Genomic DNA, 115,343 nt, shown 5'->3' with positions numbered 1-115,343 from the left:
ATTAAATTCTCCTTCGAAAATGAAAATATCCATTAATGTGGTACCGATTGCACCTGCTCCGGCGAAAATAGCGTAGACTGTACCAGTAGGTAAGCTCTCACAAGCCTTCGATAAGAAATGAAAATCTATAGCAATGATTGTCACAATAATTATCCAATGCCACCATGAGCTTGCTACGTTAAAGCCAAATACCCAAAGCAATTCAAATAAACTTGTTAAAACGACGTACATCCATTCTTTTTTCATCAATAAAATCCTTTCTATTAGGTAATATAATGACTGACATTCAGTCATTTTCAGGATAAAAGAGAACGTCACTTTTATGGGTGACGTAGGCCAAGTGCGTGAGATAGGAAGTCTATAAGCTCAAGCTTGAGCAATTTCATTGTTTCGTCCTTGCTATCATCAAATAAATAAATTTGTTCAGCAGCAGATTCAATTAGACCAATCATCAGTTTAGCAGAACGTGTTGGGTCAATTGAATCACGTATCATTCCCTGTTGCTGGCCAGATAATAAGAAATGACTCATCCAGTCATAATAGGGTGCATATATATTTTCCCATTCTTTTAAATGCTCAGTTTGCGCAATACCTGCATAAATAAGTGCAACGATATCTCCATAATCTTTCGTGATTAAGAAAACCATTTCCACAACCTCTTCAAGTTGCTGTTCAAAGGGCTTATGACTTGAAATACCTTCATCTAAGGTAGCAATAATTCTTTCTACCATATTTTTTGCAATAGCAGGCATCACAGAAAGGCGTGATGGGAAATAAAGATAAAATGTTCCTTGAGCGATCCCAGCAGCTTTAACGATATCTGAAACTTTTGTTTTTTCTATACCTTTTTCTCGAAAAACCTCAATGGCAGCTTGAATAATTTTTTCTTCTTTTGACATGCAATCCCTCACTTCTGCCTTACTTAATTATTATGTTATAGAATAAGAAAAATAATGTCAATAAAAATGACTGATTATCAGTCATTTTTTATTATCCAATGTTCGTTTGTAATTCCACAATTATGCGAAGGAGTATATTTTCTATATTTCGGGGAATTGTATAATTGAAAGGATTGATGACCATGAAAGAAATTAAGTTTGCACAATTAGACCCGCAGCAACTAGAAAAAATTAATGAGCTTGAAGAAAAGATTGGTGTAACATTAGTTGCCTATGATGCTTCCTCCACACCATCACACGGTTCCGGCGCTTTTGAGTCAAATAATAGCACTACTACAAATCATCCATCATAATGAAGTGAGAAATGCCTTGCAGTAATGTAAGGTATTTTCGTTTTATAGAATGTATTTAAAGGAGTGTTTGAATTGAATGAATTCTATGCTGATTTACATATTCATATTGGACGTACTTCTAATGGAAGGGCAGTGAAAATTACTGGCAGTAAAACGTTAACATTAGCACGAATTTTAGAGACGGCTAGTGCAAGAAAGGGATTAGACATCATTGGGGTCATTGACTGTCACTCACCTGAAGTAATCGAAGAAATGTTGAGGATGATTGAACACGGAGAACTGCAAGAACTTAAAGAAGGTGGTCTGCGATTTCAGGAAACGACTTTGATTCCCGGATCAGAGATCGAAATTTATGATCAACATTGTCAGGGTCCAATTCATGTGCTTGCTTACTTTCCTACACTAGAGCTCATGAAACTGTTCTCAGAATGGATGTCACAACATATGAAGAATATCCATTTAAGTTCACAGCGTATTTATTGTGATGGTCAGACCTTGCAGCAAAAGGTGCATGAATTGGGAGGTATTTTTATTCCTGCACATGTATTTACACCATTTAAAAGCTTGTTTGGCAAAGGGGTTCGTCGAAGTTTAACTGAAGTCTTTGATCCGCAGCTTATTGATGGTATTGAATTAGGTTTAAGCTCTGATACAAATATGGTAAGTCATATTAAAGAATTACAAGCATATACATTCGTTAGCAATTCTGATGCACATTCGCTTGGGAAATTAGCACGAGAGTATCAAAAGTTACGATTAGCAGAAGCGAATTTTACAGAATTAAAAATGGCCCTGCATGAGCAAGAGGGACGAGCGGTAATAGCCAATTATGGCCTAAACCCTTTGCTTGGCAAATATCATCAAACAGTTTGTGCAAAATGTAGTCAACAGCTAAGTAAAGAGGCTACCATTTGTACAGAATGTGGGAGTACTCAAATTATAAAGGGAGTAGCTACCCGTATACAGGAGCTATCTGAAGACTTTCCCAATAAACGAAATAGACCACCTTATATTCATCAGATACCACTTGATTTCATTCCAGGTATTGGTCCTAAAATGATGGAACGTTTAATCGAAGCATTTGGTACAGAAATGAATATTTTGCATCGTGTAACAATCGACCAGCTTGAACAAATTGTGCCACATAAACTAGCCCATTTAATCGATTTAGCGAGAACGGGTCAATTAGCCATTGAAGTTGGTGGTGGTGGGATTTATGGAAAGATACAGGTTGATTAGATAAAAAATGAAATGTTTCAAAAAGATTGTTGTAATTTAACCTATTTTTATCGTTCCTCTAGTAAAATAGTGAAAATAACGACTATTTTATAAGTAGAGGAGAGAGTAAATGCGATTATCAAAGAAATTTCGTTTTTTAGCTTCAAGTGTATTGGCTTTGCAATTAGCTATACCTGTAGCAGCTAGTGCAGAAGAAGGACAGGGTGACCATATAGCACCAAGTTGGGTTGTACAAACCGATTATGTGGCACTTGGTGATTCATTAGCACATGGGATGAATGAAGTAGGTGTAATTGGATTAGGCTATACCGATTTTATTGCACAGGCATTACAGCAAGACGGCTTCCTTACTTCCTTTAATAAGGGCTTTGCTATGTCAGGCTACACAACTAAAAATGTTTTAGCTGATCTACAAAATGATGTTGCAAAAACAGTGACTGGTTTTGGCTATACAGACGAACAGGCAAAGTTACGGGCTTCTATTAAAGAAGCTGAAATCATCACATTAACAGCTGGGGCAAATGATCTATTGCCAATATTAAAAGAATCTCAAGCAACGGGAATTGACACTGTGGCTATCATAAAAGCTACTAAAGAAGCTGTATCGAACATTGCTACTATTCTATCTGAAATCAAAAAGATTAATCCACAAGCTGAAGTATATGTAATGGGCTATTATAATTCCTTCCCATACTATAGTGAGAACTTACAAAAACAATTTAATTTGTTATTAGCTACATTGAATGCAACAATTAAAACAACTACTGAAAAAGCGGGCGCTATTTTTGTTCCTACATATGATGTTGTTGCAAAGGATGTTGCCAACTATCTACCAAACCCTGAAAATATTCATTTAAGTGAAGCTGGTTATTTAGCAGTAGCAAATGAAGCATTTTTACCAATCATTAAAACAAGCTCTTTATGGGATGTCACGCAGGCTATTGGAGTAGAGGTAAAAGATCGTACAACTGTTAAGGTTAGCTGGCAAGAAGCGACAGATAATGTAGGCGTAGCAAATTACCTTGTCTATGTGAATGGAAAATTAACTTCAACATTAAATGCTGACACTACTACAATTACGCTCAAAGATTTAACAGAAAATACAACCTACAATGTATCTATCAAAGCAATTGATGCTGCTGGTAATGAAAGTGTTCAAAATCCTACAGTAACTTTCACTACGAAAGGAACAGTTAGCTTTACAGATACACAGAATCATTGGGCAAAAGATTATATTCAAACAGCTGCAAATATAGGTATAATGAACGGCTATACTGATGGGACATTTAGACCTGAGAGTAGTGTAACACGTGCCCAAGCTGCAGCTATTCTTGTAAGAAGCCTTGGCTTAACTACAGAAGAAAAAGCACCATTTACTGATATCGAAAATTATGATGCAGCAACACAGGCAGAAATTGCGGCAGCATATGTACATGGTCTTATTAAAGGAACAGATGGAAAATTTAAGCCTGGACACCCTGTGACACGCGCTCAATTAGCTTTAATGATTCATCGCGCCTATGAACAGCAATCTAATCAGCCGTATATTGCAAAAGGCGATGTGCCATTTGTAGATGTCGCTTCATATAATGCAGAAACCAAACGTGCAATCACAATGCTGTATGAATTAGGAATCGTGACAGGGGATGGAGGGAAATTTTCACCTGAGGCTGTCACAACAAGAGGTCAAGCAGCTAAAATATTTACCAATCTTAGTCAGCTACTCATTCAATAATCATTAAAAGGTAGGGGGATTTTCTCCTCTACCTTTTGATGTTTTCGTAAAAAACGAAGTATAGTCTATCTAAATAAAGGAGAATGGGATGCTGTCATTTATATTATCTGCTAAAAGATTAGGAAAAGGACTGTGGAGGTCCTTTAAACGTCCACAGTTCCTATCATTATTTACTACACTATTTTTAATCATTCTATCAGGAACTCTATTCTACAAGGGGACAGAAGGATGGTACTGGTTGGATGCCATGTATTTTGCTGTAGTGAGCTTAATTCCAACTGGAGTCGAAACAGGACTATATCCAACAACGGCTTATTCTAAAGTATTTACAATGATTTATTTAATTGTTGGTACAGGAGTAATGTTTATCATGTTATTAATGCTGGGACGCTCTATCGTAGATTTTTCTCTGAATGAAGAAGAAAAAGAAGAGGTTAAAAAACGTTTGAAAAAGTAGAATAGCAGTACAATGAATTTTTTGGACGATTCATTGTACTGCTATTTTTTTATGATAGTTTGGCAATAATGCCTTCTTCGTCATCTAAAACTAGTTCAATCCCTGTCGAGAATGGATCACCGTGTAGAACATCCTTGATCCAAACACGTAAGGCACCAATCATGGCTGCTGTATTAAGCACCTCGATTTGACCGTTGACTTCGACCTCTGCACCAAAACCTGCATTATCCTCGTAAGTTAATTCAACAAGAACATCCTCAGGGCGAATGTTTTGATAGTAGGCTTGAGATAAACAAATAGCATTAATAATATCTTGTTCGTTGATTATTTGTGCCATTGTGCTTCCTCTTTGCGCTTTTTATCTTTAAACATATTTATTATCTTCACAACAAGCATCACAATAACAACAATTGCTGCCACATTAATAAGTAAACCTAAAATATTCCCCAGTATACCCATACCGCTAAATAGACTACCGAATAATAATCCAGCAAGTCCGCCAAGCATTAATCCTTTCATCAGACCACCTGAGAAAAAACCACCTTTTTTAGTAGTATCTGCTTTATTAGTAGATGTTGAGTTGTTTTTATTTGTTGTTGCATTGTTTTGATCTTTAGTAGTATCCGATTTTTGGATATTCGAGCTATTATTATTGTTAGAGAAGCCTTTTTTACCCGATTTATAGGATTTAGCTTCTGCCGTTGGCGTATCAGAAATAAATAATGTTGCACCAACAGTCGAAAATATCAGTGTCGCTGCAAAAAGAGCGGCAAGAATTTTTTTCATTACATACATTCCTCCAATATAATTTTTAATCTAATCATAAACTAGTTCTTATATAGTAATATTACATGAACTATATTAAAAAATAAAACAAACGCTTTCAAAAATTAAGCTATATCAAAAAATATGGACAAATAGTGGCAGATGTAATGATTGTAGAAATTATGCAATAGGAAGGAGTGAAAAAATGCTACTAACTTTATCAATCTTCCTTACCATTTTTATCATTTTGTACCTAACAGAAAAAAGGCGCTTTCTCAACGTTGTAGCCCTTGGCGTGATAGGGATATATATTGTCAGAGCGTTTATTATTCATTATCCTTTATTGCTACCAAATGATCAGGGGATTATTTCTGAAATGGGGATATTCATTATATTAGGAAGCTTTCCAAGTATTATGTTTATTTTATCAATAGCCATGTTTTTCAATAGTAAAGTATTATTGGAAAAGGAAGGACGCAAATTCCGTAACTTAATGTTAGCCATATTAGGGCTAAGTTTTGTTATTATGATGTTATGGTATGTATTCGTCATTTTTATTGAAATTGAAAATGTATTTTGGCATATTCTTTTCTTCTATGCGTTTTTGATTTTTGGTTATACAATGTTCTTATACACTAGTGTCCTTGCTTATTCAATATTGTATCTTCTTACACCAATACGTTATAAACCAAATTACATTATTGCATTAGGTTCAGGATTAATTGGCGATAGAGTACCTCCACTTTTAGCAAGCCGTTTAGATGAAGCAGTAAAGCGATATATAAAATATGAGATGAAGCCTTATATCATTGTCTCTGGTGGTCAAGGGAATGATGAAAAGGTATCAGAAGCATATGCAATGAAACAATACCTAATAGAAGTACATCATATTCCGACTGACAAGATAATAATGGAGGATTGTTCAGCCAATACAGAACAAAATATGATCTTTTCAAAGCAAATAATGGACCACCATTCTCATGGAGAGAACTATCGTTCCATTTTTGTTACGAATAATTTCCATGTGTTTCGCGCAAGTATTTATGCTAGGAAAGCAGCATTAGATGCCGAGGGGATTGGCTCAAAAACTGCTTTTTACTATGTTCCTAATGCATTCACACGAGAATTTATAGGTTTATTAGCCATGTATAAATGGACCCATGTCACAGTATTTTTAATTATTACGCTATTCGTAGGCTTACTATTGAGAGCATATGTGTAACCAAACTTCAACTGTCTTCCATATAATAGTGGTAAGGCAGTTTTTTTACATAGTGTGCAAGGGAGGAAAATAATGTACGAGCAAATTTTAGCCAAGCGAAATAAAGAACGAATAATTTCCCTACAAAATCTTACACAAACTCAAGATCAGTGGTTTGCTCAAAATATAAAATTACTTACATTCGCTGAAGTTAACCTAACAGCCTTGCAGAAAATACTGTATCAAGTAGTACGAGGGTTATTAAAAGAACAGCAACAACGTCATTTACAGATTGTCCATACAGTGCAATCTCAATCGATACAGGAGAATGTATTAACGCTGTTGGCAGAATATGATGATGTCTTGCGCGATGCCATTCCACAGCCTATCTATATACTCATTTGGCAAATTTCTTCGCTAGAAAAGTTAAAAAACAGTATAGAAGTAGTAGATGATGTGCTTGATATTGTAGAGTGGTATTTTCGCCATCAAGATGAACAAGTTGCTGCTCTAGATGAAGAGGACTTAGATCATGAGCTCATTATTGATTTGTATAAAGAAGCGGTTGAAGAGCAGGATGGGGATGCCCAATATCAACTGGGTGAATACTATAATTCTAGAGAGGGTAAACATTTTCAACCTGAAAAATCATTGAAATGGTTTGAGCTAGCCGCTGCCCAGGGAAATGCAGATGCTCAATATATGCTTGGGAATTTTTGCTTTGGGGGCATAGGTATGGAGGAAAATTATTCCCTTGCCTTTTCATACTATGAAAAAGCAGCTTTGCAGGGACATGCGGATGCTGCCAATAATTTAGCAGATATGTACTTTAATGGCGAGGGCGTAGCAACGAATTATACATTAGCAAAAAAATGGTTTGATTATGCTGCACAAAAGAATGTGGCAGAGGCAATGTTTACGTTAGGAATAATTTATGAGCAGGGGTTAGGCGTTGAGGTAGATGAGAAAGAAGCTTTTAACGCCTATAAAAAATCAGCTGAGGCAGGGTATGTGGAAGCACAATATCGACTTGGTGGAATTTATTTAGAGGGGCGCTTAGGCCAAGCGAAAGATGTCAATCGTGGTCTGTTTTGGTATGAAAGAGCTGCGGAGCAATATCATGTAGACGCCTTTTATGATTTAGGTTATATATGGAGTAATGGTCTGGCAGGAATACGCAATCTCGAAAAAGGTATTCATTGGTTTAAGCAGGCTGCACTTCAAGGAGATGTGGAAGCCAAGCTACAGTTGGGGCATATTTTTAATAAAGATACAGGGTTAGATAGAAATCTGAAAGAAGCTATTAAATGGTATGGACTCGCGGCAGATGCAGGATCCGAAGAAGCGGCTAAAATATTACAGGAACTTAAAGGATTGTAAATTTAGTGTTAAAAAAACATAGGCTTTTAGAATCGTTTATGTTGCTACGGTATGAGGGTATTTTGGTCTAAAATAGACTGCTGTTTACGAGTATTTAGATAGATCATGATTGAGGATAAAAAATATTAGTATAGTGAAATTTGAAGATGATCGATAAAAAAGTAGAATAAATATAAAGCAAGTAAGCATAATAAACAAAAAAATAGTTAAAAAAGCTACCCAATAATATTGTGGTAGCTTTTTTATAGTTTATTACGCTTTATTTAACAACAAGGACTTTTTATACATTTTGTGTAAAATAATGGTATTAATAAGATTGACAGTCATTTATAAAATGATTAATGTAAATGAGTGATTTTGAAAAGAAGCATACGTAAATAATTTACTGTTAGTCATGTAGGGACTATATCTGTTTGCTGAGAGCAAATGACCTTAGGATAAATTGAGCAAATGGGTACCCGACATACTTTTGGAGGAAGTTTGTCATACGGAATTGCGCTATCGAATGTAACCATTAAATCTGACTAATCAGATTTTATCGGTATTTTTTCGTGTATCCATCAATATGTTAAAAGGGATTTGATGTTTCTCAGCCTGATGAAAGTAAACGGAATGAAAGAGGGAAGATGTGTGATTTTTCAAAAACAAAGAAAGACGAAGGTATTGGATTTACAGCAATACACAGTGAAAATGGATTTGTCCTCTCGTCAATCGATGGCGAAGCAAATTGAAATGCTGAACTTAACGAAGAACGACTTACAATATTTAAAAGCTTTCCAGCCAATAGTTATGGATAATGTAGATCACATCGTAAACCGTTTTTACAACATGATTGGAACAGAGCATCATTTGGTAGATATTATCAGTCATCATAGTTCTGTAGAAAAGCTTAAAGTAACATTACGGCAACATATTATTGAAATGTTTAACGGAACCATTGATGAGATGTATTACCAAAGGCGTGTAAAAATTGCAAAGGTGCATGTCCACATTGGGCTTAGAACACAGTGGTATATCTGCGCTTTCCAAGATTTATCGATATCATTTATTGATTTAGTCGAAAAAAATATAGAATTTCCACAAGATCAATTTAATACGATCAGAGCTATATCGAAAATTTGTAATTTTGAGCAACAACTCGTTTTAGAAGCTTTTGAAAACACTGTGGAACAACTGAAAGAAAAAATGGTTCATGAAAAAGAAGCGATTGAACGACAGATTGTAGATTCTTCGGAAGCACTTGCAGCTATCTCGCAGGAAACCAATAATTCATTTTGCTGCTTAAGTAAGCAATCTGACGAAATTAAACATTTGGCAAAAAAATCACTCGATGTGTCTACGCTGGCTGAAAACCAAGCACTTGAGGGTCGCAAGCGTTTAAAAAATCAATCACAAAATATGCTCAATATTAGTCATTCTCTTCATGATATAGAAGAGAATATTGAACAATTATCAGGTATGTCTAAGGAAATGGAAACAATTATGAGTGTTGTGACCAATATTGCGAATCAAACGAATCTTTTGGCTTTAAATGCTGCAATTGAAGCAGCACGTGCTGGGGAAGCGGGAAAGGGCTTTAGCGTAGTGGCCGATGAAGTACGTAAATTATCAATTCAGACAAAAGAATCTGTTACAGCGGTGGCTTTGTTATTGAAAAAGACAGGTGAACGAACAGAGAAATTAGAGTATTCTTTGACCAACATTCAAGATGAAGTTGCAGCAGGTGAAGAAAATATGTTACAAACTGAAGGCCAATTTACGAGTATATTGGGAGCCATGACAGAAGCAAAAGATCAAAATGAGTGTATGGCAACAAAAATACAAGCAATTGTAGGCATATTAAGTGAATTAGGCACTTCATTTACTGAGGTAACAAATTCAGCTGAAAAATTAGCGAGCTTTGCGCAAAATTTAAAAGGATAGACTACTAACATTTACATTCTATTTTTCATATTTTTAGACGTAATAAACACTATAGTACCTATTTAAATGTTTGTTGTGAAGTTATCGCTATAGAGAATCAATTTTATAGAGATTCAGAAAGTAAGAGCTATTTCACTGATGAAATAGCTCTATTTTTGCTAAATTTGTAAAGGGTTTAACGTAATTTTCAATGAAAAAAGGATTATACTGTAGAAAGAATGAATAATAGGGGCGGTTATGATGAAAACAGTTGTTGTTTTAGGCGGCGGTATTACAGGACTATGTACAATGCATTATTTGCAACGTCAAGTGAAGGAACATAATTTAGATGTTCGTCTAGTGCTTATAGAAAAAAATACATATTTAGGAGGCAAATTATATTCAGCACATGAACAAGGTTTCATCATGGAAACGGGTGCTGATTCTATTGTAGCCCGTCATCAAGGCGTTATGGAACTCGTGCAGGAGCTTGATTTTGAGGCGGAATTAGTTTACAACGAAACAGGTATTTCTTATATTTATACGAATAATGAGTTACATGCTATTCCGGCAGATTCAACTTTCGGAATACCGATGAGTGTAGCATCCTTAGAGGAAAGTACACTTATTTCCGAGCAGGGAAAAAAGAAGCGTTGAAGGATTTAACATTGCCAAACAATGGCTTCACAAAGGAAAGTTCTATCGGTGAATTTTTAACTTACTATTTAGGAGAGGAACTGGTGAAAAATCAAATTGCACCAGTCCTTGCAGGTGTTTATTCGGGAGATTTACATCAGCTTTCTATTGGCTCTACTTTACCGTATTTAATTGATTATAAGAATGATTTTGGAAGTATTATTAAAGGCTTTGATGCGAATCGTGAGCAATTTGTTAAAGCAGCGAACAAAAAATTTATATCCTTTAAAAATGGTTTATCTTCTTTAATTGATCGACTTGAACAAACCTTATCCGATGTAGAAATTATCAAGGGTGTTACTACACTAAATGTTCAAAAACAAGATAAGAACTACACAATTTCCTTAGCTAATGGTGAAATTATTGAGTCAGATTATGTCGTTTTAGCATTACCGAACGAAACTGTACAAAATCTGCTACAGGATGAATCTTTAAACCGCTATTTTGACCAATTTACGACAGCGTCAGCGATTACTATCTATTTGGGTTTTGATGTGCCAGACGCTAAATTGCCAGCAGATGGAACGGGCTATATTGTTTCCCATAATTCAGACGTAACTTGTAATGCAGCAACTTGGACTAGTCGTAAATGGAAGCATACATCGAAAGAAAATAAATTACTTGTGCGACTCTTTTATAAGAGCATCAATCCAGCCTATGAGCAACTACGCGCCATGACGGATGAAGAATTAGCAGCAGTTGCTTTAGAAGATGTGAGAAAGAGCCTAGGAATAGAGGAGCAGCCAACCGTTGTGAATGTAACAAAATGGATTGATCAAATGCCTAAATATGATCTAGCGCATCGTGAAGCATTACAAGGATTACTACAAGAATTACATGAGAAATATCCTAATTTATCGATTGCAGGGTGCTCGTATTTTGGCGTAGGTATTGGTGCTTGCATTCAAAACGGGAAAAAAATTGGTGAAGAGCTTGCAAAGGAACTTGCCAATTTCTAAGGTTTTAAGTGGAAAAAAACTTTGTTATGTGAAATAGTCTTGACTCATTCGTCAGTAAACGATATGATTCTTTTAATTATTTAAAAAATTCATACTTAATTCTTATCAAGAGAAGCAGAGGGACTGGCCCATTGAAGCTTCAGCAACCAACTTTATTGTCAGGTGCTAAATCCAGAAGACCGTTGAGTCGAAGATGAGAAGGAACAACAATGATGAATCGTTAAAGCCTTCTTTTTTTATGAAAGAAGGCTTTTTATTATATAGAGACATAGGAAGAGAGGCTAATTTTATGGGATTGCTTGAAAGGTTAAAAACGCATGTATTGACGGCAGACGGTGCAATAGGCACAGTGCTATATGGCTATGGATTGGAGTATTGCCATGAGGAAATGAATGTTCAGAGACCCGAGTTAATTGAAAAGATTCATAGAGAATATATTGCGGCTGGTGCTGACATCATTCAAACGAATACGTACGGTGCAAATGCCATTAAATTAGCTCGCTATGGATTGGAATCACGTGTCCAACAATTTAATGAAGCTGCTATCACCATCGCAAAACGAGCAGCGGCTGATGGCGGTCAATTTGTTTTAGGAACAATTGGTGGTATTCGGGGAATTCGTAAAAGTGATGCAACCTTGGATGAAATATTAGCGACTATTGAAGAACAAGCAAGCGTCTTACTTGCAGGGAATCCAGATGGCCTTTTACTTGAAACTTATTATGATTTTGAAGAATTAACAGCAACCTTAAAGATGCTACGAGAAAAAACAAAATTGCCGATTATTGCACAAGTTTCTATGCATGAGCCCGGTGTTCTACAAAATGGGATGTCTTTAAATAATGCTCTCCATGAGCTTGAAGCTCTAGGTGCTGATATTGTTGGTGTCAATTGTCGACTAGGTCCACACCATACAATTCAGGCATTTGAAGGTGTAGAACTTCCTAATAAGGCATTTATGTCGGCCTATCCAAATGCATCACTTCTGGACTTAGAGGATGGGCGTGTCGTTTATGAATCAGAAGCTGATTATTTTGGTCGAGCGGCTGTTGAATTGCGTGATCAAGGTGTACGTTTAATAGGGGGCTGCTGTGGTACAACACCCAAACATATTACAGCAGCAAAGAAGTATTTAGAAGAGTTATCACCGGTTCAGGAGAAGCATGCGAAGCCTAAAAAGATTGAGATTGTTCGGGAAGCGGAGCCAACAAAGTATGAGCCTCTTCATGAAAAGGTTAAACGTGAACGCTCTGTCATAGTAGAGTTGGATACGCCTAGACATTTAGAGATTGATGGGTTCCTTGAAGGAGCAAAGCAATTATATGATGCAGGTGCAGATGTAGTTATGATGGCAGACAATTCATTGGCCTCTCCACGTATTAGCAATATTGCAATGGGCGCATTGTTGAAGAGCTCACATGGTGTACGCCCACTAACTCATATTACATGTCGAGACCGTAATTTAATTGGTCTACAATCTCATTTAATGGGGTTAAATGCTTTAGGTATTCATGATGTGTTGGCCGTTACGGGTGATCCAACAAAAGTAGGAGATTTCCCAGGTGCGACAAGTGTTTATGATGTATCTTCCATGGAGCTAATCCAATTAATTAAGCAATTAAATGAAGGGGTCTCTTTCTCAGGTAAGCCACTTCGTAAAAAAGCAAATTTTTCAGTTGCTGCTGCATTTAATCCAAACGTCCGTGTGTTAGATCGTGCTGTGACACGCTTGGAGAAGAAAATTGAGCATGGGGCAGACTACTTCATTTCTCAACCAGTATATACGATAGAGAAAATTGTAGAGATTTATGAGGCAACAAAGCATTTACAAGCTCCAATTTACATCGGTATTATGCCTGTTACGAGTTATAAAAGCGCTGAATTTTTACATCATGAAGTGCCAGGTATCAAATTATCTGAAGATGCCTTAACAAGAATGAAAGCATGTGGAGAAGATAAAGAAAAGGCAACATTGGAAGGGATTGCTATTGCCAAAGAATTAGTAGAAGTGGCTACGCAATATTTCAATGGGATTTACCTTATTACACCATTTTTACGTTACGATGTGACACTAGAGTTGATGAAATATATAAAGCAATTGGATGAACAGAAAAAAGGAGTAAGTATACATGGCTAAGCACTCGATTGAAGAGCAACTAGAGAAACGTATTTTAATTCTTGATGGCGCAATGGGAACAATGCTACAAAATGAAAATTTATCAGCAGAGGATTTTGGTGGCGAGGAACTTGATGGCTGTAATGAAAATCTTGTGCTTACTAGACCAGATGTTATTGAAAAAATTCACCATAAATACTTAGAGGCAGGCGCAGATATTATTTGTACAAATACATTTGGTGGGACGCCTCTTGTGTTAAATGAATATGATCTTGGCACAAAAGCAGAAGTAATTAATAAGCGTGCAGTGGAAATTGCTCGACAAGCAGTGGATCGTTATTCCACATCGGATTGGCCACGTTTTGTTGCAGGGGCTATGGGGCCAACAACAAAAACGTTATCAGTAACAGGTGGTATTACATTTGAAGAGCTAGAGGAAAATTTTTATGTACAGGCAAAAGCTTTAATTGAGGCAGGAGCCGACGTTTTGTTATTAGAAACAAGTCAGGATATGCTCAATGTCAAAGCAGGCACACTTGGCGTAAAGCGCGCTTTTGCATCAACGGGAAAAGAGCTACCTGTCATGATTTCAGGAACAATAGAACCGATGGGTACAACGCTTGCAGGGCAAACAATTGATGCCTTTTATATTTCGATCGAGCATATTAAACCATTATCAGTTGGCCTAAACTGTGCGACGGGACCTGAGTTTATGACGGATCACATTCGTTCATTAGCAGAGCTTTCAACAGGCTATATTAGCTGTTACCCAAATGCTGGCTTACCAGATGAAGAAGGGTGTTATCATGAATCACCAGAATCGCTATCGCAAAAATTAAAAGGTTTTGCAGAAAAGGGTTGGCTTAATATTGTAGGTGGATGTTGTGGGACGACACCCGCTCATATTGCAGCCATTCGTGAGATCTTAAAAGATGAAAAACCTCGTCAATTACCAGAAAAAACACATGGTCATGCGGTATCAGGAATTGAACCGTTATTGTATGACGATTCTATGCGTCCGTTATTTATTGGGGAGAGAACAAATGTTATCGGCTCTCGTAAATTTAAGAATTTAATCATTGATGGAAAGTTTGAGGAGGCCGCAGAGATTGCACGTGCTCAAGTTAAAAATGGTGCACATGTTATCGATATTTGTTTAGCCAACCCTGATCGTGATGAATTAGCCGATATACGTGGATTTATGCAGGAGGTTGTAAAAAAGGTTAAGGTGCCTCTTGTGATTGACTCAACTGATGAAAAAGTAATTGAGGAAGCATTAAAGTTTTCTCAAGGGAAAGCCATCATTAACTCTATTAATCTAGAGGATGGTGAAGAACGGTTTGATGCAGTGTTACCACTGGTGAAAAAATATGGTGCATCATTAGTTGTTGGAACGATAGATGAAAAGGGAATGGCGGTTGACCGTCATCGAAAGCTTGAAATTGCCGAACGCTCCTATCAACTTTTAACGGAGAAATGGGGAATTGCACCAGAGGATATCATTTTCGACCCATTAATGTTCCCTGTAGGAACGGGCGATGAGCAGTATATTGGTTCAGCTTTGGAAACGATTGAAGGCATTCGACTCATCAAAGAAAAATTGCCGCAGACATTGACGGTACTTGGCGTAAGTAATATTTCATTTGGCTTACCACCAGTTGGCCGTGAAGTACTGAATGCTGTCTACCTCTATCATTGTACACAGGCAGGCTTAGATTATGCCATTGTTAATACAGAGAAATTGGAGCGTTACGCATCCATACCGGAAGAGGAAATTAAACTCGCAAATGACCTGCTCTTTAATACAAATGATGAAACATTAGCAGTGTTTACAGATTTTTATCGTGATAAAAAGAAGGAAAAAACGGAAGCCGATATTCCGAAAACGGTTGAAGGTCGTTTAGCTTACTATATATTAGAAGGAACTAAAGAAGGGCTAATTGAGGATTTAGACGCTGCACGGGAAATCTTCGAGGCGCCGCTTGATATAATTAATGGTCCTTTAATGGAGGGCATGGCTGAGGTAGGTAGATTATTTAATGATAATCAACTCATTGTAGCAGAGGTTTTACAATCAGCAGGGGTGATGAAGGCCGCTGTTGCTCATTTAGAGCAATTCATGGAGAAGGATGAAGAGAGTGCTGGGAAAGGGAAAATGGTCCTTGCTACGGTAAAAGGTGATGTTCACGATATTGGGAAAAACCTTGTTGATATTATATTAAGTAATAATGGCTATAAGGTTGTCGATTTGGGCATTAAAGTAACCCCTGCCCAATTGATTGAAGCAATTCGTAAGGAAAAACCAGATTTTATTGGGCTGTCAGGTTTACTCGTGAAATCAGCGCAACAGATGGTAATTACTGCTCAGGATTTTAAAGAGGCGGGAATTGATGTACCTATTTTAGTTGGTGGAGCTGCACTTTCTCGTCGTTTTACTGAAACAAAAATTGCAGATGAATATGGCGGTCCTGTTATTTATGCAAAGGATGCTATGCAAGGCTTAGAGCAAGCGAATCTATTAATGGGTGAAGGGACACGTGAAAAATTCTTAGCAGAAATTGAAGAATCCCGTCAAAAACGTTTAGAGGCCGATGAAAAACGAGCTGCTCGTCCTGCAAAAGAGGTAACAATAAAGCCCGCACGAACAGTAAAGGGAGCGCCTGTATTTTTACCAGCTGATTTACGACGTCATGTGAAAAAAGACTATTCTGTATCGCATTTATATCCTTATGTTAATATGCGTACTTTATTGGGACACCATTTAGGCTTGAAAGGGCAGGTTCAGCAATTGCTTGATGCGGGTGATTCAAGAGCAACAGAGCTAAAGGATTTAGTAGATGATTATTTGAAAAGTGATCTATTAAAGCCATCAGGTTTGTATCAATTTTTCCCTGCTCAAGCAGATGGTGATGATGTCGTTGTGTATGATCCAGCTGATAGTAAGACGGAAATTGAACGTTTTACCTTCCCTCGTCAGCAGGTGGAACCATTTTTATGTCTTGCAGATTTCTTAAAAACGGTAGAGAGCGGTGAAATGGACTATATTGCGCTTATGGTTGTAACAGCAGGTCAAGGAGTAATGGCTACAGCTCACCAGTTAAAAGAGGATGGGAAATTCCTTGAAAGTCATGCCTTGCAATCTACTGCTTTAGAATTAGCAGAGGGCTTTGCTGAACGTATGCATCAGGAAATTCGTGACCAATGGGGCTTCCCTGATGCAACAGATTTCACTATGAGAGATCGTTTTGCTGCAAAATATCAGGGGCAACGCTTTTCATTCGGATATCCTGCATGTCCTAACTTGGAGGATCAAGAAAAACTATTCGGCTTGTTAAAACCTGAGGATATTGGCGTCCATCTTACAGAAGGCTTTATGATGGAGCCAGAAGCATCTGTATCTGCAATCGTTTTTGCTCATCCTGATGCTCGCTACTTCAATGTTTAAGGCATAAAATAAGAGATAGATAGTCCATTCATTGACTATCTATCTCTGTTTCATTGTAGATGATAATGATTTGGTTAAGGGAAGTGAGCAGAATGATACGATTCATGGAAGAAAAAGATATACCTGGGGTTTTGGACATCTATAATGATATAATTTTAACAAGCAAGGCTGTCTATCGATACGATATACAAACTTTAGATGAAAAAGTACAGTGGTTTAAGGAGCAACAAGCATTAGGTAATCCTTTGCTTGTATTTGAGGATAATGGGCTTGTCGCTGGCTTTGCTAGCTATAGTCAATTTCGTCCTTATCCAGGTTATAAATTTACAATGGAGCACTCTGTCTATGTGCATAAAGAGCATTATCAAAAAGGGATTGCGACAAAGCTCATACACAAGTTGATCGCGATTGCTGAAGAAAATGGTGTGAAAACGCTTGTCGCAGGTATTGATGGAGAAAACATTGGTAGTATTAAAGCACATGAAAAATTAGGATTTGAATATGCAGGCACAATCAAAAATGCAGGCTATAAATTTGAACAATGGCTAGACCTTGTGTTCTACCAACTTCATTTGACTGGACCGAAATCATAAAAGGATATGACAAATGTCATATCCTTTTTGTGATGTTTGCGTCTGTTACTGACTTGTACTCTTGTTTTATGATGAGCTCATAAGGAAAAGGAAACGAGGGAGTAGAAGATGGCAACAATTAAAGAAAAAACGAAAAAGTTACGTCAAGATGTAGCGCCATTTGCTAAATCGGATACGCGTAAAAGTGTTTTTCAGATTATAAATACAATTGTACCGTTAATTGCATTATGGGTGGCTGGTTACTTGTTAGTGGATGTATCACCTTGGCTAACAGTTGGCTTAAGTGCCATTTCAGCAGGTTTTGTCGTACGAACTTTTATTATTTTTCATGATTGTACACACGGTTCATTTTTCAAAAGTAAAAAGGCAAACGACTGGGTTGGATTTTTTACTGGGGTGCTAACATCATTCCCTTATGAAAAATGGAAACGTGAGCATACAATTCACCATGCAACAAGCTCAAACTTAGACAAGCGTGGTATCGGTGATATTGATATGATGACAGTTGAAGAATATATGCAAGCCTCAAAAGGGCAACGTCTATGGTACCGCTTCTATCGTAATCCATTTGTGATGTTTGGATTAGGCCCACTTTATATGGTTCTTGTCTTAAATCGTTTTAATCGTAAGGATGCGAAGAAAAAGGAACGTCTCAATACAATTTTAACGAATATTGTCATTGTGGGAATTTGTGCCGGTTTAATTTTCTTCATGGGCTGGCAAGCGTTTTTATTAGTGCAAGGCGTTACTTTATTTATTGCAGGTTCTTTAGGAATTTGGTTATTTTACATCCAGCACACGTATGAAGATTCTTATTTTGAGCATGATTCTGAGTGGGATTATGTGAAAGCTGCAGTTGAAGGAAGCTCCTATTATAAATTGCCAAAACTTTTACAATGGGTAACAGGGAATATTGGTTTCCATCATGTTCATCACTTAGCTCCTCGTGTACCTAATTATAATCTTGAAAAGGCACACAATGAGACACCGCCATTACACATGGCAACAACGATTACTCTACGTACGAGTTTAGAATCACTACGTTATAAGTTATATGATGAGGATCAAGGTAAATTTGTGACGTTTAAAGAGGTAAATGAAATTATAAAGCGTAAAGAAAGAGGCAGTATTGCCGCTTAGTTGATAACAGCCATCTCTGCAAGAGAGATGGCTGTTTTATGTAAAGAGAGGAATATGGGTCAAAGCATGTACAGGCATAAATTTAATTTTCTTGTTATAATAAGGGAAAAGTAGGAAAGAGCGTGAGATTATGTTGAGGAAATGGCATAGTATTATTCCGAATAGTCCGATGCTCAGTGTATATTTGTGGATAATTTTTTGTTTCCTACCGTTTTTCTTCATTTTTAGGAAATCGTCTTACATCGAAATATCGATAGGCATTACATTTTTAATGCTCTATTTTATCTTCTATCGATTTGCCATGAATTCGAAAAGCGGTTTAGTTTATATGTGGATTAGCTTTGAAATGGTCATAAACATCATTATGACTATATTATATGGCTATGTCTATTTGTCCATTTTTACAGCATTTTTTATTGGGAATATCCGAAGACCCGTCGGCTTTTATATTATGTATGGTCTACATATTGGATTTACAGTTATTTCAACTGGTGCTGGATTCTTTGTAGAGCTCAACCTATTTTTATCACAGTTGCCATTCGTTGTATTAACTATTTTAGCTGTCGTCCTTTTACCGCTAACGCTTTATTCCAAAAATAAACGTGAAAATTTAGAGGGACAGTTAGAAACAGCCAATGAACGTATTGCTGAGTTAATTGTTTTTGAGGAACGACAAAGAATAGCTCGAGATTTGCATGATACATTAGGACAAAAATTGTCCATGATTGGTTTGAAGAGTGATCTAGCTTCTAGGCTGATTGAACGAGATCCCCAGCAAGCCTTGATTGAGATTAAGGATATACGCCAGACAGCTAGTATTGCCTTAAAAGAGGTTCGGGAATTAGTTTCAGATATGCGCACGGCAAAATTCGAAGATGAGATCATGCGTATTTCACAAATACTAAAGGCGGCTGAAATGGAGTTTGTCTTTGAGGGTGATAAAAATGCACTGCAAGTTCCACCGCTTGTAGAGAATGTTTTATCTATGTGCTTAAAAGAGGCGGTTAATAATGTTGTCAAACATAGTGGAGCAACAAAATGTGAAATTGCTTTCCATCAAAATTTTAAAGAAGTTTACTTAGTAGTGCGAGATAACGGACAGGGCATTACGAAAAAACAAGCCTGGAGAACTGGTAATGGATTGAAGGGAATGCGGGAACGTTTAGAGTTTATTAATGGGTCCTTCAAAATTGAAAGTGTTGAGGGCACCACATTAACGGTAACTATCCCAGTAGCTATTACACATCAGAATGTCAAAGACAATCTGAAGAACATATAGAAAAGAGGATTGTGACATGATACGAATTGTGATTGCTGAAGATCAGGGGATGCTATTAGGCGCACTTCGCTCTTTACTTAGTATGGAGGAGGATATGGAGGTTGTTGGCTTAGCAAAAAATGGTGAGGAAGCATTGATGCTTGTGGAAGAGCATCAACCTGATATTTGTATTATGGATATTGAAATGCCAGTGAAAACTGGACTAGACGCAGCAGAGGAAATGCATAGTACTGGTTCAGATTGTAAAGTCATTATTTTAACTACATTTGCTAGACCGGGTTATTTCGAACGTGCTAGAAAAGCGAGTGTCAGAGGCTACTTATTAAAGGATAGCCCTATAGAGGAGTTAGTGAGCGCAATCCGTACAATAATGGATGGTAAACGTATTTATGCACCAGAGCTCGTTGATTTTGTCTATGAAGATGATAGTGAAAATCCTTTAACGGAGCGAGAGAGCCAAGTACTGACACTTGTGGCAGAGGGTAAGACGACAAAGGAAATTGCTGCTGAGCTGTTTTTGTCTGCTGGTACTGTTCGTAACTATATTTCAACGATCTTAGAAAAACTGAACGTTGGCAATCGAATTGAGGCCATTGCACGCTTTAAAGAAAAAGGATGGAATAAATAAAAGGAGAACCTTATCGCATCATAAGCGAAAAGGTTCTCTTTTTTACTTGTTGCGTTTAGTTAAACGACCAAGAACGAATGCACCTGCTGCTACTGCAAGAACAGTATTCGTTTTTTTCGTAAATACTTGTTTTGTGACAAGATTAAGGTTTTGAGGACGCTCAGCTAAACGGCGCATGAAATAGCCGTACCAATCTTCACCGAATGGAACGTACACACAGAAGTTATAGCCTTCTTTTGCAAGCTCTTTTTGCATATCTGTACGGAAACCATATAGCATTTGGAATTCAAATTTATCAAGTGGGATATTATGATCGGCTACAAAGCGTTTTACGTGTGCAATGATATTGTGATCATGTGTTGCGATTGATGTAAATTTACCGTTTAGTAGGTGATATTCAATCAACTCAATAAAGTTTAAATCAATATCTAATTTGTCTTGATAGGCTACTTCAACTGGCTCTTTATAAGCACCTTTTACGATACGTAAACGGTAGTCCTTGAATTTTTCAATATCATCTTTTGCACGGTAAAAGTATGATTGGATGACAGTACCAACATTATCAAATGTTTTAGATAGTTCTTCCACCATATCAAAGGAAGTTTGTAGGCGTCCATAGTCTTCCATATCAAAGTTTACAAAGATATCATATGAAGCGGCTTTTTCTACAATCTCATACAGATTGTCATAACAAAAATCAACATCAATATCTAAACCTAATTGAGATGGTTTTAATGAAATATGTGCAGCTACACCATTTTCGTGAATAGCTTCGATCACAGTAAGGATTTTTTCTTTAGCAGCAGTCGCTTCTTCTTTACTTGAAACAAATTCACCTAGGTTATCTACAGTACAAGAAATATTATGTGCATTTAGCTCTTTGATGCTTGCAATTGTTTCTTCGATATTTGTACCAGCTACTACACTTTGTGCTCCTAATTTTAGGCCATATTTCTTTGCAGCACTATTTAATAGTTGGTTCTCAGATAAATGGATGAAAAAATCGCGTAATAACATGGTCATTCTCCTAACTGCATTTTCTTTTTAGTATAACATAAATTTTTTAAACTATATTACATTCAGCCTAACAATTATTTCATTTCAAGTATTTGCATACGTTCATTAAATAACGCAGGATAACTTAAAAAACCAATCATAACACTGGATAATGTTGCAGTTGTTAAGAGAGCAAAGATAATTAAAAGTTGAAATTGGACTGCCTGAATAGGGTCAGCTCCTCCGATAATTTGACCACTCATCATACCTGGTAGCTGTACTAGTCCGATTGTTTTTTGACTCTCGATAGTAGGAATCATACTAGCTTTTATGGCATTAATTAATTGACGATGAATAGCCTGTTTTGGTGTGCCACCTAGGGATAGTATTAGTTCCATCTGGTCCTTATGGTTAATAATTTCAGCCGTAAAACGATTTAAGAATAAAATGGATAGCACCATTGAATTACCGATTAACATCCCGCTAATGGGAATGATATATTGAGCAGTTGCTGGAACAATATGAAAGCCTAGCAAGACACCTTGTGTAATTATTTCTATCATGACAAGAGTTAGTGCTATTTTCCAGGTTATTCCTCTTATGCCTGTTCCTTCTTTTCGGGCATTTAACGTGGCAACGATAATCATTAGTGCTACCATGAGGAAAATATAGCTATAACTATTTGCGTCAAAGACAAATTTTAATATATAGCCGACAGCAAGCAATTGAATGATGGAGCGTAATGTTGCAATGAGCGTATCTTTTTCAAGGTCTAACTTTAATATTTTGGATAAGAGTAAAGGAATACAAACAAAAATTAATGTCAGTGATAAGGCTGTATAGGTCATTTGTTTACCCCCTGTACAAACTCGGCAACACGTGGATTTGTTGGTGCATTGAGTAAAGAACTTTTACCGGTTTCCACGAGCTCCCCATTCATCATAACCCATGTATAGTGACCAATCGTTAATGCTTGTTGTAAATTATGAGTAATCCAAATCATAGTGACATTGTATTTTTTGTTAATGGTGACAATCAATTTTTCAATATCCTGTACGGATTGACGATCCAAGGCTGACGTTATTTCGTCTAATAATAAAATAGAGGATTGATTGATAAGTGTTCGAGCGATGGATACCTTTTGACGTTGTCCGCCTGATAGATCATTTGTAGATTGATGCAAGAAGCTTTCGTTTAACCCAACGTCCTCTAAATATTGAATAGCCTCCCGGTCCGAAAGTTTTTGTCCTTGCAGTGTACGAGGGAGTGCAAGATTCTTTAACACTGTACCTCCTATCATAGGAGCTGCCTGTAAAGCAATACCAACATGCCTTCTTAAAGCTGTTGGATCATATGTAGAAATAGGTTGATTATCAACGAGTATATGCCCATTTGATGGTGAAAGAAGGCCATTACATAATTTAAGTAACGTTGTTTTACCAGCGCCAGAGGGGCCAACGAGAGTCGTGATTTGTCCTTTTGGAAATGATCCAGTAATTGACTTTAATATCATTTTGTCATTTACTGAAAAATGAACTTGTTGAAAGTGAATCGCAGGCTCATATAACATATTCATCTATTGAAACTCCTTTGCTTTAGTCAGTAAAATAACTGTAGCATGAAATGATGGAAGATGGTGTTGAAAAAAGAAAGAAGGGGATTTGGAAATGGAAATATTGTATTTCGATACTTTGACATATGCACAAGGTGATATGTATGTTGTGGCTTCAGACGAAGGACTTGTTTATATAGGTACACCAAATGCAGCATTCGATGAAGTGAAGGAGTGGGCTAAAAAACCGTTCAAAGGATATTGTTTTGAAGAGAATTCGGAAAAATTGCTACCATATAAAGAGCAATTAACAGCCTATTTTAAGAAGGAACTTATTGAATTTGACCTTCCAATCCATGTAAAAGGGACAGCATTTCAATTAGCAGTTTGGGATGCACTAAAAGAATTACCCTATGGTACAACAACAACTTATGGAAATATTGCTCAACGCATTGGTAACCCCAAAGCAGTTAGAGCGGTAGGGACTGCTATAGGAGCGAACCCAATTCTAGCGATCATTCCATGTCATCGCGTCATTGGCAAAAATGGCCAATTAACAGGCTTCAGAAGTGGCTTAGCTATGAAACAATTTTTACTTGAGTTAGAGAAGGAATAGAACGAGTGAAGCGGTAAATGTTAGTCTCTTGCGAAATAATGGAAAGAGCGCTTTTTCTATGGATTAGATCACTTCAAACAAAGTAATCTTCTTTCTCTGTAAACGAACAGTTTCACATGTAGGAGTGCACCAAAAGAAATCTGCCCCATTATCCAAAGATAAAGGAGCAGATGAAATAGCTATACATGTTGTTCTTCTTGAACATTGTTCTGCGTTTTACCGAAATGTGTTAAACGATGAGCGAAGGTTTCGCCTCGCACAGCGGAGCTTTTGAAAATATCTTGGTATTCGTAGGCAGGCGTTCCGTGTTCCATTACATCTAATCCAGCAATTTCTTCTTCAGCTGTTACGCGTAATGGGACAAATGCTTTGATGATCAATAAACCTGCAGCTACAGATACACTAACCCAAGCAATAGTTGCAATAACGCCGATTGCTTGAATACCTAATAGACCAAAACCCCCACCATAAAATAAGCCTTGCCCACCAATGTCAAAGAGGCCAACTGCCAGTGTTCCCCAAATACCACAAATACCATGAACAGCAATTGCTCCAACAGGATCATCAACTTTTAGCTTCCACTCTAGGAAGCGTACACCTTCCACAAGTAAAGGGGCAGCAATTAAACCAATGATAAGTGAGCCAAAAATGCTGACATTCGCTGCACCAGCAGTAATCCCTACAAGCCCAGCTAATGCACCATTTAATGTAAGAGAGCCATCGATATGTCCGTATCGAAATTTTGTATAGAAAGCAGTGGCAACGACACCAGCTGCAGCTGCAAAAAACGTATTAGCAATAACACTAGGAACTAGCTCTGGATCAGCTGCTAATGTAGAAGCGCCATTGAAGCCGAACCAACCAAACCAAAGTAAAAATACGCCTAATGCACCTAATGGAATGCTGTGTCCTGTAATAACATTTACTCGCCCATTTTCATATTTGCCTAGTCGAGGTCCGACCATAACTGCTGCGACAAATGCTGCAACAGCCCCTGTTAAGTGGACAACTGTCGAGCCAGCAAAATCAACAAAACCTAAATCTGTTAACCAACCTTGACCACTCCAAACCCAGTGGCCTACTACAGGATAAACAACTAAAGACATAAGTATAATAACTCCAACATAAGCGAAAATATTAGTACGTTCTGCAACAGCCCCCGATAAAATAGTTGCTCCAGTTGCAGCAAACATCGTTTGGAAGATAAAGAAAGAAAGATCATCTACTCCTTTTAAAGCAAAGCCACTTGTGCCGAAAATGCCACCTACTGAGTCTCCGAACATAATGGCATAGCCACATAAAAAATAGACGATTCCACCAAGAGAAATGGTAAGAAAATTCTTCATGATGATATTGACTGCATTTTTTGAGCGGGTAAATCCAGCCTCAACCATAGCAAAACCTGCATGCATAAAGAATACTAAAATAGTGCCAAGCATCACCCAAATTAAATTAACAGATAATAGTACTTCATCCATCTATATCGCCCCCTTTATTCTACTGCAATCGATCCGACTTCTTTTGTTCGGATACGAATTGCTTGTTCTACTGGATAAATGAAAATCTTCCCGTCCCCAACTTTACCGGTTGCTGCTTCACGCAATAAAATCTCTACAATGGCATCAACTTTGCCATCGTCTACAATCATTTCTAATTTTAATTTAGGTAAAAATTCAATTTCATACGTATTGCCGCGGAAGAGTCCTGTTCGACCTAGCTGACGACCACAACCAGCGATTTCAGAAACGCTTAACCCTGCAATTCCTTCCTGTGCAAGACCATCCCGAACAGCTCCAAAAACTTCAGGACGAATGATTGCTTCAATTTTTTTCATGAGTACCAGCTCCTTGCGTAAATTTAATTTACATGTTAAAACGGTATTAAAAACAGTGCAATTGTTTTTTTGAATTCTATGTAAGGTTAGTTTACATAGAATATTTCTAGTCTCGAAGTATTTTAGAAAAAAGGTTTTTATAAAGGGAATGAAAGCGGTACTAAAATTTGTGTCTAAAATGTGTACAGTTCTAAATTTTCTGACTATTTATGTTAGAAAACCTAACATCTGCAAGAGGGAATGTAATACGCAAGAATTTGGGTATATAGTGTATACTAGGACTAATTATCAAAGCGGAAGAAGGGGTTTCTTTTGAGATCGAACTATGCAGATGATAGCTTAGCGCTACACACAGACTTATATCAAATCAATATGGCAGAATCCTACTGGGCGGATGGCATACATAATAAAAAAGCGGTTTTTGAATTGTATTTTAGAAAATTACCTTTTGGTAATGGCTATGCCATATTTGCTGGGTTAGAGCGAATGCTTGATTATCTACGTGATTTTCATTTTAGTGAATCGGATATTGCGTATTTACGTGATGAAGTAGGTTATAAAGATGACTTTATCCAGTATTTAAAGAACATCCGATTTACTGGAGAAATGTATTCCATGGTAGAAGGGGAACTGGTTTTCGCTAATGAACCAATCGTCCGAATTGAAGCTCCATTAGTAGAGGCGCAGCTAATTGAAACAGCCTTACTTAATATTGTTAACTATCAAACATTAATTGCTACAAAGGCTAGCCGTATCAAGCAAATTATTAAAAATGAAGTGGCGATGGAATTTGGTACAAGGCGTGCACAAGAGATGGATGCTGCTATTTGGGGAACACGTGCCGCGTTTATCGGTGGTTTTGCTTCCACAAGTAATGTTCGAGCAGGTAAACTTTTTAAAATTCCTGTCTCTGGTACACATGCCCATGCATTAGTACAAGCTTATAAAAATGATTACGATGCATTCCATGCTTATGCAAAACGTCATCGCGATTGTGTGTTTTTGGTAGATACTTATAATACATTGAAATCAGGGGTGCCAACTGCAATTAAAGTAGCTAAAGAGCTAGGAGACAAAATTAACTTTATTGGCATACGCTTAGATAGCGGCGATATTGCTTTCTTATCAAAAGAAGCTCGTCGTATGTTGGATGCTGCAGGCTTCCATGATGCCAAAATCATTGTCTCAAACGATTTAGATGAATACACCATCTTAAATTTAAAAGCTCAAGGAGCAAAAGTGGATGTTTGGGGAATTGGTACAAAGCTTATTACAGCTTACGACCAGCCTGCGTTAGGTGCAGTATATAAAATGGTGGCTATCGAGAATAGCGAAGGGCAACTTGAAGATACAATAAAAATCTCAGCTAATGCGGAAAAGGTATCAACGCCAGGCTTGAAAAATGTCTATCGTATTATCGATAAAAAGAATGGAAAGGCAGAAGGAGACTACATCACAATGCACGATGAAAATCCTCAAGATGAGGAACGTATCAAAATGTTCCATCCGATTCATACGTTTGTCTCAAAGTTTGTCACAAATTTTGAAGCAAAAAATTTACATCAGCATGTTATTAAAAATGGAGCGATCAATTATCAAAACCCTACATTAGAGGAAATGCGTGATTACGCGGCGGAGAATTTAGAGCTGTTGTGGGATGAATATAAGCGTGCGATGAATCCTGAAGAATATCCGGTCGATCTCAGTCAAAAATGCTGGGATAATAAGATGCGTAATATTGAAGAAGTGCATGCGATGGTTAAACGAATGTAAAAAGGAGTGACGGGTGCAATGACTTTACAGCAACAAATTATTGAGGAATTACGTGTACTGCCTAACATTGATGTACAGAGGGAAATACGTAAATCAATTGATTTTTTAAAGGAATATGCAAAACGCTATAGTTTTGTAAAAGGTTTTGTTCTTGGTATTTCTGGTGGTCAAGATTCAACATTAACAGGAAAACTAGCGCAGTTGGCTATTGATGAATTAAATGCAGAAGAGGGAGAAATGAAGTATTCGTTTTTCGCTGTACGATTACCATATGGCGTACAAGCTGATGAACAGGATTGCCAAGATGCCATTGATTATATAAAGCCAACGAAGGTTTATACAGTAAATATAAAAGACGCAGTGGATGCTAGTGTGAGAGCTCTAACAAATGCGGGGGTTGAGCTGAATGACTTTGTGAAAGGGAATGAAAAGGCTCGTGAGCGTATGAAGGTCCAATATTCAATTGCTGCAATGAATGGAGCGGTTGTATTAGGAACAGATCATGCTGCGGAAGCTATTACAGGCTTCTATACAAAGTTTGGTGATGGTGGAGCAGACTTAATGCCAATCTTCCGTTTAAATAAACGACAAGGAAAGCAATTGTTAGCAGAACTTCAATGCCCTGAGCATCTTTATAAAAAGGTGCCTACAGCAGACTTAGAAGAAGATCGTCCCTCATTGCCAGACGAAGTGGCGCTAGGTGTGTCGTATGATCAAATAGATGATTATTTAGAGGGGAAAGAAATTCCAGAAGAACCTCGCCAAAGATTAGAAGGGTATTATTTGCGTTCCCAACATAAACGTCATATGCCAATTACAATATTTGATGATTTTTGGAAGTAAGATGAGCGAAAAGGGTTATAAAGAAAGTGGTTTCACTTTTAAAAATAGCTCTTTTCGCTCTTTTTTTATGTATTATGGTTCTATGTTGTTAATTGTCAGCATATAATGTCGATATAATTACCTATAAGGATAATAAAATGTAGGGGAGGGTAACTTTTTATGAGGACTTCTAGAGTGAGTGCAACGACAAGTAGTGTTTTTCGGCAGGAACAACAGTATTTACATGCTGGTGATCTCAGCCATAACTTTGGGCAAAATCCACAAAAGCAATTTCGGAATAGATTACAAAAAAATAAAGAGAAGACGTACAATTCAACAACTATTTCTGTTAATTCACAACAGCAGCAACCGATTACACCTATCCATATAGATAGCGCTAGTGATTTGGAAATTCGCCGTGAATTAAATGAGACGGCATTAAAGCTCAGTCGTTTAAACAAACAAAAGAAGCGTCTCAATAGTTACCGTTCTTCCATATAAGCCAAACTCTCCACATCAGTGTGGAGAGTTTTTATTTTTGAGGGGAAGTAAATGAAAGTACTAAATTCAAAATATTTGAAGTGAAGATGTTCATGGAATGTTCAAGGTAATTTTTCCATTTCTTCACAGCGATTTTTAACTAATTTCACAACTAATCTGTAGTGTAGGAGATGGCAACAAAAAACTAAACTTGGAGGATAAAGTTGTGAAAAAATTATGGTTACCTGCACTAATATTATTATTTGTACTTGCAGCTTGTGGTAGCGAAAAGAAACAGGTAGAAGAAACGGAAATTGAGCAAGAAGTTACGAAAAATGAATCAGAAACCGTGCAAGTTGCTTCATTAGTAGATACACGGTTACAAGAGCCAGAAGAAGAGACAACTTGTGGAATGTGTAATATGAAAGTTTATATGAAAGACCATGATATGGGTGTATTTTCAGCACAGGCAATAAAAGAAGATGGAACAATCGCTTTTTATGACGATATTGGCTGTTTATTAAATGCAGAGGTTGCTAATGAAGAAAAAAACGAAAAATTTGTACGTGATTTTGTGTCGAAAGATTGGGCAAAGATTGAAGATGTAACAATTATAAAAACAGAGCTGAAATCTCCGATGAACTGGGGCTATATTTATTTCGTGGACAAGGCTGAAGCAGATAAATATATGCAAGAAAATTCGAAAGCTTATGTGGAGGAACTACAAAAAATTAAAGATGATGCATTGGAGAGACGTAAGAAAATGATGCAAAAAAAAGGCTGAGGATGAAAAAGATGCATCCGGTTCTATGCATTCGAATGAGATGAATCAAGAAGGGCACGGTCATTAAATCATAGACTAGGGGAAATCCTCTAGTCTTTTCTTGCTGAATGAGGAGGTGGAAAGTGATGAAGCAAATCATGTTGTTCTTTTTATTTTTTCTCATGACAAGTCAAACGGCGTATGCAGAATTTGATATTCAATATGCTATCGATCAAGCAAAAGCTGGAGATAGTATTCATATTCCTGCTGGTCGTTACCAAGGGAATTTCACGGTGAAGAAACCGATCAAACTGTACGGACAAAAAGGGACTGAGCTTTATGCTCAAAATGATGAACCTGTATTAAAAATTGAACATGTATCGAATGTTTCTATAGAAAATATAAGAATAACAGCAAAAAATAAAGGAATTGTTGCTAATGAGGCGGATAATTTAGAGCTAAGAGCTATTGAACTAAAAGATATCCGAGTTGGTATACATCTTCAACAATCAAGGCATATTCGAATTTTAGAAAATAGGATCATTGGAAATGAATCTCACTTTGCTGAAAAAGGAAATGGAATTGCGATTTTTAAAAGTGAAGATGTCGTGATCGATCAAAATACGATCGAACAAGTCCAGGATGGTATATATGTTGAAGAAGGGACGCGAATAGATGTACAGCGAAACAAGGTAACAAATAGCCGTTATGGAACACATTTTATGTATTCAAGTAATGTGAAGGTGTTGTTCAATACATATTTACAGAATGTTACAGGTCTTATGGTGATGATGACTACTAATTTAGAAATAAGTAGTAATACAATTAGTGCTCATAATGGCTTCAATAGTTATGGACTTATGATGTATGACACACAGGAGGCAATGGTAAGAGAAAATAGCTTTCTACATAATCGTGTAGGGGTAGCGTTGCAGAAGAGTTCAGTGATTCAAATACAAGAAAATCGCTTTCAGATGAATCAAACTGCATTAGAAGGTACAAAAGTCGATGAGCGTTCGATCATTATGGATAATCAGTTTACAGGCAATATATTAACAGCAAGGTCAGACAATCGGGGGTTACGTTTAATTCATAATTTTTATGATGATTATACAGGGCTAGATGTTACAGGTGATGGTTTTGGAGATGTTCCATATGTGGCTGTGTCAAGTTTTGGACAATGGATGGTGAGACAGCCGGTTTATCAATTTTTTGTGGCATCACCAAGCGTTGTTATCCTGACGTCACTAGATCAACAGATTAATAAAACAGAACGAAATCTACTGGTAGATAATGAACCAAAATTACTGAGCAATATGAAAGAGATAGAGTTTTCATTCAATATCTTACAATTAGTGATTGGTTTTATCGTGTTTATGGGAAGTTTATGGCTTTGGAAAAGGGGGATACGAGTGTGACTAGATGGATAATGATAGTAATTATATGTGGCGTTATTTTAGTAGGCTGTGGTGAAAAAACATACCTTCCACGTGAAATTAATAGTGAAACAGATGTTTGTGAAGTTTGTAATATGAGTATTGTTCATAATGAATACGCAGGGCAAATTGTTTTGAAAAATGGAGACTATGAGATTTTTGATGATATTGGATGCTTAATGGATTACATTGAGCTAAATGGCGATGGTGAAGTGGGAGCAGCCTATATTAAAAATAAAGCAACGAATGAATGGATTGACGTTTATAAAGCGATTTATGTGTACAACAAAAATTATTGGACGCCGATGAACTATGGTGTTATTGCATTTGCTACAAAAGACGAAGCCAAAGAATGGATGAATGATGAAGAAGAAGGTCAACTATTTGCCTATCGTGATTTGCTGACATTGAATTGGGGGATTCATGAGTGATGTTTGTAAAAATAGAGCTGAAGCAGATTTTAAGAAGTCGATGGATGCAACTAGTAGCCTTTCTGTTTGCGTTTGTTTTCGTTGCCATAGTCGTCATTCAACAAATGGCTTTACCAGATATTGAAGGCTTTACACGTCAAACTGCATCATTTTTAAGTGTGTTATTATTTCTGCTGCCGCTATTTATCCTCACCATTGGTAGTATGAGTATAGCTGGTGATATAGAATCAGGTTGGTTATCGTTATTAAAAACATACCCTATGAAGCGGAAGCAATATATTACAGGCAAATATGTAGCTACGGTACTTGCGTTTTTATTAGTAATAGTAGTGGCATTTGGTTTTGTATTAACCGTAGGTGGGTTACTAGGTGGGGTACGGTTACCAATTGTTTTAGTTATTCTTACGCTATTATGTATTATTATCTTTGTGTCTTTAGGAATCTTGCTAGGGGTATTTGCAAAAACAAGATTATTTGCACTTGCATTATCACTTGTAGTATGGTCCTTTCTTTTATTGCTCATTTCTTATGCTTTAATGGCGATAGGTGCAGTTGTTTCAGGGCATCTTTTACAAAAGCTCATCATCATAACGATACATATTAATCCAGTAGAATGGCTGCGCTTCGGCTATTTTATATTTAGTAATCAAGCTAGTGTGCTTGGTCCAGCCTTTTATGATGTAACGAGGTTTTACTTATCACCGCTTGGTCAGGTGGGGTATGGAATAATAACAATACTCTGGATTGTACTACCGTTAATGCTTGCTACGAAGCTGTTAAAGGAGGGGGAGCGGCGATGATTCTGTTAGAGGGAAAAAATGTAGCTAAGGTTTATGAAAATGATAGAGGATTAAAAGAAGCCTCCTTTCAGCTGCAAGCTGGTCGAATTCTTGCATTGGTTGGAGGAAACGGGGCTGGAAAGAGTACTTTGATTCGTTTGTTAACGGGTCAAGAGAAACAGCAATCTGGTGAAATAATATGGCATCAACCACAAACAATCCGTTTTATGCCTGATGATGTAAACTTTCCAACTATGCTAACTGCAGCTGAAATATTAGAGCTGTTGGCATCTTTAAAACAAGTAGATAAATATGAGCAAGAGAATGTACTGAAGCGTGTTTCCTTGTGGGATGTTCGGAAGCAAAGAGCTAAACACTTTTCCAAAGGGATGCTCCAACGGCTAAACCTAGCCCAGAGCTTACTTGGTAACGGGTCATTGTTAATTTTAGATGAGCCAACGAATGGTCTAGATCCCTTTTGGATAGCACAGTTGAAAAACATGATGTTGGAGGAGAAGAAAAAAGGCAATACCGTTATCTTCTCTACTCATTTGCTATCTTTTGCTGAAGAAATAGCAGATGATGTATTAGTTTTACATGAAGGTGAAATTATCATTTCAGGGGCGATATCTGAAATTTTCTTGCAAGAAAATTCTACATCTTTAGAAGAAATATGGTTAAAAAGATTGAATTTGTAACATTCTAATGGTTAATGACGTTATATAATAAGGATTAGGCTTGTTTGGATGTTATCAAACAAGCCTTTTTTATGAATGTTCGTAGGAAGTAGAAGTTTCAGATAATTGTTTTACAAGACAGATTTCGCTATGCTTAGATTAAGTTTGCTTGCAATTCACACAATTGCTTGATGGAATGGGAGGCTTTTCGATTAATGAATGCTCAAATACAGAATGTTTTAGAAAATATAGAAAAGGTAATGATTGGTAAAAGAGAAGTTGCTGAGCTCAGTATTGTCGCATTATTAGCAAGGGGACATGTTTTATTGGAGGATGTACCTGGAGTAGGAAAGACAATGATGGTGCGAGCACTTGCAAAATCGTTTGATGCACAATTTAAGCGTATTCAATTTACGCCAGATCTATTGCCATCAGATGTAGTCGGTATTTCTATTTATAATCCCAAAACAATGGAGTTTGAATTTCGTCCAGGGCCAATTATGGGGGATGTTGTATTAGCCGATGAAATTAACCGAACGTCACCGAAAACTCAATCAGCGTTGTTAGAGGGGATGGAAGAGGCTTCTGTTACAATTGATGGGAAAACGCTGATGATCAATCAGCCATTTTTTGTGATGGCTACACAAAACCCGATTGAACATGAAGGTACCTATCCTTTACCTGAAGCACAACTAGATCGATTTCTCTTAAAGATAAAAATGGGCTATCCATCTAGGGGGCAAGAGGTTGAAATTTTACGAAGAGCTGAGAATGGTAAAGCCATTGAAAAAATCGAAGCAGTATTATCGGTAGCGCAATTAATCGAATTACAGGAACTTGTTCAAGGTGTGTATGTAGAAGATTCTGTTAAAAATTATATGGTGGAGCTTGCTACCCTAACAAGAGAAAATAATTATGTCTATTTAGGTGTGAGTCCACGTGCCACAATAGCGCTAATGAAAGCTTCTCAAGCTTACGCATTTTTAAAAGGACGAAGCTATGTTACCCCTGATGATGTTCAATATTTAGTGCCATTTGTTTTTAATCATCGTTTAGTTTTAAAACCAGATGCACGCTATGATAACGTGACAGCAGACGAAATTATCCAGCGGATCATTGCTAAAACACCAGTTCCGACAAAGAGGTTTGCAGAACAATGAGGCAATGGAAAGCTTTTGTAGAAAAAAGTAAACATTTCCTATTAATCGCTTTCTTGATGATCATAACATTTTGTTATGCAATGTTCCAAGGTGGGTTTGTGAGCTGGTTTGTATTTTTTACGGTTAGCCCATTTTTAGTATATGCATTCATTTTCTTTGTCGTTAGAGAAGATATTTTACTAATCGAACGCAAGATTGACCCGATTCATATAGAACGAGGTCAATCAGCGAAGGTGCTTATTACGATAGAACGTAAAACACGTTTTCCATTTGCCTATATCGTAATGGAGGAACTTGTGGATAGTGAGGGATTAGTGCAAGCTAAAATACAAAATGCGAATGCCATTAAGTTCGTTGGATTTAAAAAAACCTTTAGCTGGCAATATGAATTGGAAAATATGCCACGTGGTGAACATCGTTACCTAGGTGTTACAATTGTTTTCTATGATTTTTTTGGCTGGGCTAAAAAGGTTGTCGTAGCAGAAAAGGACCAAACTATTTTAGTTTACCCAAGAGTACAAGAGATGAAATATGCTGCGCTTCAAACAAAATATGATGTTGGCTTGATGATGTCTCCATACTCTATTGTGAAGGACACATCGATGGCTGTTGGATTACGAGAGTACGTTCCAGGAGATCGTTTTTCGTGGATTCATTGGAAATCATTTGCACGTACACAAAAGTTACAGTCTAAGGAATTTGAGGATCGACAATCATCTGAACTAATGTTAGTGCTAGACGCTACAAAATCCTCGATGTTTGAAGAAAAAGTAGAGTTAGTAGCTTCAATGCTACAAATGATCGTTCAGGAACGAGGAGATTTATCATTTATTTCTGCTGGAGCAATGACGAAAGTATTCCCAGCTATACAGGGTGACAAGCATTTAGATCAAGTCATGTATCATTTAGCTGCGATAAAACCTACAGAGAATGTCAAGTTTCGATTTCATGACCAACAAGCCTTTAAACAAGTTGCAACACTGCTTTATGTGACAAGTGATGTTTCAGATGAATTCCTACATACTCTTGCGAATATAGTGAAAAGCTGTATTTGTTTTGTAGTGGCAAAGCAGCAACCAGTGCAATCTGAGCTTGCGATGCGGTATAAACATATACAAGTTATTTATGTAAATCCAGCAGATTTCTATCATTTATTCACGGAGGTGATAAGACCGTGAAGCAATCATTAGGAGAATTTTTAGAATTAGCCATAGCTTATGTTATTGTATTTTTCATTTTGCGTGAATGGCTTATTCCCATTATGCAATTAACGAATACAGGTGGGATGCATCTTTTCTTAGTGTTTATCGGTATGTCTTTAGCGCTAAGTCTTTTCCGCGTACATCCTTTATTATCAGGATTAGTGAAGTTTGGTTATATTACCTGGTTTGTCGTTTTTATCTATAGCCCTAGTCCTGTATTATCTGGTGATACATTGCCTTTTTTATTGGCTGAATGGAGAGGGAACATGGCCACGATTCTAACAGGTGACTTTGGACAGGTTTCAGATGTTTTCAGAACAGTGTTATTTCTTGTATTGATTTGGATGCTGGTCTATTTAATTCACCATTGGGTTTCGGTGCGAAAAAATATATTCTACTTCTTTGCCATGACCGTATTCTTTATTGCTACTTTGGATACATTTAGTGACTATGACGGTAAAGCGGCAATTGTAAAAGTTGTTGTTTTAGGATTAATCATGACAGGTGTTCTTTTTGTCAAGCGCCTATGGCTTCAAGTAGAAACTACAAGTACGGTAATGGAGAAATGGAAAATTGTTATTCCCATGCTAGTATCTGTATTACTCGTTAGTTCTGTAGCATACTTTTTACCAAAGACTGGGCCAACATGGGCAGATCCGGTGCCGTTTATCCAAGGGGTTACTGGACAAGACGGAAATGGAAATGGTCAAAAATCAGTTGGTTATAGCCAGGATGATAGTCAGTTAGGTGGTCCGTTCCAAGGAGATAATACTTTAATATTCACTGCCTCTTCCCGTGATCGTCATTATTGGCGTATTGAAACAAAAGATACGTATACGTCAAAAGGTTGGATTGTTTCAGAGGGGAACTTTGGGAAAAATGTTTATGAGTCAAATACACCCATTCTGACTTCTTTACAAGTAGGGCCGCCCGAAAGTGAACGTCAGATTCAATTAGATATTGCTGTTCCAATGCCATTTTTAATTCAAACATATGGTATGCTTTCTGTTTCGGCTCAAGATTCCACTTTATTTATTCAAGATGAGCAGACTGAAAAAATGAATATAGAACAACAGGTAGGGGAATCGAAATCATTATCAAACTATTCATTGTCTTATAGTGAGCCTGTTTATAGTATGGAGCAGCTCCAATTGTCATATCCAGCAACACTTGAAACAATGGATTCTTCCTTTGATCGATTTTTGCAGTTACCTAACCAACTTCCTCAGCGTGTAAGGGACTTAGCGTCTGAAATAACGCAAAAGAAAGATACGGTTTATGAACAAATTAAGGCTGTAGAAAGTTATTTTAGAACAAATGGTTTTAAGTACGATAAAACGCAAGCTGCCATTCCTGGTGAAAATCAGGATTATGTCGATCAATTTTTGTTCGATACAAAAGTTGGATATTGTGATAATTTCTCCACTTCAATGGTGGTACTTTTACGCTCAGTAGGAATCCCAGCTCGATGGGTGAAAGGCTTTGCACCTGGAACTGCAGGACCTGTGTCAGATGGATTACGCGAATATCGCATCACGAATGACAATGCGCACTCATGGGTAGAAGCTTTTATACCTGGAACGGGATGGATGGAGTTTGAGCCTACAATCGGCTTTTCTGGGAATGTTAACATCGATTATGATATTCCGTTAGATACGTCTGATGAGGAGGAAGTGGCGCAGCCAGAACGAAAACCCGAGCAGCCACAACCACAAGAACAGGTAACCGAGAAGGAACAGACAAAATCAACATTTAGCTTTGATGCAATGTGGTTATGGATGAAAAAGTTTGCCTATGTTTGGGTGATAATTGTTGTATTATTAATAATCACAGGTATTTCTTTATTCTTACAGCGTAAAACGTGGATTCCTAAGATGCATGTTCGAGCATACCGTAAAAAAGTAGCGGATTGGTCAAATTTCGATTCTTCCTACCATGTTTTACTGAAGCAATTATCCCGTATTGGTTTGCGGAGAAAAGATGGAGAAACGTTAAGTGCATTCGCAGAGCGTGTAGATTCAGCATTAGAAACAGATGAAATGCAAAAGCTGACGGTAGTTTACGAGCAACATATTTATGGGAAAGACAAAGAAGATGTTGATTTTGTGAAGCTGAAAGAAAGTTGGGAATATTTAATCAATCGCACTATCAGTTGATTTTAACGTAGACAAAGAGTAAAATGAAAAAAATTAAATGCAAGGATTGCTTTCATATAAGTTCGATAATAGGGTTCGGATGTTTCTACGAAATCACCTTAAATGATTTCTCTATGAAGGCGGATGTTTTCGTTAGGTGAAAAGTATAGTAAATCACTTTACTTTGCTACGCATTCGCCTTTATCAATATTCTAGAGCTTATGAACGCGTAGAAAGTTTTTTTACTTTCTTCGCGTTTTTCTTTGAACACATGAAAAATCCTTTAAAAATAATAGAAGAGGTGGAAATTTTGACAGCTAGCCCTTTATTAAAAGAGCAAGAAAAAATCGTTGTACTAGACTTCGGTAGCCAATTTAACCAATTAATTACACGTCGTATTCGTGAATTTGGTGTTTTCAGTGAATTACATCCACATACGGTAACTGCAGAAGAAATTAAAGATATGAACGCAACAGGTATTATTTTCTCAGGTGGTCCAAACTCTGTTTATGATGAAAATGCCTTTCATGTGGATCCAGCTATCTTCGAATTAGGTTTACCGATTTTAGGTATTTGCTATGGTATGCAATTAATGGCCCATACAAACGGCGGTAAAGTTGAAGGTGCTGAAACACGCGAGTATGGTAAAGCCGAAATTCAAGTAACAACACCAAACAAATTATTTGGTGAATTACCTACAGAACAAATCGTTTGGATGAGCCATGGTGACCATGTAACAGAAGTTCCAGCTGGATTTGAAGTCATCGCAACTAGTGCATCTTGTCCGATTGCTGCAATGGCAAACGTTGAACGTAAACTATATGCTGTACAATTCCATCCAGAAGTACGTCACTCTGTATATGGTAATGATCTATTACGTCAATTCGTATTCGACATCTGTGAAGCGAAAGGCGATTGGTCAATGGCAAACTTCATTGAGCTTGAAATTGCAAAAATTCGTGAAATCGTTGGCGATAAAAAAGTATTATGTGCACTTTCTGGTGGTGTAGACTCATCAGTGGTAGCGGTGTTAATCCATAAAGCAATAGGCGATCAATTAACTTGTATGTTCGTAGACCACAACTTAAACCGTAAAGGCGAAGTTGAACAAGTAATGAAAACATTCACAGAAGACTTTGACATGAATCTTATTAAAATTGATGCACGTAAACGATTCATGGACAAACTTGCTGGGGTTTCTGATCCAGAGAAAAAACGTAAAATTATCGGTAATGAATTCATTTATGTATTTGATGAAGAGGCATCTAAGCTTGAAGGTATGGATTTCTTAGCACAAGGAACTCTTTACACAGATATTATTGAATCTGGTACTTCAACTGCACAAACAATCAAATCACACCATAATGTTGGTGGTCTTCCTGAAGATATGCAATTCCAACTAATTGAGCCACTGAAAACTTTATTTAAAGATGAAGTACGTGCGCTAGGCTTAGAGCTTGGACTAGACGAAAAAATTGTTTGGCGTCAACCGTTCCCAGGTCCTGGATTAGGTATCCGTGTGCTTGGTGAAGTAACAGAAGAAAAATTAGAAATCGTTCGCGAATCTGATTTCATTCTACGTGAAGAAATCGCAAAAGCTGGCCTTGATCGTGATATTTGGCAATATTTTACAGTGTTACCTGATATCCGTTCAGTAGGTGTAATGGGCGATGCTCGTACGTATGACTATGCAATCGGTATCCGTGCCGTTACATCTATCGACGGTATGACTTCTGACTGGGCACGTATTCCTTGGGATGTACTAGAGAAAATCTCCGTCCGCCTTGTAAACGAAGTAAAACACGTGAACCGCGTGCTGTATGATATTACATCTAAGCCACCAGCAACGATTGAGTGGGAATAATAGCAAAAGCCCTAAAAGCCCTGAGAGGTTTTTAGGGCTTTTTTTGATTTATTTCCTTCTGAATTTATGGCTTAATGAAGTATCTCAACTGCAACAATTGCTGGTAAAGTGTTGTATGTAGTAAACTAAATGAATGCACAAGAAATTATACTATTCAGATTAGGGGGGGATTTAAATGGAGAAAAATAAACCAATGATTCATACATTAACGGTTGGGATGCCAAAAGAATTGGTTGATAGTAAAGGACGTTCAATGATTACAGGGATTGAAAAGCAACGAGTGCAAGAAGTTTATTTGTCCTCTCAAGGCTTTGAAGGGGATGATGTGGCAGATAAAAAACATCACGGTGGCCCTGATCGAGCAGTTTGTTTATATCCTGCGGAGCATTACATACAATGGGAACAGGAACTTGGAAAAACGTTACCCGTTGCTGCATTTGGCGAAAATTTAACCGTAACAAATATGTTAGAAGCAGATGTGTGTATTGGTGATATTTATAAAATTGGAGATGCTGTCATTCAAATTACACAGGGACGTATTCCATGTAGTACGATTGATAGATATACCGAGGCAAACACATTACTCAAACGTTTAATCGAAACAGGCTATACAGGTTTCCTTGCGCGTGTACTTGAAGAAGGGACAATCTGTGCAGATTCAACAATTGAGCTTGTAGAAAAGCATCCTGCACGTATCTCTGTTTTGTATTGCAATGAAGTGTACTTCAAAAACAATGATGCAATCGCTATGAAACAAATACAAGCAGTAGATGCATTAGCAGAAGATTGGAAAGAAAAATTAGAAAAAAGAATTCAAGTCTTGCAAAGTAAAGTGATGAGTTAAAACATACGTTCAAAAGAAGGATCCTCTAGAATTTCTAGGGGATTTTTTCTTTAAACTAATTGCTGAAATGTTCAGTACAAAGCCTCTTTAGTAATACATTTAATAGAACCTGAACATTAAATAAGAATTTTACACGAACTTTCGTATTTCTTTTTAGAAAAATGTTCGGAAATGGGGTTGAAATCTAAAAAACGAAATGATATATTACGAATGTAAATTAAATACGTCGTCGTATAATGTCGGGGATAAGGCCCGTGAGTTTCTACCAAGTTACCGTAAATAACTTGACTACGATTTAGGTTTATACATAAATGTATAAACACTAATTTGTTTCACACACTAATTGTGATGAAATATATCGTAGACATGCGACTAGTAGAGTAGTCAGCGTGTCTTTTTTGTTTTCGATATTGAAGACGACCACACGGAGGATTTTTTGATAATGAAAAAATATTTCATGTTCGATGAATTAGGAACTAATTATCGCCGCGAAATAATAGGCGGTATTACAACCTTCCTTGCAATGGCATATATTCTAGCTGTTAACCCAGGTATTCTAGAAAATGCAGGGATGGATAAAGGTGCTGTTTTCGTAGCAACAGCATTAGCAGCAGCAGTCGGTTCTTTGATTATGGGGGTTTTCGCGAAGTTCCCGATTTCACTTGCTCCTGGGATGGGGTTAAATGCATTCTTTGCATTTACTGTAGTCGGAGCATACGGTATTCCGTGGCAAACTGGTTTAACAGGCGTGTTCTTCTCAGGGATTATCTTTATTATTTTATCTTTAACTGGTATCCGCGAAACTGTTATTAATGCTATACCAGTACAACTAAAATATGCGGTTTCTGCAGGTATTGGTTTATTTATAACTTTTGTTGGTTTACAAGGAGCAGGGATCATTGTCGATAGCCCAGCTACTTTAGTCACTTTAGGAAGTTTCACAGGCGCTACATTATTAGCGGTATTCGGAATTATTCTTTCAGTTATTCTTATTATTAAATTGCGCAGTATCGGTATTTTCTTAGGAATGGTGATTACGGCAGTTATTGGGATGATCACAGGTATCATTGATCCTCCGACAGCCGTTGTATCAGCTATTCCAAGTGTAGATTCTACATTCATGGTAGCACTAGAACCACTTGGTGACTTCGGTACATTATTTAACGTGAAGTTTTTAGTAGTAGTGTTAACATTCTTGTTTGTTGATTTCTTTGATACAGCTGGTACTTTAATGGCTGTAGCGACACAAGCAGGTTTAGTAAAAGATAATAAATTACCGCGTGCAGGACGTGCCTTAATGGCAGATGCACTAGCAACAACTATCGGTTCTTTATTTGGTACGTCAACAACAACAGCGTACGTAGAGTCAACTTCTGGAGTTGCTGCAGGCGCTCGTTCAGGATTTTCAGCAGTCGTAACAGCAGTACTGTTCTTAGTTGCATTATTCTTCTCACCATTACTAGCAGTGGTAACACCAGCAGTTACTGCTCCAGCTTTAGTAATCGTAGGGGTACTAATGGTATCGTCCTTACGTTTAATTGATTGGGACAAATTCGAAATAGCAGTACCTGCATTCTTTACAGTATTAATGATGCCACTTGGTTATTCAATTGCTACTGGAATTGCAATCGGCTTTGTATTCTACCCAATTACAATGTTATTAGCAGGTCGTAAAAAGGAAATTCACCCAATGATGTATGGTCTATTCTTTGTTTTCCTTGCATACTTCATTTGGGTACGTTAGTTAAACAGACACCTTTAATTGTTAGTAAGTTGCTAACAATTAGAGGTGTTTTTTATTGATTGATCCTAAATAAAATAAGTTATTATTTTTACATTTATATAGAAGAAACTCGGTTTAAAATAATGCGAATAGTTTTACTTTAATGAAACACTTGCAAACTTAAATTTATGATGATATATTTAAACACGTTGTTACGAAATAAACGAACAACTTAAAAAATATTAACATAAACAGTTGACAACAAGTTAACATTATGTTAAATTATAAAAAGTTACTTAGTGTAACTAGTAAATGAACCTTGAAAACTGAACAAGCAAAACGTAATCAATAAAGTTTTAAGTAGCTAGTTTTGCTAGTGAACGAAACACAATTTTGGACATCAAACATGATGCCAGCAAAATTTGAGCTAATCAAATTTCTTTTATGGAGAGTTTGATCCTGGCTCAGGACGAACGCTGGCGGCGTGCCTAATACATGCAAGTCGAGCGAACAGAAAAGGAGCTTGCTCCTTTGACGTTAGCGGCGGACGGGTGAGTAACACGTGGGCAACCTACCCTATAGTTTGGGATAACTCCGGGAAACCGGGGCTAATACCGAATAATCTCTTTTGCTTCATGGTAAAAGACTGAAAGACGGTTTCGGCTGTCGCTATAGGATGGGCCCGCGGCGCATTAGCTAGTTGGTGAGGTAACGGCTCACCAAGGCGACGATGCGTAGCCGACCTGAGAGGGTGATCGGCCACACTGGGACTGAGACACGGCCCAGACTCCTACGGGAGGCAGCAGTAGGGAATCTTCCACAATGGGCGAAAGCCTGATGGAGCAACGCCGCGTGAGTGAAGAAGGTTTTCGGATCGTAAAACTCTGTTGTAAGGGAAGAACAAGTACAGTAGTAACTGGCTGTACCTTGACGGTACCTTATTAGAAAGCCACGGCTAACTACGTGCCAGCAGCCGCGGTAATACGTAGGTGGCAAGCGTTGTCCGGAATTATTGGGCGTAAAGCGCGCGCAGGCGGTCCTTTAAGTCTGATGTGAAAGCCCACGGCTCAACCGTGGAGGGTCATTGGAAACTGGGGGACTTGAGTGCAGAAGAGGAAAGTGGAATTCCAAGTGTAGCGGTGAAATGCGTAGAGATTTGGAGGAACACCAGTGGCGAAGGCGACTTTCTGGTCTGTAACTGACGCTGAGGCGCGAAAGCGTGGGGAGCAAACAGGATTAGATACCCTGGTAGTCCACGCCGTAAACGATGAGTGCTAAGTGTTAGGGGGTTTCCGCCCCTTAGTGCTGCAGCTAACGCATTAAGCACTCCGCCTGGGGAGTACGGTCGCAAGACTGAAACTCAAAGGAATTGACGGGGGCCCGCACAAGCGGTGGAGCATGTGGTTTAATTCGAAGCAACGCGAAGAACCTTACCAGGTCTTGACATCCCGTTGACCACTGTAGAGATATAGTTTCCCCTTCGGGGGCAACGGTGACAGGTGGTGCATGGTTGTCGTCAGCTCGTGTCGTGAGATGTTGGGTTAAGTCCCGCAACGAGCGCAACCCTTGATCTTAGTTGCCATCATTTAGTTGGGCACTCTAAGGTGACTGCCGGTGACAAACCGGAGGAAGGTGGGGATGACGTCAAATCATCATGCCCCTTATGACCTGGGCTACACACGTGCTACAATGGACGATACAAACGGTTGCCAACTCGCGAGAGGGAGCTAATCCGATAAAGTCGTTCTCAGTTCGGATTGTAGGCTGCAACTCGCCTACATGAAGCCGGAATCGCTAGTAATCGCGGATCAGCATGCCGCGGTGAATACGTTCCCGGGCCTTGTACACACCGCCCGTCACACCACGAGAGTTTGTAACACCCGAAGTCGGTGAGGTAACCTTTTGGAGCCAGCCGCCGAAGGTGGGATAGATGATTGGGGTGAAGTCGTAACAAGGTAGCCGTATCGGAAGGTGCGGCTGGATCACCTCCTTTCTAAGGATTATTTCGGAATACAAACCTTGGGTTTGTAAGATTACGTTTTGCGTTCAGTTTTGAAGGTTCATTCTATTTGAATGAAACACTTCAAAACTTGTTCTTTGAAAACTGGATAAAACGACATTGAAATTGTAACAATCACATTTATTTTTTAAGTTTTTTTATAGGCTTAATAACTTGGTTAAGTTATTAAGGGCGCACGGCGAATGCCTTGGCACTAGGAGCCGAAGAAGGACGGCACTAACACCGATATGCTTCGGGGAGCTGTAAGTGAGCTTTGATCCGGAGATTTCCGAATGGGGGAACCCACTACGTTTAATCGCGTAGTATCTTGACGTGAATACATAGCGTCTTGAAGGCAGACCCAGGGAACTGAAACATCTAAGTACCTGGAGGAAGAGAAAGAAAAATCGATTCCCTGAGTAGCGGCGAGCGAAACGGGAAGAGCCCAAACCAAGAGGCTTGCCTCTTGGGGTTGTAGGACACTCTATACGGAGTTACAAAAGAGCGAGTTAGATGAAGCGACTTGGAAAGGTCCGCCAGAGCAGGTAAAAGCCCTGTAGTCGAAAGTTCGTTCTCTCCTGAGTGGATCCTGAGTACGGCGGAACACGTGAAATTCCGTCGGAATCCGGGAGGACCATCTCCCAAGGCTAAATACTACCTAGTGACCGATAGTGAACCAGTACCGTGAGGGAAAGGTGAAAAGCACCCCGGAAGGGGAGTGAAAGAGATCCTGAAACCGTGTGCCTACAAGTAGTTAGAGCCCGTTAATGGGTGATAGCGTGCCTTTTGTAGAATGAACCGGCGAGTTACGATTACGTGCAAGGTTAAGCTTTAGAAGGCGGAGCCGCAGCGAAAGCGAGTCTGAATAGGGCGAAATAGTACGTGGTCGTAGACCCGAAACCAGGTGATCTACCCATGTCCAGGGTGAAGGTGAGGTAACACTTACTGGAGGCCCGAACCCACGCACGTTGAAAAGTGCGGGGATGAGGTGTGGGTAGCGGAGAAATTCCAATCGAACTTGGAGATAGCTGGTTCTCTCCGAAATAGCTTTAGGGCTAGCCTCGTGATGAGAATACTGGAGGTAGAGCACTGTTTGGACTAGGGGGCCATCCCGGTTTACCGAATTCAGACAAACTCCGAATGCCAGATATTTATACACGGGAGTCAGACTGCGAGTGATAAGATCCGTAGTCAAAAGGGAAACAGCCCAGACCACCAGCTAAGGTCCCAAAGTAATCGTTAAGTGGAAAAGGATGTGGCGTTGCACAGACAACCAGGATGTTGGCTTAGAAGCAGCCATCATTTAAAGAGTGCGTAATAGCTCACTGGTCGAGTGACGCTGCGCCGAAAATGTATCGGGGCTAAACGATTCACCGAAGCTGTGGATTGACATCTACGATGTCAGTGGTAGGAGAGCGTTCTAAGTGCGTTGAAGTCAGATCGGAAGGACTGGTGGAGCGCTTAGAAGTGAGAATGCCGGTATGAGTAGCGAAAGACGGGTGAGAATCCCGTCCACCGTATGACTAAGGTTTCCTGAGGAAGGCTCGTCCGCTCAGGGTTAGTCGGGACCTAAGCCGAGGCCGATAGGCGTAGGCGATGGACAACAGGTTGATATTCCTGTACCACCTCCTCACCGTTTGAGAAATGGGGGGACGCAGTAGGATAGGGTAAGCGCGCCGTTGGTTGTGCGCGTCCAAGCAGTAAGGCGTGTGTGTAGGCAAATCCGCACACTGTAACGTTGAGCTGTGATGGCGAGTCCGTATGGACGAAGTTCCTGATTTCACACTGCCAAGAAAAGCCTCTATCGAGGTGAGAGGTGCCCGTACCGCAAACCGACACAGGTAGTCGAGGAGAGAATCCTAAGGTGTGCGAGAGAACTCTCGTTAAGGAACTCGGCAAAATGACCCCGTAACTTCGGGAGAAGGGGTGCTCTTGAGCGTGCAAGCGCATGAGAGCCGCAGTGAATAGGCCCAGGCGACTGTTTAGCAAAAACACAGGTCTCTGCAAAACCGTAAGGTGACGTATAGGGGCTGACGCCTGCCCGGTGCTGGAAGGTTAAGAGGAGTGGTTAGCGCAAGCGAAGCTGCGAATTGAAGCCCCAGTAAACGGCGGCCGTAACTATAACGGTCCTAAGGTAGCGAAATTCCTTGTCGGGTAAGTTCCGACCCGCACGAAAGGCGTAACGATCTGGGCACTGTCTCAACGAGAGACTCGGTGAAATTATAGTACCTGTGAAGATGCAGGTTACCCGCGACAGGACGGAAAGACCCCGTGGAGCTTTACTGTAGCCTGATATTGAATTTTGGTACAACTTGTACAGGATAGGTAGGAGCCAGAGATCTCGGAGCGCCAGCTTCGAAGGAGGCGTCGGTGGGATACTACCCTGGTTGTATTGAAATTCTAACCCATGCCCCTTAGCGGGGCAGGAGACAGTGTCAGGCGGACAGTTTGACTGGGGCGGTCGCCTCCTAAAAGGTAACGGAGGCGCCCAAAGGTTCCCTCAGAATGGTTGGAAATCATTCGTAGAGTGTAAAGGCACAAGGGAGCTTGACTGCGAGACCTACAAGTCGAGCAGGGTCGAAAGACGGGCTTAGTGATCCGGTGGTTCCGCATGGAAGGGCCATCGCTCAACGGATAAAAGCTACCCCGGGGATAACAGGCTTATCTCCCCCAAGAGTCCACATCGACGGGGAGGTTTGGCACCTCGATGTCGGCTCATCGCATCCTGGGGCTGTAGTCGGTCCCAAGGGTTGGGCTGTTCGCCCATTAAAGCGGTACGCGAGCTGGGTTCAGAACGTCGTGAGACAGTTCGGTCCCTATCCGTCGTGGGCGTAGGAAATTTGAGAGGAGCTGTCCTTAGTACGAGAGGACCGGGATGGACACACCGCTGGTGTACCAGTTGTCTTGCCAAAGGCATCGCTGGGTAGCTATGTGTGGACGGGATAAGTGCTGAAAGCATCTAAGCATGAAGCCCCCCTCAAGATGAGATTTCCCATTACGCAAGTAAGTAAGATCCCTCAAAGACGATGAGGTAGATAGGTTCGAGGTGGAAGTGTGGTGACACATGGAGCTGACGAATACTAATCGATCGAGGACTTAACCAAAAAAGTTTGAAACATTCAATGCAACGTTTATCCAGTTTTGAAAGAGCAAATCTTTCAATTAAATACAAAGTCTAGTGATGATGGCAAAGAGGTCACACCCGTTCCCATACCGAACACGGAAGTTAAGCTCTTTAGCGCCGATGGTAGTTGGGGGCTTCCCCCTGTGAGAGTAGGACGTCGCTAGGCAATTAAAAAGTCATGGATGTATTCCATGGCTTTTTTTATTTTGTGAACTATTCATAAAATGCTATAATATATTTAATATTTTCAAGTGGATTTAAAGGAAATTTCTTTCGCCTAGATACATTCTGGATTTAATAATGGAGGAATCAAAATGAGGCAGAACATTTTTTCTGCGATTTCGATCTCAAGTCTACTACTTATTTTCTTTATGTTTGGCTATGATTCAACCAAATGGTATGGAAACTTTTTTACATTTCTCTATCGTGTAAATATGTTTATGCCGTTTATTTTAGGTGGTTTAGGCATCACCAGTGCCCTATTTGGCATCAAAGGATATCGTATGGTTCTTGTTGTCCTTCATTTGTTCCTACTGCTATTATTTTTTTGTATCTATTTAAAGGCATTTTTTGTTCCATGAGCATTCATCAAAACTGCGGAGAGGAATTCTGCAGTTTTTTCTATTTATTTAAGTTCTTACATACTTCTGTAAGCAACAAAAGGTATAATGAATTACAAATTGGTTGTGAATGAATATGTACAATGGAAAGGAAGAAAAAGTTGGGAAAAAAGCAAATTTGGTATGAGGTACAGGAAAACGAGTCAATCGAGGATTGCTTGGCAAGAATGCGGAAAGATGGCTTTATGGTCATAGGACGAAAAGAAGAGCCACTTTTTCATATCGTAGATGGTGAGCCAGCTTATTTGCGCCAAAAAATTCAGTTTAAAGGTATACCTGCTCAAGATATCGAATGATTTTGACTAAAAACCGAACGTTTTTTTTCACCTAATAAAAAATGTTCGCATTTTTGGATTGACGATAAGACAATCCCTTGTTAAAATGTGAGAAGGAAAAACAAATAGATCCCACATATATGCTAGAGGATTGGCTCTAGTGTCTCTACCCGGCACCGTAAATGCTGGACTATGCGGGAAAGCACTTTTGGCGTAAGGTGAGAAGGTCTTTGTACAGCTATGTGCATGGAGACGATCTTGTCCGAATAATCCTCAAGTAAACTGCTTTCACGTGTACTGGTAGAGAGTAGTTTATTTGGGGATTTTCTTTGTAAATAAGAATTGCAGTAGCTATTCAAAATAGAGGCTAGCACAATAAATAATTGATCATTTTTCTATCGTTTAAAAGGAGCGACAATTTATGAATCCGAAAATCGGTGTCATTATGGGTAGTTCAAGTGACTGGGAAACAATGAAACATGCATGTGATATTTTAGATGAATTACAAGTACCGTACGAAAAGAAAGTTGTATCAGCACATCGTACACCTGATTTAATGTTTGAATATGCAGAGGCAGCTCGCGAGCGAGGAATACAAGTAATTATTGCTGGAGCAGGCGGTGCTGCACATTTACCAGGAATGGTGGCAGCTAAAACAACATTACCTGTCATCGGTGTACCAGTTCAATCCCGTGCACTTAATGGACTTGATTCACTATTATCCATCGTTCAAATGCCTGGTGGCGTACCTGTAGCTACTGTAGCGATTGGCAAAGCAGGAGCGACTAATGCAGGGTTACTTGCAGCTCAAATTTTGTCAACAACAGATGCGGAGCTTGCTAATAAATTAGATGCTAGACGTGAAGCAACAAAGCAGCAAGTATTAGAAAGTACAGGTGACTTAGTGTGACGAAAATTATTTATCCTGGACAAACGATAGGCATTATAGGCGGAGGGCAACTTGGTCGAATGATGGCACTTGCTGCAAAGGAGTCGGGTTTTAAAGTGGCTGTTCTTGAACCAGCAATGGACTCACCTTGTGGGCAGGTAGCAGATATTCGCATTGTAGCTCCATATGATGATGAAGCTGCTTTAGAAGAACTTGCAGAAGTAAGTGATATTATCACATATGAATTTGAAAATATTGATTATGAAGGCTTAAAGCGTTTATCACAAATGGCTTATGTTCCTCAAGGAGCAGAGTTGGTACGTATTACACAAAACCGTATAACAGAGAAAGAAGCTATTGTGAAAGCTGGTTGCCCAGTAGCACCATATATTGTTGCAAAAACTTATGAAGAATTAGTAGCCAATATTGATTCGATTGGTTATCCTTGTATAGTCAAAACAGCAAGAGGTGGTTATGATGGCAAGGGACAGCAGCTTTTAAAATCAACTGAAGATTTGCCTTTAGCGAAAGAATTATTCACGCATTCGCAATGTATTGCAGAAGGATTTGTTCCTTTCGTAAAGGAAGTATCGGTCATTGTTCAAAGAAATGGTCATGGTGAATCGTATTGTCAGCCAGTTGGAGAGAACATTCATGTTCATCATATTCTTCACGAGACAATAGTACCTGCTCGCATAACTGAAAGCACAGCTCAAGCTGCAGAACGAGAAGCTTTGAAAATTGCAGATTATTTACATTTAGTAGGAACGCTAGCGGTAGAAATGTTTGTATTAGAAGATGGTAGTATTGTTATCAATGAATTAGCACCAAGACCTCATAATTCTGGTCACTATTCAATTGAAGCATGTAATGTTTCACAATTCCATCAGCATATTCGTGCTGTTTGTGGATGGCCGTTACGTAAGCCACAACTATGGGCACCATCCATTATGGTCAATGTATTAGGGCAGCATGTCGTGCCACTTAGTAACTCAATTGCTAAATATCCTGAATGGTCCATACATCTTTATGGGAAAGCTGAAGCTAAGGTCAACCGTAAAATGGGCCATGTGACGATTATGACAAAAGACTTAGAAGCTACACTACAACAAATCGAGAGTTCTGGCATTTGGTCAGAATAGAAGGAGATACGCGATGATTGAACGTTACACAAGACCCGAAATGGGCGCAATTTGGACAGAACAAAATAAATACCAAGCTTGGCTAGAGGTTGAAATTTTAGCTTGTGAAGCATGGGCAGAGTTAGGAGATATCCCTAAAGAGGATGTTGCTAAAATTCGCGAAAATGCTTCATTTGATGTGAATCGTATATTAGAAATTGAACAAGAAACTCGTCATGACGTTGTAGCCTTTACTCGTGCTGTTTCTGAAACACTTGGAGAAGAGCGCAAATGGGTACATTATGGTTTAACTTCTACGGACGTAGTAGATACAGCACTTTCTTATTTAATCAAACAAGCAAATGATATTTTACGAAAAGATATAGTAAATTTCATTGATATTATTGCTACTAAGGCAAAAGAACATAAACATACAGTAATGATGGGACGCACACATGGTGTTCATGCTGAACCCACAACTTTCGGTTTGAAACTTGGTTTATGGTATGAGGAAATGAAGCGTAACCTTGAACGTTTTGAAGCAGCTGCCAAAGTAATTGAAACAGGAAAAATGTCTGGAGCTGTTGGAACATATGCCAATATCGATCCTCGTGTTGAGCAATATGTTTGCGATAAATTAGGCCTTGCAGCATCACCGATCTCCACACAAACTTTACAGCGTGATCGCCATGCTCAGTATTTAGGTGCATTAGCTTTAATCGCTACTTCAATTGAAAAATTCGCAACAGAAATTCGAGGACTACAGAAATCTGAAACACGTGAAGTGGAGGAAGCTTTTGCAAAAGGACAAAAAGGATCATCTGCAATGCCACATAAACGTAATCCAATCGGTTCTGAAAACATGGTTGGTATGTCTCGTTTAATGCGAGGTTATATGGTGACTGCTTATGAAAATGTAGCTTTATGGCATGAGCGTGATATTTCACATTCATCTGCAGAGCGTGTTATTTTACCGGATGCAACAATTACTCTTAACTATATGCTAAATCGCTTCGGTAATATTGTGAAAAACTTAACAGTATTCCCTGAGAACATGAAACGTAATATGGATCGTACATTTGGTCTTATTTATTCTCAACGCATCTTACTAGCATTGATTGATAAAGGACTAGTACGTGAAGAAGCTTATGATACAGTACAACCTTTAGCAATGCAGGCTTGGGACGAGCAAGTTCAGTTCCGTACATTAGTCGATGCAAGTGAAAAAATCACATCTTATTTAACAAAAGAAGAGTTGGATGATTGTTTTGATTACAACTACCACTTACAGCATGTTGATATGATTTTTGAACGACTAGGACTTAACTAATATTTATTTAGCCATCTAATAATAAATGTTAGAGCCACCAGTAAAAGTTTCAGAGTTGAATCGTAGAGATACGGTTCAATTCTGAACATTATTACAAGCGTATCTCATAATATCAGGGGGAAAACGAAATGACTAAAGGTCAACTTTTGTATGAAGGTAAAGCAAAAAAATTGTTCACAACAGAGGAGCCAAATGTGCTACTTGTTGAGTACAAGGATAGTGCAACAGCATTCAATGGTGAAAAGAAAGAGGAAATTGAAGGTAAGGGCATTTTAAATAATCGCATTACTTCATTAATTTTCGAAAAATTACAAGCTAACGGAATTGCGTCACATTTCGTAAAACGATTATCCGATACACAACAACTTGTAAAAAAAGTAGAAATTATTCCGATTGAGGTAGTTGTTCGTAATATTGCTGCTGGAAGTTTAGCAAAGCGTCTAGGTCTTGAAGAAGGGACACCTTTAAAACGACCAATCGTTGAATTTTATTATAAAGACGATGATTTAGGCGACCCACTTATTACGACAGAACATATTGATGTTCTTGAACTTGCCACACCAACTGAAGTAACAGCTATTTATGATGGAGCATTAGCCGTTAACAAAGTGCTACAACCGATCTTTGCAGATGTCAATGTGACATTGATTGATTTTAAATTAGAATTCGGCCGTGATATGGATGGTCATGTATTATTGGCAGATGAAATTTCACCAGATACATGCCGACTTTGGGATGCAACAACGAAGCAAAAGTTAGACAAAGATGTTTTTCGTCGTGACCTTGGTAATTTAACTGAAGTTTATACTATTATACTTTCTAGACTCGGAGGCAAATAACAATGAAAAAAGTAAAAATCTATGTAACATTACGTGAGAGTATTCTTGATCCTCAAGGCTCTGCAGTACAAGGTTCTTTAGCTAAGATGGGCTACGGTGAAGTAGAAGATTTACGTATCGGTAAATATCTTGAACTATCAATTAAAGATTCAGAACGTGACATTGATACTCTAGTAAAAGAAATGTGTGAAAAGGTTTTAACGAACGTTGTAATTGAAGACTACCGTTACGAAGTCGAGGAGGCTATTTAATCATGAAATTCGCAGTACTCGTATTCCCTGGGTCAAACTGTGACATCGATATGTATCATGCGATTAAAGACGAGCTAGGTGAAGAAGTAGAATATGTATGGCATACAGCAACAGATCTAAGTGGTTTTGATGGTGTATTAGTACCTGGAGGATTCTCCTATGGGGATTATCTTCGTTGTGGTGCAATGGCTAATCAATCTAACATTATGACAGAAGTTAAGAAGGCAGCAGATGCTGGTAAACCTGTATTAGGTGTATGTAATGGCTTCCAAATCCTAACGGAAGCAGGTTTATTGCCAGGAGCTTTATTGCGCAATAAAAACTTAAAATTTATGTGCCGTACAGTGCAGCTTAAAGTTGAAAACAACAATACATTATTCACAAATCAATATGAGCAAGGTCAAATCATCAATATTCCAATCGCACATGGTGAAGGTAACTACTACTGTGACGAGGAAACTTTACAATCACTAAAAGATAATAATCAAATCGTATTCACATACTCAGGTGACAATCCAAACGGTTCTTTAGAAGATATCGCAGGGATTATAAACGAGCGCGGCAATGTATTAGGGATGATGCCACACCCAGAGCGAGCTGTTGATGCACTGGTGGGCGGCGCAGACGGTCTAGCAGTATTTAAATCAATCGTGAAGCAGTGGAGGGAAAATCATGTCAACAACTAAGTTTGAGCCAACAGCACAGCAGATTAAAGATGAGAAGCTATACGCTGGAATGGGGATGTCAGACGAAGAATTTGCAATGGTAGAAGGTATTTTAGGACGTCTACCTAACTGGACAGAGACAGGTCTTTTCTCAGTAATGTGGTCTGAACACTGCTCGTACAAAAATTCAAAGCCAGTACTACGTAAATTCCCTACTAAAGGTCCACAGGTATTACAAGGACCAGGTGAAGGTGCAGGTATTGTTGATATTGGTGACGAACAAGCAGTAGTGTTTAAAATGGAATCGCATAACCATCCGTCTGCAATTGAACCTTATCAAGGGGCTGCAACGGGTGTCGGTGGTATTATCCGTGACGTTTTCTCAATGGGTGCACGTCCAATCGCTATGTTAAACTCATTACGCTTTGGTGAATTAAAGTCAGCACGTGGTAAATATCTATTTGAAGAAGTAGTAGCGGGAATCGCAGGATATGGTAACTGTATCGGAATCCCAACAGTAGGTGGCGAAATTCAATTTGATCCTTGCTATGAAGGTAATCCTCTAGTGAATGCTATGTGTGTCGGTTTAATTGATCATAAAGATATTCAACGAGGCATTGCTGCTGGTGTAGGTAATACAGTGATGTATGTTGGAGCGAAAACAGGCCGTGATGGTATTCATGGTGCAACATTCGCCTCTGAGGAATTAACTGAGGAATCAGAAAACCAACGTCCAGCAGTACAAGTTGGAGATCCATTTATGGAGAAGCTTTTACTTGAAGCTTGTTTAGAGGTTGTAAAATCGGATGCTCTAGTTGGTATTCAAGATATGGGTGCAGCTGGTCTTACTTCTTCTTCAGCAGAAATGGCTTCAAAGGCTGGTTCTGGTGTAGAAATGAACTTAGACTTAGTGCCTCAGCGTGAAACAGGAATGTCAGCGTATGAAATGATGTTGTCTGAGTCTCAAGAACGTATGCTTTTAGTTGTGAAAAAAGGTCGCGAAGATGAAATTAAAGCGATTTTCGATAAATACGATTTAGATGCAGTAGCGATTGGTCGCGTTACAGATGATAAAATGCTTCGCCTGCTACACAAAGGACAAGTAGTTGCAGAGGTACCTGCAGACGCATTAGCAGAAGATGCACCTGTTTATCATAAACCATCTGCAGAACCTGCATACTATGCTCAGTTCCAAGCAATCGAAAACACTGAACCTGCTGTGACTGATTACAAAGAAACACTCATTGCTTTATTAAAAGCACCGACAATTGCTTCTAAAGAATGGGTATACGATCAATATGATTATCAGGTACGTACATCAACAGTTGTTAAACCAGGATCTGACGCTGCTGTTATTCGAGTACGTGGCACAAATAAAGGGTTGGCAATGACAACAGACTGTAACTCACGTTATATCTATTTAGATCCAGAAGTGGGTGGTGCTATCGCAGTAGCCGAAGCAGCTCGTAATATCGTGGCAACTGGTGGCACGCCACTTGCGATTACAGACTGCTTAAACTTCGGTAATCCAGAGAAACCAGAAATCTTCTGGCAAATTGAAAAATCTGCAGATGGTATTTCGGCAGCTTGTACGGCATTAAATGCTCCAGTAATCGGAGGTAACGTTTCTCTTTATAATGAGCGTTCAGGCGAAGCGGTGTATCCAACGCCAACAATTGGTATGGTTGGTCTTATTGAAGACTTAGCACATGTAACGACACAGGATGTAAAGGCAGCAGGAGATCTTGTCTTTGTTATTGGTGAGACAAAAACAGAGTTTGGCGGTTCAGAGCTTCAAAAACTTTTAAATAATGGTGTTATTTCAGGGAAAGCGCCAGCTATTGATTTAGAGGTTGAAGCGACACGTCAGCAAGCTTTATTAAAGGCGATTAAAGCAGGCCTTGTTCAATCTGCGCATGATGTAGCAGAGGGAGGTCTAGCTGTGGCGATTGCTGAAACAACATTTGGCGCTAACGGTCTTGGTGTGGATGTAACATTAACAGGCTCTGCAACAACTGCGCTATTCAGTGAGAGTCAATCTCGTTTTGTTGTTACAGTTAAAGAAGAAAATGCTGCAGCATTTGTAGAAATCATGAAAGATGCTCAAAAAATTGGTGTCGTAACAAACGATGCACTTGTGAAAATCAACGGGGACAAAGGTGTGCTTGTAGAAGGTACAGTGGAGGAATTCCGTTCTAATTGGAAAGGAGCAATCCCATGCTTGCTGAACTCAGAGGCTTAAACGAAGAATGTGGGGTGTTTGGTATTTGGGGTAACCCAAGTCCAGCGCACCTTAGCTATTACGGGCTTCATGCTCTTCAACACCGTGGACAAGAAGGCGCTGGAATTGTCGTTTCAGACGGACAGCATCTTCGCGCGGTGAAAGGCGAAGGACTAGTTAATGATGTTTTCAACGAAGATAAATTAAAAGCAGTGAACGGCAAAGCAGCTATTGCGCATGTTCGTTATACGACTGCTGGTGGTGGCGGTATTGAAAATGTACAGCCATTATTATTCCACTCCTCAACTGGTAGCCTTTCAATTGCCCATAACGGTAACTTAGTCAATGCGACACATTTAAAGCAATATCTAGAGCGACAAGGTAGCATTTTCCACTCTAGCTCTGATACAGAAGTGTTGGCGCATCTTATTAAGAAAAGTTCGCATTCACCATTCCGTGCGAAGGTGAAAAATGCCCTATCTCTTTTAAAGGGTGCCTATTCTTTCTTAATTATGACAAAGGATGAAATGCTTGTTGCACGTGATCCACATGGTTTACGTCCATTATCTCTTGGAAAGCTAGGAGATGGCTGGGTGGTAGCTTCTGAAACTTGTGCATTCGATTTAATTGGTGCAGAATTCGTTCGTTCGGTAGAACCAGGTGAATTAATCATTATTAATGATGAGGGCGTAAAATCAGATCGTTTTGCTGATATGGATAAACGTTCGATGTGTGCGATGGAATATGTTTATTTAGCACGTCCTGATTCGGATATTGATGGTATTAACGTTCATATGGCACGAAAACGTATGGGTAAACAGCTTGCTCGTGAGTGTGCGCATATTGAAGCAGATGTTGTAACAGGTGTTCCTGATTCAAGTATTTCCGCAGCGATTGGTTTTGCAGAAGAAAGTGGAATCCCTTATGAATTAGGTCTTATTAAAAACCGTTATGTTGGTCGTACGTTTATTCAGCCGACACAGGAGCTACGTGAACGTGGTGTGAAAATGAAACTTTCACCTGTTGTTCAAGTCGTAAAAGGAAAAAAAGTAGTAATGGTTGATGATTCTATCGTTCGTGGTACAACATCTCGTCGCATTGTCAAAATGCTAAAAGATGCTGGCGCAGCGGAAGTTCATGTTGTGATTTCATCACCGCCGATGACAAACCCTTGTTATTATGGCATTGATACATCAACGCATGAAGAACTAATTGCTTCTAGTCATAATGTAGATGAAATTCGTGAAGCAATTGGTGCAGACTCTCTGACATTCCTTTCTGTTGAGGGGATGGTAGAAACAATTGCACGACCATACGAAGATGAAAACCGAGGACTTTGTCTTGCATGCTTTACAGGCAAATATCCAACAGAGATTTTCCCGGATACGATTTTGCCACATGAAAAAGAATTATTACGTTAAGAACAACATCGCAACAAATTAGTGTCTTACAGTCATTTCTATCTAGGAAACTTAGGCGACTTGGATGATAAGGAGGAACTCTGCGTGTCAAAGGCATATGAACAAGCAGGTGTAAATATTGAAGCGGGCTATGAAGCCGTAAAACGAATGAAGTCTCATGTTGAACGTACGAACCGTCTAGGTGTAATGGGGACATTTGGTGGTTTTGGTGGCATGTTTGACTTGTCAGAACTGAATCTTAAAGAACCTGTTCTTATTTCGGGGACAGATGGTGTTGGAACAAAGCTAAAGCTAGCCTTCATGGTAGACAAGCACGATACAATCGGTGTGGACTGTGTAGCAATGTGTGTAAATGATATTGTTGCTCAAGGAGCAGAACCGCTGTACTTTTTAGATTACGTAGCTCTTGGAAAAGCAGAGCCTGCAAAAATCGAACAAATTGTCAAAGGTGTTGCAGATGGCTGTGTGCAATCAGGTGCGGCTCTAATAGGTGGAGAAACTGCGGAAATGCCTGGTCTTTATGAAGAAGATGAATATGATCTAGCTGGCTTTGCAGTAGGTGCGTGTGAAAAGTCTGCTATCGTGACAGGTGAAGAAATCGTAGAAGGCGATGTACTTATTGGAATTGCATCAAGTGGTGTACATTCAAACGGTTATTCTTTAGTGCGTAAAATTGTCTTTGCAGATCATCAATATGCTGTGGATGCTATTGTAGAAGGCTATGAAGATCTAGGCCCAATCGGTGAGGCGCTTCTAGTGCCAACAAAGCTATATGCTAAACCTGTGCTAGCAGCTTTAAAGGCAGCAGATGTACATGGCTGTGCACATGTTACAGGTGGCGGTTTCTATGAAAATCTACCACGCATGATGCCAGAGGGACTAGCAACGGAAATCGACTTAGGTTCTTGGCCTGTATTACGTATCTTTGAATTCCTAAAAGAGAAAGGTCAGCTAGAAGATAAAGATTTATATAATGTGTTTAACATGGGTATTGGCTTTGTAATAGCTGTGCCAGAAACTGAAGCTGATAAAGTAATCGCTGCAGTTGAAGCAAATGGTGAAAAGGCTTATACAATCGGACGTGTTATTAAAGGTGACGGAGTAGTATTTAATGGCTCACATGATGGGAGTTTAGTGTAATGACTGCACCAACAAAAATAGCCGTGTTCGCGTCAGGTAGCGGTAGCAATTTTCAAGCCATTCAAGAGGCCATTGAACGTGGTGAACTCCATGCAAAGGTCGCACTAGTGGTCACAGATAAGCCTGGAGCATTTGTAGTAACACGTGCTGAAAACTTTGGGATTCCAGTGTTAGCATTGAATCCAAAAGAGTTTGTCTCGAAGTCAGCATATGAGACAGCTATTATCGAAGCTTTACATGAGTGCGATGTGAAATGGATTGTGCTTGCTGGGTATATGCGTTTAATCAGTGACGTATTATTAGCAGCCTTTCCACAGCGAATTGTTAATATTCACCCGTCCCTATTGCCTGCCTTTCCTGGAAAGGACGCTATTGGACAAGCCATTAATCATGGTGTGAAAATAACAGGTGTAACAGTGCATTTTGTTGATGAAGGAATGGATACTGGACCAATTATCGCTCAGGCAGCGGTACCTGTCATTGAAGGAAATCGCGAGGCAACAGAAGTTGAAATTCACAAACAAGAGCATTTATTATATACAAAGGCATTACAGCAATTATTACAGTAACTGAAGAGGGAGTTAGGTCGAGAATCCTACTCAACAAGTAAGACCTAACTCTATTAATCTATTGAAGCAAGTCAGTTCGTGGACAGCACGATAAAAATTAGGAGGATATTGTTGTGACAAAACGTGCATTAATCAGTGTTTCCAATAAAGATGGTATTTTAGAATTTGCAAAGGAATTAGTAGCATTAGGTTATGAAATTTTATCAACTGGCGGTACAAAAAAAATGTTACAGGATAATGCGGTAGCTGTAACAGCAGTAGATGAAGTAACGAAGTTTCCTGAAATTTTAGATGGTCGTGTGAAAACTTTAAATCCAATGATTCACGGTGGTCTATTAGGAAAGTTTGATGATGTCTCTCATCAAGCACAGATGAATGAGCATGGAATTGAACCAATTGAAATTGTTTGTGTGAATCTCTATCCGTTTGTTGAAACAATTTCAAAGCCTAATGTAACTTGGGATGATGCAATTGAAAACATTGATATCGGTGGTCCAACTATGTTACGTTCTGCTGCAAAAAACCATCAATATGTAACAGTAATCGTGGACAGCAATGACTATGCAACAGTATTAGAGGAACTTAAAGCAGACGGTGCCACAACAATTGAAACACGTCGTAAACTAGCTGCGAAAGTTTTCCGTCACACAGCCGCTTATGATTCTTATATTTCGAACTACCTGACTGAAGAAGAGTTCCCAGAGAGCTTAACGATGACATATGAATTAAAGCAAAATTTACGCTATGGCGAAAACCCTCACCAAAAAGCGGCCTTCTACCAAAAGCGTCTTGGCTCTGACTTTTCATTAGCTTATGCTACACAATTACATGGTAAAGAGTTATCCTACAATAATATTCAAGATGGTAATGCAGCATTGCAAATTGTAAAAGAATTTGAAATGCCAGCTGCTGTAGCGGTGAAACATATGAATCCATGTGGTGTTGGCACTGGTGTCACGTTAGAGGCAGCATTCGATAAAGCATATGAAGCAGATCCAACATCTATTTTTGGCGGTATTATCGCATTAAATATGGAAGTGGATGCAGCAACTGCTGAGAAGCTAAGTCATATTTTCCTCGAAATTATTATTGCACCTGCTTTTTCACAAGAAGCATTGGATATTTTAACGAAAAAGAAAAATATCCGCTTACTAACAATTCCTTTCGAGCAAGCGAAACAAGATTCATTCAATGTAGTATCAGTTGAGGGTGGCCTTCTTGTACAGGAGCCAGATCGTTATGGCTTTGGCAATGCGGATATTAAAGTGGTGACAGATCGTGAACCAACAGAGCAAGAATGGGAAGCATTGCAACTTGGTTGGTCTGTTGTCAAACATGTGAAATCCAATGCGATTGTTGTAACAGATTCTCAAATGACACTTGGGGTTGGTGCAGGGCAAATGAATCGTGTAGGTGCAGCTAAAATTGCCTTTGAACAAGCTGGAGAAAAAGCGAAAGGTGCTGCATTAGCATCAGATGCATTTTTCCCAATGAGCGATACTGTGGAGGCGGCGGCAGCTGCAGGAATTACAGCAATTATTCAACCAGGTGGTTCCATTAAAGATCAAGATTCCATTGATAAAGCAAATGAATACGGCATTGCGATGGTATTCACAGGCGTACGTCATTTTAAACATTAATTGTGAAATTATATAGAAATCTAAACAGACCGAGATGTTGGTTCATCTCGGTTTTACTTACAAAGAGGAGGATTCTCTAAAATGAATGTATTAGTAATCGGAAGCGGTGGCCGTGAGCATGCAATCGCTAAACAATTTAGCATCTCTCCATCAGTGAACAACGTATTCGTAGCGCCAGGAAATGATGGGATGCGAGGCGAAGTAGAAGTTGTTGCTATTGATACAATGGATTTCGCAGGTCTCGCTCAATTTGCCAAGGAAAATGATATTGCATTAACATTTGTTGGCCCAGAACAGCCGCTTGCTGAAGGCATTGTCGATTTCTTTACAGCTAGAGGTTTACGTATTTTTGGTCCTACAAAAGTTGCTGCTCAAATAGAAAGCAGTAAATCCTATGCGAAAGAAATTATGAATAAATACAATATTCCTACAGCAGCACATGAAACATTTACTGAAGCAGAAAAAGCAATAGCGTATATTAAAGAACAAGGGGCGCCTATTGTCATTAAGGCTGATGGTTTAGCGGCTGGTAAGGGCGTCGTTGTGGCAATGACAGAGGAAGAAGCGATTGAAGCTGTAGAGGATATGATTGGAAACCAACGTTTTGGTGAATCCTCTTCACGTGTTGTCGTTGAGGAATTTTTAGACGGTGAAGAATTCTCTTTTATGTCTTTTGTGCACAAAGGACAAATTTATCCGATGGTTATTGCACAAGATCATAAACGAGCTTATGACGGTGATAAAGGACCAAACACAGGAGGTATGGGTGCTTATTCACCAGTACCACAAATCCCACAAGAGGTAATAGATATTGCATTTCAAACTATTGTAGAACCAACTGTTAAAGGGATGGAGGCAGATGGTGCTTCCTTTACAGGTATTTTATACGCAGGGTTAATTTTAACAAAGAAAGGTCCTCAGGTCATAGAGTTTAATGCTCGTTTTGGTGATCCTGAAACGCAAGTTGTATTGCCACGTATGGTTTCAGATTTTGGTGCATTTATGATGGCGTTAATGGATGAACAGCCTTTTGATTTACAATGGTCAGAAGAAGCAATGCTTGGTGTAGTCATTGCAGCAGAGGGTTACCCAGGAGACGTTGAAAAAGGTAAGGTATTACCGAATTTAGAGGCAATTTCGACATCACATGCAGTTTTCCATGCAGGTACAAAATTAGTAGACGGTCAATTCGTTGGTAATGGAGGACGTGTACTGTTAGTTGGTGCAAAAGCAGCTACTTTACAAGAAGCACAGGAAAAGGTTTATGAAGGTATTGCAACGGAAACATGGGATCACTTTTTCTTCCGTAAAGATATTGGCTGGCGTACGTTTAAGTAATTATTATTTTCACTAAATATTTTTTATCGTCTTTTGAAACCTCTTGTTGTTTCAAAACGTAAGAGGTAAGAGCCGTCTCAATAATAGATTGGGACGGCTCCTTTGACTAAGAAGGATTCTGAGCTTTATTCGTTGAAGAATCGCTACTATTTGAGGAATTTTGAGTTGAAGTGCTGGTGTTAGATTGTTTTGAAGCAGTAGCTTGTGAACCTGAAGAATTACCAGCTATAGCAGAGGAAAAATCCTTCATGAGCTTATCGATTTGTTCAGTAGACATAGAATTTTGCCCGCTGAACATACTTTGCATAGAGGTGTTCATGGCATTCTGCATATTGGAGCTTAAAACTGCTTTCGTTGGACAATATTTAAAAAGTCCCTCAGCCATTTTCATGGCACCTAATGCAATCATTAATCGACCTTTTGTACAATTAGGATTTCTAGAAACTTTAGCGATACCAAATGCGGTTAAACTTGTCCCCATGGCAAAACGACAAAATGCATTCTTTTCGCTTAAATTTGCTTGCTGCATCATCATTACTTCCTCCTTTAGTCATTGTGGAAAAAATAAGCGAGGTGCACTTTGCTTTATGAAAGTGCTGTGTTACGATTGAAACAAGATGATTGCATAAAGCATAATTTTTATGAAAATATGCGATTATGCAGTAGTAGTATGTGATTTCAAGTTGGATTTACACAATGAAAAATTACGTAATTTAGGAAGGAGCGAATAGCATGGATCCAGTATGGAAAATAACAAAAATACGTCAACAATTAGCAGTAATCGATGGGAAAAAGGCACCAGATATCGTGCTGAAGAATGCACGTTATTTGCATAGTATGTTAAAGCAATTCATAGTAGGGAACATTTGGATTTTGGGAGATCGCATTGTCTATGCTGGTGACAGAATGCCTCCTTTATTAGAAGGAACAGAAGTGGTGGATTGTACAGGAAAAACAATCGTACCTGGCTATATTGAGCCACATGTACACCCATTCCAGCTTTATCATCCACAGTCATTTGCAGATTTTTGTGGTCAGCTTGGGACAACAACTTTTATTTCGGATAATTTAAGCTTTGTTTTAAATTTAGAAAATAAGAAAGCGTTTTCAATTTTAGAGAGTTTGAAAAAGCTACCTTTTTCTTTTTATTGGTGGACTCGCTTTGACTCACAAACTGAATTGGAGCAAGAAGAAGAGGTTTTCTCTAATACTTCTATATTAGAGTGGTTAGAGCGAAGTGATGTCTTACTTGGTGGAGAGTTGACAGGCTGGCCTAAGCTGTTGCATGGCGACGATCAAATGCTTTATCGTATGCAAATGGCTAAGGGACTGGGAAAAAAAATTGAAGGTCATTTCCCTGGAGCTTCAGAAAGAACATTGGCACGAATGAAACTGCTTGGTGCTGATGGTGATCATGAGGCAATGACAGTAGAAGAGGTAGAGCGTCGTATTATGCAGGGCTATGCTGTAACTTTACGTCATTCTTCCATACGACCAGATTTACCACATCTACTAAAAGGAATAGTAGAAAAAGAGCTTCCAATCTTTGATCATTTAATGATGACAACAGACGGTTCAACTCCTTCATTCCATGAGGATGGTGTGATGGATAAATGCATTCAAGTAGCTTTAGATGCAGGGGTATCTCCTATTGATGCTTATCAAATGGCTTCCTATAATGTAGCACGTTATTATAACATGTCTAATTTACATGGTTTTATCGCAACAGGGCGTTTTGCTTCACTCAATATTTTACAAGATGAATATCATCCTGTTCCAGAAAGTGTTTTATCAAAGGGTGTCTGGTTGAAGCGTAATGGGGATCGTGTGCATAGAATGGCGACAATTGATTATTCTGCCATCCCAGCTTTAGATTTAGATTTCTCATTAGATTCACAGGATTTCCAGTTTTCTATGCCGTTTGGGATTCAATTAGTTAATGATGTGATTACAAAGCCTTATAATTCTTTAATTACGAAAGAAGGGCCATTGGCAAATCATGATGAGTGTTATTTAATGCTCATTAACCGAAAAGGCAACTGGCATGTAAATACAATGATTAAAGGATTTGCAACAGATGTCCAAGGCTTTGCATCCTCTTATTCCAACACGGGTGACATATTGTTAATTGGAAAAAATAAAGACGATATGATTAAAGCCTTCGAAGAAATGAAGGCAATGAATGGTGGTATTGTTCTCGTCGAAAAAGGAGAAGTTATAGCGGATATACCATTAACAATTGGTGGACTTTTATATGATGGAGATGTATTCACTTTAACAGAGAAAGAAAAGGCTTTAAAACAAGCTTTAGCAGATAGAGGCTATCAATTAGGAGATGCCATTTATACATTATTATTTTTACAATCTACTCATTTACCATATATTCGTATAACACCACAAGGAATTTTCGATGTGATGAAGAATAAGTTATTATTACCTGCTGTTATGCGCTAATTCATGAAAGTGTTTCAGTTGTTTAAACAATTACAAATATTGTAATTGTTCAAAGGAGAGATATGCTTGTGTTCAAATCGAAAAAATTATGGATTGCTTTTGCATTTAGTGCTTTGGTAATCGGGGGATGTTCAAAGGATACACCAAAAGTCAAAGAGGATGATGAACCAATTGTAGAGGAAGAAGCAGTAGTGGAGGAGCCTGTGCAACAACCAGCATTTGTTGCACCACTTACTGGGGAGGCTGTACAAGAAGAAATTACACAGCGACCAATTATCGTAACCATTAATAATCATCCAGCGGCACGTCCACAATCAGGCTTAGTTGCGGCGGATATCATTTATGAAATGCTTGCAGAAGGTAATGTGACACGCTTTTTAGCAGTATACCAAAGTGAACTGCCTGAAAATATTGGGCCAGTTCGTAGTGCACGCTCTTATTTTATCGATATGGCCAAGGGATTTGATGCCTTTTATGTAGCACATGGCTATAGTCCAGAGGCGAAAACAATGCTTGATCATCGTATCGTCGACAATATCAACGGTATGGCTTATGATGGTATTCTGTTTAAACGTTCTAACGACCGCGTTGCGCCACACAATTCCTATATTACATCAGAAAACATTCTAAAAGGTGCTGAAATGGTAGGCGCTTCAATGAATTACAGTGAAAAAGTACTTCAGGCTTTTTATGAACCAGATGAACGTGGTAAAATAGGTATTGAAACAAGTCAAGTTGACATTTATTACGGAAATAATGAAGATTTCCATAACGCGTATGTGTATAATCATCAAACTAATCACTATGAACGACAATCGGCTAGCGTGGACACAAAAGATATGTTAACAGGCGAAACAGTGTCATTAGCAAATGTTCTATTTTTCGAAATGGATCACCAAACAATTGATGATATTGGTCGCCAAGCAATTGATTTAACGTCTGGTGGAAATGCGTATGTATTTCAAAATGGCTATTTGAGGGAAGTCAAATGGGCTAATGTTAATGGAATACCAATGGCTGTAGAGCAAACAGGGGATCCTGTAAAGCTTGTACCAGGAAAGTCGTGGGTTCATTTCGTACCATCTTCGCCAGGGTTACAAGCAATGGTGAAAACGCAGCCTTAAAGGGAGGAAAATTGTATGCAAATCGAAAAAATTCGGGGGCATCAAACAGATCAATTATTTAAAGCAGTGTTAGAGTTGAAGGACATCGAGGAATGCTATAAGTTTTTTGATGATTTATGTACGATTAGTGAAATTCAATCGTTGGCACAACGCTTTGAGGTTGCACATTTATTACGATTAAAGAAAACCTACGAATCCATTAAAAAGGAAACAGGGGCAAGTACTGCAACTATTTCGCGCGTGCGTCGCTGCTTCGATTATGGGAATGATACATATGATGAAATGTTAGGTCGTTTGTATCCAGATGAAAAACCATTCCAAGCACCAAAAGAATAGTCAGAAAAAAGGCTGAGTAGAAGTTCTACTCGGTCTTTTTCATTTTTTTGTCGTGAATCATAAGCTATACTTGTAAACGAATAGATAGAAAATGATAGGTGGTAAACATAGATGGATTATTTAGAATGGAGACATGTGTTCAAGCTAGATCCAGCGAAGGACATTTCCGATGAAGCATTAGAAAAAATTTGCGAGTCTGGGACAGATGTTATTTTAGTTGGGGGAACAGATAATGTAACGTTGGATGGGGTATTAGATTTACTTGTTCGAGTGCGTCGTTTTGAGGTGCCGATAGCACTTGAAATTTCTACGATCGATGCGGTAACACCAGGTTACGACTATTATTTCATCCCAACGGTATTAAATAGTGATGATCCAAAATGGATTAAAAATTTACATCACGAGGCTATTAAAGAATACGGCGATATTATGGTATGGGATGAATTAGTAGCGGAAGGATATTGTATTTTAAATCCTGATTGTAAAGTAGCCCATGTAACGGGTGCGAAAACAGATTTAACAATTGATGACGTGGTAGCTTATGCACGCATGGCAGAGAATTTCTTTAAACTGCCTGTTTTTTATTTAGAGTACAGTGGAATGTATGGCAATCTAGAGGTAGTTAGTGCTGTGAAAAACGAACTGAAGCATACCAAACTCTTTTACGGTGGTGGCATAACATCTGTAAAGCAAGCAGAGGAAATGGCACGCGTTGCAGATACGGTAGTAGTTGGAAATATTATTTACGAAGATTTAAAAGCTGCACTTGCGACTGTTAAGGCTGTTAAAAATACGTTATAATTTTAGAACAAATGTTTGTAAGGCGGTGCGAAATGGAACAGTTAACAAAAAATTTACTAGCAGGCATGAATCCTGAACAAGAAAGAGCAGTTAAAACAACTGAAGGACCATTACTCATTATGGCAGGTGCTGGGTCAGGAAAAACACGAGTTTTAACACATCGTATTGCTTACCTAGTTATCGAAAAGGAAGTATATCCTTCTAAAATTTTAGCGATTACATTTACAAATAAAGCAGCACGAGAAATGCGTGAACGTATTGATGGCATTCTTGGTAATGGTACGGGCGATAGTATGTGGGTTTCTACTTTCCACTCTATGTGTGTAAGAATTTTACGTCGTAATATCGATCAACTAGGCATTTCTCGTAATTTCTCTATTTTAGATTCTACGGATCAGCTTTCAGTCATCAAAAATGTGATGAAGGAAGAAAATATTGATCCAAAACGTTTTGAGCCACGAGCAATTTTAAATGCTATTAGTGCAGCAAAAAACGAGTGTATAGCAGCGGATGATTACGCAGGCCAAATGAATGATAAGAATCCTTATGAACAAACAGTTGCACGTGTCTATAAAGGCTATGAGAAAAGATTACGCCGCAACCAATCCCTTGATTTTGATGATTTGATTATGACGACGATTACGTTGTTTAAACGTGTACCTGAAGTGCTTGAATATTATCAAAATAAATTTCAATATATTCATGTCGATGAATATCAAGATACCAATAAATCTCAGTATTTACTTGTACAGTTACTAGCAAAGAAATTTAAAAATATTTGTGTTGTAGGTGATTCCGATCAGTCTATCTATCGTTGGCGTGGTGCAGATATTGGGAATATCCTATCCTTTGAAAAGGATTATCCAACTGCAACGGTGATTATGCTAGAGCAAAATTATCGTTCAACTAAACGCATCCTACAGGCAGCCAATGACGTCATTCAAAATAATACAACACGTTACCCAAAAGAATTACGCACAGAAAATTCAGAAGGTGAAAAGATTGCACTATATAAAGCTTATAACGAGCAGGAGGAAGCGCAATTTGTTGTACAAACGATTCAACAGTTAATTGAAAAAGAAAATCGTTCATTTGATGACTTTGCTATTTTATATCGTACAAACGCTCAATCTCGTGTAATGGAGGAAGTACTTGTTAAGTCCAATATGGCCTATCAAATAGTAGGCGGAACAAAGTTCTATGATCGAAAAGAGATAAAGGACTTACTAGCATATTTACGACTTATTGCTAATAATGATGATGATTTATCACTAGCACGTATTATTAATGAGCCAAAGCGCAGTATTGGTGCAACTTCCTTTGAAAAAATGGCACGTTATGCGATAGATCAGGATCGTTCGATTTTTGACGCGATGAATGATCTTGTTTTCATGGGATTATCAGGGAAAGCAGCAAATTCGGCTGAGCAATTTTATGCCATGATTAAAGGCTTTACACAAATGCAGGAATATCTATCTGTCACTGAAATTGTGGAGCAAGTTATTGATAAATCGGGTTATCGAGCAATGTTACAAAACGAAAAAACAATTGAAGCAGAAAGCCGTTTAGAAAATATTGAAGAGTTTTTATCTGTCACAAAGGCTTTTGAAGAGCGCAGTGATGATAAAAGCTTAATTGCCTTTTTAACAGATTTAGCCCTTATAGCTGATATTGATGCACTCGACAAAGAGGATGCATCCAAAGGCAATATTATTTTAATGACGATGCATGCAGCTAAAGGCTTAGAGTTCCCAGTTGTCTTTATTATCGGTATGGAGGAAAACATCTTCCCACATTCACGCTCACTAGACGATCAAGAAGAAATGGAAGAGGAACGCCGCCTTATGTACGTAGGTGTGACCCGTGCTGAGGAACGTCTATATTTAACATGTGCCCAAAGCCGAACGATTTTTGGTCGTTCAAGCTTTAATAATGCATCCCGATTTTTAGGTGAAATTTCTCAAGATATTACAGAGTCAATTTCTAAGGCAGGGACAACATCAACAGTACCATTTGCTACTAACAATCGTTCAACCGGTGGCCATCAAAAGCGTACGCTGGGTGCTATTCAGCAAACACAACCTGCCACAGCACGTTTACAAGCAACGGGGGGAGATCAATTTGGATGGAAAGCTGGAGATAAGGCGATTCATAAAAAATGGGGAACAGGTATGGTTGTTAGTGTAAAAGGTGAAGGTGATAGTACAGAGCTTGATATCGCATTCCCACAACCAATTGGTATAAAGCGATTACTTGCTCAATTTGCACCGATTGAAAAAGCGTAAGCGGAGGAACGTAAATGAACGAAATAGAACAGCGTATAGCGGAGTTAAATAAATTACTGCATGAATATGGTTATGCCTATTATGTGTTAGATAAACCTGTCGTAGCAGATAGTGTCTATGACCAGCTATTACAGGAACTGATTGCATTAGAAGAAGCGAACCCATCCCTTATTTACCCCGATTCTCCTACGCAGCGTGTTGGTGGAGCAGTGGTAGAGGGTTTTAAAAAAGTGACGCATGATTACCCAATGCTTAGTCTTTCAAATGCTTTTCATGAAGCGGATTTACGAGAATTCGATCGTAAAGTGCGTCAGGCTATCGGAGATCAATTTTCATATGTATGTGAGCTGAAAATAGATGGTTTAGCTATTTCATTAAAATATGAAAATGGCATGTTTGTACAAGGGGCTACAAGAGGAGATGGTGTGGTAGGAGAAGATATTACCGCCAATTTAAAGACAATCCGTGCGATTCCCCTTCGTTTAAAGGAACCCATTACGATTGAAGTACGTGGTGAGGCGTATATGCCAAAAAAATCCTTTGAAAACTTAAATGCCCAACGTGCTGACAACGGTGAGGAGTTATTTGCTAATCCACGGAATGCTGCTGCTGGCTCATTACGTCAGTTAGACCCTAAAATTGCGGCCAGTCGCCAATTATCAACGTTTATCTATGCCATTGGCGGAGACGGTGAAGTATATGGTATCGACGGTCATGCAGAAATGCTTGATTATTTAGAAGGCTTAGGCTTCCCTTCCAATAAAGAACGCCAACGATGCTCTACTATTGAAGAGGTAATGGCCTTTATAGAACATTGGACAGAAAACCGTCCAAAATTAGCTTACGAGATTGACGGAATTGTTATTAAAGTTGACCGTTATGCTCAGCAAGATGAACTAGGTTATACAGCAAAGAGTCCACGCTGGGCGATTGCCTACAAATTTCCCGCAGAGGAAGTTGTTACAACGTTACTTGATATTGATTTAACAGTAGGTCGTACAGGTGTTGTTACTCCTACGGCGATTTTAACCCCCGTACAAGTAGCAGGAACGACCGTTCAACGTGCTTCTTTACACAATGAAGATTTAATTCGAGATAAGGATATTCGTCTTGGAGATACAGTTATTATTCGAAAAGCTGGTGACATTATTCCTCAAGTTGTGGGTGTGCTAATAGAACAACGTCCTGAGGATTCAGTCCCTTTTGTCATGCCAAAAAATTGCCCTGTTTGTGATAGTGAATTGATTCGGATTGAAGGCGAAGTTGCCCTGCGCTGTGTAAATCCTGCGTGCTTTGCGCAAATTGCAGAAAGCATAAAATATTTTGTTTCTCGAAACGCGATGAATATTGACGGTCTGGGGGATAAAGTAGTGGAGCAATTATTACGTGCAGATTTAATACATGATGTTTCTGACCTGTATCATTTAACGGTAGAGCAGCTTGTGGAATTGGAGCGTATGGGCGAAAAATCAGCAACTAATTTAGTAAATGCCATTCAAGCATCGAAGGAAAATTCGATGGAGCGTTTATTAATTGGACTAGGAATTCGTCATGTTGGTGAAAAAGCAGCCAAAATCGTATCAGAGGAATTTGGTTCAATGGAAGCAGTGATGGCTGCAACAGAGGAGCAGCTTGTGGCAATTTATGAAATTGGAGATAAAATGGCTTCATCGTTAGTGGAGTATTTCTCAAATGAAGATGCACGAGCAGTCATTAAGCGTCTTGCTGAAGCAGGCGTGAATATGACATACAAAGGTAAAAAAGTAGAAGTAGCGATAGGTGATAGTCCTTTTGCAGGTAAAACAATTGTCTTAACTGGTAAACTTGAGCAATTGACACGCAACGAAGCAAAAGCGAAAATAGAAGAGTTAGGTGGTACAGTCACGGGTAGTGTCAGCAAAAAAACAGATCTAGTGATCGCAGGTGCGGATGCAGGCTCTAAACTAACAAAGGCTGAGCAATTGGGTATCGAAGTTTGGACTGAAGATAACTTAATTGAACAACTTAACCTCATTTAATAAGTGCATGATATCCTCCCTTTTATGAATAGGAGGCAATGTTGAGTGCACAACCGTTACAACAAGGCGTCGAGTAGATTCGTCGACCTAAAATTGACTATTAGTAAAGGAGCACTAAATAATGAAGTCTTTTCGACTCATTCCAGCAATCGTAGCTGCTGCAATGCTAGTCGGCTGTGTGCCTTCTGACAAGAAGGAGACAGAGCTTACACAGGAAACGCAACAGAAAGAAAAAGCTGAAACAACAATTATCCCAAGCATACAAATTGATGAATCTTATTATAAGACGCTTATCCCTTATAAAGAGAGTGCAAGTAGAGGTCTAGTGGTATCTAACATTTATACGAAATATGATATGAAGGAAGTTGAATCAGGTTTAATGCGTTTATCTCAAAACGAGTTCGACACAGAAAACTACTACTTCCAAGAAGGTCAATATTTAGCTGAAAGTACAGTAAGCTCTTGGCTTGCTCGTAGTTCACAAACAGAGGATGGATTAAATCCACCGACAACAGACACAATGACACCTGAGGAGCGAGCAACAAAGGCTCCAGTTTATTTATCCCATATTGTAGAGCAAAACTACTTAACAAAAACGAAGGATAATAAAGTGAAACTAGGCGGGATTTCAATCGGTCTTGCCTTAAATTCTATCTATTACTATCAAAAAGAACAGTATGGCGAATATTACGAGGAACCAATTTCAGAGTCTACTCTTATTGAGCAGGGCAAAAAAATGGCTACTGAAATCGTTTCTCGTTTACGTTCACGTGAAGAGTTAAAGGATGTACCGATTGTAGTCGGTCTGTTTAAGCAGCAAGCCCGTAATCAAATTATTCCAGGGACATACTTTAGCTATGGTGTAGCAAAAGCTGGGCAGAACAGCATCGCTGATTGGGAAGGTATAGATGAAAATTACGTCTTGTTCCCAACAGATGATTCACAAGATGTATACCGAGATGTCAACAATAACTTCAAGAACTTCAAGCAAGATGTTGATAAATATTTTTCTAACTATACAAGTGTGATCGGAACTGGTTTCTATCGTAATAAACAAATACAAAACCTTTCGATTGAAATCCCAATCCAATTTTTCGGCAAAGCAGAGATAAAAGGATTTACGCAATATTTAACAGGGATTTTAATCAATCAATTTGATAATATTCATGTGGAAGTGAGTGTTACTTCAGTGAATGGTCCTGAGGCATTAATCATCAAAAAGGCCAATGACAAGGACCCTTACGTGCATGTCTATGATTAATATAGTCAGCCTTTGTGCTGACTATATTTTTTATGGTAATGGATTGAAATAGAGGAACACAACAGGATGATAGAGACAACACTTTGTTATAGTAGTGAAAGTTTCTATATTTTTAGTGAAAGTTGTGATTTTTAAAATGAAAAATGTTATGATTATTGGCATGGTTAACTTTATTCAACCCTATTGTTATCAATAAAAACAATGAATTGAACAAGTATTCGGAGGTGTGAAAAATGGCTAAATTAACAAAAGAAGAAGTAAAGCACGTGGCAAATTTAGCACGTCTTGCAATTACAGAAGAAGAAGCAGAGAAATTTGCTGAACAGCTTGGTAAAATTACAGACTTTGCGGAGCAGTTAAATGAACTGGATACAACAAATGTTGAACCAACAACGCACGTTTTACCATTAGTGAATGTAATGCGTGAAGACGTAGCAGTAAAAGGTTTAGACCGCGAAGTAATGATGTTAAACGTAAAAGAACAAGAAGATGGTCAAGTAAAAGTACCAGCTATCATGTAATACTAAAACATAGGAGGATTCCTCATGACGCTATTTGAACGTTCAGCTAAGGAGTTACAAGCAGAAATTAAAGCGGGTAACTTATCAATCGCTGACTTAACGAAAGAAGCATACGAGCGTATTGCAAAGCTTGATGGCGATGTACAAGCATTCCTTGCTTCAAACGAAGAAAAAGCAACTGCTCAAGCTGCTGAAATGGATAAAGTACCATTTGAAAAGCGTGGACCATTATTCGGTCTACCGATCGGTGTGAAAGACAACATCGTAACAGAAGGCTTAGAAACAACATGTGCCTCTAAAATTCTAGAAGGCTTTATGCCAATCTATGATGCAACTGTTGTCAACAAGCTACGTGAAGCTGGCATGATTACAGTTGGTAAATTAAACATGGACGAATTTGCAATGGGTTCTTCAAACGAAAACTCATACTATAAAACAACAAAAAATCCATGGAACTTAAACCACGTACCAGGAGGTTCTTCAGGTGCATCTGCAGCAGCTGTAGCAGCTGGTGAAGTACCATTCTCTCTTGGATCAGATACAGGTGGTTCAATCCGTCAACCTGCAGCTTACTGTGGTGTTGTAGGGATGAAACCTACATATGGTCGTGTATCTCGTTTTGGTCTAGTTGCATTCGCATCTTCTCTAGATCAAATTGGACCAATTACACGCAATGTTGAAGATAATGCGCTATTACTAGAAGCTATCGCTGGATTAGATCCAAATGATTCGACTTCTGCGAATGTTGAGGTGCCAAATTACGCTGCAGCTCTTACTGGTGATGTTAAGGGCTTACGTATCGCTGTGCCAAAAGAATTCCTTGGTGAAGGAGTTGGTGAAGCAGCTCGTCAATCAGTGCTTGCGGCATTAGAGGTATTAAAAGGCTTAGGTGCTACTGTAGAAGAGGTATCACTTCCTCACTCGAAATATGCACTAGCTGCGTACTATATCCTTTCTTCATCTGAAGCGTCTTCTAACTTATCTCGTTTCGATGGTATCCGCTATGGTTTCCGTGCAGAAAACGTTACAAATTTAATGGACCTTTATAAAGAAACACGTGCACAAGGCTTTGGTGATGAAGTAAAACGACGTATCATGCTAGGTACTTATTCACTAAGTGCAGGTACGTATGATGCGTACTACAAAAAAGCACAACAAGCACGTACATTGATCAAAGCAGACTACGATAAAGTATTTGAAGACTTTGATGTTATCATTGGACCAACAGCTCCAACACCAGCATTCAAGATTGGTGAAAATGTTGATGATCCAATGACAATGTATGCAAACGATATTTTAACAATCCCGATGAACTTAGCAGGTGTACCAGCGATTTCAATTCCTTGTGGCTTTGAAAACGGCCTACCATTAGGTTTACAAATAATTGGTAAATATTTCGATGAAGCAACTATTTACCGTGTGGCTCATGCTTTTGAACAAGCAACTGAGTTCCATAAAGAAGTTCCTCAAATGTGGGAGGGAAAATAACATGAACTTTGAAACAGTCATTGGTTTAGAAGTACACGTTGAGTTGAAGACTAACTCAAAAATCTTCTCACCAGCACCAGCTCACTTTGGTGCTGAACCAAATACAAATACAACAGTAATCGATTTAGGCTATCCTGGGGTCCTACCAGTCCTGAACAAAAATGTAGTAGATTTCGCTATGCGTGCAGCACTTGCACTCAATATGGAAATCGAACAAGAAACAAAGTTTGACCGTAAAAACTACTTCTATCCAGATAATCCGAAAGCTTATCAAATTTCACAATTCGATAAACCAATCGGTAAAAATGGTTGGATTGATATTGAAGTAGACGGCTATACAAAACGTATCGGTATCACACGTCTTCATATGGAAGAAGATGCTGGTAAACTTTCACATGCTGGTGACCATTCACTAGTTGACTTTAACCGTCAAGGAACACCGCTTGTTGAAATCGTTTCTGAGCCAGATATTCGTACACCAAACGAAGCATATGCATATCTCGAAAAATTAAAATCGATTATTCAATATACTGACGTATCTGATTGTAAGATGGAAGAAGGCTCATTACGTTGTGATGCCAATATTTCTATTCGCCCTTATGGTCAAGAAGAATTTGGTACAAAAACAGAGCTTAAAAACCTGAACTCCTTCAACTATGTTCGTCGTGGTTTAGAGCATGAAGAATTACGTCAAGCAGATGTATTATTATCTGGTGGCGTGATTGAGCAAGAAACACGTCGTTTTGATGAAAAAACAGGTAAAACAATTTTAATGCGTGTTAAAGAGGGAACAGACGATTACCGTTACTTCCCAGAGCCAGACTTAGTTCGTCTTTCAATTGATGATGCATGGTTAGAGCGTGTGAAATCTGAAATTCCTGAGCTTCCAGATGCTCGTAAAAAACGCTATGTTGAAGAACTAGGCTTAACACCTTATGATGCTGGAGTTCTTGTTATCTCTAAAGAGATCTCAGACTTCTTTGAGGCAATGGTAGCAAATGGGGCAGATGCTAAGCTTTCTGCTAACTGGTTAATGGGAGATGTTTCTGCTTATTTAAACGCAGAGCAAAAAGATCTAAAAGATACTGCATTAACACCAGAAAACCTTGCTGAAATGGTGAAATTAATCACAGACGGTACAATTTCTTCTAAGATCGGTAAAAAAGTATTTGCTGAATTGGTAGAAAATGGCGGATCTGCACAGGATATTGTGAAAGCAAAAGGCTTAGTGCAAATTTCTGATGAAGGTGCATTACTAGCAATCGTAACAGAAGTTTTAGATAACAATGCTCAATCTATCGAGGACTTCAAAAATGGTAAAGATCGTGCGATTGGCTTCTTAGTTGGTCAAATTATGAAGGCAACAAAAGGTCAAGCTAACCCACCAATGGTTAATAAATTATTACAACAAGAAATTGCCAAACGATAATACTCGTTGTAACATAATAGCCGAGAGAGCTTCATTGCTCCCTCGGCTATTAATTTTCAAAAATGTAACAAATTTGCATTTTGCGAAACTTAATAGTTGTTTAAAAAGAGTATTCATAGCAAAATATAGAATAGACAGTAATAAGGGGGACGAGCCAATGAAAACAGAACAACAGTATTTTAATGAAGCTATATCAATACAGCAATATATGGAGAACATGACGACGTTAAAAGAAGAAAGCTTTCGTATTTATGATGGCTTTGAAGTACCAACAAACGATGATTTTATTGAGTTATTAAAAGAAAAACAACCTAAAATTTTAACGATTACAGAGGATTGGTGCGGAGACGCAATGTTAAATAATCCAATTATTCGCCGTATTGCTGAAGCGGCAGGATTAGATATGCGTACCGTTTTCCGTGATGCTGATACAGAACTAATTGATCGTTATTTAACAAACGGTGGTCGTGCAATTCCAATTTATCTATTATTAGATGATGCTGGAGAAGTGATTGGAAAATGGGGACCACGCGCACCAGAATTACAAGAGTTCGTCGTAACGAAACGAGCAAGCTTACCAGATAAAGAAGATCCAACATTTGAAGAGGCACAAAAGGCTCTTTATGCAGAAATTCGTGAAGAAAATATCTCCAATCAAACATATTGGACATTTGTTTATGAGGACTTTAAGAAGCAAGTAACAGAAGCATTACAAAAATAACAAGAGTATTGCAACATTTCAACGTACAAATCGTTGAATGAAGTAGAATCTTATGAAGCAGGAAGGTATGTTATGAAACGAGCAAGAATCATTTATAATCCTACATCTGGACGCGAAGTGTTTAAGAAACATCTACCAGAGGTGTTGGAAAAACTAGAGGTAGCAGGCTATGAGACATCCTGTCACGCAACAACATGTGAAGGCGATGCAACGCTTGCAGCAAAAAATGCGGTAGAACGCGGTTTTGATATCATCATCGCAGTTGGTGGAGATGGCACATTAAATGAAGTTGTTTCAGGTGTAAGTCCATTTGAAAACCGTCCGAAAGTTGGTCTAATTCCAATGGGCACTACAAATGATTTTGCCCGTGCCGTGCATATCCCTCGAAATATTGAAGAGGCAGTAGACATTATTATTCAAGGCGACACATTGCCAGTGGATGTTGGTCTCTTAAATGGCGAACGCTATTTCATCAATATTGCTGCTGGCGGACGTATTACAGAGCTAACATACGAAGTACCAAGCAAAATGAAAACAATGCTTGGTCAGTTAGCCTATTATGTAAAGGCAGTTGAGATGATTCCATCCATCAAAGCCTCACATATGCGCATTGAATATGATGGCGAAGTATTTGATGGCGACGCTATGATGTTCCTATGTGGGTTAACGAATTCAGTAGGCGGCTTTGAAAAACTAGCTCCTGATGCAAGCATTAATGATGGTTACTTTACTTTAATAGTGCTAAAGAAGGTAAGTCTTCCTGAATTTATTCAACTAGCAGCCATGGCACTAAGAGGCGAACATTTAAATGATGATCGTGTCATCTACAAAAAAGCTAGCGTTGTCAAAGTTACTACAGAAAATGAGGTCCACCTTAACCTCGATGGCGAATATGGCGGAGACGCTCCTGCTACATTTGAAAACCTAAAGCGTCACATCGAAATCTTTGTTCCACTCGCAGATATTCGAGAGGAAGACCGTATTTAATGAACCCGAAAAGCTCATCCGATTTTATTGTGGATGAGCTTTATTTTGTATTTTTTTGATTGCTTGAAGTGCTCTCAAAGAAGGAGAGGCCGCTCCAAATTAAAATTCCATCATTAGAATAAAACTGGCTAAATCCCATAAACTAAGCTTTAGAAGTAAGAATGTGAATGAAATTAGAAAAATGTTTGGCAAATGTGCGTATATTACTTGAACAAAATTTGAAACCTTAATAATAGACTGAAGTTTCGGTCCGTTATTAAGGTTTTTTTCGTTGGAATAGTGGAAAATGGGGGTATGGATAAGGGAAAGGAAGTGTTGCCTTTGTATAAGTCACAAGAAAAGAAGCTTATATGGCTAAGCTTTGGTGTTGCAATCATTATGCTACTTTCTATTCTTGGAAGAATATTTGGAAGTTAAGGGGGCAATGAGATGATTAATGAATCAGCGGTCTATTGGAGCCGAGCATTAACGGAGTTAACATTATCGTTCCATATTATTTATGCAACAATTGGTGTGGGTGTCCCGTTAATGATTATGATTGCTCAATGGACTGGGTATAAAAAGAATGATGAACATTATATCTTAATGGCAAGACGTTGGGCCCGTGGTTTTGTCATTACTGTAGCAGTCGGCGTGGTAACTGGAACCGCAATCGGCTTACAACTATCATTATTGTGGCCTAATTTTATGCAACTCGCTGGTCAAACAATTGCGTTACCACTTTTTATGGAAACGTTTGCATTTTTCTTTGAGGCGATATTCTTGGGCATCTATTTATATACTTGGGATCGCTTTGATAGTCAGAAAAAGCATATGCTTCTGTTAATCCCTGTTGCTGTCGGAGCATCGATGTCAGCAGTCTTTATCACAATCGTTAATGCTTTTATGAACGCACCAAGAGGATTTGATATCGTAGACGGAGAACTTGTTAATATTCAACCTTTTCTTGCAATGTTTAACCCCGCCATGCCAACGAAGGTTGCACATGTACTTGTGACAGCGTACATGACATCGGCATTTGTGCTAGCAGCTATTGCAGGATTTAGAATGTTAAAAGGCTCGAAGCATGTATACCATAAAAAATCACTACTTTTACTAATGAAAATTGGCTTGATTTTCTCCATAGCAGCCGCTGTGATTGGAGATTTTTCAGGAAAATACTTAGCTGAATATCAACCCGAAAAACTAGCAGCAGCAGAATGGCATTTTGAAACAGAAGGTAAGGCGTCTCTTGTATTATTTGGTGTCTTAGATGGAGAAGAAGTTAAATATGCTATCAAAATTCCGTATGCTTTAAGCATTCTTGCACATTTTAATCCTAATGCAGAGGTAATCGGCTTAGATCAATTTGAGGAAGAGGATCTACCGCCACTCTATATTCACTATCTCTTTGATATCATGGTTTCCATTGGTATGTTTATGATGCTAGTTTCATTACTTTATGTTGTAGGGAAAGCACGGGGCTGGCAGTTTATTCATTCACGATGGTATAGATGGATTATCGTAGCGGGAGGACCACTATCAATTATCGCGATTGAAGCAGGTTGGTGGCTTGCCGAAGTTGGACGTCAACCATGGATACTTTATGGACTAATGCGTACACCTGAGGGAGCTACGACGAGCGACCATGTGGATTTAATGCTGCTTTTATTCGCAGGAGTCTATGCAGTATTAGCAGTGGGAAGTATTGTCGTATTGGTAAGAATGTTTAAAAAGAACCCAATCGAACGCGAGATTGAAGATCGCCACTCTGAAAAAGGCGGTGACATCCTATGACGTTAGAGATTTTAGGTATTTCAGTATTATGGATATTCCTATTTGGCTATGTCATAGTCGCATCAATCGATTTTGGTGCTGGCTTCTTTAATGCATATAGCCTACTTATTGGAAAAAATCATATTTTAACAAATATTATTAAACGTTATTTATCGCCTGTTTGGGAAGTTACCAATGTCTTTTTAGTATTCTTCTTTGTAGGAATCGTAGGTTTTTTCCCGCAAACCGCTTTTTATTACGGAACGATTTTACTTGTGCCCGTTAGTATTTCGCTTGTACTATTGGCAATTCGAGGCTCCTACTATGCCTTTGAATCGTATGGTACACGAGGCCATATCGGATATACACTGACATATGGTGTAGCAGGTTTATTAATTCCCGCTTCTTTATCCGTTGTCTTTGCCATTGCTGGTGGAGGCTATGTTGATGTAATTGATGGGCAGCCTGTGCTGAACTACTGGACTTTATATACAAGTCCATTTGCTTGGAGCATTGTGGTACTAAGTATCGCTGCGGTATTGTATATTTCAGCCGTATTTTTAACATGGTACGCGCATAAAGCAAATGATAGCAAAGCAACGAAACTAATGAGAAAATATGCTCTTGTGTGGGCAGCACCGCTAATGATTAGTGCGCTTGGCATTATGTATGAAATGAAATCCATCAACCCAGAGAGCTACAGTCATATGGTAAATTTATGGTGGATGTTTGCGATTTCAGCTGTCTTATTTATTGTCACAGTCGTACTCATTGCCATGCGTAAAAAGTACGGACTTGCAGTTGGGCTCCTGATTGCTCAATTTGCAGTAGCCTTCTTTGCTTATGGAATTGCTCAATATCCATACCTACTGTATCCGTATTTAACCATTTACGATAGCTTTACAAGCACACAAATGGCGATCGCTTTAGTTATCGCATTTATTTTAGGACTGTGTCTTCTTCTTCCTTCACTTTATTTATTGATGAAACTATTCTTATTCAATAAAAAATATGTGACAGGAAAAGAAGACAATCACGCATAGGAGGAAAGCACATATGCAAAGTTTTTTAATTTTTTATGCACCTTTTATTGTCGTCATTCTTGGGATCTTGTGTGCATTTTGGTGGGCACCAAGGGATTATCATATTACAAAAGAGCAGGAAAAGAGTCGCGAATAGCGACTCTTTTTTCAAGTTAATTAGCAGAGACGCGCAACAGCCAAGTCTTGTTCTTTTTTCATTCGCCAACACATGCTACAATAAGGAGATTGAAATGGAGGATGTACGAATGTCAGCACCCGTGAAAAAAAATGAACGACTTTCAGTTTATATAGAAGATCTAACGCATGATGGCAATGGTGTCGCAAAGGTTGAAGGTTATCCACTATTCATACAAGGCGCACTGCCAAACGAAACGGCCGAAATCCATGTGTTAAAAACATTAAAAAACTATGGCTTTGCAAAGGTAATAGATATTATCAAGCCATCTCCAGACCGTGTTGAAGCTCCATGTGATTACTTCAAGCAGTGTGGCGGCTGTCAATTACAGCATTTATCCTATGAGGGGCAGCTAAAATGGAAAGAAAATATGGTGCGCAATGTGATGCAGCGGATTGGTAAAATTCATGCACCTGTTCACCCAGTAAAAGGTATGAAAGAACCTTGGCACTACCGTAATAAAGCACAAATTCCTTTCTCTGAAAATGAAGCAGGACAAGCGATTGCCGGCTTTTATAAAACAAAAACGCATAGCATTGTGGATATGGATCGCTGTTTAATTCAAACAGGAGAAGCAGATGCTATTCTTGCAGGCTTGAAAAAGGAATTAGCAACGTTAGGTGTTCGCTCTTACAATGAGCATACACATGAAGGCATGTTGCGTCATGTCGTTATCCGTAAAGCACGAGCAACAGGAGAAGTCATGGTTGTCCTTGTAACGAAAAAGAAAAAGTTCCCACAAAAAGAGGCAGCTATTGCAGTAATCCAAAAGCTAGTGCCAAACGTTACATCAATTATGCAAAATGTGAATAGTGAGAAAACCAATGTTATTTTTGGTGATGACACAATCAACCTTTGGGGTAAAGACGTTATTATTGATACTATCGGTAATGTACGTTTTGAAATCTCTGCTCGTTCTTTCTATCAAGTCAACCCAGAGCAAACAGAGGTCCTCTACAAGCAAGCACTAGATTATGCTGACTTACAGGGAGATGAACGTGTCATTGATGCGTATTGTGGAATTGGTACGATTTCTTTATTCCTTGCTCAAAAAGCAAAGACTGTCATGGGCGTGGAAATTGTCCCACAAGCGATTGAAGATGCCAAACGCAACGCAGTGCTTAATGGTTTTACAAATACTTATTTTGAGGCAGGCCCAGCAGAGGAAGTTATCCCAAGATGGTATAAAGAAGGCAAGGAAGCAGACGTACTAGTAGTTGATCCACCGCGCAAAGGCTGCGATGAAGCACTGCTAACTACTATTCTAGAGCAACGACCAAAACGAGTGGTCTACGTATCCTGTAACCCAGCCACACTAGCACGCGATCTTCGCATTTTAGAGGATGGCGGCTATCAAACGCAGGAAATCCAGCCAGTGGATATGTTCCCGCACTCCACACATTGTGAAGCCGTGGCATGGCTTAAGTTAAATGTGTAACACATTACTAAACTCATCTATACAATATAAAAATTACCGTTTTAGGACGGAATTTAGTTAAAATCAATAAAAACTCGGATTCGATCAAATACGAATCCGAGTTTTTTTCGATGTAATTTCTTCCATCTGTAACATTCACTAATTGAGCCAATTCCCACTGACAAAAACCATTCAGAACATCCTATCACTTATAAACTATATATAATTGTGTATCTCTAGTTTTAATTGTTTTTTTCTCCAATATGACTTAAAAGAGACTCTGTTAATTCTCGTCTTATTTGCGTGATATGGTTTTCCATGAGTTGCTTAGCTTGGTTCGCATCTCCAGAGGCGATGGCTAAGTAAATTTTTTTATGTTCATCGATAGTCTCTTGCGTTCGTTCTGGATCTTCCAAGCGTTGTCTGCGGGTAGCTCGGATTGTGTCTTGCATATGCTCACTAAGGGTTTGAAACAATTGTAAAAATATTGAATTATGTGAGGCGAGTACAATATTAAGATGGAAACTTAGGTCTGCTTGAATTCCTAATTCTACATCATTTTTACCTTGATCCATCATGTCTAATGCTTGGCTAATTCGTTCTAAGTCTACAGAAGTAGCTCGTCGTGAAGCTAAAAAGGCACACTCCACTTCAAGTGCTTGGCGAAGCTCCAACATTTCATAAATTAATTTTTTTTCAGTATTAATAATTGTAGAGGAAAGTTCTTCACCTAAAGTATGGGACTCTGCTGTTTTAATAAAGCTACCACTGCCTTGTTTAATTTCAATAAATCCCTTTATTTCAAGCTTTCGAAGTGCCTCTCTTACCGATGTTCGACTGACATTAAAACGACTCGCTAATTCTCTTTCTGTCGGGAGTTTATCCCCAGGCTGTAATTCACCATTTAAAAAATATTCCTTTATTTGATCAACAATTACTTGATACGCTTTTTTCTTTGGTTGAGGCATTACCTATCTCACCACCTTAAATACATAGTACTATAAACGCTTTAATCATACAGAAATACAGCATGTTTATCAATTTAAGAAAAAAATTAATAGTTGATATTTTCTGAATATTTAGTACAATGTAAAAAGGTTGGACCAATTTCAAGAATATAGAAAATTGGTATGACATATAAAATTAATAATTAAACCATCCAAATACTATGAGAGCAAAAGGGGAAGGAAAAAATGATTACTACAAATGAAGAATTAGTGATGGCCCTACGAAGTGTTCTTCCAGAAATTGAAGTGACAATCAATCAAACGATTTTAGAACAGCATAGCAGTGATGAATCCTATCATAGTGCCTGTCTACCCGATATTGTGGTATTTCCGACAAAGACAGAAGAAGTAAGTAAGATAATGAACATAGCAAATCAATACAAAGTACCAATAGTGCCATTTGGAAGAGGAACAAGCTTAGAAGGACATGTGATTCCTTATAATCATGGGATAACAATTGATTTTTCACTCATGAACAAAATAGTAGAAGTTAGAGAGAAGGACTTTCTTGTGAAAGTTCAACCAGGGGTGACACGTTCTCAATTGAATAAAGAGTTGAAGAAATATGGATTATTTTTCTCCGTAGACCCAGGAGCAGATGCGACAATTGGAGGGATGGCCGCAACAAATGCTAGTGGGACAACATCTGTTAAATATGGAACTATGCGCGATCAAGTTCGAGATTTAGAGGTTGTTCTGTCAGATGGAACAGTGATTCATACAGGGAATTTAGCAGAGAAATCTTCATCGGGCTATCATCTAAACGGTCTCTTTGTTGGGTCAGAGGGAACACTTGGTTGTTTTACTGAGTTGACGTTAAGAGTTTATGGTATTCCTGAATGTGTCATGGCTGCAAGAGCGTCCTTCGAAACAGTGAATGATGCTGTGGAAGGAGTTGTGAGTATTCTACAAGCGGCAATTCCCATTGCAAGAGTTGAACTTGTCGATGAACCTTCAATGAAACAAGTGAACTTGTATAGTCAAACAGCTTATGAGGAACAACCAACCTTATTTTTGGAATTTGAGGGGAATGAGGCTGGCTTAAGGCAGGATGTAGAATTTATGAAAGAGATTGTAGCGGCTCATAATTGCAAAAATATTGAATTTGAGATGGATAATGCAGCCCGAAATCAACTATGGGAAGCTCGCCATAATTTAGCTTACGCCTATGTCCATGGACATCCAGGAAAAAAACTAATGGTAACCGATGTTTGCTTACCGATATCCGAGTTAGCAGGTGCTATTGAACATGCAAGAGAAGCACTTGATATATTAGCGCTTACAGGTGGGGTTGTTGGACATGTTGGTGATGGAAATTTCCATGTACTATTAATGATTGATATGAATGATCCAAAGGAAATAAAGAAAGCTGATGAATTAAATGAGTTGATTGTGATGTATGCACTAGAACGAGGAGGAACTTGCACAGGAGAACATGGTGTGGGCATTGGTAAGCAGAAATATCAAGAGAAAGAACACGGTAAAGCACTTCTAGTGATGGAAAAGATTAAACAAGCACTTGACCCTGACACACTTTTCAATCCGAATAAAATATTGAAAATAAAAATATAGGGAGTGGAAATATGAAAATTTTAGAAGCGATTAGTACGATTGCTGGAAAATACTTTGCTATATGGGTTATTTGTATTGCTGTTATTGCCTTTATAGCTCCAGAACCCTTTTTAATATTTGGGGGGTATATCACGATTTTGCTAGGCATTGTTATGTTTGGCATGGGTCTGACACTAAAAGCAGTAGACTTTAAATTGGTTATAACGAATCCAGTACCAGTCATTATTGGTGTATGTGCTCAATATGTTATCATGCCACTTTCCGCTTTTTTAATTGCTTATATAATGAACTTGCCAGCAGAATTAGCTGCAGGGCTAGTCCTTCTTGGATCTGTACCAGGTGGAACTGCTTCAAACGTCATGGTGTATTTAGCTAAAGGAAATGTACCTTTGTCCATCACAATGACATCCTTTTCGACATTATTAGCTCCAATTGCCACACCATTCATCCTGTTATTGCTTGCAGGTAAATGGATGCCAGTTGATCCCATAGCGATGTTTACTTCAATTATTCAAGTAATTATTATCCCTATTATCCTAGGGATTATTATCAGAAGAGTTGTTCCTCAAATCGTAGAAAAAAGTATTAATGTGATTCCTCTTATTTCAGTAGTTGCTATTATGATTATTGTATCTGCTGTTGTTGCTGGTAATGTCGATACCATCGCTTCGGCAGACTCCATTATTTTTGCAGCTGTAGTGCTTCATAACGCATTCGGATTGTTATTTGGTTATATAACAGCTCGTGTATTAGGCCTCGATGAAAGCAATCGAAGAGCTATTTCAATTGAAGTTGGAATGCAGAACTCTGGTCTGGGTGTAGCGTTAGCCACTGCCCACTTCGGTCCCTTAGCGGCCCTACCTAGTGTACTTGGGGCTGTTTGGCATAATATTTCTGGTCCGATTCTCGCTACCTATTGGTCGAAAAAACCAGAGAAACCAGAGGTACAGTATAATAAACAGATGCAAGAAGATAACGGCAGAACTCAAATATAGAAAGTAAATATTGAGTTCCACCCGATAGTATTGCAGTCATATTATCTATTTTGTTTAAATCCACCTCACAAATGGATCCATTCGAAAAAATATAGAAATGAAAATTAGGTATAATAAAAGTAGATGAGGTAGAAACAATCTATACCATCTACTTTTTGTTTGTTAAAATACCATTTAGGACTGATTTTCGTTAAAATAAACATTGTTGATTTTTGCATTAGCTCTTGATAAATAATGCTTCTACCTCTATTAGGTAATGAGGTAAATATATCAATATGTCCATAGTGAGAGGATTTGGAATTAACATGATAGATAATTTTTGGCGCGATTTACCACGGCCTTTTTTTGTGCTTGCACCGATGGAAGATGTAACGGATGTTGTTTTTCGTCACGTTGTAAGTGAAGCAGGTCGACCAGATGTGTTTTTTACTGAGTTTACAAATTCCGATAGCTACTGTCATCCAGAGGGAAAGAAAAGTGTGCACGGTCGTTTGCTCTTTACAGAAGATGAGCAGCCAATGGTGGCACATATTTGGGGAGATAATCCCGAATATTTCCGTGAAATGAGTATTGGCATGGCAGAGCTAGGTTATAAAGGCATTGATATTAACATGGGCTGCCCTGTACCGAATGTAGCATCAAGAGGGAAGGGGAGTGGCCTTATTCTCCGACCAGATGTGGCGGCAGAATTAATTCAGGCAGCAAAAGCGGGGGGACTGCCTGTTAGCGTGAAAACACGGCTTGGCTACAAGGATGTAAATGAGTGGGAGGATTGGCTAACGCATATATTAAAGCAGGATATTGCGAACCTTTCGATTCATCTACGAACAAGAAAGGAAATGAGCCTAGTAGATGCGCATTGGGAGCTTATTCCGGAAATCAAAAAACTTCGTGACCGTATTGCACCTAATACGCTACTGACGATCAATGGAGATATTCCTGACCGTCAAACGGGACTCCAACTAGCTGAACAATACGGGATTGATGGCGTGATGATTGGACGAGGTATTTTTAAAAATCCTTTTGCTTTTGAAAAAGAGCCAAAAGAGCATAGCAGTAAAGAGTATCTTAATCTTTTAAGACTGCAGCTCGATCTTCAAGATCAATACGCGGAAGAACTACCACGTTCCATCACAGGACTTCATCGCTTCTTCAAAATTTATGTCAAAGGATTCAGAGGAGCTGGTGAATTAAGAAGTCAATTGATGAACACAAAATCAACGGATGAAGTGCGTGTATTGCTAGACAACTTTGAATCAAACAATATTGAATGACAATGAAATGATGGAACTACAAATAAAGTCAAGTAAATAACAGTAGAAGTAGGAGCAAAGATTTGAGGATGAGATTTCCCTTTCTTTGCTCCTTTCAATTTATCGCTATTGAGGTTTTGTCAGATGCTAGGGGGAGGGCTCTTGTTTTTATGTTCTTCTGTTTAAATGTAGTTTTTATCTAGTAATATGAACCCTCACAATTGATTTATCCTTATTTTTACAAATTCCTTTTAGTGGTATTAATATATTTTGAAACTAAATGGTTAAAATAGTCGTATAAGGTATTATAGATTAGAGGAGGTCGGAAAAATGGATTATACTAAAATCTATAATGAGGAACTGATTGCCTTAGTAAAAGAGAAAATAAAGTCCATCGGTGAAATTAAAGCGGTGAAGTTTGTGAGAGAACAAACAGATATGTCCTTAATACAGGCAAAAAAATTTGTCGATTTTTGTAAAGAATAGACGTAAAAATTAGAGTCATTAAACTGTAGCTCTAATTTTTTATGAATTTATCTTCAATAGTCATTGAACTACTAAATAAGAAATATATGAGAAAACGCTATTATTAATAAAAATTAGTTATTCAACAAACGGGCGATTTTTCATAATAAGGAAAAGTGTCATTCTTTATGAATAGGACCATATTGTTAAAGAAGACTCTTTAATGAAGAAGAAGAAAATTTCCTCGAGCAGATCATTGACAATAGTTGAAAGGCTATCTTGAATACAGAGACGAAGGTGTAAAATGAAACAAACCCGGGATTGGATTCCCGGGTTTGTTTTTACTTATTGGCAATTATGACCAATTTACCTGTATCCAGTTCCTTTTCGAATTGAGCAGCTTCCGATTCACTTAATCCGACAGAAGCTAACTTGTTGCGGAGTTCATCTCCACGGGAATTCACCAGGTTCTTCAGAGAAGTCAGGAACCCTTGCTCGCTAATACCAGCTTCTTCAGTCCCGAGTGCTTCGTTAATATCATCTTCACGTTCTTCATAGTGCGCAAAGATGTAAATGTTATCTCGAAGATATCCTTTCGCTTCTAATTTCTCCACTTCTTGTTTCGCCTGTACTACGTTTTCTACTGTCAATTTGACTGTCATTATTGATCCCTCCTATATATGTTCACATTCAATCTATTCCACTAAATTGAATGGATAAAACATCTTTTTAGTTTTTAATTATGTTAGAGTGGCATTAACAACTAATGGAATACTAATGAACAAATAGAAAAAATTGGGAGTTGTTATTCTAAATCTTTATTCCAAAGCTACGTCCAATTCTTTATAGAGTCGGGTTTTTTTGTTTGCAATCAATAGAGGATTTAGAGAAACATCAGAGAATTGTATATAAGTACCATTATATGTAATGAAGAGCTTATAGGAGTTGTATGAAGATGATTGTGACAACTAGACCGTTAAAAATTAAATACAATAAATCAGCAAATACTTTTCAGGAGTTTATGCAAATTAATCACAACAAACATTCTCTTACGAAGGAAGTTGTTTTTCTACGATATATCGGTATACCTGATTCTGTAGATTTTTATAAAGATGAGATTCTAAAAATGGAGGAGTATTTCTCCAAGCAAAGCATTTTTTATTTACGACTGCATAAGCTTGAGGTCATTCGTAATAAGGAAGATGTAGATAGATTGTCGGAAAGTTGGAGAATGTGGCAGACTGCTGCTGAAAACCCGCAATTACTGTATAAGCTATCTTTGTGCAGTAAATTAGCGAGTGATCAACTTGAATGGACAAAAAAGCTAAGCTTTAAACAGATGATTCAACTATTTAAAGAAAATCAGCCTTATCCTAATGAAACGTTGTTAAAAATTTTGCCGTTAAATTTTTGTATTGGATGGATTATTATTTACCACAAATTTTTTCGGAGGAAAATCCAACGTCCCCCAAAATTGTTTTTATAGGTGACATTACGCAGCATGAATTACTATTTTTATATTTCTTATCGTCACTGGGGTGCGATATTTGTTACATGAATCCCAAAGGAGATATTGCCAATATGTACCCTATAATAGAAGCGTCTTCTACCTTACATATGTGTCGTCATTTCTATGAAAAAGAAATAACATTGCCTATTAAAAGTACTTCAAGACAATTGAACATTCCTGCTCAAAAAACGAATGCGACAGAGGAGTGGAGTTATGAGCAATTAGCCTCCTTAGCCACATCTGTTGTGATGATTAAGACCTTCGGGGAGGATGACAAGGTTTTATGCTATGGCTCTGGTGTCGTTCTCCACCAAGATGGATATATTTTAACAAACCTGCATGTTGTGGGTGGTGGAAAATATTATTCTGTGCTCTATGAAAATGATACCAACGAGTATATTACCCATCAATTTGTAAAATATCATGATATGCATGATTTGGCTATTTTGAAGGTAGACAGAATAAGCCATCCTTTACCTGTAAAAATGGATGGACAATTAGTTCGAGGGCAAAAAATTGTGGCGATTGGCAGTCCGTTAGGATTGTTTAACTCAGTTTCTGATGGGATTGTTTCGGGTTTTCGTGATATTCGGCAAATGTCTATGATTCAATTTACAGCCGCTATATCAAATGGCAGTTCAGGTGGTGCTTTATTGGATATGCATGGGCGATTGGTTGGTCTGATTACAGCAGGCTTCGATGATGGTCAAAACCTTAATTTGGCTGTACCTGCCAATCTAATTTATCAGTTTGCTCAAAACTTTATAGAAATACCGTGTTGAATTTCCACTATTCGACCATTGCTTTTTCTTCAGTAATCTTATAGAATGTAGAACGGTATAAATGAACGATATATAAATCCTTTAATACGGTCCAGAGAGGCTGAAAAGGGCTATGTGATATTTTTAAGCTAATATCTTTGCTTTGTCATGCCCTTTTGTCCTCTGTGACGGAAGGGCTTTTATTATTGTTCCGTACTCCTCTTTTAAAGGAAGTCCCGTGAGGCTTCAAAAGAGAATGGACAAGACAGCTATAATCCATTCACTAAAAGAGATCGACAACTAGAAAATGGAGGCTAAAAAGAATGGATTATCGTAAAAAAACCGTGGTTGCTTCAGTGGCAGGGCTAACGCTAGAAGGAATGGACATTATGTTTATTTCCTTTGCTATGACAATGATTATTGCAGAATTTAATATTGATCTTGCAACAGGTGGATTGATTTCATCCATCACGAATATTGGGATGCTACTGGGTGGTATTATTTTCGGTGTATTAGCAGATAAATATGGTCGAGTAAAAGTGTTTACGTATACGATTATTTTGTTTGCCATCGGAACGGCCTTAACAGGAGTAGCAACAAGTATTGAACAAGTTTATGTTTATAGATTTATCGCTGGTTTAGGTGCTGGCGGAGAATATGGTATTGGGATGGCGCTTGTGGCGGAGGCTTGGCCAAAGAATAAACAAGGCAGAGCATCCTCTTATGTCAGTGTAGGTGCACAATATGGAGTAATTTTAGCCGCTTTATTAAGTGCTATTATTTTACCAACTTTAGGGTGGCGTGCATTATTCTTTGTAGGATTACTACCAGTTATTTTTGCCTTCATCGTACGTAAAAATATTGATGAATCACCAGAATGGTTAGCAGCGCAGAAACAACAAAATAATAAGCAAGAGAACGGGAAATTAGCACAATTATTTGCTTCACCTCGTATCACCATGACAACACTCTCCCTAATTCTAATGGCTACTGTTCAAATTGCAGGCTATAATGGTCTAATGATTTGGCTACCTTCGATGTTACAGAAATCGCAAGGTTTATCGGTTTCAAGCTCAGCATTGTGGACAATTAGTACCGCAGTTGGCATGATCATTGGAATGCTGACGTTTGGCAGATTTATGGATCGTTTTGGTGCAAAGCGAACATTCGGGATCTTTTTAGTAGCCTCTGCATGTGCTGTATTCTTTTACTCGTTTGCAACAGGTGCAGTAGCGATATTAGTAGGCGGTGCGGTTGTAGGATTCTTCTCTAATGGAATGTTTGCAGGGTATGGTGCATTAATTAGTAGCTTTTATCCAGTACAAATTCGCAGTACAGCAACAAACACCATTTTTAACTTTGGACGAGCTATAGGTGGGTTTTCACCAATCTTTGTAGGTTTTATTTTACAAAGCTACGATATGACTGTCGTGATGATTTACTTAGCAGCACTGTATTGTATTTCCTTTATCGTTATGCTAACGCTTAAGAGCTCAGGGAAGGAATTGCAAATAGCATAATTTTATAGAGCACGAAAGAACGAATTCCAATTATGTAAATGGGATTCGTTCTTTTCTTATTAGTATTTAATTATAATAAACCTTTTGAACGTTTTTCAGCGATTTCAACAAGACGTTTTGTAATCTCTCCTCCAACGGAACCATTTGCACGAGAAGATGCTTCTGGCCCAAGCTGAACGCCAAACTCTTGTGCAATTTCATATTTCATTTGATTGACAGCCTCATGTACTCCAGGTACTAGAAGTTTATTTGAACTGCGGTTATTGTTAGCCATTGTTCTCACCTCCTTGACCTTAGAATGGTTGCGATTAAATTTTTCATACATTTAAAAAGTAGGAAATGCACACGCTATTTGCTAACAACAACAACTTGTGGAAAGCTAGCAATAATCAGCAAACTCTCTGTTATAATTAAGCCTGGCTCTTTACTATATAAGGTTAATTAAAGGAGGAAATATAATGACAAATAATGATATCTTAATTCGTTTACGCTATGCGTTCGATATAAAAAATGTAGATATGGTAGAAATTTTTAAACTTGGTGGCATGGATTATACAAAGGAAGAAGTATTAAATATGCTGATTAAGATTAATGATGAGGAAGAAGCGCCAGAGGAATACATCAAATGTAATAATAAAATGTTAGAGGCATTTTTAAATGGATTAATTACTTTTAAACGCGGGCCTCAGAAACCAAGAGAAGGACAGGCTGTTGGACCTTTACCTGTGTCAGGTAAAGAAAGCCCAAATAATATGCTGCTAAAGAAAGTAAAAATTGCTTTAGCTTTAACAACTGAGGAGATGCTTGAGATTTTATATGACGGCGGCATTAAAGTTACAAAAGGTGAATTAGGTGCTATTTTAAGAAATCCAAGTCATCGTAATTATAAAGAGTGTGGCGATTCATTCGTACGAAATTTTTTAAGGGGCCTAACATATAAATATAGAGCATAATGCACAATGGATATCAATCATAAAGTGCCATTTTTTTCTTTAAAACTCGTTGACAATTTGTGACGAAATTGTGTACAATAAAATTATCACAAAATGTTCACAAAAAAGATGAAAAATGTTCACAGACAAAGGGGTGCTTGTATGATTTATTTTGACATCTTATTAGTAGCTATTGCATGTATTACAATGCCTTTTATTGTTGCAGTTATGTTAGATATTTTTTATGCGGAACGAAAAAAAGTACGCTTTTCATTACGTCGTACTTCCGTATGGTATATCGCTATGTTTGCGTTATCCTTTATACCTTCCGTATTACTTGTCACACAAAACGTATAATTTATTCAAACACTTAGGGGTAAGTGAATTGAAAGTGGACAGCTACAACGCTAATTGAGGTTGTAGCTGTTTTATTTTGTTCAATAGATGAATCATAATTAAGTAATTTATATAATTATTAATGAAGGAACAGCTAGTATAAAATATGTATGTTTTAAGTAGAGAGCATTGACTACTTTTACCTACTGTGTTAATTTTGGTAGGGAAATATAGGCAAATTTACTGAAAAGTAAAGACGCAAAGCTACAGGTCTAAGGCAATAAGTGCTATGGCGGCTGGGTTGCAAAAGAGTGCTAGTTGTATCATTCTCATTCTAGTTTTTGTTCTTTTATGCCTATTTCTTTTGAAATAGGCATTTTTTTGCAAGTAAAGTTCAAAGGAGGAAAAGGGGAAATGAAGTTGTTAAAAAACACATCATTAAAAAATAAGCTTTTACTAACAGTCTCTATCGTTGTATTACTGCTTATCGCTATTATTACGACGCAAAGTATTAGTGAATTGAATAATCGGATGAATGTGGATTTGGAGCAAGAATTAAAAAGTGTTGGTTTATTAACAGCTATGAACTTAGACAGTGATGAAGTAAAAGATTTGCTGTCCGAAAAAGGGGAAACAAACGCAAAGTTTACAAAGATCCAAAAGCAACTTGATATGATTCAGGAACAGCAAGGTATTATGAGCTGGAGTTATATTTGGGATGTCAAGGATGAGGGTGGCGTCAATCCAATTGGCTATACCTCTAATCTAAATGAAGTATATGAAGCCGGTGAAATTTTTACTGATTTAGCGGATGAACATGTAGAAACAGCAAAATTAGCTATTGAAAATAATAGTACAGAGGTAACTGATATATTCGAGGATCCTTTTGGTTCTTGGAGAACGGTTTTTAGTCCTATTAAAGATGATAATGGCCAACTGATTGCCCTATTAGGGATTGATTACTCCGCTGATTATATCAATACGATTATTAAAACAAGTGTGATTAAGCAAATTGTCATTGCCATTATCGGCATTTTAATTTTATTAGTTTTAGTTTACATAATTATAGATCGACTATTAAAGCCACTGAAAAAAGTAGTGAACGTTGCCAATCAAGTGGCAAATGGTGAATTAATAGATGTGGATTTAGAGACATCAAAGGATGAAATTGGTAAATTATCTGAATCCATTCGTACAATGGTGGCTAATTTGCAACATATTATTTTAAACATACGCAATACATCCAATCACGTTTCTTCAGCAGCCAATCAATTAACGGTACATGCTGGTGAAACTTATAACAGCTCAACAAATATTGCACTAGACATGAATCAAATTACACAAAATGCTGAGGCCTCGATGACCATGACAGAGGAAACAGCTGCTGCTATGGAAGAAACTGCAACAGGTATTCAGCAAATTGCTGATTCTGCAAATGTAGCTGCGGAATCCTCTATTTCAGCATCACAGGCTTCTGAACGAGGCAATGAAGTTGTACAACAAGTTATTGCTCAAATGGAGTTAATTAATGATTCTGTTGAACAAATAGGGACAACCATTAATGGACTACATGTTAATACAAAAAAATAAGTGAAATTGTTAGCTTAATTACTGCTATTGCCGATCAAACAAATCTATTAGCATTAAATGCTGCGATCGAAGCGGCACGAGCAGGTGAACATGGTAAAGGCTTTGCCGTTGTTGCGGATGAAGTGAGACGCTTAGCTGAACAATCCTCTCAATCAGCAACAGAAATTTATAATTTAATTAGTTCTATTCAGTCTGATTCAAACGCTTCTATCACAGTTATGGAAAAAGGCAAAGAGGATGTTAAGGTAGGGATGGCATTTACCAATGAAGTAGGCGAAATCTTTAAAGAAATTCTTACTTCCTCAGAAGAAGTAGCTAGCCAAATACGTGAAATTTCAGCAGCCTCACAACAAATTTCTGCATCCTCAGAAGAAGTGGCGGCATCTGTTAATAATATTAAACAATCTGCAGAGCAGTCAGCAGAGTTCTCTTCAAATGTCTCGAATTCTACACAAGAGCAATTATCTACCATGCAGGAAGTAAAGGATGCCTCTTCATCACTGGGCAAAACAGCAGAAGAGCTGCAAGGTCTAGTGGCAAAATTCAAATTGGAGAATGATCATAATGGACATTAATTTTACAGGAAAAAATGTTTTAATTACAGGCTCTAGTAAAGGAATCGGTAAAGCAATTGCTTTAGGCTTTGCGCAACATGGAGCCAATATTTTAATTAATTATATTGGGGATGAGCAAGAGGCAGAAGCTGTACGTGCAGAAGCAGAAAAGTTGGGTGTGAAAGCTTTAATATTCCATGCAGATGTTTCTAACTCTCAAGAAGTACAAGCGATGCATCAATTCATGGACGAGCATCTCGGGGATCTTGATGTTCTTGTAAATAACGCTGGATTTGCACAGGGTTCCAGCATTACAGATTTAACGGATGAGCAGTGGGATCGTATGATTAAAGTTCATTTATATGGCTGTTTCTATAATTGCCGTGAAGCAGCTAAAAGAATGAAGGAACGTAATACAGGAAAAATCATTAATATTTCATCTGATATTGGTAGCTTGGGTTGTGAAGAATTCACGCATTATTCAGCTGCGAAGGGTGCTATTAATGCTTTTACAAAGGCTTTAGCAAGAGAATTAGCACCTTCTATACTTGTCAATGCAGTTGCTCCTAGTGGAACATTTACGGACATTCTACAAGAGTTTGGCGATAACTATGTGGAGGAAGAATCCGCAAAATATCCATTAAAACGTTTAGCGCAACCAGAAGAGATTGCGAAAAGTGTATTATTTTTAGCCTCTAATCATGCTGACTTCTATACAGGTCAAATTTTAACGCCAAATGGTGGGGTCGTAATGAACGGTTAATGGAAAACGAAGGAGTAAATAATGTTAAATATTATTATCTTTTGCTTATACTTATTATTTATCTATTATATTGGCTATAAAGGCTATAAGCGTGTCAACACAGCTGAGGATTTAATTGTTGCTGGCTGGAGCATGCCTTTATCCGTTGTAACGGGTAGTTTAGTCGCTGCATTATTAGCAGCTCCCTTCTTTTTTGCAGCGGTAGGCTCTGGCTATACAAGTGGTGGCTTTGAAGGTTCGGCAACAATGGGTGGTTTAGGGACTTGTATGATTCTTGGAGCACTCATTTGGACAAAGCCATTACGACGTTTAAAGGGCTGGACATTAGCAGATTACTACGGTTTACGCTATGGCAGTAAAAAGCTAGGAGCCTATACAGGGGTTGTTATGGCAATTGCTTTTGGAGTTTTTAATGCAGCGGCGTTAACAGTTGGTGGAACGTATATTATTCAGCAATTGTTGCAAATTGATTTTATACCTGCGGCGCTTCTATTTGTATCGCTAACGGCTATTTATTCAGTTATTGGTGGTTTATGGGCAGTTGCCTATACTGAAATCGTACAAGGTGCGCTTGCAGTGGCAGGTATTTTGGGTATTACCATTTTTATTTTGTTTTACTATCCAGATGTTACATTTAATCCCGAGTGGTGGAATATCAGTACATTATTTGAGAAGGCAGGAGCAGAATTCTGGACTTTGTATCTTGTACTAGCACTTGGAGATATACCTGCAGTTGACCTTGGGCAGAGGGTAGCTGCTGCAAAAAGTCCACGGGTGGCACAACGAAGCATGATTATTGCTGGTATTATTGTCATTGCAATAAGCTGGATTCCAGGGATGCTAGGGGAAGCCTTTAAGTCTATTTATCCTGAAAGCACAAACCCAGAAACATTGATGCTTACCTTTGCACAAGGTTATTTTCCTCCTTTATTAGCAGCTATTTTCTTAACAGCTATGGCAGCCATGGGGATGTCTACAGTAGCTGCATGTTATGTAGCGACTTCAGGGATTGTCACAAAGAATATTTATTTAGATTTTATTAATCACAATCCTGATCCTAAGAAGCTATTAAGATTTTCGCGATCTATTATTCTAGCTAGTGCTTTATTAGGTTTAGTGCTAGCTGTAAGCTTCCAAAAAGTAATTGATTTAGCTTATTTAGCTTGGGATATTATATTCGTAACAATATTCTGGCCAATCGTTTTAGGACCATTTTGGAAACGTGTCAGTACACCAGCAGTTTGGGCAAGTATTTCCGTTGGCTTAGTTTATTACATTGTGACATCACTAACATTCGTACCTAGTCTGACAATCCAATCAGAAGGCTTCATAGGTCTATTAAATGAATTATGGCAGGCTCCTGTATTTTCAGGTGTTGTTATAACTGGTATCACAATTGTTGTGGTGAGCATACTCGTTCCGCCATCTGAGCATGTTCTTGAGATGCATAAAATAGAAAAAGATAAAACATTAGACGACGTAAGTAGTAAAGAAGAGCTAATTGGTCGTTAAAAGCAAAAGCACGGATTCATTGTAAAGTTCAATGAATTCGTGTTTTTTATTAGAATGAAACGATAGAATCAAGAATACTATTGCTAGTACATCATCTGAATTTTTCTAGTGATTATCTTGATAAAGGCGGGAATTGGATGAAAAATATTTTCTTCATTTTATTAGGGATTGTCTATCTTTATCTAGCAAATGCCATTGAATTAGTCATTATTAAGCAACTATTTTTTTTAATCGGGCTGGCTTTAGTCGGTCTAGGGAGTATCCGTTATTTAAAAGAGCGTTATATTGCCATACAAACTTTGACAGCCATGACGGAAGCTAGTGAGGAGGAGATAATGGCTATTCCTCATACACAATGTACAGTTTCCAATGATGCTTTAAATGCTTTACTGTTAAATGAACAGACAAACATGCTTATTTTCGCCCGAAGAGAAGCTTTAGACGAAGAACTAAAAATTATAGAGGTTCCATTTAACAGAATATATGAGGTTGCCATCATGGAAGATGAAGTATTTACGGTTAGAACAAAGAATCATCTAATGAGTGGTTCCTTACTTGCTGAAGCAGATGAAATAGAAGAAGAGGAGGTAGAAGAAGATACAATTTCACAGCTATCGCTAAAGTTAGTAGTAGATCATTTATCAGAGCCTATTCAAGAATATATGTTCATGGATAATAGTGAAGATCCCATATCAAAAGAGGAGGACGACTATAAAGAAGCCATAGAGCTTTGTGAGAAATGGTTTCAAAAGATAAGTGTTATTATTAAACGTCATGAACTGGAACGAGTGCCAATAAGTCATTGGCAATAAGAGAGAAGGCTATCTCAAAATAGAAAAATTTGAGATAGCCTTTGTTGTTTAGATGATTAAATTTTAAATTGCTGTAGCTGCGTATTTAACTCTTCGGCCATTCCAGCAAGCTGATTTGCACTTCTAGCGATTTCATCCATTGTAGCGGCGGTTTCCTCAACAGTTGCTGTTGTTTGCTCAACGCCAGCAGCGGATTCCTGTGAAATGGAGGCCATATCATCAATAGAAGCATTAATGGTTTCCGAATTTTGAGCAAGCTGATTTAAATTCGTTGTAATCGTTGAAATATTAACTATCATATCCCCAACAGCATCAGAAATTTTTTCAAATGTTTCATTAGTTTCATCGAGCTGTGTGGTTCCTCTTTTTACTTCCTCATAGCCAGTCTGAAGGGCAGATGTTACATTGCCAGTTTCACCTTGAATACGCTGGACAATTGTTGCAATATCCGTGACAGAGAACTGTACTTGCTCAGCAAGCTTTCGGACTTCATCTGCCACAACAGCAAAGCCCTTGCCATGCTCACCTGCTCGTGCTGCTTCGATTGCTGCATTTAATGCAAGTAAATTTGTTTGGTTTGAAATATCATCGATAACTGACACTAGCTTGGATATTTCAGCAGACTGTTCATTTAAATTTTCTACCTTTTTCACAGAGTCTAATACAATTTCATTTATTGTAGCCATTTGTTTGGTAGATTGCACCATTAAACTTTTCCCTGAAACCGTTAATTTTTGAACATGACTAGAATGTTCGCTTAATTCAATGCCCTCTTGTGTAGTTTCATGAATGCTACGCTTAAATGCTGTCATTGTTTCTGCCAAATCACCTGTGGTAGATGCTTGTGTTTCTGTACCAGATGCCAGCTCTTGCATCGTTACTGTAATTTGCTCAGTACCTGCTTGTACCTCATTCGATGATTGAGCAAGTTCTTCACTACTAGCTGCTACTGTTTCAGAAACCGAGTAGATAGACTGGATCGTTTGTTTTAATTTTTCGTTCATGTCATTGGCTGCTACCATTAACGTTCCAATTTCATCTCGTGTTTTTACAGGCAAAGGCTCTAGTTGCAAATTTCCATCTGCTAATTCTTTCATCCGGTCGGCTACTACTGTAACAGGTTTAGAGATGGTACTGGCTGTGATAATGGCAATTAGAATACCAGCTATAGTTAGAATCAAGCTAAAGACGATACCAATTGTTCGATTCTCAGAGCTAGTTGATACAACATCATTACCGACATCTGTAATGGCTTTAGCGCGTTCATCTGCCAGTTTTTCGTAACCATATCGCACTTTCGTTACGAGTTCATGTGTATCCATTAAATTTTCTAAAGCTAATTCTTTATTGCCCTTTTGGTAGATATCAAATACCTCTGTATTGACAAGGGTACTCCAATCTCGGGCAATTGCTACAAGTTGATCGCGTTCATCTGATTTTTCATATTTGTCTAGAATAGCGTTATTTTCCTCAGCCATTTTGCGATACTCATCAAATGATTCTTTGTATTTTTCGTCACCTGTCAACACATAATTTAACGCTGCAGATAGGCGGACACTCATAGAGAGTGCTAAATTTTTACTTGCATCTAAAACAACTAAATCTTCTTTCACTAAATCTTTTGCTTGTTTTTCCATATTTGTATTGGAATTGTAAGTGTAGGTTGTAAAGCTAACTACTAAAACTAACAAAAGAATAAATGCACTTAAAATTCGTGTTTTAAGTGTTTTAAACTTGATAATGCCTTTCATTTTCCCATCCCTTTACTATCTCATTGAGAAATTTTTTCAACACAAGTATTATTTTATAACTAATTATGCGTATTAATAAGCCTTTCGGTAGAAATATTTAAAAATAGTTTCTTAGTACAATGATATAATTATTTTCCTTTTATTTATAGTTAAATATATATAGATGTCTAACAACTAATTTATATGTTTATGTAGAATTTCCTATATAGAAAGAAAATACACCTGAAGCAAAATGCTTCAAGTGCCATAAGTAAAGGATTCTCTATTGTTTTTGATTTTTCGCCTGGCGTTCCCACTGTAGAAGGGAAGGATAAGGGTCAAAAGCCCATTCAGTTTTTCCATTAAATTTATAAATACCATAATGGAGATGTGGAGGGAATTTGCCCGATGTACCTTCTTTCCCATATCCAGAGCTTCCGACATAGCCAAGAACAGTACCAGGTTTAACAATTGTACCTACTTCAATTTCCTTATGATAGCTACCGAGGTGGGCATAATAGTGGTAGGAATTATGATTGTCGCGAATACCAATACGCCAGCCACCAAATTGATTCCATCCTTTTACCTCCACTATTCCATAAGAGGTAGATAATACAGGCGTTCCATAGCTGGCAAAAATATCAGTTCCCTCATGAATACGGCGTCCACCCCAACCACGATTGGCGCCCCAAGTGCCCCTGTAACTGTAATCAGAGCGGATATTTAGCGGGAAGGTATGTGCATCAAGTTCTATAGTTTTAAAATGTCTGTACAATGTGGAGATGGTAAATATTTGATTGACTGCTTCTTCGCTTCCGTAATATTCCCATAATGCTAATTTAAAATCCTCATCTGTTGTTCCAAATTTCCCTAAATAACTAGCCATCGAAAAAATGACATCCTCATCATCCTTTGGACTAGCGATTCCATCATGATTACCGTCAAGGCCCATTCCTCCGAAATAGCTAATTGTCTCAGGAGAAGTGTCTTCCTTTACAGGATTTAATGCACCTGACCAGTATTCATCAGAAAATTGGATAGCCAAATAGCCTTCTCGTTTAGGGATGTCTTTACGAACTGATTGTAGGTTTCTCTCATACTGATCGATAGCAGCTAAAAAATGCCATGGAATGAGTAATTCATCGAATTGTACATAATAGGACATACGCTGCTGTAAAATTTCTTCTTCTGTAAGATCCTCCTTTGCAAAAGAGGCAGAAGGGTACAGCATAATCCCTAAAAATAAAAATGTGAAAAGAAATATAAAATGGCGATGCAATGATGGACCTCCTTTCTAACGTTAGAATAACCGAAATTTTTATCTTCATTCAGTAAGGTTCTATGTATGAAAACAGTTGATATATCGGCAATTTTTTTGCCCCCAAAAATAGAAATAATAAGAAGAAACTTCATCAAAGAAAAAGTAATGGTATCATCATGCCATTAACTTCATACTATGTTATAAATCAAGCCCTGAATGGAGGGAAGGCTATTAACATTTTAGATAAAGTGAAAAACTATCGCGAAGAAGAAAACAGGCTGAAGTGGGAAGGGACATTTGCAGATTATTTAAACATCATTAGGGAAAGACCTGAAGTTGCTCAAACAGCCCATTCACGCGTCTACAATATGATAAAAAGTTCTGGTGTAGAGGAACGCGATGGGCAAAAAATGTACAAATTTTTCGGACAAGAAATTTTTGGGCTTGAAACAGCAATTGAAAGACTGGTGGAGGAATATTTCCATCCAGCAGCACGCAGGTTAGATGTTAGAAAACGTATTTTATTATTAATGGGACCAGTTAGTGGTGGTAAATCAACTATCGTTACCTTACTAAAACGCGGATTAGAGCAATATTCGCGAACTGATGAAGGTGCAGTTTACGCAATTAAGGGATGTCCAATGCATGAAGATCCGCTCCATTTAATTCCACATCATTTGCGTAATGAGTTCTTTGAGGAATATGGGATTAGAATTGAAGGAAGTTTATCGCCTTTAAATACAATGCGTCTTGAAAAGGAATACGATGGACGCATTGAAAATGTAATGATTGAACGTATTACTTTTTCAGAAGATAAACGTGTGGGTATAGGGACATTTACACCATCAGACCCTAAATCACAGGATATTGCAGATTTAACAGGAAGTATTGATTTTTCTACAATTGGTGAATTTGGTTCAGAGTCGGATCCTCGTGCTTACCGCTTTGATGGGGAGCTGAATAAGGCCAATAGAGGAATGATGGAATTCCAGGAGATGCTAAAACTAGATGAAAAATTCTTATGGAATTTATTATCATTAACGCAGGAAGGAAATTTCAAAGCAGGAAGATTTGCTTTAATTAGTGCAGATGAGTTAATCGTTGCTCATACAAATGAAACAGAGTATCGTTCATTTATTTCGAACAAAAAGAATGAGGCATTACATTCTCGAATTATCGTTATGCCAATTCCCTACAACCTCAAAGTTAGTCAGGAAGAGCATATTTATGAAAAGATGATAAAAGAGAGCGATATGTCCCATGTCCATATTGCACCGCATGCTTTAAAGGCCGCAGCAATCTTTTCGGTTCTCACTCGTTTGGAAGTTCCGAAAAAACAAGGTGTGGATCTAATTAAAAAAATGCGCTTGTACGACGGAGAAAATGTGGAGGGATTTAATTCCGTTGACTTAGAGGAGCTGAAGAAAGAGTTCCCGAATGAAGGCATGAACGGTATTGATCCACGCTATATTATTAACCGTATTTCTTCTGCTATTATCCGCAAAGAGATACCATCGATAAATGCATTAGACGTTTTACGAGCATTGAAGGATGGGTTAGATCAGCATGCATCGATTTCTCAAGAGGATCGTGAAAAATACATGAATTACATTGCGGTTGCTCGTAGAGAATATGATGAGATTGCTAAAAATGAAGTACAAAAGGCTTTTGTGTACTCCTATGAGGAATCGGCAAAAACATTGATGAATAACTACCTTGATAATGTAGAGGCATTCTGTAATAAAAATAAAATTTATGATCCACTTACTGGGGAAGAAATGAATCCAGATGAAAAATTAATGCGCTCGATTGAGGAGCAAATTGGCATTTCAGAAAATGCTAAAAAGGCATTCCGTGAAGAGATTCTCATTCGAATTTCTGCCTATGCACGAAAAGGTAAACGTTTTGATTATAATTCTCATGAAAGATTGCGAGAAGCCATTCAGAAGAAATTATTTGCAGATTTGAAAGATATCGTTAAAATTACTACTTCTTCTAAAATGCCAGATGAATCTCAACTGAAGAAGATTAATGAGGTTGTGGCAAGGCTTGTTGATGAACATGGCTATAATACAACATCAGCAAATGAGTTGCTACAGTATGTAGGAAGTTTGCTCAATCGATAACTTGATGTGCATTGTTCCAAGTCAGATAGGAGTGTCCCATTTTTAGGGCACTCCTTTTATTATCAGGAGGAGAGATTGATCAACAAAAAGCCCCAGAGGATGTCCGAGACTTTGAAGAGATACTTTAGAGCATGGTCGAAAAAAATCTGGACGTTTGAGGCGTGATTGATAAATATACAATTGATTTTATGAAAAAAGTTCAAAAATTTAGCTCACAAGCATAGTATAGAAAAAGCGAATTTGATAGATGGGTGAGGATAAAAATGACTGAACACGAAAATAAACGCTTTGTCATTTCTCAGGAAAATTGGTCCCTCCATCGTAAAGGGCACCAGGACCAACAACGCCATATGGAAAAAGTGAAAGATGCGATTAAAAATAATTTACCTGATTTAGTTAGCGAAGAAAGTATTGTGATGTCCAATGGTCGCGAGGTTATTAAGATACCAATTCGGTCACTTGATGAATATAAAATTCGATATAACTATGATAACTCTAAGCATGTAGGGCAGGGACAAGGGGATAGTAGTGTTGGAGATGTAGTAGCGCGGGATGGCAGTAAGGCCAATCAGGCTCCAGGTAAAGGAAAAGAAGCGGGTGACAAGCCTGGCCAAGATTATTATGAAGCGGAAGTCAGTATTGAGGAAATTCAAAATGTTTTATTTCATGAACTAGAGTTACCTAATTTACAGCAAAAAGAAAAGGCAGATATTAAAACAGAAAAAATAGAGTTTAATGATATTCGTAAAAAAGGACTCATGGGTAATGTCGATAAAAAGCGTACCATTTTAAATGCATTAAAGCGCAATGCGATGCATGGGAAAGCAGAAATAACGCCAATCCACAATGACGATTTACGTTTTAAAACATGGGATGAAGTGGAGAAGCCAGAATCCAAAGCAGTAGTGCTCGCCATGATGGATACAAGTGGCTCAATGGGCGCATTTGAAAAATATTGTGCGAGAAGCTTCTTCTTTTGGATGACGAAGTTTTTACGGTCAAAATATGAAACAGTAGAAATTGAATTTATTGCTCATCACACTGAGGCAAAGGTTGTCACAGAAGAGGAGTTTTTTACAAAGGGCGAAAGTGGTGGAACCATTTGTTCTTCAGCTTATAAAAAGGCATTGGAATTAATTCAGGATAAATATCATCCGTCTCGCTACAATATTTATCCTGTCCATTTTTCAGATGGTGAAAATATATCGATGGACAATGAAAAGTGCTTGAAGTTAGTAGGAGAGTTAATGGATGTATCCAGCATGTTTGGCTATGGTGAGGTGAATCAGCATAACCGTTTCTCAACGCTTATGTATACGTATAAAAAAATTGATGATCCTAAATTCAGATACCATATTCTGAGAAAAAAAGGCGATGTGTATGACGCCTTAAAGAGCTTTTTCAAGAAAAGTGAAGAGTAACATGGAAGTATCCTCAGCACCACGTTCAAAGGAGGGGGCGTAAAATGGACACAAAAGAGCTTCATCGTGCAATAGATGAAATTACCGAAATTGCCTCAAGCTTTGGCTTAGATTTTTATCCAATGCGTTATGAAATTTGTCCAGCAGATATTATTTATACATTTGGCGCCTACGGTATGCCCACGCGCTTTTCCCATTGGAGCTTTGGAAAACAATTTCATAAAATGAAGCTTCAATATGATTTAGGACTTAGTCAGATTTATGAGCTTGTCATTAATTCAAATCCTTGCTATGCATTTTTACTCGATACCAATACTTTAACCCAAAATAAATTGATTATTGCCCATGTTCTAGCACACTGCGATTTCTTCAAAAATAATATACGTTTTTCTAATACAAGAAGAGATATGGTAGAAAGTATGACCGCAACTGCGGAGCGAATAGCTGGCTATGAGAGAGAGTATGGCAAGGATGAGGTGGAGCAGTTTTTAGATGCTGTTTTAGCTATTCAAGAACATATTGATCCATCAATTTTAAGACCGAAGCTATCCTGGAGTGAGGAGGATGAGCTTGAGGAGGAAAAACCACCAACAAAATCACCGTATGATGATTTATGGAGTATAGAAGAAAAAGAAAAAGTTTATAAACCAATTCGACGCAGATTAAAGCAATTTCCTCCTCAGCCAGAAAAGGACCTGTTGTTATTCTTAGAGGAACATAGCCGTGAATTGGAAGACTGGCAACGAGATATATTAACAATGATGCGAGAGGAAATGCTTTATTTTTGGCCTCAATTAGAGACTAAAATAATGAACGAGGGTTGGGCCTCATTCTGGCATCAACGAATCATGCGGGAGCTAAAGTTAACTACTGCTGAAACTATCGAATATGCCAAATTAAATGCGGGGGTTGTGCAGCCCTCCAAAACATCGATTAATCCATATTATCTTGGGATTAAAATTTTCGAGGATATTGAAAATTGCTATAATAATCCTACCGAGGAAATGAAACGGTTAGGTGTTTTGCCAAATACGGGACGTGAAAAGATTTTTGAGGTAAGAGAGGTAGAATCAGATATTTCCTTTATTCGAAACTATTTAACAAAGGATTTAGCGAAGCGTGAAGATTTGTACTTGTTCCAAAAGAAAGGGAATGAATACCGTATAACGGATAAGGATCATGAGATAGTTCGCGATCAACTCGTATCCATGCGTGTAAACGGAGGCTTCCCATATATTGTTGTAAAAAATGGCGATTATTTGCGGAATGGCGAGCTATATTTAGTTCATGGCTATGAAGGGATGGAGTTAGATCCACACTATTTAGAAAATGTATTACCTTATATTTACCAGCTATGGGGACGTCCTGTTCATTTAGAAACCTATGTCGATAAAAAGCCGATGCTCTATTCATATGACGGCACAAAAAATTATAAACGCAATGTATAATAAAAAAACTTCTATCTGTTGAGGGTACCATCAAGCAGATAGAAGTTTTTTCATCGTGTCAAAAAACAAAACCATCAATAGTATTTTTTTTGAAAGGTCAACAATCGGTTGCAGGCTACTTTCTTTCCAGTGGCAGAGCACAGAGCCTCTTCGTGTAAAATGGCCTTTTTTTTGCTACTGACATGATCTTTTTGAAACCAATCTACTCATCTTCTTCAGTTAATACATCAGTTTCTTCATTACTTTCACTATGGTTAGAGGATGAATGAATATCACTTTCAATGACAAGACTATCCCGTACTTTAATGCCTTGTTGCCCACCAGCCTCGTCATTATTATTACCAGCAATACCACTTCTTCCATTACCGTCAGCAAATTGCGAATTGACGTTGCGTGTGTGACTACCGTTACTAGCATTTTGTCCACCTTGGTTGGCATTTGTGCCTACATCATGATTGATTTGGCCTCCGCCTTCTGCACGTTGCTCAAAGTGAAAATCTGTATTTCCTATATTGAATGTGAAGTTTATTGTTATATGATTTTTCCCTTGTTTGTTAGAGGATTCCTGCTCGGGTTCGTCAGGTCCATAAAATTTTTTAGAATTAAAACCAGACATCGTTTCTCCTCCCTTCTTTTCCTATTACTATTAAGATATTAGCGCTTCTTGAACCCACCTGTACGTGTAGCCATGTTACCTAGAGAAAAGGTAGGTGTGTCTAGGGAAAGCTCAACGATTTTTGCTATCTATCCAATAAATTTGTTAAAATGAATGAGATTTGATTATTTAGTGAATGGGAACGGAGAAGCAACATTGAGAACATTTAAAAAGGTTTATATAGAAATTACGAGTGTTTGTAATTTAGCATGCAGTTTTTGTCCACCTACAGCGCGTGCAAAGGGGCTTATAAAAGTCGAACAATTTAATAAAATATTAGATGAAATTCGTCCACATACAAAATATATTTATTTGCATGTGAAAGGAGAGCCATTACTACATCCAAGAATTGATCAGCTATTAGACGCTGCCCATGCAAAAGGATTCAAAGTCAATATTACAACGAATGGTACGCTAATCAAAAAAAATCGCGAGAAAATATTAGGAAAGCCAGCATTACGTCAAATTAATTTCTCGTTGCATAGCTTTGATGGGCATGAAGGCTCTGAAAATCGTGAAAAATATTTAGAGGATATATTGGATTTTGTGCGAGATTCGAGGGAATACAATACGATTATTTCCTATCGTTTATGGAATCTACAACAGGATCATGTTTCGGATGTTGCAGCTCGTCGCAACCGCGAGACTTTAGAAATATTAGAAAATGAGTATCATCTTGATTATCGTATAGAAGAAAAAGTAGAACCTGGTAAAGGGGTAAAAATTGCGCCTCATGTATATTTAAATCAGGATCATGAGTTTAGATGGCCAAGTCTCCTAGAGCCAGAGGATGAAGGTAAGGGTTTTTGCCATGCACTGCGTAGTCAAGCAGCTATATTGGTGGATGGTACCGTAGTACCTTGCTGTTTGGATGGGGAAGGTGTCATTAATTTAGGAAATGTACATGAAAAATCCTTCTCCGACATTGTAGAAGGGGAGCGTGCCAATAAGATTGTTGAAGGCTTCTCAAGAAGAGAAGCTGTGGAAGAATTATGTAGAAAATGCGGCTATCGTCAAAAGTTTGGTATGTAGCTACTAAAAGTTACTTTGAAATAAAGAAGCAGCTCCAATGGTCATTGACCGTTAGAGCTGTTTTTCTTTGATTGAGAATCAATCGTATCTAAAAAATCCTTCGTTATACGAACTACATATTTTACCTCGTCTAAATTTCGTTCTCTTAATAATGAGCGATGAATGTCTAGCATGAGGTTTTTCTCCTCAATATCAGTAACGCCAGATAATTTTTGAAAATTAAATAGCTCCTCAGGGGTAATGTCTAATGCCTTCATGATTGTTTCCAAAGTACTTAAGGTAATATTAGATTGTCCATGCTCAATATTGGAAACTCTTCCTTTACTGAAACCTAACTTCCCTGTTCTTTCAGCCACTTCTTCTTGGCTAAGTCCTTTAGATAATCGAATAATCCGAAGTTGTTCACCTACTAGCTTTAAAAAATCTGACATATGATTCACCTCTATGTTAAAAGCTAGTGAAAAACAATGGAAATGACTATACTATTATAGTGGTATAATAGAGAAAAAGTTACATTAAAGTGGTACAATCTTTAGAGTAATACTTTTATCCAGACAAATTACCTAAATAAATAACTAGGTATACGTTAATGAAGATTGTATTTAGGGTATTAATTGGGACAGAGGATTGGAGGGTTCATACATGGTGAAGCAGTTTTTTTTAGAAGAAATAGCAAAAGTCCAAATTGGTCATTTAATTGTGAACGATCAATGTTTTACTAGGGAAGGTACTCCTTTTATCACCAAAGCAACACTATTGAAATTATTGGTAGATGATGATGCTAGTCAAGTGCCAAAGATTGATCACACGGTTGATTCATTAAATTTGTCACTGGTACCTGCAAAAAGCATTCTTCTCAACAAATTAAATTTAAAGGAAACCATTATTTATCAATGTAAAAAAGCTGTGTGCATCGGTCATGATATCATTGCCATTATTCCAAATGAATCCATTGTTGTTAGTGACTATTTATTTCACTTTTTTAAATGGTATCAAATAAATAAAGAGAGGCGTCATATCCTTCGTTTAATAATTGAATTACCTCCTCTTGATATACAACATAGAGCAGCACAACTATTAAACGCTATTCAACATTTATTAATGAATAAAGATTCTTTAGTCACAGCGGTAGAAAAACTTCCACAGTATTTCGATAATGTGTCAAAACAAGTAAATCAGCATTCAAAAAACTTACATCATAGCTTTGAACAGCTCCAATATTTATATGCTGATATGTTACATAAGGTTTATAATGGAGATTTCTTAAATGATTCCTTTCAAAGGTTGAGCAATTAACATAAGTCGGTGCAAATGGATTGGGCAATCCTTGCACCGACTTGTTAAATTTCAATAATAATTGGTAAAATCATGGGCTTTCTTTTTGTTTGGGTAAATAAATATTGTCCAACAGCTCTTTTAATTTCTCGGCGAAGGACATGTATTTGCTGTCTGCCCTCTTCTTGAAGCTCATTGACGATTTCTTTGGTAAGCACATTGACTTTAGTTAACAGTGCCTCGAAATCTTTAGCATAAACAAAACCACGTGAAATGGTATCGGGTTCTGAAATAAAAGCACCGTCTGCTTTATTGAGTGTCAATACAATAACAAGCATTCCGTCTTCTGAAAGTTGCTTGCGATCACGGAGGACAATACCTTCCACCTCACCAATGCCAATCCCATCTACATAGGTATCCCCAGCAGGAATTTTCCGTGTCTGCCTTGCCTTTGAATTTTCAATATCAACTACATCACCATTTTTCATAATAAATGTATGTCCCTTTTGAACGCCAATAGATTCTGCTAATAAACGATGTTGATGTAACATACGAAACTCACCATGAATAGGGATGAAGAATTTAGGCTTCATAAACGTCAGCATAAGTTTCAAGTCCTCTTGATGACCATGTCCTGATACATGCATACCTGTATGACTGGAAGAACCATAAATAACCTTAGCACCAAGCTGAAATAAATTGTCTACAATGCGAGAAACGCCCTTTTCATTACCTGGGATTGGTGAAGCCGCAAGAATGACTGTATCGTCTGGTAAAACCTTAATTTCACGATGATTACCATTTGCTATTCTTGCTAGTGCAGCTAGAGGCTCACCTTGGCTACCTGTGCAGAGGACCACGACCTCTTCTGGTGGGAGGTATTTGACCTCTCGTGCATCAATTAACAGATCTTCTGGTACAAATAAATAGCCTCGTTCAATCGCGACATCAACGACATTGACCATGCTACGCCCTACTAAAGCTAGCTTCCTATTGGTGGCAATTGCAGCATGTACGATTTGTTGGATGCGATTAACATTTGAAGCAAAGGTTGAGATGATTACTTTTCGTTCAGCATGTAAAAAGGCTTCCTCGATATGATGCCCTACAAGTTGCTCAGAAGGGGTCAAACCTGGTCTTTCTGCATTTGTACTTTCTGAAATAAGGACAAGCACACCCTTTGAACCGATTTCAGCCATTTTATGAATATCAGCAAACTGATTGTTAACGGGCGTTAGATCAAATTTAAAGTCTCCCGTATGGACAACATTTCCTTCAGGGGTAGCTAAAACGATTCCTAAACAATCGGGTATACTATGATTGGTTCTAAAGAAACTAATATCGATTTGTCCTAAATGTAGTGCTGAATCAGCATGAATTTCAATTAAATCCGTTTCTCTTAAAAGTTTATGTTCCTTAAGCTTTAACTCAATAAGTCCGAGGGTGAATCGGGTAGCATACACAGGGACGTTTAATTTTTTTAATAAATAGGGAATTCCACCAATATGATCCTCATGTCCATGTGTGACAATTAATGCCTTAATTTTCTCCTTATTATCAAGTAAAAACGTAATATCAGGAATGATTAAATCAATTCCGAGCAGGGTTTCATCCGGAAATTTTGCTCCACAATCAATAATAATTATGTCATCTGCATATTGTACTACATACATATTTTTACCAATTTCATTTATCCCACCTAGGGCGAATATGGATAATAGCTGTTTACTTGTTGACAACGTATTTCCCTCCTATAGTTTTCAATAAAGCCATCTAAATGGTTTTGCCATAGGTAGTATAGCTTTTAGCATTTCATCCTATACGAAATTTACAGTAAGACTAATTGTATAGCACGAAGAATAGAATGGGGAGATAACAGAAAGCAAAGACAGCTCGAGGGAAGTTTTTTAGTTTATTTCTCTAAAATCAAGATAAGAGGAGGTAGACCTTTGTCAAATTTTGTGCAACATGCCATTTTCGAGCATAGATTTTGGCTAGAAATCATGCAAAACCACGCTCAATTTATTCATGACGCCCTTTATCCCTCAGAAGAAGAAGACATTCAAAGAGCCCATATGTATATTTATCAATTCTCGCAGTTACTTACCTATGTCCCTTCACTCGATGATTCAAATGCTGTATCCTTTTCAGTGTCCGTGGACGACAATGTTGAGCAATTTAAGCAGTTCAAGCTTCATCTACTCAGACATCAATTATTGGGGGATATTGGGATTCATTTAACGCCTACTTTTGTCAATCATATGGTTAATGAATTAGAAGAATATCAAAATGTGCTGGGTTATTTAAAAAAAGGAGAAGCACCACCTATTTTTCATGAGCTTCATCATCATTTAGTTTGGCTTTTAGATGCGTCTGGACATGCAGGCATTATTAATGATGATTTAGACGGTGTTGAGAAGCGTTTGAAGCAAAAGAGCCATGAGTTTGCTCAACACTTTGAGCAGTTTTATTTAAAGGCTGTTGAATTAACAGGCTATTTACGTACGAATATGAATTCCTTTCCTGCTTTAAAACGCTTTAGTAAAGATGTTGAGCTTGAAATGACATTATTTAAAACATTTTTAAGAGAGCTAGAAGAAATGGAGCTAAGTGCAGAGGTGCTAGTACATTTACAGCTCCTATGGCGGACCATATGTGGCGTGAGGAGCAATACTATTTAACGAAGCTCGCACAGGCTAGAGAACAAGATAAGTAAAACAAGAGGCTATCTAAACTAACTAGATAGCCTTTTAAGTTAGGGATGAATCACTACTTCTGTACCTATTGGCACAATACTGGCTAGCTCTTCAACATCTCGATTTTGCATGCGGATACACCCATGTGAAACAGCATGCCCAATAGAGCTAGGATCATTTGTGCCATGAATTCCATAGTGTTGTTTAGAAAGACTCATCCACATCGTGCCAAAAGGACCACCAGGGTTTGGCGCTTTATTGATGATCATAAAACTACCTACTGGTGTTTCGTGAAGCATGCGTCCAACTGCAATTGGGTATTGTTTTTGAAGGATATTGTCTCTATATAAACGGAGCCAGCGATTGTTGGTAGATATCTCAATACGGTAAGGAATTGTGTCGGGCTCAGGCAAGCCAGGGATGACGATTTGTTGACCCATGAAAAGATGATCAGGCTGAATTCCTGGATTAGCAGCGAGAATGGATGCCAAAGATGTACGGTAATCTTGAGAAATTTGAGTAAGGGTTTCACCAGCTTTGACAGTATGAATCAATTATTGTTCCCTCCAATGCAAAGGTTTATTGCTCTACTATATGCACCATATGTTTTATGTAATTTTAGGAATGCAAGGTTTTTCAGTTTCTGGACAGAATAAGCGGTGACATTGCAGGATTAAGGGGCATAAAGATGAAGGAATTTAAAATTACGTATTTTTTTGATGAGGTACATTATGTACGAAGATTCATTTTTATTGAATCGCAACAAGAGGCAGAAAAATTAGTGAAAAATGAACGTGATCAATATATTTCCTTTACGGATAGTAGGGGGATATACCATGAACTGCACACAAAACATGTACGAGTTATTCAAATAGCTGAGTATCATCGAATTGATAAAAGTACGAAAGAGAAAGACACATAATCTGTTCAGCATTACACACATTATAGGAAAAGGAGTGTGACAGAATGGACATCGAAAAAATACCACATGAAAAGAAAATGTTCATGAATTTAAATAGTAAGGACAAGCCTGACATGGTTGAATCAGATACGATTAGTCTTTTCGATCTGCATGAGGATATGCAAACTGTAGATGCCATTCCGATAGAGGAACTCAATAAGCGTGTAAAAAGAGAAGGCGACGAATTAATTGAAATGCAGCCAGATGAATTATAGGAGGTAAAAATGATGAATCGTGAAAAAGACATCCAGTTTACATCTGCAGGCACAAATATTAACGAAGTGAAGCAAAAAAATGCAGAGGCAGGATTATCCTATAATGAAGTGAAGGCCCTGTTAGCAAAAAGTGGCGGACGTGGAACATCTATTTATAGTGACACTGACATTGAAGAAGTAAAACAAGATATACACAAGCATCAACATTAAAGTTTTTGGGAGGAGCAAGGTATTGAGCGCTCTTCCCTTTTTATTTTACAATGATGAAAAATAAAGGAGTTGTAAAAGCATGTCAACTGGAGAAATAAAATGTCCATTATGCGGAGGCGAAAACCATTGTGGCGTGGCAAAAGGTGAAAAAGAGTGCTGGTGTATGACAGTTAGCATTCCAGAAACCCTGTTAACTACAGTGCAAAGAGAGCCAAATCTATGCATTTGTTCAACATGCATAGCTACATATAAGAAAGAGCAAGTATAGTTTTTTACGATGATAAAGGTTGGTAAAAATTGAGCAATTGGTACAATTGTCTATCGCACAACAACCTAGCAGGCATACATTACTCTGAAAGGAGTGTGTCTAATGGCTAAACCAATTGAACTCAGTAATGTGACAAAGGCATATTTAGAGGAATATCAGCGAATCCTCAAAAAAATGATGCAGGGTATGACCTATGTAACCATTACTTGTAGTATCTCAGAAAATTTTATTAAGCAAATCATCCCTCATCAAGTTGCAGCAATACAAATGTCTGAAAATGTTTTACGTTATACAACGAATATACCTGTGCAAAATCTCGCCTTAGAAATCATTCGCACACATACAGAAATGGTTGAGAGTCTTGAAGCGATACAAAATCGATGTTGTGTCGTACAAAATTCAGAGTATGAATTATACGAGTATATGTGTGCTTACAAAGAAATTACAGAAGCTATGTTCAACGCAATGTGTGCTCCACCAGTCTCTAATAGCATTAATATCAATTATCTTCGGGAAATGATCGTCCATCATCAGGGTGGTATACGACTGGCACAAAATGTGCTTAGATTCTGCATCTGTCAAGAGTTAATTCCAATCCTACGTTGCATGATTCAAACGCTGTGTGAGCAACTAGAAGCCATGGAAAAGCTACTGGATAGCTTACAAAATTGCGATTGCGAGTGCTAGCACTAACGAGAAGTTTATATGGGAAGAAGGCGCTAAATCAATCTGGATTTTAGCGCTTTTTCTGCGTAAAGACAGTGTTTAACTAAGAAAATAAGAAATTGTCAATAAAGTGGACGGAAAAATAATAAAGTGTAAAGAATTAAATGAGAATCTATTTTTGTCATTCTATTGTTGGTAAAATATATATGTTTTATTAGTTGAAGGTAATGAAGAGAAATCTATAATTGGCTTTAAAATATTGGTAATTTTATTTTACTTGAATACAACTAGGAGTGGGAGCTATGTTCAAAAGGAAGAAGATTAATCAAAGTTATGATTATTTTTCGGCTACGAAAAATTCAGACATCGAAACAAATGAACGCTTTAAAGAAAAATTGGATTTCCTTGCTTTATCTAGAATTAGAAGAGAATCTGTTGGGTTTTTACGTAAAATTTATGAGAATAATCGACAGCATATACTCGATAATTTTTATGCTCGTCTACTGGAAATCCCAGAGTTTAATCATGTCATCAATACACATTCGACAGTAGAGCGCTTAAAAGGATTATTTGATACACATTTTATTAGCTTATTTGATGATGAATTAGATTTAGATTATGTCTTTAAGCGTCGTAAAATTGCTTATGTTCATGCAAGAATTGGTGTACTACCGAATTGGATGATATCTGCCTATACACTGATTAATCAATTAATCATTCCACTTATTGTCAAAGAACTATCTCGTGATGAAGAAAAAATGCTGGATGTTTTATTGTCTTACGATAGCTTAGTAACAATTGATCAACAAATTATTTTGGAGACCTATATTGAAATTCAAGCAGGATCTGTAGTAAATGGATTAGGTGAAATAATTACTTATAATACACAGTTAGATACCATTAAGGAACTGATTGAATTTCAGGAGATTCAGCAACAGGAGATTGTTGCAGCAGATCAATTAATGCATGAGTTAGACGAAAGTATTGAAGAAATTGCCACATCAGTGGGTGATATTTCAGAGCAAACAAAGCATGCCTTTAAAAAATTAAATCAGGATTTGGAATCATTACAACAAGTATCATCTATTTTACAGACAACCGATGAAGGCCATAAATCAATGCAGGAAGATATTAGGCGTTTAGTTGAGCGTGTAAATAGTGTAGCGAAATTAATGGAATTAATAAAAAAAATAGCAGATCAAACAAATTTGTTGGCTTTAAATGCATCAATAGAGGCCGCTCGTGCTGGAGAAGCAGGAAAAGGTTTTGCGGTTGTTGCAGAGGAAGTTCGGAAACTTGCTGATGATACAAGTACATCTGTCAAATCTATACATACAGATATACAGGAGCTACTTCATATTACCCATAATATTAGTTCATTGACGACTCAATTTTCCCAAGATTTACATCAAGGTGTTACAGATACCTTATATATATCACAGACGCTAGCTGAGCTAAATAAAAACTTACAGCAGCAGGGGGCGCGCTTTGAGGAAATAGCTACAACGACAAAGGTTCAGGCACAATCTGCTACTACTATTTCTGAACGTAACCATACAATTACAGAGAGCATGCAAAAAAGTAAGGTAATCGTTTTTGATATGGGCTCCGCCATTTATAAATTAAGTAAAATGATTGATGGATACCGATCCACAACAATTTCTAAAAACTTTATTATTAGCCAAGAGGATATTATTGAATTAGCTATTACCGATCACCTATTGTGGAGATGGAAAATCTACAATTTGCTACTAGGCTTTGAAACGATGACGGAGCAGGATGTAGGGTCTCCAAAAGAATCACGCCTTGGCGAATGGTACTACGGCACAGGAAAGAAACTGTTAGGTGATGAGCGTGTCTACGCAGAGTTAGAACAACCATTTATTCACGTGCATGATATAGCAAAAAAAGCAGTGCGTGAGTACAATGTAGGCAATAAAACGGGCGCTGAAAAATACCTGAAAGAAATTACGGATGAATCGTATGTTGTAATTGAAAAATTAAAAGAGTTAAAGGAAATTTTATTGAGTGAGAAAAAGCAATATATTCATTAAAAAATGGAAAGCAAGCTAGTCTACATACTAGCTTGCTCTTTTATAGATTAATAGGTGGAACACACATAAATGTTACTGTACGCTTTTGGCTATCATAAAGACACCATTCACGGTGATTGATAACAGAGCCTACATTCACACCATATTGTTTGTCTTGTAACGCAATTGGTTGCCCGTAGCGAATACGAATCGGCAGCTTTTTTTGTTGATGATAAAGACCTGATTCGTGACTATGCCCGAAGAAAAATAATGGTTTTTGAAAGTGTGGGAAAGTCGGTTGCCAGCTTACATTCCACCTAAATTGATGTCCGTGCATAAGCGTGGCTCCATCAATCTCTATCGTCTCTGGTAAAGCTTTAAAACGTTCAATGCCAGTGACCTGAGTAATACGTTCTTCTTGATTGCCTCGAATAGAGGGGAAGGTTAGCAGTTTTTCAAATTCACTTTCTACTATGGCCGCCTTTTGCAAAGGTAAGCCAGATATGGTTTGTGCCTTTTTCTTACTAACAGTGCATTCATATAAATCCCCTAACCCAATGATTGTTGCTTCCTCTGCTGTTTGTTGAATATGAGCTAGAACAGCTTTAGTGTCTTCTATATTAGAATGTAAAT

The 115,343-nt window shown here is 38.1% G+C and carries 103 protein-coding genes, 3 rRNA genes, 2 pseudogenes and 5 riboswitches (2 of these 113 cut by a window edge); of the genes and pseudogenes, 88 read left to right on the top strand and 20 right to left on the bottom strand.

Features of this window, described 5'->3' with window-relative positions; translation table 11 throughout:
- Nucleotides 1-246: the 5' portion of a DMT family transporter gene (locus tag LBYS11_RS20325; RefSeq protein ID WP_054548870.1), read on the bottom strand. The gene continues 108 nt to the left of window position 1, outside the view; 246 of the gene's 354 nt are visible here — the first part of the coding sequence; it begins with the start codon at nucleotides 244-246; the stop codon falls past the left edge of the window.
- 74 nt (nucleotides 247-320) lie between these two features.
- Nucleotides 321-899: a TetR/AcrR family transcriptional regulator gene (locus LBYS11_RS20320; RefSeq protein ID WP_048394966.1), complete on the bottom strand. Its 579-nt coding sequence runs from the start codon at nucleotides 897-899 to the stop codon at nucleotides 321-323.
- A gap of 182 nt (nucleotides 900-1,081) precedes the next feature.
- Here LBYS11_RS20320 and LBYS11_RS20315 point away from each other — a divergent pair, with 182 nt between their 5' ends.
- The 4 genes from LBYS11_RS20315 to LBYS11_RS20300 all read left to right on the top strand — a co-directional run bounded on the left by LBYS11_RS20315 (nucleotide 1,082) and on the right by LBYS11_RS20300 (nucleotide 4,683).
- Nucleotides 1,082-1,252: a hypothetical protein gene (locus LBYS11_RS20315; RefSeq protein ID WP_175400775.1), complete on the top strand. Its 171-nt coding sequence runs from the start codon at nucleotides 1,082-1,084 to the stop codon at nucleotides 1,250-1,252.
- 72 nt (nucleotides 1,253-1,324) lie between these two features.
- Nucleotides 1,325-2,491 (top strand): endonuclease Q family protein, encoded by a 1,167-nt coding sequence (locus tag LBYS11_RS20310; protein WP_103118875.1) that lies wholly within the window; start codon nucleotides 1,325-1,327, stop codon nucleotides 2,489-2,491.
- Between the two features lie 109 nt (nucleotides 2,492-2,600).
- Nucleotides 2,601-4,226: an S-layer homology domain-containing protein gene (locus LBYS11_RS20305; protein WP_103118874.1), complete on the top strand. Its 1,626-nt coding sequence runs from the start codon at nucleotides 2,601-2,603 to the stop codon at nucleotides 4,224-4,226.
- 88 nt (nucleotides 4,227-4,314) lie between these two features.
- Entirely contained in the window at nucleotides 4,315-4,683 is a 369-nt protein-coding gene (locus LBYS11_RS20300; RefSeq protein ID WP_048394973.1) for an ion channel, read from the top strand.
- 49 nt (nucleotides 4,684-4,732) lie between these two features.
- Here the strand turns inward: LBYS11_RS20300 and LBYS11_RS20295 are convergent, their stop codons facing one another.
- Both LBYS11_RS20295 and LBYS11_RS20290 read right to left on the bottom strand, forming a co-directional pair.
- Entirely contained in the window at nucleotides 4,733-5,020 is a 288-nt protein-coding gene (locus tag LBYS11_RS20295) for a DUF2653 family protein (protein ID WP_103118873.1), read from the bottom strand.
- Entirely contained in the window at nucleotides 5,008-5,469 is a 462-nt protein-coding gene (locus tag LBYS11_RS20290) for a hypothetical protein (RefSeq protein WP_048394976.1), read from the bottom strand. The genes LBYS11_RS20295 and LBYS11_RS20290 overlap by 13 nt, the downstream gene beginning before the upstream one ends.
- A gap of 184 nt (nucleotides 5,470-5,653) precedes the next feature.
- On the opposite strand from LBYS11_RS20290, the gene LBYS11_RS20285 reads away from it, so the two are divergent.
- The 10 genes and pseudogenes from LBYS11_RS20285 (at nucleotide 5,654) to LBYS11_RS20240 (ending at nucleotide 20,787) form a co-directional block, all read left to right on the top strand.
- On the top strand, nucleotides 5,654-6,670 hold the full coding sequence (locus LBYS11_RS20285) for a YdcF family protein (protein WP_103118872.1): 1,017 nt from the start codon (nucleotides 5,654-5,656) through the stop codon (nucleotides 6,668-6,670).
- Nucleotides 6,671-6,742: 72 nt separating this feature from the next.
- Nucleotides 6,743-8,029 carry a tetratricopeptide repeat protein gene (locus LBYS11_RS20280; RefSeq protein ID WP_066038129.1) on the top strand — a complete coding sequence of 429 codons (1,287 nt, stop codon included), beginning with the start codon at nucleotides 6,743-6,745 and terminating at the stop codon, nucleotides 8,027-8,029.
- A gap of 630 nt (nucleotides 8,030-8,659) precedes the next feature.
- Nucleotides 8,660-9,952 carry a globin-coupled sensor protein gene (locus tag LBYS11_RS20275; protein ID WP_054548863.1) on the top strand — a complete coding sequence of 431 codons (1,293 nt, stop codon included), beginning with the start codon at nucleotides 8,660-8,662 and terminating at the stop codon, nucleotides 9,950-9,952.
- Nucleotides 9,953-10,192: 240 nt separating this feature from the next.
- Nucleotides 10,193-11,586 (top strand): annotated as a pseudogene (locus LBYS11_RS20270) (protoporphyrinogen oxidase).
- Nucleotides 11,587-11,685: 99 nt separating this feature from the next.
- Nucleotides 11,686-11,786, top strand: a riboswitch (SAM riboswitch).
- Nucleotides 11,787-11,875: 89 nt separating this feature from the next.
- On the top strand, nucleotides 11,876-13,723 hold the full coding sequence (locus LBYS11_RS20265; RefSeq protein ID WP_103119111.1) for a bifunctional homocysteine S-methyltransferase/methylenetetrahydrofolate reductase: 1,848 nt from the start codon (nucleotides 11,876-11,878) through the stop codon (nucleotides 13,721-13,723).
- Entirely contained in the window at nucleotides 13,716-17,147 is a 3,432-nt protein-coding gene (metH, locus tag LBYS11_RS20260) for a methionine synthase (protein WP_103118871.1), read from the top strand. The genes LBYS11_RS20265 and metH overlap by 8 nt, the downstream gene beginning before the upstream one ends.
- Before the next feature lie 92 nt (nucleotides 17,148-17,239).
- Nucleotides 17,240-17,740 (top strand): GNAT family N-acetyltransferase, encoded by a 501-nt coding sequence (locus tag LBYS11_RS20255; RefSeq protein ID WP_103118870.1) that lies wholly within the window; start codon nucleotides 17,240-17,242, stop codon nucleotides 17,738-17,740.
- 108 nt (nucleotides 17,741-17,848) lie between these two features.
- Nucleotides 17,849-18,880, top strand: a complete 1,032-nt coding sequence (locus LBYS11_RS20250; RefSeq protein WP_103118869.1) for a Delta(5) desaturase DesA — start codon at nucleotides 17,849-17,851, stop codon at nucleotides 18,878-18,880.
- Nucleotides 18,881-19,151: 271 nt separating this feature from the next.
- On the top strand, nucleotides 19,152-20,159 hold the full coding sequence (locus LBYS11_RS20245) for a sensor histidine kinase (RefSeq protein ID WP_004224458.1): 1,008 nt from the start codon (nucleotides 19,152-19,154) through the stop codon (nucleotides 20,157-20,159).
- A gap of 16 nt (nucleotides 20,160-20,175) precedes the next feature.
- Entirely contained in the window at nucleotides 20,176-20,787 is a 612-nt protein-coding gene (locus tag LBYS11_RS20240; protein ID WP_016993691.1) for a response regulator transcription factor, read from the top strand.
- Between the two features lie 42 nt (nucleotides 20,788-20,829).
- Here LBYS11_RS20240 and LBYS11_RS20235 read toward each other — a convergent pair whose 3' ends face one another.
- The 3 genes from LBYS11_RS20235 to LBYS11_RS20225 form a co-directional block, all read right to left on the bottom strand.
- Nucleotides 20,830-21,804, bottom strand: a complete 975-nt coding sequence (locus tag LBYS11_RS20235; RefSeq protein WP_036076039.1) for a proline dehydrogenase family protein — start codon at nucleotides 21,802-21,804, stop codon at nucleotides 20,830-20,832.
- A gap of 74 nt (nucleotides 21,805-21,878) precedes the next feature.
- Entirely contained in the window at nucleotides 21,879-22,631 is a 753-nt protein-coding gene (fetB, locus tag LBYS11_RS20230; protein WP_103118868.1) for an ABC transporter permease, read from the bottom strand.
- Entirely contained in the window at nucleotides 22,628-23,359 is a 732-nt protein-coding gene (locus LBYS11_RS20225) for an ABC transporter ATP-binding protein (RefSeq protein ID WP_103118867.1), read from the bottom strand. Before LBYS11_RS20225 ends, fetB begins: the two co-directional genes overlap by 4 nt.
- A 91-nt stretch (nucleotides 23,360-23,450) precedes the next feature.
- Between LBYS11_RS20225 and LBYS11_RS20220 the strand changes: the two genes are divergently transcribed.
- Nucleotides 23,451-23,951: a methylated-DNA--[protein]-cysteine S-methyltransferase gene (locus LBYS11_RS20220; RefSeq protein ID WP_103118866.1), complete on the top strand. Its 501-nt coding sequence runs from the start codon at nucleotides 23,451-23,453 to the stop codon at nucleotides 23,949-23,951.
- 179 nt (nucleotides 23,952-24,130) lie between these two features.
- Here LBYS11_RS20220 and LBYS11_RS20215 read toward each other — a convergent pair whose 3' ends face one another.
- Both LBYS11_RS20215 and LBYS11_RS20210 read right to left on the bottom strand, forming a co-directional pair.
- Nucleotides 24,131-25,429 carry an ammonium transporter gene (locus tag LBYS11_RS20215; RefSeq protein ID WP_016995351.1) on the bottom strand — a complete coding sequence of 433 codons (1,299 nt, stop codon included), beginning with the start codon at nucleotides 25,427-25,429 and terminating at the stop codon, nucleotides 24,131-24,133.
- A 14-nt stretch (nucleotides 25,430-25,443) separates the two neighbouring features.
- Nucleotides 25,444-25,785, bottom strand: a complete 342-nt coding sequence (locus LBYS11_RS20210; protein ID WP_016995352.1) for a P-II family nitrogen regulator — start codon at nucleotides 25,783-25,785, stop codon at nucleotides 25,444-25,446.
- Between the two features lie 312 nt (nucleotides 25,786-26,097).
- Here LBYS11_RS20210 and LBYS11_RS20205 point away from each other — a divergent pair, with 312 nt between their 5' ends.
- From LBYS11_RS20205 to purD, 31 genes are all read left to right on the top strand, one after another.
- Nucleotides 26,098-27,558: a nicotinate phosphoribosyltransferase gene (locus LBYS11_RS20205; protein ID WP_103118865.1), complete on the top strand. Its 1,461-nt coding sequence runs from the start codon at nucleotides 26,098-26,100 to the stop codon at nucleotides 27,556-27,558.
- An 18-nt stretch (nucleotides 27,559-27,576) separates the two neighbouring features.
- Nucleotides 27,577-28,401 (top strand): ammonia-dependent NAD(+) synthetase, encoded by an 825-nt coding sequence (gene nadE, locus LBYS11_RS20200; RefSeq protein WP_048395002.1) that lies wholly within the window; start codon nucleotides 27,577-27,579, stop codon nucleotides 28,399-28,401.
- 159 nt (nucleotides 28,402-28,560) lie between these two features.
- Nucleotides 28,561-28,881, top strand: a complete 321-nt coding sequence (locus LBYS11_RS20195) for a hypothetical protein (protein WP_048395004.1) — start codon at nucleotides 28,561-28,563, stop codon at nucleotides 28,879-28,881.
- Nucleotides 28,882-29,086: 205 nt separating this feature from the next.
- Complete coding sequence (locus LBYS11_RS20190) at nucleotides 29,087-29,644, top strand: hypothetical protein (RefSeq protein WP_233732220.1); 558 nt, start codon at nucleotides 29,087-29,089, stop codon at nucleotides 29,642-29,644.
- 125 nt (nucleotides 29,645-29,769) lie between these two features.
- Nucleotides 29,770-31,041 (top strand): right-handed parallel beta-helix repeat-containing protein, encoded by a 1,272-nt coding sequence (locus tag LBYS11_RS20185; RefSeq protein ID WP_233732216.1) that lies wholly within the window; start codon nucleotides 29,770-29,772, stop codon nucleotides 31,039-31,041.
- Nucleotides 31,038-31,490, top strand: a complete 453-nt coding sequence (locus LBYS11_RS20180; protein ID WP_231595734.1) for a nitrous oxide reductase accessory protein NosL — start codon at nucleotides 31,038-31,040, stop codon at nucleotides 31,488-31,490. Before LBYS11_RS20185 ends, LBYS11_RS20180 begins: the two co-directional genes overlap by 4 nt.
- Nucleotides 31,490-32,290 (top strand): ABC transporter permease, encoded by an 801-nt coding sequence (locus tag LBYS11_RS20175; RefSeq protein WP_054548854.1) that lies wholly within the window; start codon nucleotides 31,490-31,492, stop codon nucleotides 32,288-32,290. The genes LBYS11_RS20180 and LBYS11_RS20175 overlap by 1 nt, the downstream gene beginning before the upstream one ends.
- Nucleotides 32,287-32,967 (top strand): ABC transporter ATP-binding protein, encoded by a 681-nt coding sequence (locus LBYS11_RS20170; RefSeq protein WP_103118863.1) that lies wholly within the window; start codon nucleotides 32,287-32,289, stop codon nucleotides 32,965-32,967. The genes LBYS11_RS20175 and LBYS11_RS20170 overlap by 4 nt, the downstream gene beginning before the upstream one ends.
- A 194-nt stretch (nucleotides 32,968-33,161) precedes the next feature.
- Complete coding sequence (locus LBYS11_RS20165; RefSeq protein WP_048395021.1) at nucleotides 33,162-34,106, top strand: AAA family ATPase; 945 nt, start codon at nucleotides 33,162-33,164, stop codon at nucleotides 34,104-34,106.
- Nucleotides 34,103-35,284 carry a DUF58 domain-containing protein gene (locus tag LBYS11_RS20160; protein ID WP_103118862.1) on the top strand — a complete coding sequence of 394 codons (1,182 nt, stop codon included), beginning with the start codon at nucleotides 34,103-34,105 and terminating at the stop codon, nucleotides 35,282-35,284. The genes LBYS11_RS20165 and LBYS11_RS20160 overlap by 4 nt, the downstream gene beginning before the upstream one ends.
- Nucleotides 35,281-37,464 carry a DUF4129 domain-containing transglutaminase family protein gene (locus LBYS11_RS20155; protein WP_066038120.1) on the top strand — a complete coding sequence of 728 codons (2,184 nt, stop codon included), beginning with the start codon at nucleotides 35,281-35,283 and terminating at the stop codon, nucleotides 37,462-37,464. The genes LBYS11_RS20160 and LBYS11_RS20155 overlap by 4 nt, the downstream gene beginning before the upstream one ends.
- 32 nt (nucleotides 37,465-37,496) lie before the next feature.
- Nucleotides 37,497-37,598: riboswitch (purine riboswitch) on the top strand.
- A 155-nt stretch (nucleotides 37,599-37,753) separates the two neighbouring features.
- Complete coding sequence (gene guaA, locus LBYS11_RS20150) at nucleotides 37,754-39,307, top strand: glutamine-hydrolyzing GMP synthase (RefSeq protein ID WP_036076059.1); 1,554 nt, start codon at nucleotides 37,754-37,756, stop codon at nucleotides 39,305-39,307.
- A gap of 175 nt (nucleotides 39,308-39,482) precedes the next feature.
- Nucleotides 39,483-40,151, top strand: a complete 669-nt coding sequence (locus tag LBYS11_RS20145) for an MOSC domain-containing protein (RefSeq protein WP_103118861.1) — start codon at nucleotides 39,483-39,485, stop codon at nucleotides 40,149-40,151.
- A 209-nt stretch (nucleotides 40,152-40,360) separates the two neighbouring features.
- Nucleotides 40,361-40,462: riboswitch (purine riboswitch) on the top strand.
- 131 nt (nucleotides 40,463-40,593) lie between these two features.
- Complete coding sequence (locus LBYS11_RS20140) at nucleotides 40,594-41,895, top strand: NCS2 family permease (protein WP_103118860.1); 1,302 nt, start codon at nucleotides 40,594-40,596, stop codon at nucleotides 41,893-41,895.
- Nucleotides 41,896-42,315: 420 nt separating this feature from the next.
- Nucleotides 42,316-43,867: ribosomal RNA gene (locus LBYS11_RS20135) — 16S ribosomal RNA — on the top strand.
- 182 nt (nucleotides 43,868-44,049) lie between these two features.
- A 23S ribosomal RNA gene (locus LBYS11_RS20130) occupies nucleotides 44,050-46,977 on the top strand.
- 70 nt (nucleotides 46,978-47,047) lie between these two features.
- Nucleotides 47,048-47,163, top strand: a 5S ribosomal RNA gene (gene rrf, locus LBYS11_RS20125).
- Together the 16S, 23S and 5S rRNA genes form the textbook arrangement of a ribosomal RNA operon.
- Nucleotides 47,164-47,311: 148 nt before the next feature.
- Nucleotides 47,312-47,578, top strand: a complete 267-nt coding sequence (locus tag LBYS11_RS20120; protein WP_066038204.1) for a hypothetical protein — start codon at nucleotides 47,312-47,314, stop codon at nucleotides 47,576-47,578.
- 140 nt (nucleotides 47,579-47,718) lie between these two features.
- A complete protein-coding gene (locus LBYS11_RS20115; protein ID WP_036076850.1) occupies nucleotides 47,719-47,913 on the top strand; it encodes an NETI motif-containing protein in 195 nt (64 codons plus the stop codon).
- 93 nt (nucleotides 47,914-48,006) lie between these two features.
- Nucleotides 48,007-48,105, top strand: a riboswitch (purine riboswitch).
- 208 nt (nucleotides 48,106-48,313) lie between these two features.
- Entirely contained in the window at nucleotides 48,314-48,802 is a 489-nt protein-coding gene (purE, locus tag LBYS11_RS20110) for a 5-(carboxyamino)imidazole ribonucleotide mutase (RefSeq protein ID WP_004225751.1), read from the top strand.
- On the top strand, nucleotides 48,799-49,923 hold the full coding sequence (purK, locus tag LBYS11_RS20105) for a 5-(carboxyamino)imidazole ribonucleotide synthase (protein WP_004225748.1): 1,125 nt from the start codon (nucleotides 48,799-48,801) through the stop codon (nucleotides 49,921-49,923). The genes purE and purK overlap by 4 nt, the downstream gene beginning before the upstream one ends.
- Nucleotides 49,924-49,936: 13 nt before the next feature.
- Complete coding sequence (purB, locus tag LBYS11_RS20100; RefSeq protein WP_004225746.1) at nucleotides 49,937-51,232, top strand: adenylosuccinate lyase; 1,296 nt, start codon at nucleotides 49,937-49,939, stop codon at nucleotides 51,230-51,232.
- A 128-nt stretch (nucleotides 51,233-51,360) separates the two neighbouring features.
- The gene (purC, locus tag LBYS11_RS20095; RefSeq protein WP_048394896.1) at nucleotides 51,361-52,071 is read left to right on the top strand and encodes a phosphoribosylaminoimidazolesuccinocarboxamide synthase; all 711 of its coding nucleotides are present in this window, start codon (nucleotides 51,361-51,363) and stop codon (nucleotides 52,069-52,071) included.
- A 2-nt stretch (nucleotides 52,072-52,073) separates the two neighbouring features.
- On the top strand, nucleotides 52,074-52,322 hold the full coding sequence (purS, locus tag LBYS11_RS20090; protein ID WP_004225741.1) for a phosphoribosylformylglycinamidine synthase subunit PurS: 249 nt from the start codon (nucleotides 52,074-52,076) through the stop codon (nucleotides 52,320-52,322).
- A 2-nt stretch (nucleotides 52,323-52,324) separates the two neighbouring features.
- Entirely contained in the window at nucleotides 52,325-53,008 is a 684-nt protein-coding gene (gene purQ, locus LBYS11_RS20085) for a phosphoribosylformylglycinamidine synthase subunit PurQ (protein WP_048394895.1), read from the top strand.
- Nucleotides 52,995-55,229, top strand: coding sequence for a phosphoribosylformylglycinamidine synthase subunit PurL (gene purL, locus LBYS11_RS20080; RefSeq protein WP_048394894.1), 2,235 nt, complete (start codon nucleotides 52,995-52,997; stop codon nucleotides 55,227-55,229). The genes purQ and purL overlap by 14 nt, the downstream gene beginning before the upstream one ends.
- Nucleotides 55,205-56,629, top strand: coding sequence for an amidophosphoribosyltransferase (gene purF / locus LBYS11_RS20075; protein WP_048394893.1), 1,425 nt, complete (start codon nucleotides 55,205-55,207; stop codon nucleotides 56,627-56,629). Before purL ends, purF begins: the two co-directional genes overlap by 25 nt.
- Nucleotides 56,630-56,713: 84 nt before the next feature.
- Complete coding sequence (gene purM, locus LBYS11_RS20070) at nucleotides 56,714-57,769, top strand: phosphoribosylformylglycinamidine cyclo-ligase (protein WP_048394892.1); 1,056 nt, start codon at nucleotides 56,714-56,716, stop codon at nucleotides 57,767-57,769.
- Nucleotides 57,769-58,338, top strand: coding sequence for a phosphoribosylglycinamide formyltransferase (gene purN / locus LBYS11_RS20065; RefSeq protein ID WP_054548977.1), 570 nt, complete (start codon nucleotides 57,769-57,771; stop codon nucleotides 58,336-58,338). Before purM ends, purN begins: the two co-directional genes overlap by 1 nt.
- A gap of 113 nt (nucleotides 58,339-58,451) precedes the next feature.
- Entirely contained in the window at nucleotides 58,452-59,978 is a 1,527-nt protein-coding gene (purH, locus tag LBYS11_RS20060; protein ID WP_066038207.1) for a bifunctional phosphoribosylaminoimidazolecarboxamide formyltransferase/IMP cyclohydrolase, read from the top strand.
- A gap of 81 nt (nucleotides 59,979-60,059) precedes the next feature.
- On the top strand, nucleotides 60,060-61,316 hold the full coding sequence (purD, locus tag LBYS11_RS20055) for a phosphoribosylamine--glycine ligase (RefSeq protein ID WP_066038208.1): 1,257 nt from the start codon (nucleotides 60,060-60,062) through the stop codon (nucleotides 61,314-61,316).
- A gap of 106 nt (nucleotides 61,317-61,422) precedes the next feature.
- Here the strand turns inward: purD and LBYS11_RS20050 are convergent, their stop codons facing one another.
- Entirely contained in the window at nucleotides 61,423-61,848 is a 426-nt protein-coding gene (locus LBYS11_RS20050) for a YgaP-like transmembrane domain (protein WP_053075731.1), read from the bottom strand.
- Nucleotides 61,849-62,048: 200 nt separating this feature from the next.
- On the opposite strand from LBYS11_RS20050, the gene LBYS11_RS20045 reads away from it, so the two are divergent.
- The 16 genes from LBYS11_RS20045 (at nucleotide 62,049) to rlmD (ending at nucleotide 81,152) form a co-directional block, all read left to right on the top strand.
- Nucleotides 62,049-63,770, top strand: a complete 1,722-nt coding sequence (locus tag LBYS11_RS20045; protein ID WP_054548980.1) for an adenine deaminase C-terminal domain-containing protein — start codon at nucleotides 62,049-62,051, stop codon at nucleotides 63,768-63,770.
- Nucleotides 63,771-63,838: 68 nt separating this feature from the next.
- Nucleotides 63,839-64,894 carry a DUF3048 domain-containing protein gene (locus LBYS11_RS20040; protein ID WP_103118859.1) on the top strand — a complete coding sequence of 352 codons (1,056 nt, stop codon included), beginning with the start codon at nucleotides 63,839-63,841 and terminating at the stop codon, nucleotides 64,892-64,894.
- Between the two features lie 15 nt (nucleotides 64,895-64,909).
- Nucleotides 64,910-65,230 (top strand): YerC/YecD family TrpR-related protein, encoded by a 321-nt coding sequence (locus LBYS11_RS20035; protein WP_004225717.1) that lies wholly within the window; start codon nucleotides 64,910-64,912, stop codon nucleotides 65,228-65,230.
- A gap of 111 nt (nucleotides 65,231-65,341) precedes the next feature.
- Nucleotides 65,342-66,031 (top strand): heptaprenylglyceryl phosphate synthase, encoded by a 690-nt coding sequence (locus tag LBYS11_RS20030; protein ID WP_054548982.1) that lies wholly within the window; start codon nucleotides 65,342-65,344, stop codon nucleotides 66,029-66,031.
- A 32-nt stretch (nucleotides 66,032-66,063) separates the two neighbouring features.
- Entirely contained in the window at nucleotides 66,064-68,316 is a 2,253-nt protein-coding gene (gene pcrA / locus LBYS11_RS20025) for a DNA helicase PcrA (protein WP_103118858.1), read from the top strand.
- Nucleotides 68,317-68,330: 14 nt separating this feature from the next.
- Entirely contained in the window at nucleotides 68,331-70,334 is a 2,004-nt protein-coding gene (gene ligA, locus LBYS11_RS20020) for an NAD-dependent DNA ligase LigA (RefSeq protein WP_048394879.1), read from the top strand.
- A gap of 121 nt (nucleotides 70,335-70,455) precedes the next feature.
- Nucleotides 70,456-71,595 (top strand): CamS family sex pheromone protein, encoded by a 1,140-nt coding sequence (locus LBYS11_RS20015; RefSeq protein WP_103118857.1) that lies wholly within the window; start codon nucleotides 70,456-70,458, stop codon nucleotides 71,593-71,595.
- Nucleotides 71,596-71,828: 233 nt separating this feature from the next.
- The gene (gene gatC, locus LBYS11_RS20010) at nucleotides 71,829-72,116 is read left to right on the top strand and encodes an Asp-tRNA(Asn)/Glu-tRNA(Gln) amidotransferase subunit GatC (RefSeq protein ID WP_004225708.1); all 288 of its coding nucleotides are present in this window, start codon (nucleotides 71,829-71,831) and stop codon (nucleotides 72,114-72,116) included.
- A gap of 24 nt (nucleotides 72,117-72,140) precedes the next feature.
- Nucleotides 72,141-73,604, top strand: coding sequence for an Asp-tRNA(Asn)/Glu-tRNA(Gln) amidotransferase subunit GatA (gene gatA / locus LBYS11_RS20005; RefSeq protein WP_004225706.1), 1,464 nt, complete (start codon nucleotides 72,141-72,143; stop codon nucleotides 73,602-73,604).
- A gap of 1 nt (nucleotide 73,605) precedes the next feature.
- Nucleotides 73,606-75,033, top strand: a complete 1,428-nt coding sequence (gene gatB, locus LBYS11_RS20000) for an Asp-tRNA(Asn)/Glu-tRNA(Gln) amidotransferase subunit GatB (RefSeq protein WP_048394874.1) — start codon at nucleotides 73,606-73,608, stop codon at nucleotides 75,031-75,033.
- A 157-nt stretch (nucleotides 75,034-75,190) separates the two neighbouring features.
- A complete protein-coding gene (locus tag LBYS11_RS19995) occupies nucleotides 75,191-75,754 on the top strand; it encodes a thioredoxin family protein (RefSeq protein WP_054548986.1) in 564 nt (187 codons plus the stop codon).
- A gap of 72 nt (nucleotides 75,755-75,826) precedes the next feature.
- Nucleotides 75,827-76,741, top strand: a complete 915-nt coding sequence (locus LBYS11_RS19990; RefSeq protein ID WP_004225701.1) for a diacylglycerol kinase — start codon at nucleotides 75,827-75,829, stop codon at nucleotides 76,739-76,741.
- Between the two features lie 429 nt (nucleotides 76,742-77,170).
- A complete protein-coding gene (locus LBYS11_RS19985) occupies nucleotides 77,171-78,517 on the top strand; it encodes a cytochrome ubiquinol oxidase subunit I (RefSeq protein ID WP_048394871.1) in 1,347 nt (448 codons plus the stop codon).
- Nucleotides 78,514-79,539, top strand: a complete 1,026-nt coding sequence (locus LBYS11_RS19980; protein ID WP_103118856.1) for a cytochrome d ubiquinol oxidase subunit II — start codon at nucleotides 78,514-78,516, stop codon at nucleotides 79,537-79,539. Before LBYS11_RS19985 ends, LBYS11_RS19980 begins: the two co-directional genes overlap by 4 nt.
- A gap of 13 nt (nucleotides 79,540-79,552) precedes the next feature.
- Nucleotides 79,553-79,675, top strand: coding sequence for a cytochrome bd oxidase small subunit CydS family protein (locus tag LBYS11_RS24045; RefSeq protein WP_004225690.1), 123 nt, complete (start codon nucleotides 79,553-79,555; stop codon nucleotides 79,673-79,675).
- A gap of 109 nt (nucleotides 79,676-79,784) precedes the next feature.
- Nucleotides 79,785-81,152 carry a 23S rRNA (uracil(1939)-C(5))-methyltransferase RlmD gene (gene rlmD / locus LBYS11_RS19975; protein ID WP_103119110.1) on the top strand — a complete coding sequence of 456 codons (1,368 nt, stop codon included), beginning with the start codon at nucleotides 79,785-79,787 and terminating at the stop codon, nucleotides 81,150-81,152.
- A gap of 221 nt (nucleotides 81,153-81,373) precedes the next feature.
- Here the strand turns inward: rlmD and LBYS11_RS19970 are convergent, their stop codons facing one another.
- Entirely contained in the window at nucleotides 81,374-82,099 is a 726-nt protein-coding gene (locus LBYS11_RS19970) for a FadR/GntR family transcriptional regulator (protein WP_103118855.1), read from the bottom strand.
- A gap of 225 nt (nucleotides 82,100-82,324) precedes the next feature.
- On the opposite strand from LBYS11_RS19970, the gene LBYS11_RS19965 reads away from it, so the two are divergent.
- The 4 genes from LBYS11_RS19965 (at nucleotide 82,325) to LBYS11_RS23335 (ending at nucleotide 86,444) form a co-directional block, all read left to right on the top strand.
- Nucleotides 82,325-83,710 carry an FAD-binding oxidoreductase gene (locus LBYS11_RS19965; protein WP_103118854.1) on the top strand — a complete coding sequence of 462 codons (1,386 nt, stop codon included), beginning with the start codon at nucleotides 82,325-82,327 and terminating at the stop codon, nucleotides 83,708-83,710.
- A gap of 11 nt (nucleotides 83,711-83,721) precedes the next feature.
- Nucleotides 83,722-84,705, top strand: a complete 984-nt coding sequence (locus LBYS11_RS19960) for a bile acid:sodium symporter family protein (protein WP_103118853.1) — start codon at nucleotides 83,722-83,724, stop codon at nucleotides 84,703-84,705.
- Nucleotides 84,706-85,010: 305 nt separating this feature from the next.
- On the top strand, nucleotides 85,011-85,979 hold the full coding sequence (locus LBYS11_RS19955) for a tRNA dihydrouridine synthase (RefSeq protein WP_103118852.1): 969 nt from the start codon (nucleotides 85,011-85,013) through the stop codon (nucleotides 85,977-85,979).
- Between the two features lie 309 nt (nucleotides 85,980-86,288).
- Entirely contained in the window at nucleotides 86,289-86,444 is a 156-nt protein-coding gene (locus tag LBYS11_RS23335; RefSeq protein ID WP_199768279.1) for a hypothetical protein, read from the top strand.
- A 320-nt stretch (nucleotides 86,445-86,764) separates the two neighbouring features.
- Here the strand turns inward: LBYS11_RS23335 and LBYS11_RS19950 are convergent, their stop codons facing one another.
- Nucleotides 86,765-87,085: a YflT domain-containing protein gene (locus LBYS11_RS19950; protein WP_103118851.1), complete on the bottom strand. Its 321-nt coding sequence runs from the start codon at nucleotides 87,083-87,085 to the stop codon at nucleotides 86,765-86,767.
- Between the two features lie 293 nt (nucleotides 87,086-87,378).
- On the opposite strand from LBYS11_RS19950, the gene LBYS11_RS23845 reads away from it, so the two are divergent.
- From LBYS11_RS23845 to LBYS11_RS19940, 3 genes are all read left to right on the top strand, one after another.
- On the top strand, nucleotides 87,379-87,909 hold the full coding sequence (locus tag LBYS11_RS23845; protein WP_233732211.1) for a hypothetical protein: 531 nt from the start codon (nucleotides 87,379-87,381) through the stop codon (nucleotides 87,907-87,909).
- On the top strand, nucleotides 87,843-88,715 hold the full coding sequence (locus tag LBYS11_RS19945; protein ID WP_233732207.1) for a S1C family serine protease: 873 nt from the start codon (nucleotides 87,843-87,845) through the stop codon (nucleotides 88,713-88,715). The genes LBYS11_RS23845 and LBYS11_RS19945 overlap by 67 nt, the downstream gene beginning before the upstream one ends.
- A 302-nt stretch (nucleotides 88,716-89,017) precedes the next feature.
- A complete protein-coding gene (locus LBYS11_RS19940) occupies nucleotides 89,018-90,214 on the top strand; it encodes an MFS transporter (protein WP_103118850.1) in 1,197 nt (398 codons plus the stop codon).
- A 70-nt stretch (nucleotides 90,215-90,284) separates the two neighbouring features.
- Here the strand turns inward: LBYS11_RS19940 and LBYS11_RS19935 are convergent, their stop codons facing one another.
- Nucleotides 90,285-90,488 carry an alpha/beta-type small acid-soluble spore protein gene (locus tag LBYS11_RS19935; RefSeq protein ID WP_004225662.1) on the bottom strand — a complete coding sequence of 68 codons (204 nt, stop codon included), beginning with the start codon at nucleotides 90,486-90,488 and terminating at the stop codon, nucleotides 90,285-90,287.
- Nucleotides 90,489-90,672: 184 nt separating this feature from the next.
- On the opposite strand from LBYS11_RS19935, the gene LBYS11_RS19930 reads away from it, so the two are divergent.
- From LBYS11_RS19930 to LBYS11_RS19905, 7 genes are all read left to right on the top strand, one after another.
- Nucleotides 90,673-91,167, top strand: coding sequence for a YehS family protein (locus tag LBYS11_RS19930; protein ID WP_103118849.1), 495 nt, complete (start codon nucleotides 90,673-90,675; stop codon nucleotides 91,165-91,167).
- A 141-nt stretch (nucleotides 91,168-91,308) separates the two neighbouring features.
- The gene (locus LBYS11_RS19925; RefSeq protein ID WP_004225659.1) at nucleotides 91,309-91,503 is read left to right on the top strand and encodes a hypothetical protein; all 195 of its coding nucleotides are present in this window, start codon (nucleotides 91,309-91,311) and stop codon (nucleotides 91,501-91,503) included.
- A 202-nt stretch (nucleotides 91,504-91,705) separates the two neighbouring features.
- A riboswitch (cyclic di-GMP riboswitch) is annotated at nucleotides 91,706-91,791 on the top strand.
- Between the two features lie 105 nt (nucleotides 91,792-91,896).
- On the top strand, nucleotides 91,897-93,072 hold the full coding sequence (locus tag LBYS11_RS19920; protein WP_233732200.1) for a methyl-accepting chemotaxis protein: 1,176 nt from the start codon (nucleotides 91,897-91,899) through the stop codon (nucleotides 93,070-93,072).
- Nucleotides 93,069-93,647, top strand: coding sequence for a methyl-accepting chemotaxis protein (locus tag LBYS11_RS23840; RefSeq protein ID WP_369823990.1), 579 nt, complete (start codon nucleotides 93,069-93,071; stop codon nucleotides 93,645-93,647). Before LBYS11_RS19920 ends, LBYS11_RS23840 begins: the two co-directional genes overlap by 4 nt.
- Nucleotides 93,637-94,389 (top strand): SDR family NAD(P)-dependent oxidoreductase, encoded by a 753-nt coding sequence (locus tag LBYS11_RS19915; RefSeq protein ID WP_103118848.1) that lies wholly within the window; start codon nucleotides 93,637-93,639, stop codon nucleotides 94,387-94,389. The genes LBYS11_RS23840 and LBYS11_RS19915 overlap by 11 nt, the downstream gene beginning before the upstream one ends.
- 21 nt (nucleotides 94,390-94,410) lie before the next feature.
- Nucleotides 94,411-95,901, top strand: a complete 1,491-nt coding sequence (locus LBYS11_RS19910) for a sodium:solute symporter family protein (protein ID WP_048394850.1) — start codon at nucleotides 94,411-94,413, stop codon at nucleotides 95,899-95,901.
- 137 nt (nucleotides 95,902-96,038) lie between these two features.
- Entirely contained in the window at nucleotides 96,039-96,713 is a 675-nt protein-coding gene (locus LBYS11_RS19905; protein ID WP_054548995.1) for a hypothetical protein, read from the top strand.
- A 56-nt stretch (nucleotides 96,714-96,769) separates the two neighbouring features.
- On the opposite strand, the gene LBYS11_RS19900 is transcribed toward LBYS11_RS19905, so the two are convergent.
- Nucleotides 96,770-98,464, bottom strand: a complete 1,695-nt coding sequence (locus LBYS11_RS19900; RefSeq protein ID WP_048394846.1) for a methyl-accepting chemotaxis protein — start codon at nucleotides 98,462-98,464, stop codon at nucleotides 96,770-96,772.
- 262 nt (nucleotides 98,465-98,726) lie between these two features.
- Nucleotides 98,727-99,722 carry a M23 family metallopeptidase gene (locus LBYS11_RS19895; RefSeq protein ID WP_081010945.1) on the bottom strand — a complete coding sequence of 332 codons (996 nt, stop codon included), beginning with the start codon at nucleotides 99,720-99,722 and terminating at the stop codon, nucleotides 98,727-98,729.
- A gap of 212 nt (nucleotides 99,723-99,934) precedes the next feature.
- On the opposite strand from LBYS11_RS19895, the gene LBYS11_RS19890 reads away from it, so the two are divergent.
- The 3 genes from LBYS11_RS19890 to LBYS11_RS19880 all read left to right on the top strand — a co-directional run bounded on the left by LBYS11_RS19890 (nucleotide 99,935) and on the right by LBYS11_RS19880 (nucleotide 104,699).
- A complete protein-coding gene (locus tag LBYS11_RS19890) occupies nucleotides 99,935-101,830 on the top strand; it encodes a PrkA family serine protein kinase (RefSeq protein WP_039884612.1) in 1,896 nt (631 codons plus the stop codon).
- A 263-nt stretch (nucleotides 101,831-102,093) separates the two neighbouring features.
- Nucleotides 102,094-103,251 carry a sporulation protein YhbH gene (gene yhbH / locus LBYS11_RS19885; RefSeq protein WP_048394843.1) on the top strand — a complete coding sequence of 386 codons (1,158 nt, stop codon included), beginning with the start codon at nucleotides 102,094-102,096 and terminating at the stop codon, nucleotides 103,249-103,251.
- A gap of 44 nt (nucleotides 103,252-103,295) precedes the next feature.
- Entirely contained in the window at nucleotides 103,296-104,699 is a 1,404-nt protein-coding gene (locus LBYS11_RS19880; protein ID WP_103118847.1) for a SpoVR family protein, read from the top strand.
- Nucleotides 104,700-104,901: 202 nt separating this feature from the next.
- Here LBYS11_RS19880 and LBYS11_RS19875 read toward each other — a convergent pair whose 3' ends face one another.
- Nucleotides 104,902-105,315, bottom strand: a complete 414-nt coding sequence (locus LBYS11_RS19875; protein ID WP_048394838.1) for a hypothetical protein — start codon at nucleotides 105,313-105,315, stop codon at nucleotides 104,902-104,904.
- Between the two features lie 195 nt (nucleotides 105,316-105,510).
- Between LBYS11_RS19875 and LBYS11_RS19870 the strand changes: the two genes are divergently transcribed.
- Nucleotides 105,511-106,386 (top strand): radical SAM/SPASM domain-containing protein, encoded by an 876-nt coding sequence (locus LBYS11_RS19870; protein ID WP_048394836.1) that lies wholly within the window; start codon nucleotides 105,511-105,513, stop codon nucleotides 106,384-106,386.
- A gap of 41 nt (nucleotides 106,387-106,427) precedes the next feature.
- On the opposite strand, the gene LBYS11_RS19865 is transcribed toward LBYS11_RS19870, so the two are convergent.
- Nucleotides 106,428-106,817 (bottom strand): helix-turn-helix domain-containing protein, encoded by a 390-nt coding sequence (locus LBYS11_RS19865; protein WP_004225641.1) that lies wholly within the window; start codon nucleotides 106,815-106,817, stop codon nucleotides 106,428-106,430.
- 211 nt (nucleotides 106,818-107,028) lie between these two features.
- On the opposite strand from LBYS11_RS19865, the gene LBYS11_RS19860 reads away from it, so the two are divergent.
- On the top strand, nucleotides 107,029-107,682 hold the full coding sequence (locus LBYS11_RS19860; RefSeq protein WP_048394834.1) for a restriction endonuclease subunit S domain-containing protein: 654 nt from the start codon (nucleotides 107,029-107,031) through the stop codon (nucleotides 107,680-107,682).
- Between the two features lie 44 nt (nucleotides 107,683-107,726).
- Here LBYS11_RS19860 and LBYS11_RS19855 read toward each other — a convergent pair whose 3' ends face one another.
- Complete coding sequence (locus tag LBYS11_RS19855; protein ID WP_103118846.1) at nucleotides 107,727-109,400, bottom strand: ribonuclease J; 1,674 nt, start codon at nucleotides 109,398-109,400, stop codon at nucleotides 107,727-107,729.
- 210 nt (nucleotides 109,401-109,610) lie between these two features.
- Between LBYS11_RS19855 and LBYS11_RS19850 the strand changes: the two are divergent.
- Nucleotides 109,611-110,377 (top strand): annotated as a pseudogene (locus LBYS11_RS19850) (DUF2935 domain-containing protein).
- Nucleotides 110,378-110,416: 39 nt separating this feature from the next.
- Here LBYS11_RS19850 and LBYS11_RS19845 read toward each other — a convergent pair.
- The gene (locus tag LBYS11_RS19845; RefSeq protein ID WP_048394827.1) at nucleotides 110,417-110,911 is read right to left on the bottom strand and encodes a L,D-transpeptidase family protein; all 495 of its coding nucleotides are present in this window, start codon (nucleotides 110,909-110,911) and stop codon (nucleotides 110,417-110,419) included.
- Nucleotides 110,912-111,045: 134 nt separating this feature from the next.
- Between LBYS11_RS19845 and LBYS11_RS19840 the strand changes: the two genes are divergently transcribed.
- The 6 genes from LBYS11_RS19840 to LBYS11_RS19815 all read left to right on the top strand — a co-directional run bounded on the left by LBYS11_RS19840 (nucleotide 111,046) and on the right by LBYS11_RS19815 (nucleotide 114,731).
- The gene (locus tag LBYS11_RS19840) at nucleotides 111,046-111,279 is read left to right on the top strand and encodes a hypothetical protein (RefSeq protein ID WP_048394826.1); all 234 of its coding nucleotides are present in this window, start codon (nucleotides 111,046-111,048) and stop codon (nucleotides 111,277-111,279) included.
- A 44-nt stretch (nucleotides 111,280-111,323) separates the two neighbouring features.
- On the top strand, nucleotides 111,324-111,533 hold the full coding sequence (locus LBYS11_RS19835) for a hypothetical protein (protein ID WP_004225632.1): 210 nt from the start codon (nucleotides 111,324-111,326) through the stop codon (nucleotides 111,531-111,533).
- A 12-nt stretch (nucleotides 111,534-111,545) separates the two neighbouring features.
- The gene (locus LBYS11_RS19830) at nucleotides 111,546-111,743 is read left to right on the top strand and encodes a hypothetical protein (protein ID WP_048394825.1); all 198 of its coding nucleotides are present in this window, start codon (nucleotides 111,546-111,548) and stop codon (nucleotides 111,741-111,743) included.
- A 79-nt stretch (nucleotides 111,744-111,822) separates the two neighbouring features.
- Nucleotides 111,823-112,011 carry a cysteine-rich CWC family protein gene (locus tag LBYS11_RS19825; RefSeq protein WP_048394824.1) on the top strand — a complete coding sequence of 63 codons (189 nt, stop codon included), beginning with the start codon at nucleotides 111,823-111,825 and terminating at the stop codon, nucleotides 112,009-112,011.
- 102 nt (nucleotides 112,012-112,113) lie between these two features.
- A complete protein-coding gene (locus LBYS11_RS19820; protein ID WP_004225628.1) occupies nucleotides 112,114-112,698 on the top strand; it encodes a DUF305 domain-containing protein in 585 nt (194 codons plus the stop codon).
- Between the two features lie 281 nt (nucleotides 112,699-112,979).
- Entirely contained in the window at nucleotides 112,980-114,731 is a 1,752-nt protein-coding gene (locus LBYS11_RS19815) for a methyl-accepting chemotaxis protein (RefSeq protein WP_004225627.1), read from the top strand.
- 40 nt (nucleotides 114,732-114,771) lie between these two features.
- On the opposite strand, the gene LBYS11_RS19810 is transcribed toward LBYS11_RS19815, so the two are convergent.
- On the bottom strand, nucleotides 114,772-115,343 hold the 3' portion of the coding sequence (locus tag LBYS11_RS19810) for a metallophosphoesterase family protein (protein ID WP_048394823.1). It continues 22 nt past the right edge of the window; only the last 572 of its 594 coding nucleotides appear in the window; its start codon lies off the right edge, out of view; it ends in the stop codon at nucleotides 114,772-114,774.

Source organism: Lysinibacillus sp. YS11 (assembly GCF_002896375.1).
GTDB lineage: Bacteria > Bacillota > Bacilli > Bacillales_A > Planococcaceae > Lysinibacillus > Lysinibacillus capsici.
Note: the sequence above shows the minus strand (reverse complement) of the source record. Positions and strands in the feature narration are given on the sequence as shown.

What these genes read in the sequence shown, in the direction of transcription:
- LBYS11_RS20320 (WP_048394966.1), bottom strand. Translation starts at nt 899, where the DNA reads ATGTCAAAAGAAGAAAAAATTATTCAAGCTGCCATTGAGGTTTTTCGA.
- LBYS11_RS20315 (WP_175400775.1), top strand. Translation starts at nt 1,082, where the DNA reads ATGAAAGAAATTAAGTTTGCACAATTAGACCCGCAGCAACTAGAAAAA.
- LBYS11_RS20305 (WP_103118874.1), top strand. Translation starts at nt 2,601, where the DNA reads ATGCGATTATCAAAGAAATTTCGTTTTTTAGCTTCAAGTGTATTGGCT.
- LBYS11_RS20300 (WP_048394973.1), top strand. Translation starts at nt 4,315, where the DNA reads ATGCTGTCATTTATATTATCTGCTAAAAGATTAGGAAAAGGACTGTGG.
- LBYS11_RS20295 (WP_103118873.1), bottom strand. Translation starts at nt 5,020, where the DNA reads ATGGCACAAATAATCAACGAACAAGATATTATTAATGCTATTTGTTTA.
- LBYS11_RS20290 (WP_048394976.1), bottom strand. Translation starts at nt 5,469, where the DNA reads ATGAAAAAAATTCTTGCCGCTCTTTTTGCAGCGACACTGATATTTTCG.
- LBYS11_RS20285 (WP_103118872.1), top strand. Translation starts at nt 5,654, where the DNA reads ATGCTACTAACTTTATCAATCTTCCTTACCATTTTTATCATTTTGTAC.
- LBYS11_RS20280 (WP_066038129.1), top strand. Translation starts at nt 6,743, where the DNA reads ATGTACGAGCAAATTTTAGCCAAGCGAAATAAAGAACGAATAATTTCC.
- LBYS11_RS20265 (WP_103119111.1), top strand. Translation starts at nt 11,876, where the DNA reads ATGGGATTGCTTGAAAGGTTAAAAACGCATGTATTGACGGCAGACGGT.
- metH (WP_103118871.1), top strand. Translation starts at nt 13,716, where the DNA reads ATGGCTAAGCACTCGATTGAAGAGCAACTAGAGAAACGTATTTTAATT.
- LBYS11_RS20255 (WP_103118870.1), top strand. Translation starts at nt 17,240, where the DNA reads ATGATACGATTCATGGAAGAAAAAGATATACCTGGGGTTTTGGACATC.
- LBYS11_RS20250 (WP_103118869.1), top strand. Translation starts at nt 17,849, where the DNA reads ATGGCAACAATTAAAGAAAAAACGAAAAAGTTACGTCAAGATGTAGCG.
- LBYS11_RS20245 (WP_004224458.1), top strand. Translation starts at nt 19,152, where the DNA reads ATGCTCTATTTTATCTTCTATCGATTTGCCATGAATTCGAAAAGCGGT.
- LBYS11_RS20240 (WP_016993691.1), top strand. Translation starts at nt 20,176, where the DNA reads ATGATACGAATTGTGATTGCTGAAGATCAGGGGATGCTATTAGGCGCA.
- LBYS11_RS20235 (WP_036076039.1), bottom strand. Translation starts at nt 21,804, where the DNA reads ATGTTATTACGCGATTTTTTCATCCATTTATCTGAGAACCAACTATTA.
- fetB (WP_103118868.1), bottom strand. Translation starts at nt 22,631, where the DNA reads ATGACCTATACAGCCTTATCACTGACATTAATTTTTGTTTGTATTCCT.
- LBYS11_RS20225 (WP_103118867.1), bottom strand. Translation starts at nt 23,359, where the DNA reads ATGAATATGTTATATGAGCCTGCGATTCACTTTCAACAAGTTCATTTT.
- LBYS11_RS20220 (WP_103118866.1), top strand. Translation starts at nt 23,451, where the DNA reads ATGGAAATATTGTATTTCGATACTTTGACATATGCACAAGGTGATATG.
- LBYS11_RS20215 (WP_016995351.1), bottom strand. Translation starts at nt 25,429, where the DNA reads ATGGATGAAGTACTATTATCTGTTAATTTAATTTGGGTGATGCTTGGC.
- LBYS11_RS20210 (WP_016995352.1), bottom strand. Translation starts at nt 25,785, where the DNA reads ATGAAAAAAATTGAAGCAATCATTCGTCCTGAAGTTTTTGGAGCTGTT.
- nadE (WP_048395002.1), top strand. Translation starts at nt 27,577, where the DNA reads ATGACTTTACAGCAACAAATTATTGAGGAATTACGTGTACTGCCTAAC.
- LBYS11_RS20195 (WP_048395004.1), top strand. Translation starts at nt 28,561, where the DNA reads ATGAGGACTTCTAGAGTGAGTGCAACGACAAGTAGTGTTTTTCGGCAG.
- LBYS11_RS20185 (WP_233732216.1), top strand. Translation starts at nt 29,770, where the DNA reads ATGAAGCAAATCATGTTGTTCTTTTTATTTTTTCTCATGACAAGTCAA.
- LBYS11_RS20175 (WP_054548854.1), top strand. Translation starts at nt 31,490, where the DNA reads ATGTTTGTAAAAATAGAGCTGAAGCAGATTTTAAGAAGTCGATGGATG.
- LBYS11_RS20170 (WP_103118863.1), top strand. Translation starts at nt 32,287, where the DNA reads ATGATTCTGTTAGAGGGAAAAAATGTAGCTAAGGTTTATGAAAATGAT.
- LBYS11_RS20165 (WP_048395021.1), top strand. Translation starts at nt 33,162, where the DNA reads ATGAATGCTCAAATACAGAATGTTTTAGAAAATATAGAAAAGGTAATG.
- LBYS11_RS20160 (WP_103118862.1), top strand. Translation starts at nt 34,103, where the DNA reads ATGAGGCAATGGAAAGCTTTTGTAGAAAAAAGTAAACATTTCCTATTA.
- LBYS11_RS20145 (WP_103118861.1), top strand. Translation starts at nt 39,483, where the DNA reads ATGGAGAAAAATAAACCAATGATTCATACATTAACGGTTGGGATGCCA.
- LBYS11_RS20140 (WP_103118860.1), top strand. Translation starts at nt 40,594, where the DNA reads ATGAAAAAATATTTCATGTTCGATGAATTAGGAACTAATTATCGCCGC.
- LBYS11_RS20120 (WP_066038204.1), top strand. Translation starts at nt 47,312, where the DNA reads ATGAGGCAGAACATTTTTTCTGCGATTTCGATCTCAAGTCTACTACTT.
- purE (WP_004225751.1), top strand. Translation starts at nt 48,314, where the DNA reads ATGAATCCGAAAATCGGTGTCATTATGGGTAGTTCAAGTGACTGGGAA.
- purB (WP_004225746.1), top strand. Translation starts at nt 49,937, where the DNA reads ATGATTGAACGTTACACAAGACCCGAAATGGGCGCAATTTGGACAGAA.
- purC (WP_048394896.1), top strand. Translation starts at nt 51,361, where the DNA reads ATGACTAAAGGTCAACTTTTGTATGAAGGTAAAGCAAAAAAATTGTTC.
- purS (WP_004225741.1), top strand. Translation starts at nt 52,074, where the DNA reads ATGAAAAAAGTAAAAATCTATGTAACATTACGTGAGAGTATTCTTGAT.
- purQ (WP_048394895.1), top strand. Translation starts at nt 52,325, where the DNA reads ATGAAATTCGCAGTACTCGTATTCCCTGGGTCAAACTGTGACATCGAT.
- purL (WP_048394894.1), top strand. Translation starts at nt 52,995, where the DNA reads ATGTCAACAACTAAGTTTGAGCCAACAGCACAGCAGATTAAAGATGAG.
- purF (WP_048394893.1), top strand. Translation starts at nt 55,205, where the DNA reads ATGCTTGCTGAACTCAGAGGCTTAAACGAAGAATGTGGGGTGTTTGGT.
- purN (WP_054548977.1), top strand. Translation starts at nt 57,769, where the DNA reads ATGACTGCACCAACAAAAATAGCCGTGTTCGCGTCAGGTAGCGGTAGC.
- purD (WP_066038208.1), top strand. Translation starts at nt 60,060, where the DNA reads ATGAATGTATTAGTAATCGGAAGCGGTGGCCGTGAGCATGCAATCGCT.
- LBYS11_RS20050 (WP_053075731.1), bottom strand. Translation starts at nt 61,848, where the DNA reads ATGATGCAGCAAGCAAATTTAAGCGAAAAGAATGCATTTTGTCGTTTT.
- LBYS11_RS20045 (WP_054548980.1), top strand. Translation starts at nt 62,049, where the DNA reads ATGGATCCAGTATGGAAAATAACAAAAATACGTCAACAATTAGCAGTA.
- LBYS11_RS20035 (WP_004225717.1), top strand. Translation starts at nt 64,910, where the DNA reads ATGCAAATCGAAAAAATTCGGGGGCATCAAACAGATCAATTATTTAAA.
- LBYS11_RS20030 (WP_054548982.1), top strand. Translation starts at nt 65,342, where the DNA reads ATGGATTATTTAGAATGGAGACATGTGTTCAAGCTAGATCCAGCGAAG.
- pcrA (WP_103118858.1), top strand. Translation starts at nt 66,064, where the DNA reads ATGGAACAGTTAACAAAAAATTTACTAGCAGGCATGAATCCTGAACAA.
- ligA (WP_048394879.1), top strand. Translation starts at nt 68,331, where the DNA reads ATGAACGAAATAGAACAGCGTATAGCGGAGTTAAATAAATTACTGCAT.
- LBYS11_RS20015 (WP_103118857.1), top strand. Translation starts at nt 70,456, where the DNA reads ATGAAGTCTTTTCGACTCATTCCAGCAATCGTAGCTGCTGCAATGCTA.
- gatC (WP_004225708.1), top strand. Translation starts at nt 71,829, where the DNA reads ATGGCTAAATTAACAAAAGAAGAAGTAAAGCACGTGGCAAATTTAGCA.
- gatA (WP_004225706.1), top strand. Translation starts at nt 72,141, where the DNA reads ATGACGCTATTTGAACGTTCAGCTAAGGAGTTACAAGCAGAAATTAAA.
- gatB (WP_048394874.1), top strand. Translation starts at nt 73,606, where the DNA reads ATGAACTTTGAAACAGTCATTGGTTTAGAAGTACACGTTGAGTTGAAG.
- LBYS11_RS19995 (WP_054548986.1), top strand. Translation starts at nt 75,191, where the DNA reads ATGAAAACAGAACAACAGTATTTTAATGAAGCTATATCAATACAGCAA.
- LBYS11_RS19990 (WP_004225701.1), top strand. Translation starts at nt 75,827, where the DNA reads ATGAAACGAGCAAGAATCATTTATAATCCTACATCTGGACGCGAAGTG.
- LBYS11_RS19985 (WP_048394871.1), top strand. Translation starts at nt 77,171, where the DNA reads ATGATTAATGAATCAGCGGTCTATTGGAGCCGAGCATTAACGGAGTTA.
- LBYS11_RS19980 (WP_103118856.1), top strand. Translation starts at nt 78,514, where the DNA reads ATGACGTTAGAGATTTTAGGTATTTCAGTATTATGGATATTCCTATTT.
- LBYS11_RS24045 (WP_004225690.1), top strand. Translation starts at nt 79,553, where the DNA reads ATGCAAAGTTTTTTAATTTTTTATGCACCTTTTATTGTCGTCATTCTT.
- rlmD (WP_103119110.1), top strand. Translation starts at nt 79,785, where the DNA reads ATGTCAGCACCCGTGAAAAAAAATGAACGACTTTCAGTTTATATAGAA.
- LBYS11_RS19970 (WP_103118855.1), bottom strand. Translation starts at nt 82,099, where the DNA reads ATGCCTCAACCAAAGAAAAAAGCGTATCAAGTAATTGTTGATCAAATA.
- LBYS11_RS19965 (WP_103118854.1), top strand. Translation starts at nt 82,325, where the DNA reads ATGATTACTACAAATGAAGAATTAGTGATGGCCCTACGAAGTGTTCTT.
- LBYS11_RS19960 (WP_103118853.1), top strand. Translation starts at nt 83,722, where the DNA reads ATGAAAATTTTAGAAGCGATTAGTACGATTGCTGGAAAATACTTTGCT.
- LBYS11_RS19955 (WP_103118852.1), top strand. Translation starts at nt 85,011, where the DNA reads ATGATAGATAATTTTTGGCGCGATTTACCACGGCCTTTTTTTGTGCTT.
- LBYS11_RS23335 (WP_199768279.1), top strand. Translation starts at nt 86,289, where the DNA reads ATGGATTATACTAAAATCTATAATGAGGAACTGATTGCCTTAGTAAAA.
- LBYS11_RS19950 (WP_103118851.1), bottom strand. Translation starts at nt 87,085, where the DNA reads ATGACAGTCAAATTGACAGTAGAAAACGTAGTACAGGCGAAACAAGAA.
- LBYS11_RS23845 (WP_233732211.1), top strand. Translation starts at nt 87,379, where the DNA reads ATGATTGTGACAACTAGACCGTTAAAAATTAAATACAATAAATCAGCA.
- LBYS11_RS19945 (WP_233732207.1), top strand. Translation starts at nt 87,843, where the DNA reads ATGGATTATTATTTACCACAAATTTTTTCGGAGGAAAATCCAACGTCC.
- LBYS11_RS19940 (WP_103118850.1), top strand. Translation starts at nt 89,018, where the DNA reads ATGGATTATCGTAAAAAAACCGTGGTTGCTTCAGTGGCAGGGCTAACG.
- LBYS11_RS19935 (WP_004225662.1), bottom strand. Translation starts at nt 90,488, where the DNA reads ATGGCTAACAATAACCGCAGTTCAAATAAACTTCTAGTACCTGGAGTA.
- LBYS11_RS19930 (WP_103118849.1), top strand. Translation starts at nt 90,673, where the DNA reads ATGACAAATAATGATATCTTAATTCGTTTACGCTATGCGTTCGATATA.
- LBYS11_RS19925 (WP_004225659.1), top strand. Translation starts at nt 91,309, where the DNA reads ATGATTTATTTTGACATCTTATTAGTAGCTATTGCATGTATTACAATG.
- LBYS11_RS19920 (WP_233732200.1), top strand. Translation starts at nt 91,897, where the DNA reads ATGAAGTTGTTAAAAAACACATCATTAAAAAATAAGCTTTTACTAACA.
- LBYS11_RS19915 (WP_103118848.1), top strand. Translation starts at nt 93,637, where the DNA reads ATGGACATTAATTTTACAGGAAAAAATGTTTTAATTACAGGCTCTAGT.
- LBYS11_RS19910 (WP_048394850.1), top strand. Translation starts at nt 94,411, where the DNA reads ATGTTAAATATTATTATCTTTTGCTTATACTTATTATTTATCTATTAT.
- LBYS11_RS19905 (WP_054548995.1), top strand. Translation starts at nt 96,039, where the DNA reads ATGAAAAATATTTTCTTCATTTTATTAGGGATTGTCTATCTTTATCTA.
- LBYS11_RS19900 (WP_048394846.1), bottom strand. Translation starts at nt 98,464, where the DNA reads ATGAAAGGCATTATCAAGTTTAAAACACTTAAAACACGAATTTTAAGT.
- yhbH (WP_048394843.1), top strand. Translation starts at nt 102,094, where the DNA reads ATGACTGAACACGAAAATAAACGCTTTGTCATTTCTCAGGAAAATTGG.
- LBYS11_RS19880 (WP_103118847.1), top strand. Translation starts at nt 103,296, where the DNA reads ATGGACACAAAAGAGCTTCATCGTGCAATAGATGAAATTACCGAAATT.
- LBYS11_RS19875 (WP_048394838.1), bottom strand. Translation starts at nt 105,315, where the DNA reads ATGTCTGGTTTTAATTCTAAAAAATTTTATGGACCTGACGAACCCGAG.
- LBYS11_RS19865 (WP_004225641.1), bottom strand. Translation starts at nt 106,817, where the DNA reads ATGTCAGATTTTTTAAAGCTAGTAGGTGAACAACTTCGGATTATTCGA.
- LBYS11_RS19860 (WP_048394834.1), top strand. Translation starts at nt 107,029, where the DNA reads ATGGTGAAGCAGTTTTTTTTAGAAGAAATAGCAAAAGTCCAAATTGGT.
- LBYS11_RS19840 (WP_048394826.1), top strand. Translation starts at nt 111,046, where the DNA reads ATGAAGGAATTTAAAATTACGTATTTTTTTGATGAGGTACATTATGTA.
- LBYS11_RS19835 (WP_004225632.1), top strand. Translation starts at nt 111,324, where the DNA reads ATGGACATCGAAAAAATACCACATGAAAAGAAAATGTTCATGAATTTA.
- LBYS11_RS19830 (WP_048394825.1), top strand. Translation starts at nt 111,546, where the DNA reads ATGAATCGTGAAAAAGACATCCAGTTTACATCTGCAGGCACAAATATT.
- LBYS11_RS19825 (WP_048394824.1), top strand. Translation starts at nt 111,823, where the DNA reads ATGTCAACTGGAGAAATAAAATGTCCATTATGCGGAGGCGAAAACCAT.
- LBYS11_RS19820 (WP_004225628.1), top strand. Translation starts at nt 112,114, where the DNA reads ATGGCTAAACCAATTGAACTCAGTAATGTGACAAAGGCATATTTAGAG.
- LBYS11_RS19815 (WP_004225627.1), top strand. Translation starts at nt 112,980, where the DNA reads ATGTTCAAAAGGAAGAAGATTAATCAAAGTTATGATTATTTTTCGGCT.